Origin of the sequence: Pelovirga terrestris (genome assembly GCF_014773365.1) — a bacterium.
GTDB classification, from domain to species: domain Bacteria; phylum Desulfobacterota; class Desulfuromonadia; order Desulfuromonadales; family Geopsychrobacteraceae; genus Pelovirga; species Pelovirga terrestris.
The window spans coordinates 1-115,343 of sequence record NZ_JACWUN010000009.1; the positions used below are offsets into that span (position 1 = coordinate 1).

The following is a 115,343-nucleotide window of genomic DNA, read 5'->3' on the forward strand; positions in this document are numbered from 1 at the left end:
TTGAAGGTGAAAATTATCAAATAAATTATAAGAAAACTGATATATCAAATTATAAAAATAAACTGAGAACAGATTTTGAAAAAATCGAACATAAAGAAAAAAAGTTAGGTTATACACTTTTAGGTCAACACACTGATTCGATTTCTTTTCTAATTAATAATTTAGATTTAGATAGTATTGGATCAGAAGGACAAAAGAAATCTTTTTTACTTTTTTTCAAATTTGCTCAGATTTTAAATTCAAAAATTAAATCTGACTTTAAACCCGTTTTGTTAATTGATGATCTGAATAGCGAAATAGATAATAAAAGACAAATTATTTTGATTAATAATTTACTTTCTCATTGTGATCAATCGTTTATTACTTCTTTAAAAATTCCTTTTTTTTATAAAGAAAATGACAAAATTTTTTATGTTAATAATGGGAATATTTTTGAAAATAAGGAAAAATTATGACAGAAGAATCAAACTATAGTGGTGATAGTATTCAAGTTCTTGAGGGACTCGAGGCTGTCCGTAAAAGACCTGCAATGTACATTGGTTCAACATCGACACAAGGTTTACATCATCTTGTATATGAAGTTATTGATAATTCTATTGATGAAAGTTTAGCTGGTTACTGTGACGAGATTTTAGTAAATATCCATGAAGATAATTCAATCACAGTTGAGGATAATGGTCGCGGTATACCGGTAGAGATCATCGAAAAATATCAGAAGTCTGCTGCTGAAGTTGTAATGACGATATTACATGCAGGTGGAAAGTTTGATGACAAGGGTGAAGGCGCGTATAAAGTGTCGGGTGGTCTCCATGGTGTCGGGGTATCTGTTGTTAACGCTTTATCAAGTCATCTGGAACTTGAAATAAGACGCGCTGGAAAAATATATCGTCAGCGATACAACAAAGGAGTACCTGAAGCACCATTAGAAGAATATGGTTCGACGATCAAAAGAGGAACAAAAATTACCTTTTGGCCTGATTCTGCCGTTTTTGAAACAGTCAACTTTAATTTTGAAACACTCTCTCAGCGTTTTAGAGAAATGGCTTTTTTAAATGCTGGAGTGCGCATCAAAATTACTGATGAACGTTCTGATAAATTTTACGAATTTATGTATGAGGGTGGTATACGCTCCTTTGTTGAATATTTAAACAGAGCTAAAAGCCCACTTCATCCTGCTCCTATCTATTTTCATGGAAAAAAAGAGAACGCTGAAATTGAAATAGCTATCCAGTACAACGATGGCTTTGATGAAAAAGTATTTTCTTTTGCAAATAATATCAATACCCACGAGGGAGGAACACATTTAAGCGGTTTCAAGGCGGCATTGACCCGTACCATGAATACCTATGCCACCGCAAATAACCTGTTGAAAAATGTCAAAATTGCCATTTCCGGAGATGATTTGAGAGAAGGTATAGCTGCTGTTATCTCTATTAAAATTCCGGATCCTCAATTTGAGGGACAAACCAAAACAAAACTCGGAAACTCTGAGATAAAAGGTCATGTTGAAGCCTTGATGAACGATCAGCTTGCAATGTTCCTCGAAGAAAATCCGCAAGTTGCTAAAAAAATACTGGAAAAAGGAATAGAAGCGGCGCGAGCACGGGAAGCAGCCCGTAAAGCGCGTGACTTGACCCGTAGAAAAGGGGCCTTGGAAGGACTTTCTTTACCTGGAAAACTCGCGGACTGCCAGGAAAAGGATCCGGCATTGTGTGAAATTTATCTGGTAGAGGGTGATTCTGCGGGTGGCAGTGCTAAGCAGGGGCGAGACCGGCGTTATCAGGCAATATTACCGCTTAAAGGAAAAATATTAAATGTAGAAAAAGCGCGCTTTGATAAACTCCTGACCTCCAACGAAATAAAAACCCTTATTACCGCCATGGGTGCAGGTATCGGCAAGGATGATTTCAATATTGCTAAACTCCGCTATCACCGGATCATCATTATGACTGACGCTGATGTCGATGGCTCGCATATTCGGACCTTGTTGTTAACCTTCTTTTTCAGACAGATGCCTGAAATTATCGAACGAGGACATCTATATATCGCGCAACCACCGCTGTATAAAGTAAAGCGTGGTAAAAAAGAATTATATCTAAAAGATGATGATACTCTTCTTGATTATCTGCTGGATACCGGGACAGAGGGTGTTGCCCTGGAGATGGATAATGGCCGGAAGATTGTTCGTGGTAAGCAGATAATCCCCATGTTGCGCTATATCATCGATTATAATATGCATTTTGATAAAATTGTTAACCGGGGTATTCCAGCGCAGATTCTCAGTATTTTTTTACGCGGAAAAATCCGCAACGGCTTTGCCGATCAACCCACTCTTGAACCCCTGGTGGAACAATTACGACAGATTGAGCCGATGGCCCGTTTCGATTTAATGGACGATCCTGACCGCATTATCGTGCGACTGGGTAATTTACATGCACGGATAGATCGACAAACCGTTGAGATACTTTCAACCCATGAATATAAACTACTGACCCAGGCGTATCGCCAGGTAGAAGATATCTGTGCAGACCACCCCGTGGTCATATCTGTTGAAGGAAAGCAGGAACAGGAGGTCAATAATCGTCAGGATCTTCTTGATGCTATTCTTAGCAGGGCTAAAAAGGGACAGTATATTCAGCGCTACAAAGGTCTTGGTGAAATGAATCCGGATCAGTTGTGGGAAACCACCATGAATGCTGAAAAAAGGATTTTACTGCAGGTGGCCATTGAGGATGCGGTCAGAGCCGATGAAATATTTACCGTACTGATGGGTGACCAGGTCGAGCCACGGCGGGAATTTATCGAAATGAATGCTCTTAACGTCGTTAATCTCGATGTTTAATAACTGATAAAAAAAACTTCTGCAGGAAGTTTGGAGGAATAGATGATTTCGGAACAGAATAAAATATCGGTAAATATCGTCGACGAGATGCGTAAATCCTACATGGATTACGCTATGAGCGTCATTGTCGGCCGGGCCCTGCCGGATGTTCGTGATGGGCTTAAGCCGGTTCATCGCCGCATTCTTTTTGCTATGCACGATCTTGGCAATGAACATAACAAACCTTACAAAAAATCAGCAAGGGTCGTTGGTGATGTCATCGGTAAATATCACCCCCATGGTGACAGCGCGGTCTACGACTCGATTGTCAGGATGGCTCAGCATTTTTCCATGCGTCACCCGCTGGTAGATGGTCAGGGAAACTTCGGTTCGGTTGATGGGGATTCTCCGGCGGCCATGCGTTATACCGAAATTCGTATGGATAAAATGGCCCAGGAACTGCTGGCCGATATCGACAAAGAGACCGTTGATTTTGGTCCTAATTATGACGAATCCCTGGTGGAACCTCTGGTGTTACCCTGTAAATTTCCCAATTTGCTGGTCAACGGATCAGAGGGGATAGCGGTGGGAATGGCAACCAAGATCCCACCGCACAATCTCGGTGAGGTGATCGACGGCCTGATTGCGATCATTGATGATCCGCGTTTAGGCGTAGAAGAGTTGATGGATACCATTCATGGTCCGGATTTTCCCACGGCTGGATTTATTAATGGCAAAGAGGGCATCCGCGAGGCGTACAAGACTGGTCGCGGCATTGTTCAAATGCGCTCACGGGCCATGGTAGAAGTTGATCGACGCAGTGGGCGCGAAGCCATTGTGGTGACGGAAATTCCCTACCAGGTCAATAAGGCGCGGCTGATAGAAAAAATCGCAGAGTTGGTGAAAAACAAGAAAATTGAGGGCATCTCTGATCTGCGGGATGAGTCCGACCGGGATGGCATGCGGATTGTCATCGAGTTGAAAAAAGACATGGTTGCCGGGGTTGTGCTCAACCAGTTGTATAAGATGACGGCGATGCAGTCTTCTTTTGGCATCATTATGCTGGCGATCGTAAAAGGGCAACCCAAAATTTTGACGTTACGCGAAGTTCTCGATAATTTTATCGATCATCGCCGTGAAATTGTTACCCGACGCTGTATTTTTGAGCTGAAAAAAGCGGAGGCCCGTGCGCATATTTTGCAGGGGTTGAAAATCGCCCTTGATCATCTTGATGAAGTGATTAATCTCATCAAAACCAGTGCCAACTCGCCGGAAGCCAAAGCCCGCTTAATGGAGCGTTTCGCTTTTACTGATATCCAGGCCCAAGCGATTCTGGATATGCGCCTGCATCGCTTAACCGGCCTCGAAAGGGAAAAGATTCTTGAAGAACTGGCACAGGTTCTGGCACAGATTGAGCGGCTTAAAGAGATCCTCGCCAGTGAGGTTGAAATTCTTGCCATTATCAAGCAGGAATTGATTGACGTTAAAGAAAAGTTTGCCAACCCCAGACGCACCGAAATCATTGATCGTACCGCTGACCTGACCTTGGAGGATATGATTGTTGAAGAGGATATGGTGGTAACCGTGACCCACAGTGGTTATATCAAGCGCAATGCGGTTTCTCTCTATCGGGCGCAACGACGCGGCGGCAAGGGTCGCAGTGGCATGCGCACCAAGGATGAAGATTTTGTTGAAAATCTTTTTATTGCCTCAACCCATTCCTACATCCTGATCTTTACCAATCTGGGTAAACTGTACTGGCTGAAGGTGCATGAAGTGCCACAGGGGGGGATGGCTTCGCGTGGTAAAGCGATTGTCAATCTGCTCGATCTAGCGCCGGATGAAAAGGTGACAACGATTCTGCCGGTGAAAAAGTTTGAGGAAGGGCGCTACATCGTTACGGCCACTGCCCGCGGTATCATCAAGAAAACCGATCTGATGGCTTATTCAAACCCTCGCAGTGGCGGTATTATCGCCCTGACGATTGACGAGGGGGATAGCCTGATTGAAGCACGTCTGACTGACGGCAACCGTGACCTTCTGCTGGCCAGCAGTAACGGCAAGTCGATTCGCTTTCCGGAAACCAATATCCGCTCCATGGGACGGACAGCACGCGGGGTGCGCGGAATTACCCTTGATCCCGATGATGAAGTTGTCGGTCTGCAATCGGTAACTGACAGCACCGCCATGGCGCTGGTAACAATAACTGAGCATGGCTATGGCAAGCGTACCGATATCGCCGAATATCGCGTCCAGAGTCGTGGTGGCAAAGGGATTATTACCATCAAAACCAGTCAGCGCAATGGCCGGGTTGTAGCCATCAGGATGGTCGACGAAGATTCCGATCTGATGTTCATTACCAACCGTGGCAAAATGTTGCGGACCAAGGTGCGTAATATCCGCGCCATAGGACGCAACACCCAAGGGGTACGGATGATGGTTCTTGAAGCGGATGAATTCATCGTTTCTGTAGCCATGCTGGCGGAAAAGGATTCAGTTGATGAGTCTGGAGAGATTGAAGAAACAATTGAAGCAGGACTTGAAACAGAACCAGAAGCCCCAGCAGGCGACGAAGAACAGGAGTAGCCTGCTAAAATATGGAATCGTCATTCTGGTTTTGCTAGCGATGGTAGTTTTTGGTTACCCCAAGTGGCAAGAATACCGCTCTGCTGAGCCACAACGTTTTTTAACCCAGGCGATAAAGCTGGAGAGTCTGGGGCGTACCTCCGAAGCCCTGGACAGCTATCAACAGATTATTGCTCGTTTTCCCAAAGAACTTGCAGCTTCTGAGGCTCTTTATCGGGTGGCGCGACTTTGGCACTTTGATCTGCAGGATCCACAGCAGGCGCTGCTTACATACCTCCAGTTGGAGCGTGATTATCCGGACAACAATTACATTCAGCAGGTAGGTGAAGCTGCCGCGCGGATTGTAAAAATTGATCTGGGTGATGATATCCAGGCCATTGGCTATTACCAGCGCCTGCTTGACAGTGATCAGGGTCAATCCGATCAATATCTGTATGAGATTGCTGACAGCTACTTTCGTCTGCAAAACTATCCCCAGTCCCGGATTGAGTTGGAGAACCTGTTGTCAGCTTATCCGGATAGCCCCTTGATCCCTGAGGTTCTGCATCGCAAAGCCACAATTCTGATACTTGAAAACCGCACTGAAGAAGCGAATCAGGATTGGCAGCAGCTGGTTGATGATTATCCAGATAGCAGATATGCTGCTCGGGCTCGCTTTAATATGGCTGTCCTGCTGGAAGAGAGGGGTGAGTTGGAGTTGGCTCTGGAAATATACCGCAACCTGGAGGATTATCCACAGCCACTGCTGCTGGAACAGAAAATCAATCATTTAACCAGGCGCATCCACAACAGAAACGAGGGGTTGGAATGAATACCAGAATAGCGGTCGTTGGTGCAGGTAGCTGGGGAACAACACTTGCCAATCTGCTGGCACAAAAGGATCTGGCTGTTACCCTGTGGTGTTTTGAAAAAGACCTGGCACAGCGGATGCGCACAAGCAGGATTAATGATCTTTACCTTCCGGGTATTCCCCTTGCAACAAACCTGCAGATAACAGATGACCTTGTGGCTGCGGTGGCGGATGCTGCTTTTGTCGTCTACGTAACGCCTTCACAGGTGACCCGCCAGGTGCTACGCCAGTCGCTGCCGGCTCTGCTGTCAGATGCGGTTATTGTTTCCGCTTCGAAGGGTATAGAGAATGACAGTTTGCAGTTGCTCTCCCAGGTATTTGACAATGAGCTTCCCCCAGGATTGAAGCGTCGGGTGGTTTTTCTTTCCGGGCCGTCCTTTGCTCGTGAAGTCAGTCAGCACATGCCGACCGCGGTGGTTGCCGCCGGTTACGAACCTGCAATGGCTGAGGCGGTGCAATTGCTCTTCAGTACGCCGGTTTTTCGGGTCTATACCCACGATGATATTGTCGGGGTTGAGCTGGGAGGTGCGATGAAAAACGTCATTGCTCTGGCGGCCGGGGTCGCCGACGGTTTGGGCTTTGGCTATAATACGCGCGCCGCGCTGATTACTCGTGGCCTGGCAGAGATGACACGGATGGGGGTCAAGCTTGGCGCGGATCGGGAAACCTTTGCCGGTCTGGCCGGTATGGGGGATCTGGTTCTGACCTGTACCGGCGATTTATCGCGCAATCGCAGCGTTGGTATGGAACTCGGCAAGGGGCGTCCCCTCGAGGAAATCCTGGCAGGCATGAACATGGTCGCAGAGGGGGTTAAAACCACCCTGTCGGCCTACCAGTTGGCACAAAAACTGGGAGTGGATGTTCCTATCATCGAACAAACCTATCATATTCTGTATCAGAACAAGGATCCGCGTCAGGCGGTAACCGATCTGATGATGCGCGATCTTAAAGCGGAAAAATTATAAGCTTATCCGCGACCGACACAAAAAGGAGTAACGATGAGGATTCTGATAATTTTACTGTTGCTGATCTGGTGGGGGACGGGAACCCTGATAGCCGCTACCCTGGTGGAGATGAAAACCAGTCATGGAACGATTCAGGTTGAACTTTACCCGGAAAAAGCCCCTGTAACAGTAGAAAACTTTCTTGCTTACGTTGATCGGGGATTTTACGATGGAACAATTTTTCACCGCATTATCAGCGGTTTTATGATTCAGGGTGGTGGCTTTGACAAAAATGATCGCAGAAAAGAAACTGCTGCTCCGATTGTTAACGAAGCTGATAATGGTCTGAAAAACCACACCGGCAGTCTGGCGATGGCCCGCACCAACCAGGTCAATAGTGCCACCAGCCAGTTTTTTATCAATCTGACCGATAACGATTTTCTTAACCATCGCGGAAGATCTCCCAATGCTTTTGGCTACGCGGTTTTTGGCCAGGTCATAGGTGGGATGGAGGTGGTAGAAACAATTGCCAGACAAAGGACATACAAGCGTAACAACCTCTTCCAGGATTATCCTGAACAGCAGATAGTTATTGAAAGTATTCGCAGAATTGATACATTGTAGCATCGTCGGCTATTTTTTTTAGACCTCGTCCGGCCGATATCGGTGACCCAGAGAAAGGTGGATAAATGGCACGATTCCGGGTCATGAGCTACGATCTGAACCATCAACGCAGTCGGTCGGGCGAATTGTGTGCGCAACTCTGTGGCCAGATGATACGGCAGCAGGGAGTTGACCTGGTACTGCTGCAACGGGTGGGATCGCCACAGGGTGAAACGTCCCTGCAGCGCCTGGCTGAGCGGGTTGGGTTAGCGGCTTATGGATCCGATAGTGAAGGCAGTTGCGCTTATTTATCACGTTATCCCCTGCACAATCTGCAAACCACACCTCTAGGCCATGACGACGTTTGTGTCCGGGCCGACTTTGATACCGCCTCTGAGCGCGTCCATCTGCTTAATCTGACCCTGAACTGGCACCCTAGCAAGCGTCTCAAGCAGGTGGCGAGGCTGCTTGGTGAAGAGCTGCTGGGCGGCCGCAGTTTCCCTTGTGCAACAATTATTGGTGGCGATTTCGGTCTTCCCCTGTGGGGTTGTGGACAAGTCGCATTTAATCCACAGATTGTGCGGGCAAAGCACCCATTGTGGCGCGCAAATTATCCGGCAAAGTTCCCCCTCTGGGGGCGGGAACGCATCTATTTTCAAGGCCCCGTCACTGCCATAAGCGGCAGGATTATTACCAGCAAAGAGGCAAAAAGCACGTTAATTCAGCTGCCTCTGGTTGTTGATGTGGAAACCTGTGATACCCGCAAAGCCCTGCGCATCACAGAACAGGTCCGCCTCAACGCGAAACACCCCAAGCCTGTCTGTGGATAAGTTGATGAAATGTGGACAAGTTGTTTTAGGTGAAAAAGACAGGGTATGAAGAACCGCGAAAAGGCCTTGAGACTGCTTAAATCCCTTGAGTTGATTTACCCTGATGCCCATTGCGCATTGAACTATCGTTCAGCCTGGGAGCTTCTGGTTGCTACCATACTCTCGGCCCAGTGTACCGATGTGCGGGTCAATCAGGTGACGGTTGAGCTATTCAGGGCGTATCCTGATCCTGATCGTTTGGCGGTAGCATCACAAGAACATGTTGAAGCGCTGATTCGTTCTACCGGTTTTTTTCGAAACAAGGCCAAAAACCTGATCAGCTGTGCATCCCAGGTGCTTACGAGGCATCGGGGGGAGGTACCGCAGACCCTGGAAGAGTTGGTAGCTCTGGACGGGGTTGGGCGTAAAACTGCCAATGTTGTTCTGGGTAATGCTTTTAACGTACCGGGCATGGTGGTCGATACCCACGTTAAGCGCCTGGCGCGCCGTTTTGGCTGGACCCGTTCGGATCATCCCGATCAGATCGAAAAGGATCTGTGCCGTCTGTTGCCGCCTGCTGAATGGACTCAGTGCGCTCATACCTTGATCTGGCATGGACGTGCCTGTTGCAAGGCTCCTGTTCCTTACTGCAGTCGCTGCGCAATTGTTGCCCTCTGCCCGCGTAAAGGGGTAGCGCGATCGCATTGAGCAATGGCTAAGCATGCTAAAGAAAAGCCCCGCAATGATTTGCGGGGCTTTCCGGTCTACCCTCAGAGGCGTTCATAACTACACAGTGATAGCTGTAGAAAACAGTTAAAAACTTAGATTTTTACGACGTTTGCTGATTGTGGGCCTTTTTCTCCCTGGATGACGTCAAAGCTGACACGATCTCCCTCAGCCAGGGACTTGAAACCCTCCGACTGGATAGCAGAAAAATGGACGAAGACATCAGGACCGTTGTCCTGCTCGATAAATCCAAAACCTTTAGAATCGTTGAACCATTTTACAGTACCTTCTGCCATGCTTTTACTCCTTATACATTTTGTCGAGGGTAACCGATTACTACAAATTGCTTCTAGCACAAGAAACGGTGAAAAACAACGTTATTTTACATCGAAAGCGGGGTTGACTGTCAATTTTTCTCGTTTTTACTGCTTAATGATGGTTATTCCAGGAAAATATAAATGGTTTGAGATAAATGTTATGGGGCGGAGTTGGCAAATTAACCAAACAGAGGGTAGACTGAAATAATCATCAACATAACACCACAAGGAGGTCGCCGATGCTCGGCAATTCATTTGCAAGTGAAAAAAAACTGACGGTCAATGGTGTCGACTATCGCTATCATAGTCTGAAAGCTGCATCAGGTTCGGGACTAGGTGATCTTGATCGGCTCCCTTTCACGATCAAGATCCTGCTTGAAAACCTGCTGCGTAAAGAAGATGGTCAACTGGTTAAAGGTAGCGATATCGAAGCTGTTGCTAAATGGGGTACGAGCACGGCACCGGCCGGCGAAATTGCCTTCAGCCCGGCGCGGGTGCTGATGCAGGACTTTACCGGTGTGCCGGCCATTGTCGATCTGGCGGCGATGCGCGATGCCGTGGCGAAGCTTGGCGGGAATCCGGCAGCAATCAATCCCCAGATTCCCGTCGATCTGGTCATTGATCACTCGGTCATGGTTGATCATTTCGGCAGTTCCGATGCCTACAAGGCTAATGTCGATCGTGAAATGGAGCGCAATTTTGAGCGTTATGCGTTTTTGCGCTGGGGGCAGAAGGCATTCAACAATTTCCGCGTGGTACCACCAGGTACCGGGATCTGTCATCAGGTCAATCTCGAGTATCTGGCCCAGGGCGTGTGGAGCGAACAAACAGACAGCGAGACCTGGGTTTATCCCGACACCCTGGTAGGTACCGACAGCCATACCACCATGATCAATGGTCTCGGCGTGCTGGGTTGGGGGGTCGGCGGCATTGAAGCCGAAGCGGCGATGCTGGGCCAACCCATCTCCATGCTGATCCCCGAGGTGGTGGGTTTTCGTCTGACCGGCAGTTTGCCCGAGGGGGTTACCGCCACCGATCTGGTCCTGACCGTGACCCAGATGCTGCGCCAGCACGGGGTGGTAGGCAAGTTTGTCGAATTCTTTGGCGCCGGTCTGGCGCAACTGCCTTTGGCGGATCGCGCCACCATCGCTAATATGGCGCCGGAATATGGAGCAACCTGCGGATTCTTCCCCATTGACGAGATAACCCTCAATTACCTGGCGTTGACCGGACGCAGTGTGCAGACCATCGATTTGGTCGAGGCTTACTGCAAGGAGCAGGGTCTATGGCGTAGCGATGATCAGGTGGAACCGGTTTATAGTGCTGTGCTCGAGCTTGATTTAGGCACGGTCAGACCCAGCCTGGCCGGTCCTAAACGTCCCCAGGATCGGGTTTTGCTTAATCAGATGCGGACGGCAACCGAGGCAGTGTTGCCGGAGAACAACCGCGACCAGGCCGTTCCCATTCCTGACAGCAAGGAACAACTGCACCACGGTGACGTGGTGATAGCGGCGATTACCTCCTGTACCAACACCTCCAATCCGGCAGTGATGATGGCCGCCGGTCTGGTGGCTAAAAAGGCCGTTGAAAAGGGACTGAACACCAGGTCCTGGGTTAAAACTTCCCTGGCACCCGGCTCCAAGGTGGTTACCAGTTACCTGGCCAAAGCCGGCCTGCAGGACTATCTCGATCAGCTTGGGTTTAACGTGGTCGGTTATGGCTGTACCACCTGTATCGGTAATTCCGGACCCTTAAGTGGGCCGATCGCTGAAGCCATCGATGCCGGTGATTTGACCGTCTGTTCGGTGTTGTCCGGCAACCGTAACTTTGAAGGGCGCATCCACGCCCAGACCAAAGCGAACTGGCTGGCATCACCACCTTTGGTGGTGGCTTTTGCCCTGGCCGGAACAACCCGCATTGACCTGGCGACCGAGCCGATCGGTAGCGATTCCGCGGGGCAACCGGTCTATCTCAAAGATATCTGGCCGAGTAACGCCGAGGTTGCCGAGATGGTGGCCCTGGTCAATGCGCAGATGTTCCTTAAGGAGTATGCCGCGGTTTTTGATGGCGATGAAAGCTGGCAGAACCTGCCGGTACCCGAAGGTTTGACCTATGCCTGGGATAAGGAATCAACCTATATCCGGCGCCCGATCTTTTTTGATTCCCTGGCAGTTGCACCTGGCTATCCGGGGATTAAAGACGCCAGACTGCTGGCTTTGCTCGGCGATACCATCACCACTGATCATATTTCCCCGGCTGGAGCGATCAAGGCGAGTAGTCCGGCAGGCAGCTATCTGCGTGAGCACGGGGTAGAAGAAAAGGATTTCAATTCCTACGGATCGCGCCGCGGCAATCCCGAACTGATGGTTCGAGGTACCTTTGCCAATATCCGCCTGCGCAACCGCATGATTCCGGGTAGTGAGGGGGGCGTTACCAGACACTACCCTTCCGGTGATGATCTGAGTATTTATGATGCATCGCAACGCTATATCGGTGACTCGGTCCCGCTGATCGTGGTGGCAGGCAAGGAGTACGGCACCGGCTCCAGTCGTGACTGGGCTGCTAAAGGGACTTTGATGCTTGGCATCAAAGCGATATTAACCCAAAGCTACGAGCGTATTCATCGTTCCAACCTGGTTGGTATGGGAGTATTACCGCTTCAGTTCACCGGTAAAGACAGTGCTGAACGTTTGGGGTTGGACGGTAGTGAAACCTTCAATCTGCCTGCCGGTCCAGTCCTGCAGGCAAAGCAGAAATTGCCGCTTGAGATTGTCCGTGCCAACGGCCAGCGCCAGACTATCGAGGTGCTATGCCGGATCGACACCGATCAGGAGGTGGCTTTCTTTCAGAGTGGCGGTATTCTCAACCATGTGCTGTTGGAACTGATGAAAAAGTAGCGACTTTCCAGGGCAGATCGATCATCACAGCGCCGGTGGAGAAAGCCAGTTCTCCGGCGCTTTTTGCCGGCCAGGGATTCAATCGATCTCGATATCGCTGATAATGATGTGCGCGCCGTCAACCTGCCAACGAATATTATAGCGGTCGAGATGACAACCGTAAGAGCGCTGGTCGTCCCTTTGATGATGGTATGCCGGACGCGGATCTAGGGACAGTGTGTCACGGATCAGGGCTTCCAGTTCCGGCGTCTGCTCTGAAAAATCGCACAGTTTGCCTCGGGCCGTAGCGCTGAAGATAACCTCCAGGCAGGGTTGCGGTTCGCTGTCGGCAAAGCCACCCTGCGCAGTCGCAATGCTGTCGGCGTAAGGGATATAGGGCTTGATATCAATGATCGGCGTTCCATCGATCAGGTCTGCTCCCTCGATCTCCAGGGTTAAGGTAGCCGCCTTGTTGTCTATGTTCAATAATCTGACGGCTGACAGGCCAATGGGGTTGGGGCGAAACGGCGAACGCGAGGCAAAGACCCCGACCCGGCGGTTACCGCCGAGCCGCGGTGGCCGCACCGTCGGGCTCCACCCCTGATCAAGATGCTGGTGAAAGATAAACAGTAGCCAGATGTGGCTGAAGCCTTCTAGTCCACGAACCGATTCGCTCGAGCTGAACCCGGGTAAAAATTCAACCCGGGCCCTTACCGACGGCGTCAGACCGGACTGGCGCGGGGTAGCGAACTTTTCCTTGAACGGTGAATGAATGACAGCAATCGGACTCAGAGATACATTTTCCATTATACAACTTTCGCTGGTTGCACTGAGGAAAGCGGATCTTTCCTGCTGCTGAGCCAGACCCCGAAAAAGACCAGGATACAGGCAAATAGTTGTGACAGGTTCAGCTTGTCCCCCAGAATGATCATCCCCATGATCACGGCGAATACCGGAATCAGATTGACGTAGGCAGCGGCACGATTAGCCGGTATTTTGCTGACGCCGAAATTATAACAACCATAGGCCAGGCAGCTGATGGCAACCCCCAGATAGATGACGGCCAGAGCCGGGACCGTTACCCAGTCGGTTGGCAGCCCCGCCCCCGGCAAGAGCAAAAAGGGAAAGAAAAACAGACTGCCGATAAACGCCTGAAAAGCCGTTAGGAACAAAGGCGGGTAGTGACTGCTTAAGTGTTTGACCGCAATGGTATAACCGGCAGCGCACACCATCGCCAGAAATTCCAGAAAATTACCCAGCAGGGGGTTAGGGGCATTGTCGCTGCTGTCCCCGGCCAGGCTCAGCCAGAGAACACCGCTGATCGCGATCCCGAAGCCGATCAGGGTCTGGCGGCGGATCCGTTCTTTGAGCAGACCCCAGGCCAGAACAGCCACCAGCAGCGGCAGAATAGCCGAAATCATGCCAGCCTGGGAAGCACTGGTCAATTCAAGGGCTCTGGCCTCGAACAGAAAATACAGACAGGGTTCACAGAAAGCCATCAACAGCAGGTACTTGATATCCTTGCGGCGAAAATTCAGGCGGCTGAAGGCCGGGATAAAGATGACAAAACAGAAGGTTGCAATCAGCATGCGCCCGAAAACCACCTGCATCGGGTGGTATCCCACGAGGGCCAGCTTCATCGCTACAAATGAGCTGGCCCAGAGGATCATCGCCAGCAGCAGGCAGATTTGTGGTAACCAAGGATTGAGCTTGCTCACATAAGGCTCCCTAAAAAGATCCTGACGAAGATAATACCCGACGAAAAATCTTGCCAGAGAAAATTGCGAGAGGTGATCTATGAAATTCTTTTTACCAACAATTTTGCTGCTCAGCCTTTATCTGATCATAACGGGGACCACTCAAGCCCAGGTAGAGCAGGTGCCGTTATTCTTCGGCGATCTGGATTCGGGGATAAACAGTGACTGGCGTGAACAATCTTTTCGGGCAACGGATCCCACCCAGTATCGGTTAGCCGAAGAAGACGGCGCAGTGGTGCTCCGGGCTGACAGTCGCAAACAGGCGTCAGGGTTAATCTACGAAATCGAGGTTGATCTGGAGACTTATCCGATTCTGATATGGCGCTGGAAGATAGAAAGTGTTCTTCCTGCCGGTAACGCCCTGACCAAAGAAGGAGATGACTATCCCGCCCGCGTCTATGTGGTGTTTCCCCACTGGTTCAAGCCCAGAACCAAAAGTATCAACTACATCTGGGCCAACCGCTTGGCGCAAGGGGAGGTCGTTCCCAACCCCTTTTTCGGTAATGCCCGTATGCTGGCGGTGCAAAGCGGTAATGAGCAGGCCGGCACCTGGATCCGCGAATGCCGTAATGTGTATCAGGATTACCGCACGATTTTTGGAGAGTCTCCACCGCAAGCTGGAGCCATTGCCCTGATGACCGATACCGATAATACCGGCGGGCAGGCGCGCGCCTGGTACGCCGATATCCGTCTGGTGGCGGCAGACAAGGATGCTGACCCCTCCCTTTACTGCCCCTGAACAGGCCTGCTGTCCACCCCGACCCTGCGCAAGGATAGTGCTGCATAGTTACGCCAAAAGCAGACTTGACACCCTATTTGCTATTCACCGCAGTTGACGTCAAAAACACTCCCACAGAATACGGCACCTATTGTCAGGGCAACCTTCTTGAAAAGGAAAGAGTGCTCTTAACAAATTAAATTGCCTAACCATGCAGGGTGAGCTTGGGGATCAAGTTCCAGAGAATCGGGTAGTCCACGGCAAGAACGATTGCGATCCCGATAGCGATTTCGATTTGGATAACCGTCCGTAGGGGCCTAGAAACCTATTATTTTATTGAATGTGCTGGGGCGGGCGAGACAAGCCGATTCAATTGAGCTACACGACTTTTATCCGCTCTGTGCCGTAGTCGACAATCTGGCCAGGGCGGATTTTACCGCGCTTACGCAGCTCGACCTGGCCATCAACCTTCGCTTCCCCTGAGGCGATTGCCAGTTTGGCACTACCACCACTGGAACAGCTTCCCGTCAGTTTGAGCAGGTCACAGAGTGCGACATAGGGGCGTCCATCAAGCTCAAAGGTGTCCATTTATTAGCCTTTTTTCCGTGCCACCCAGACCGCATGGCGATAGCCACCCTTACCGGGACGCTCGACGCGCACCGAAAAACCGGCCGCTGCCAGACGATGCTCGAAGGCGGTATCAGGATTTTCTCCCCAGACGGCCAGGATTCCCCCCGATGTCATGGCGTTGCGGGTTCGGCCGATGGCGTCGCTGCCGTAGAGGGGATCGTTGCGCGGGTCAGTGCGGGGGTGGGGACCACGATAAAGATCGAGGATAACCGCGTCAAAAGTGGTCGCCGGAGACCGGCGAATCAGCTCGGCAACATCGGTAATCACCACTTCAACCCGCGGGTCGGCGGTCGCGGCAGCGGTTAATTCAGCCAGCGGGCCGAGACACCAAGTGTGAACGATGGGGTTCAGCTCCGCGACAATCACCTGTGCCGTAGCGGGAAGCTGATCGAGCACGGCGCGTAGGGTGATGGCCATCCCCAGCCCGCCGACCAGCACTTTCGGAGCGGGGTGCTGCTGCAGGCCCTGACAGCCGAGCGTGCCCAGGGCGATTTCCGAGCGTTGGGCTTTGCTGTTCATCAGGATCTGGTTACCGATGGTGATGAGAAAGTCTCCGGTGCCGCGTTGCCGCAGTTCGAGGGTTTCACCGCTCTCGGTCAAAACATGATCAAGGGTTTTCCAGGGCAAGGCCACGCGGGTTTCCTTTTATTAGTTGTATCAGTTCAGCATGGTATCGGTGGAAAAACCCAAATAAATCGTTCAGGCCACCAAGGCGCCAAGATCTCCAAGAAAAACAATGTATGGTCCCTTGCTAATCAAAGCCCTGTTTTTGACTCTCTTGGTGGTCCTGGAGGCTTGGTGGCAGATTGATGGTTCCTTGACAAAGCTTGGCCCGCAGGGCGGTGATGTCGGGATTGTCAAGATATTCGTCAAAGCTCATGACCCGGTCGATGACGCCGTTGGGGGTCAGTTCGACAATACGGTTGGCGGTTGTCGCGACCAGTTTGTGGTCATGGGAGGTCAGCAGAATCACCTCGGGGAAACTGACCAGGCTGTTGTTCAGGGCAGTGATCGATTCCAGATCCAGGTGGTTGGTCGGCTCATCGAAGATCAGGGCGTTGGCGTTGGTCAGCATCATCCGGGCGAGCATACAGCGGACTTTTTCGCCCCCGCTTAACACCGTCGTTGCCTTGGTCGCTTCATCGCCGGAAAAGAGCATGCGGCCCAGATAACCCCGGGCAAAGCTCTCCCCTTCAGTTGGGGCGAACTGTCCCAACCAGTCAATCAAGCTCCTCTGTGGAGCAAAATAACTGCTGTTTTCCTTCGGGAAATAGGCATGAGTGATGGTGACGCCCCAGCGGTAGCTGCCGCTGTCCGGCTCCAGCTCGCCGGCCAGAATCTGGAACAGGGTAGTCTTGGCCAGACTGTTGCCACCGACAAACGCAATCTTGTCCCCCTTGTTGACGATCAGATTCAAGCGATCAAGCACCTTGACCCCATCGATGGTTTTACTCAGGTCGGTGACTTCGAGAATGATATTGCCGCAGGGACGCTCCGGCCTGAAAAGGATGAAGGGGTATTTACGCGATGATGTCGGCAAATCATCAATCTCCAGTTTGTCGAGGAGTTTTTTGCGGGAGGTTGCCTGTTTGGCCTTGGAGGCGTTGGAGCTGAAGCGGGCGATAAATTCCTTGAGTTCGTTGGCCTTGTCACTGGCCTTTTTGTTGGCATCCTGTTTCTGTTTCAACACCATCTGACTGGCTTCATACCAGAAATCGTAATTGCCGACATAGGTGCGGATGGTGCCGAAATCGATATCAGCGATATGGGTGCAGGCCTGGTTGAGAAAGTGGCGATCGTGGGAAACAACAATCACCGTATTCTGGAAACGGCCGAGAAACTCCTCCAGCCACTGAATTGATTTCAGGTCCAGATGGTTGGTCGGCTCATCGAGCAGCAGGATATCGGGGTTGCCGAACAGGGCCTGGGCCAGCAGGACCCGCACCTTGTCGCCGCCTTCCAATTCTTTCATCTTCTTCTGGCGCAGGGCTTCAGGGATACCGAGACCGTTGAGCAATACCGCGGCTTCCGATTCCGCATCGTAACCGTTTAATTCGGCGAATTCCGCCTCCAGTTCGCCGGAACGGACGCCGTCAGCATCGCTGAACTCCCCCTTGCTGTAGATCGCCTCGCGTTCGACCATCACCTCATAGAGCTTTTTATGCCCCATGATGACTGTGTTGAAGACGGTTTCTTCGTCAAAAGCAAACTGGTCCTGGCGTAATACCGCTAGGCGCAACCCTTTGTTGATGGTGACTTCGCCCTTGTCGGGCTCGGCATCGCCGGCAAGAATTTTGAGAAAGGTGGATTTGCCGGCGCCATTGGCCCCGATCAGTCCATAACAGTTACCGGGGGTGAACTTGATGTTGACGTTGTTGAAAATAACCCGCTTGCCATAAGCCAGGCAGATGTTTGTCGCAGTAATCATTGTTGCTTCTTTCCTTTAACGGTTCCAATAGAAAAAGACCACCGAGTCGAACCCTGTGGCCTTCGTGCTGCCAAGCTATATCATTTCTTGCGAGCATGAACAAGGTTCAAGTGCAATGGGCTATTTTTAGTTCTGATTTTTAACCGCCTTTTCTGGCAATAAAAACCTGGAAGTACTCTTTTAATATGATTATTTTGTTTTCCATAAGCATTGGCTTGTGATAGTGTTGCCTAGCTTTATTCACCTCTAAATGAAAATACCGCACACCTTTCAGCTCCAACGCCGTCAAACGCAAATATTTTCAAACTAGGCTGATGAGGTTTTTCTACTCTCAGTTTTGCTGACTGAAATTGCTTATATGAACTGAATAACTTAGGGAAGCGCGGTGCTTCCCGTTTCACGTTTCACCTTACACAGGGAGGATTTAAGATGGTTCTCTTTCAGATCGTGTGGGTAACAGCAGTTCATTGTCGTTCTTCAAGTACCTTCTTCAACCACAACATCTTGTGATGAAGGGTGGTGCCGGGAGATGGACAAGTTTGCCGGCGACCAAGTAGGCCATGGTGATCAAATGACGGACCGTTCCATAACCCCTGGCTCTGGCTTTAGCTGCCTGAATGAGGCCGTTGACTCCTTCAACACCGCCGTTGTTCAGGTGCCCGTCAAACCAGGACAGGATGCCGTTCCAGTGGCGCCGAATGGTTTTGGCAGCGTCTTTCATCGGCTCCAGTCGACAGCGGATCGCCCAATTGTACCAACGGCTCAAGGCCGTCTCGGCATCGGTAAGCGTTTGACACTGTTGGTAGATCTCCTGCAATGAGGTCTTGATCTGCCAGGCTCTGGCCGTTTTCAGGCGACTTTTTGGCAAACTGTCAAAGTGCTCCTGCTGCCGTTGCGTGCGGTTCGCTTCATTGCGCAACCACAGGTAACGGGTCTTTTTCAGCAGGGGTTCGGTCTTCGCCTCCTGCCGTCGTACCAGATCCACGGCCTTGTTAACGATGGCCATGACATGAAACGGGTCGAAGGTGATGTCGGCATTGGGTAACCACTCACCAACGCCAGCAATATAGCTTTTCGACATATCAATACAGACAGAATCAACGTTTTCGGTTTGACCGCCATGAGCTTCAAGATCTTTGACAAATGCTGCAACCACAGCTTTATCACGACCTTCACAGGCAAACAGCAGGCGCTTCTGATCCAGGTCATGAAAGAGACTGATATAGTTGTGGCCACGTCGTGAAGCGGTTTCATCCAGGCCGACACTTTGGACGCTGGAGAAATCTTCCCGTTGCCGGGCGGCCTCGACATAATGATCGAAAAGCGATGGGGTCAAGTCTGCCGTTGGCTTTTATTTCAATATCTGATATCAATCATCCATTATGAGCAGACCACTTCGCATTGAATTTTCGGGGGCGTGGTACCACGCCATGAATCGGGGCCGCAGAAGAGAAAACATTTTTCTTCAGTCGGATGATTTTGAAGCGTTTCTGAACATCGTGCGTGAATCGGCAGATCGGTGGAATGTGCACGTGGCGGCTTACTGTTTGCTGTCCAATCACTATCACCTGCTGCTACAGACTCCGGAAGGCAATCTGGCGCGTTGCATGCGCCACATCAATGGTGTTTATACCCAGCGATTCAATCGTATCCACGGGCAAGACGGGCAACTGTTTCGGGGACGCTACAAAGCCGTTCTGGTCGAGGATGACAGCCATCTACTCGAAGTCATGCGCTATATCCATCGCAATCCGCTTAACGCCGGCCTGGTCCGGCATCTCGATGAATATCCCTGGAGCAGCCACACGGGGTACCTGTCCTGCGCAAAACAATGGAACTGGTTGGAGCGCGAGACGCTGCTGACCATGCTAACAACGAAGAAGTCGCAGCGCAAACAGGCCTATCTCGATTTTGTCTCCCAAAACGAACCGCAGCAAATCTCTTCTTTCTATGCGATGAAGAAGCTTGCCTCACTGCTGGGAGGCGAAGCGTTCAGGGATTGGGTCAGTCATCGTTTCGTCGATCTTGAATTGCAGCGGGAAATTCCGGAAGCAAAAAAATTGGCGAATACTCCGCAAGGAATCATCGTTCAGGTCTGTGCCTATTTCGACCAGGATGAAGCGCGTTTGCGACACTCACGGCGTGGAATAGAAAACCTGCCGCGAGATATCGCCATCTATCTGGCGCGCAGCACCAGCCGGATGACGCTTGGCGAGATTGGTGCAGTGTTCGGCGTGGCCAACTACAGCACCGTCAGCAGCGCGGCCGAGCGAATCAAGATCCGCATGGCCAAGGATGCCCGCCTGCGGCAGGATGTTGAAAGCCTCAAACAACTACTCGCTAAAAGCCAAAGGTAGACTTGACCCTTTCATTGACCCCTTCATACGAGATGATGTATCCAGAATTCTTTCTATATCAGGCTTGTTTTTTACCATACTTTTGGTATTCTAAATACTAACTACCAAAAAGGAGGAAGGCATGCTCGCCGAGAAAGTCTCCATCTCTCTACCTACGCCATTACTTGAATTTGTCGAGCACTATAAAGAGAGCCACGCGCTCAAAAGCCGTTCCAAGGTGATTGAGATGGCGCTGGAACGTTTGCAGCAGGAAAGCCTGGAGGCCGCCTATCGCCAGGCCGCAGCAGACGTGGATCCCGCCTTTGATGCTACCAATGCAGACGGATTGCGCAATGAAACGTGGTGAGATTTACTACGCCGATCTCAGCCCCACTCTGGGCGCTGAGATCAACAAAAAAAGGCCCGTGCTTATTGTCAGTTGCGACGCGAACAACCGTGCCGCCGAAACGGTTACCATTCTGCCGATTACTTCGAACACGACCAGGATTTATCCCTTTGAGGTGTTTCTCAAACCGCAGGAATCAGGCCTGCCGAAACCATCCAAGGCCCAAGCCCAGCAAATTCGCACTATTTCAAAGGAACGTATTTCCGGCAAGGCTCAAGGCTGCCTTGACCGGGCACGGTTGACGGCAATTGACGCGGCGTTACGAATCCATCTGTCCTTATGAATTCAAGCTGCGGTGTACTACTATTGGCGTGCAAACGAAAACCTGTCTGCACACACTAAGAAAGCAATGAAAAGAGCGGGACTTGTCTTTGTCTGTGTCCCCCTGTTGATGCTATAGTGCGCCGCAGATTGGCAGCTGTACCTATTTTTATAACCCAGCTTGAGGGATAACACGGATGGACATTTTACAGGTCTATATGTACGGCATGCTGGCGGCAGCAGTTCTGGCCCTGGCCTGGTCATTTCTGCTGGACAAGTTCGACAACAACATGCCGCCCACCACCCGGGAGCTGATCCTTAAACTCCTGGCACGTTTTGCCTTTCTGGCCTTCATGTTTGCCGTTATTCTGGGCTTTTTGTACCTGGCCATCGGGCTGTTCCGCACCGCGTAGATCAACGCCTGCGCTGTGCCCCGGTGCAAGGATAGAGCTGAACAGTTACATGTTTCTTTTGGTTGCAGCGCCGCCACCATCAGGGCTAAAATCGCCTTTTTCATGCAGGGTTGTTTTTTCATCTGAACCAACGGGCAAGACTATGTATACCGAAAAAGTCATGGAGCATTTCAACAATCCGCGCAACGTCGGCATCATTGCCGACCCAACGGTACTGGTCCAGGTCGGTGAACCGTCCTGCGGTGACGCCCTCTTATTGTCGCTGAAAATCGACAATGATCGGATTGTCGACGTCAAATACAAGATCTATGGCTGCGGGGCGGCCATTGCTACGGCTTCGGTCGCCAGTGAAATGGTGATGGGATTAGCCCTTGACGACGTCCTTAATAACATCACCGACCAGACGATTGCCGATGCCCTTGACGGGTTACCACCGGAAAAAATGCACTGCTCTAATATGGCGGCCGGTGCCCTGCATGGCGCGATCTGTGAATATCGCAAAACCATCGCCGCCAAACATCCTGTTCCCGCAAACTGAAGCAGTCGTCCCTCTCATGGAGAAAGAATATATGCTGGTTGTTCTGGCCATCTGTGCCTATCTGTTTGGTGCCATCCCGACCGGGCTGCTTTTAACCCGTTTTTTCGGTAAAGAAGACATCCGCAAAGTCGGCAGCGGCAACATCGGTGCGACCAATGTCTACCGTGTCGCCGGACGCAAACTGGGTCTGATTACGCTCGTTGGCGATTGTCTTAAAGGGGTCCTTCCGGTGATCCTTGCCCTGCAGGTCTTTGAACTGACGGACACGCCTCTGGCGCTGGTCGCCCTGGCTGCCTTTGTCGGCCATTGTTTTCCGGTCTATCTGGGCTTCAAAGGAGGAAAAGGCGTTGCCACCGCCCTGGGGATTTTTCTGGTACTCTCGCCGCTGGCGGTGCTGACGGCAATGGTGGTGTTTGTGTTGTTTTTGTGGCGCTGGCGCTATATTTCCCTGGCATCCATTGCTGCTGCAATCACCATCGCGCCGGCAGTCTATCTGACCACCGCCTCTCTGCCGATTTTTACTGTTACCCTGGTCGTCGCGACAATTGTCATCTGGCGCCACAAGGGCAATATCGAGCGCCTGCGTAACGGCACTGAAAATCGCTTCAGCTTTTAGTCATCAATCTATGCGGCGTTTTTTTCTTATCATTTTTCTTGTATCTGCCTTCGTTGTCGGTGGACTGATTGTGAGCAGTTGGCGGCTACTGATCACCCCGGTTACACCACCTGGGGCGGTATCCCTTGATGTCACCCCGGGCAGCAGCCTGCAGCGGGTGGCACGTAATCTTGAGGAGCAAGGGGTCATCAGTCATGCCCTGTTGCTACGATTGCTGGCCAAATGGCATGAGCAGGAACAGCAGATTCACGCAGGACGTTACACCTTTGTTGCACCGGCAACAGCAGAAGAGGTGCTACAGCGGCTGGTACGTGGCGATGTCGACCGGGTCAGCTTGACCATTCCAGAAGGCTATACCCTACAACAGATTATTGAACGGATTGGTGAAGAGGGGTACGGTGAGGTTGACACGTTATGGCAGCTGGCGCGCGATCCGCAGTTTATCGCCAGCCTCGGAGTTGAAGCCGACAGTCTGGAAGGCTATCTGTTTCCGGAAACCTACCGGTTTGTTCCAGGCACCAGCGAGGCGAACCTGCTGCGCATGATGGTTGAAGAATTTCAGCGCGCATTAAGCCCGGAAAATCATGAAGCAGCACGCCGCCTGGGATTATCCCTGCATGAACATGTCACCCTGGCCTCCCTGATCGAAAAAGAAACCGGCGTGGTGGCAGAGATGCCGCTAATCTCTTCGGTGTTTCATAACCGCCTGGCCATCAATATGCGGCTACAGACCGACCCGACAGTCGTCTATGGCGTTGAGGATTATTCCGGCACCATTACGCGTCGCCACTTGAACACCCCTACCCCCTACAACACCTACATCATCTATGGTTTACCGCCGGGCCCGATTGCCAGCCCAGGCCGGGCCGCACTCCATGCTGCCGTATTCCCTGGGGAGTCAGACTACTATTATTTTGTTTCGCGCGGTGACGGCAGCCACCACTTTTCCCGCACCCTGCGCGAACATAACAACGCCGTTCAGAAATACCTGCGCAACCGCCGCTGAAATGATTATTTCCTGCACAAAAAAACCCGGCAGAACCGGGCTTTTTTGTGCAGAATGTGGTGAATGCCGATCAGGCTCGTTCTACCTGAACCGTCGTGCGGTTATCGCCATCGGCCAGCAGGCCAGCGATACCGGTACTGCTGAAGTTGGTACTGGCATAAATCAACCCTTTGGGAACATTCGGCGAAATGCGTACCCGGGCTACGGCCGAGGCACCGGTAGCACCCGTCACCTTGAGCTTTTCACCGTCACGCACGGCGACCTCCCCGGCATCTTCCGCGCTGATATTCAGCAGGCCTTCCGGTTCCACGTCACAGATCGCCGGAGCGAAGGCCGAGGTGGTACCAAAATGAGCCATGGACGAGCCGACCAGTAACTGCAACCCCGTGGCCTCATCCCTGGAGCTAATCGGCTGATAAACCAGACTCTTGTCAGATACTTGCCAGGCTTGCTTCAGACTTGAGTGCCAGTCTTTGCTGGTAAAGGAAATATCCTGATAGAGGTCGGTTAACGATTGAATCTCCTGAATCACCGCATGCTGGCTATAGAGGGTGCTGGATTGCGTCAAGCGACCCATCAGCTCAGCAAAGATCACGGCATCGCCACGACTCTCCCCCACTGGATGCACAGCCTGGCGCGCAGGACGAACCGATTGATCGAGAGAGGTGAAGCTACCCTCTTTTTCTGCAAAGGTAGCTCCCGGAAGCACGACCTTGGCCAGTCCGCTGGTCACTGAGGGGAAAATATCCTGAACAACAAGGACCTCCACCTGCTGCAGTGCTTTCAACCAGCGCACGCTATTGGGGAAAGACAGAGGATTGACCGCCGCCAGATAAAGCAGACGGATATTTCCCTCTTCGATTTCTTTAAGGATACCGTCGGCATCGAGCCCACCTTCGGGCAACGTGCACCCCCAGGCCTTCTCAAAGGCTTCTTTCTTTTTTCCATAGGGCTGATAGCCGGGCAGTGATTCGGGATAAATCCCCATATCCAACAGGCCTTGAGTGTTGCCTTTTTCGTCAAGGGGAAAGAGTCCACCTTCATGACGCAGAGCACCACAAATAATCGCCAGGTTGCAGATCGCTGCTGCCTTGGCGACCCCGTTGATGGACCGGTGGATATCGCCACCGAACACCACCGCTACATTGGTAGCATTACCGATCATCCTGGCGGCTTCCTGCAATTGTTGCAGACTGATGCCCGTGGCACTGACAACCTGATCCAGATCAATCCCGGCCAGATCGCTTTTAAGTTCATCGAGATTTTCCACCGTAAGATTGAGATAGTCTTGATCGACCAGGTCGCTTTCCAACAGTAACTTGGCCAGACCTTGGGCCAGTTCGATATCACTACCAGGCTGATAGGTCAGTTGGCTGTTGGCAAACCGGGTCAGATGGATCCTGCGCATATTGGCAATAATCAGCTTGCCATCACCGCGGCGCACCGCATTCTGAATCTGCCAGTCAACAGCCGGGGCTTCAGCACTGGGATCAGCGCCGAAGACCAGCACCGCATCAGCGCGCCCAATCGTCTCCAGGCGATTACTGGCACCACGCAGACCGATTCCCTTGTTGAGGGCACGCAATGACCGTAAAGCGCCAAAGCGGGCTTCAGAATCAATATTGTTGCTACCGATAGCAGCACGAAACAGTTTCTGAAACAGATAGTTTTCTTCATTACTCAGGCGCGGCGAAGATAATCCGGCTATGGCGGCGGGACCATGGTCTTGTTTGATGCGCACAATCTCTTTGGTCAGATAGCCCAGTGCCTCATCCCAGGAGACCGTTTTGTCGCTGATCTGCGGGGCGGTTAAACGCTTGGTATTGTTGACATAGCCATAGCCGAAAAAGCCACCAATGCACAGGGTTCCCTGATTACTGGTGGTGTCATCATCTGAGGTAATCCGGTAAATTTCATTATTTTTAACATGGACATCGATCTGGCACTGGCTTGGGCACAACGTGCAGATCGATCTGGTTTTGCACAGTTCCCATGGCCGGGCCTTAAACTTGAACGGTTTGGAGATCATCGTCCCGGTCGGGCAAACCGCAACGCAGTTGCCGCAGTAAATACAATGGTCAACGCGCTTGTCGATGTAGGCGCGGTCCCCTTTGTCATTAACAAAAAGGGCATCTGCTCCCACCAATTCATGACAGACCTTGACACATTTCTCACACATGACACAACGTGAGGGTACCTGCTGAATCAGCGGCCAATGGTCGATGGTTGGTGGGTTGACATCCTCTGACTTGAAATGTTGGCGATTGACCCCCAGTTCAAAACAGGTGTCCTGTAGATCACACTCACCGCCGGCATCACAGACCGGACAATCGAGGGGATGGTTGAGCAGAATCAACTCCATGATCTGCTTACGTGCCTTCGTCAGGGCCTCTGACTGGGTCGTGACGACAATCCCTTCCTTGACCGGGGTGTTACAGGCGGTCATGGGGCGATCGACGCCGGCAATTTCTACCGCACAGATACGACAAGCACCCGTGGTCGAAATTTTTTTCAACCAGCACAGGGTAGGGATATGAATATTCAGTTGGCGGGCAGCATCAAGAATCGTTGCGCCGTTGGGGACGCTTACCGACTTGCCGTCTATCGTCAGGTTAACCATAGTGTGTTCACCTCAAATACTGGCGGACGTCATTTACGGGGCGTCATTACAGACACCGCCACACCCAGCCATTGTGTTTTTTATTGAATGGCAATCATCGAGACCCGGTAGCAGCGCAGGCAGCGCTCAGCTTCCTGTACCGCCACAGTGTCTGTGTAGCCGAGTTCAACCTCGTTGTAGTTTCCTTTCGCCGCCCGCTCGCGGCCATGAACTTCGGCCTGATGAAAACGATCGACAGCATCGAGCCAGGGAACCTCTTCGTTTTTATCGTAAACGCCCAGATTTGACAGGATATCCTCGTGGAAATCCTCATCGGTCAGATAGGCCTCCCCTTCTTCGAGCCAGCGTTGAATCACCCTGGCAACGCGGTGGGCATTGCCGACACAGGCGACAACGGTCAAAGGACCGATCTCTGCATCACCAGAGGCAAAGACGCCGGCCATATCGGTGACCAGAATCCGTGACAGGGGATTGCCCATGGCATCGTTCAAATCGCGACCTTCAGCATTTTTAAGGGGCACATACTTGGTCACCACGGTGTTCCACTTGGTGATGGCAATGCCGGTGTCCTCGGTGATAAAGGAGAGCTCGGGATCCTGACCGATGGCCGGGATCAGGGTGTCGCACTCAACAACAAACTCACTGCCTTCAACCGGTTGCGGCCGGCGGCGACCGGAGTCGTCCGGTTCTCCGAGTTCCATGCGCACACATTCAACCCCGATGACCTTGCGCTGATCGTTAACAATAATCTTTTTCGGCAGGATCAGAAACTCAAACTGCACCCCTTCCTCTTCGGCACCGTCGATTTCCCAGGAATCAGCAGGCATCTCCTTGCGCGTCCGGCGATAAAGCAGAATGGCATCTTCGGCACCCTCGCGCAGAGCAACCCGTACGCAATCAATGGCGGTATTACCACCACCGACGACACAGACCTTCTTCCCCATACCGGTCGGTCGGCCCATGTAGGCGTCACGCAGAAATTCGATACCGCCGGCCAGAAAACCCTGATAGCCGTCTTTTTCCCCTTCAACACCCATCGGTTTTGATTTATGCGCACCGGGGGCGAGCAATACGGCGTCGAATTTTTCCTTGAGTTGCGTCAAACTGATATCGCGGCCGACATGGGTATCGTAGATAATTTCTACCCCCAGGGAGCAGATAATATCGATATCGCGCTGGAGGACATGGCGCGGCATGCGGTACGCCGGTATGCCGACGGCGATCATGCCACCGCCGAACCCTTCGGGCAGGGATTCATAGATGGTGCAGGGATAGCCTTCCATTACCAGATAATAGGCAGCAGCAAGACCGGCCGGACCGGCACCGACAATGGCAACTTTTTTACTTTTACGCGGCTTGGGCTGCATCGGTGGTTGGTGATGATGCTTCCATTCATAATCAGAAGCCGTGCGCTTGAGCACCATGATACTGATCGGATTATCCACATTGGCACGGCGGCAGGCCGTTTCGCAGGGGTGGGGACAGACCCTCCCACAAACTGCCGGCAGGGGCATGCTTTCACGAATCACCTCAAGGGCTTCGCCAAACTGGCGATTCTTGATGGCTTCAATGTAGGCAGGGATGTCGATGTGAGCCGGACATTTGTCCTGGCAGGGAGCCGTCAGTTTGACCTTGTAATCAACCGCCGCTGCTTTGGGCGGCGTACCTTTGATGTAGGCGAGGTACTCATCGCGGAAGTGCTTGACCGTATCTACGATGGGAACGGCTGAACTCGGGCACAGGGTACATTTGCAGTTTTGCAAGATTTCAGCAATCTGCTCGATGGTGTCCAGATCGCTCTGGTGCCCTTTACCGGAGACGATCCGCGCCATGGTGTCCTGCATCACGCGGGTGCCTTTTTTACCGGGTGAGCACTTGGCACAACAGAAATCTTCCTGAACCCGGCGGGCGTATTCTGCCGCCATGGCAACCACATCGACATTAGGGTTATTGAGAATCAGGCCATCCCAGCCCATAAAGGCAGCAATTTCTTTCTGGCCATCAAAGGTTACCGGAAGTTTTTTTTGGGCGACCGGCACTTCGGCATCACCGCCCTGGCGATTATCAACAACCTGTCTCCCCCAGCTGGAAAATGCAACTTTCGACAAACCGGCCTCCTTTGACCTGCTTCGACCTCCCACAAAAAAGGAAGGCCGAGAATCCCGTAAATAGGGAGAAAAGCCAGATTTTCTGGCAATTTTTAACGCTCTGGATCGTATACAGTATGCAGGTAGATAACACAAACCGGGGTTTTAAATCAAGCCAATTTTCCCGGAAAAAGAGCGGGAAACCAGCACAAAGACAAACGAAAACAGATTGTTGGGATTAGCACTGACGGCCTACCGGTTCCATGGCAAAAGCGGTGGCGGGTTGCTGATTAGCCACACCGCTTCAGTAGCAAAACGACCCGGCTGTTTCTGCCACTGCTGTACCCAGGTCCAACGCTCAATCCGGCTGGAGGGAAGACGATAATAGTCAAGCAGATAAACAACCTCGGCCGCACCATCACGTGCGCCCGGTTGGATATTCTGGATCTGACTGTCCACCACGAACAGGTCGGGATCTTCCCTGAATTGCTCCAGGAACGCTGAACGCTGCTCGGTCTCAACAAATTTGGCGGCCCCGTACCAGTCCTTCCAGCGCATGGATTCAGTGAAACGCTCAGCGATCTGTGGCAGGTTGGCCGTCTCGCCGCCCGTCAGTGCCGCGCAACCGGACAACAACAAACAAACGCTAGCGAATAACAACAGAGAAAAACGGCGCATGAGGCTCTCCCTTTATTTTTGAGCAAATTGAATCAACCCTCAGTCGCCCGTGCGTTAGCGCGCAATTGATGAATGGTTGCGGCGTAATCGTCGGCCCCAAAAACCGCGCTGCCGGCCACGAAGACATCAGCACCGGCGGCAGCGATGCGCTGAATATTGTCGATCTTGACCCCGCCATCAACCTCCAGCTCAATCGCTTTGCCCAGCTGATCGATGCGCTGGCGCAGTTGCGCAATCTTCGGCAGACAGCTTTCGATAAACGACTGGCCACCAAAACCGGGATTGACCGTCATTAGCAGCACCAGGTCAAGGTCCGGCAGAATCATATCGAGGGTCGTCAGGGACGTCGCCGGATTGAGGGAGACGCCCGCTTTTTTGCCAAGCGAACGAATCAGCTCGATGGTACGATGCAGGTGGGTCGTTGCTTCGACGTGCACGACAATCAGGTCCGCACCGGCACTGGCAAAGTCACCGACAAAGCGATCCGGATGTTCGATCATCAGATGGACATCGAGGGGCAAATCGGTGACGCGGCGCACGGCATCGACCACCAACGGGCCGATGGTGATGTTGGGGACAAAGTGACCGTCCATAACATCGATGTGAACGTAATCGGCTCCTGCCTCTTCAATGGCGCGGATTTCGTCACCAAGGCGGGAAAAGTCGGCGGACAGGATCGAGGGGGCAATTTTCATCATGCTGATATCCTTACTATTTTATGCTCTGCGCCGTAGGCGTGCGGCGAAAAAAGCGTCCATTCCTTCGTGACAGTGTGGATAAGTACGCAGGGTTCCAGCTGGGGCAAACACAGACGCCCAATGCGCCGGCAACTGTGCGGGCAACGGATCCAGGGTAAAGTTTGGGTGTTCAGCGATAAAACTATCGATCACATCATTCGACTCGATGTGACTGAAACTGCAGACCGAATAGAGCAACAGACCACCAGGTCGCACCAGTGTCGCCGTTTGTGCAAGCAGGCGCTGCTGTAACGCGGCCAGTTGGCGCAGATCGGCAGCCGTCTTGTTCCAACGCCCTTCCGGGTTACGTCGCAGCACGCCAATACCACTGCAGGGGGCATCAAGCAGCACCCGATCAAAGCTTTCAGGGATGAGAAAATCGGCCGCTAACGTCATGTCCCAGACGTGGGCGCTGATACGGTTGCAGCCTAAGCGGCGCGCTCCCTGCTCAATCAGCTCGACCCGTTGTGGTGACTTATCGACAGCGACGATCTCGGCCTGATTCGCCGTCAGTGCTGCCAGATGGGTGGTTTTGCCACCGGGCGCAGCACAGGCGTCGAGAATACGCTGGCCGGGCTGGGCATCAAGCAGATGCGCTATCAGCATACTGGCTTCATCCTGAACCTGGTAGAGACCTTCTTCGTCCCCCTGCAAGCGCTGTTCGCCCCGCCGCTCCAACACAACCCCTTCCGGGGCAAAGGTGCACCGACGCGCCTCGTGACCGGCGGCGCAAAGGAGATCGAGAAAACTGTCACGGTCGGTTTTAAGGGTGTTGACGCGGACGCTCTGGCGCGCCGGCTGGGCCAGCGCCTCGCCGAGGGCTCGCGCCTGCTGGTTAGGGAGCAGACGCATCACTTCTTTCGCCAGCCAGGTCGGCAGGCTGCAGACCCGCTCCAGATAGGGGCGTATCTGCTGCGGCTGCGGCCAGGGAATCTCGTCGCGCCCGCGGTCAAGGGCGCGCAGCACGCCATTGAGGATGCCGGTGAGACTGGCCAGTCCAAGCTTGCGCGCCAGCTCGACGGTGGCATCGACTGCCGCGTGGGCCGGCACCCGGTCCATCTCCAACAATTGATAAGCGCCGAGGCGCAGCAACCACTGGACCTCGCTCTGCAAACGCGGCAAGGGTTGATTACAAAAACATCCGAGGGCAAAGTCGATGCGCCCGCGCAAGCGCAATACGCCATACACCAGTTCGGTGACAAAGCGGCGATCGCGTTGGTCAAGGGCAGAGCGCTTCAATTCACTGTCGAGGGCCAGGTCGGAGTAAGCACCATCGGCCACGCGCAGCAGCACAATGTAAGCGACATAACGGGCATCCTGTTGGGAAGGGCGTATCAAGGGAATGGTTATCCTTCGGGGTTAATCGGGGTGGCAGGGGTGGACTTCAGTCGCGTGCCGACCGGCAACGGATAGCCGCTGAGGAACTCACGCGCGGTCAGACGTTTTTTGCCCGGCAACTGTAGTTCACCGATGATCAGTGTGCCCTGTCCACAGGCAACACGGATTCCTGTAGCATCGGCACGCAACACCTCCCCCGGTGCGCCCGAGCCCTCTTCATTTGTACCGGTGCGGGCGATTTTGAGCGCCTGACCGTTCAGATAGCTATAGGCACCAGGCCAGGGGTCAAGGCCGCGCACCTGATTGTGAATCTGCTGGGCGCTGCGACTCCAGTCAATCAGGCCATCCTCCTTGCTCATCATTGGCGCATAGCTACTTAAGGCCGCATCCTGCTCTTGCGGGGTCAGTTGACCTGCGCAAATCAGTTGCAGGGTTGCTGTCATCGCCTCCCGTCCGAGCAGGGCGAGGCGGTCATGGATCTCCCCGGCAGTTTCATCAGGGCCAATGGGCGTACTGCGCTTGACCAGCATGGCACCGGTATCGAGCCCCACATCCATCAGCATGGTGGTCACCCCGGTCTCACTTTCACCGTCAACAATCGCCTTGTTGATCGGCGCTGCACCACGGTACTTAGGCAGCAGCGAGGCGTGAACATTGATGCACTGAAAGCGCGGAATCTCCAGTACCGATTTGGGCAGGATCTGACCATAAGCCACCACCACGATCAGGTCGGGGGCCAGCCGGCGCAATTGCTCCACCGCTTCAGGCTTGCGCAGACGCTCCGGCTGAAATACCGGCAACTGGTGGGCAAGGGCAAGTTCCTTGACCGGTGACGCCGCCAGTTTCTTGCCACGCCCTTTTGGGCGATCAGGTTGGGTATAAACCCCGACCAGGTTGACGCCGGCATCGATCAGTCCCTGCAACGTCGGCAGGGCAAACTCCGGGGTTCCCATAAAAACGGTACGAATCTGCTCAGGCTTCATGTTCTGCTTCCCGCTCCTGGAGCATCTTCAGATATTTTTTCTTGAAGATCGAGCGCTTCAGTGGTGACAGGCGATCGACAAAAAGGATACCGTCCAAATGATCAATTTCGTGTTGAATCCCAACCGCCAGCAGTCCATCAGCATGACGCTCATGAACCTGTCCGGTCGGGTCCTGGTAACGCAGGGTCACCTCCTGATGACGCTTGACCGCTGTACAGAAACCGGGTATCGACAGACACCCCTCTTCTTCGTAAGACTCTCCCTGGGCGGCAATAATTTCCGGATTGGCGGCAACAACCAGATCGGCCGGTTGGTCGGAGCCTGAGCAGTCCAGCACAATCAGGCGCAGCAGTTCACCAACCTGGGGCGCCGCCAGCCCGACACCGGGCGCGTCGTACATGGTCTCGACCATGTCCTGCGCCAACTGTTGCAGCTGCTGATCAAAAACCGTTACCGGCGCTGATTTTTTCTTCAGCAGGGGTTCGGGATAATGGAGTATCTCGCGAATTGCCATTCTCTTTATGCCTCCATCCGGCATCAATGCCGGAAGTTGTAAATTTATCTGCCGCGCATTGCAACTAGCCATTGTTCTTGCATAACTTCTAATTCTAGAGACATGTGCCGGCGGGGTCAACAGTAATGGTAGCGGGACCTAAGGGAGAGCGATTGAGGCATTAAATAAGGCCCCGGGCGACAGAAGCATTCTCTGTCGCCCGGGCGATGAAACTGTTTTGCTGCTCAAAACCTCAGCCGCTGGCTGCATAGTAATCCATCGCCGCCTTGACCCCTGCTCCCTGGTTAATTTCAGCCCCCATATAACCGAGAACCGCATCCATTGCTCCCAGACAGTAGAGAACATTTTTCTGATTGCAGCCATGCCCCATCAACCCGATCCGCCAGACCTTGCCGGCCAGGACGCCCAAGCCGGCGCCGATTTCAAGTTGATACTCTTGCAACAACCGGGACCGGACTGCCGCATCATCTGCGCCGGCAGGAATGACTACCGCGTTCAATTGTGGCAGTTGTTCATTTTCCGAAACCAGAAAATCCAGCCCCATGGCCGCAAAGCCGACACGTAACGCCTGATGGTGGTACTGGTGCCGCTGCCAGGCGTTTTCAATCCCCTCTTCGCGCAGAATCAGTAAGGCTTCGTGCAGACTGTAAAGGGCGTTGACCGGCGCCGTGTGATGATAGGCACGTTTTACTCCTTGTCCCCAGTAACCCATCACCAGGTTGAGATCGAGAAACCAGCTCTGTACCGGCTGCTTGCGGCTGGTGATTTTTTCCTGCGCGGCGGCACTGAAACTGACCGGCGAAAGACCGGGAACGCAGGAAAGACACTTTTGCGACCCGGAGTAAACCGCATCAATGCCCCACTCATCAACCCGTACCGGAACCCCACCCAGGGCCGTTACTGTATCAACGATGGTCAAACAGCCGAATTGACGGGCCAGGGCAGTCAGGGCCCGCGCATCGGAAAGCACCCCGGTAGAGGTTTCAGCCTGGACGAAGGCAACAATTCCGGCATCAGGATTGGCTTTGAGGGCGGCCTCAAGCTTGTTGGCATCAACCGCTGTTCCCCATTCATCATCTACCGCGATAACCGTCCCGCCGGCGCGCACGACGTTCTCTTTCATCCTGCCGCCAAACACCCCGTTCTGACAGACGATCACCTTGTCCCCCGGCTCAACCAGATTGACGAAACAGCACTCCATCCCTGCTGAACCCGGAGCAGAAACCGGCATGGTCAAGGCATTCCCGGTTTTAAAAGCATATTGGATCAGGTGCTTAAGTTCATCCATCAAATCGATGAAACGCGGGTCAAGATGACCAATAGTCGGTCGCGCCAGCGCTTCAAGGACACGCGGGCTGACATCGGATGGGCCGGGACCCATAAGGGTTCGCGAAGGGGGATGGAAGGTCGTGATACTCATATGTTCTCCTCTTTGAAAAAAAACGTATCTGTTCAGCACCGGGCCTTTGGATCCGGTGGCAAGGTTTTTGGCGCCATGGACGGCGTCAAAAAGCGGTCAGGGATGACGAAAAGCGTCCCTTGCCATAGGATTCAAAGGCTCGGTGCAAGGATAGAGCTGAATAGTTACAAAAAAACAATCAATGCATTGCTCATGATGACAGACCCGGTCTGGTGTCATAAGAACGGATGACAGCAGATGACAATCTTCCGGAATCTCGAAGCGGGCACAATTATCCATATTGCTGGAAAAAAGTAAAATCCTGTTACCAATCTAACGCTGCGGAAGATTTCGTCAGACTAAAAACCAAACAAACGACGAAAAACATCACAAAACCCATCATTATGCAAAAGATTACTACTTTCGTGGGCTTTAGCCTGAAACGGCAATTTCACTTTTATTAAAAATTGATAAAAAATAATTTAAAAAAGCGTTCTTTTTTTATCTCAGCACTTGACCTGAAAACACTACATGGTCTTTGTTACCACATAGTTTATCTGTTAGCTACAAATCAAGTCGACTTTTTCTTCGTTTCCCTGGCCTGCAGAAGGAGGAAATTCATGAGTGGAAGCACCCCCGGAACCTTGCAATTACAGATCCGTGATCATCTTGAACAGGACTATGCTGACATCTATACGCCGGAAGCACTGGCGGCCCTGGCCTTCATGGCCCAATTTGATGCCGAACAGAAACGTCTGATGGATGAGCGCACCCGACGCCGCTTGATGCGCATGAAGCAAGGATGGAAAATCGACTTTCTGGATCCACAGTCTGAAATTAAAGGCACTGGCATCCGCGTTCAGGATGCCCGCGATGGTAACTTCGTCGGCGCAGTGATCCCACACGATCTTCAGCGTCAGTGGCTGCAGGGAACCGGGCCGGCGGCCAAACCCGGAGCTCCGGTCAAATCAAGTCTGCGTAATGTCGCCTACGCCCTGCTGTCTGGGGCTGACGGCTGGATGTTTGACGGTGAGGATGCCCTGGGGCAAACGCGCACCCTGTCCCTCGATAACCAGCGCAGTCTCAAACTGGCCATCGCCCGAGACCCGCAATTCCTCGAAGTTGCCGAGTCCGTTGCCCAGGAAATGAACAGCTGGGCCCAGGGGTTTTTTGGCCGCGATATCATCACCGACTGGCGCAAGCAGCTGAATTTTACCACCAAAATATTCAGAGCGCGCGGTCTGCACCTGGATGATCGTCACGTTCGATTGAATGGACAATCCTTCTCCGCTTCCATCGTCGACATGACTCTCTATGTCGTCAATAACCACAAGACGTTGCATGCGGCAGGGTCCTCCATTGTCTTGTACCTACCCAAGATCCAGACGGCCGAAGAAGCCGGATTCTGGAACCGGCTCCTCACCGCCCTTGAAGCCCATCTTGGTCTTGCCGCGGGTACCATCAAAACCTATGTACTGGTAGAACAGCTAGAGGCAACCTTCCAGCTGATGGAAATCCGCGCGGCATTGGGGCGGCATTTTGTCGGCTTCAACACCGGTCGCTGGGACTACATCAACAGTGTCTCCGATGTCAATTGCTGGGATTCTGACTTTATTAACCCGAATATCGAATCCATCGTCATGACTTACGGGTATATGCGCAACTACGAAGACCGGGTGCGCCGTGCCGTCAATACGCCGGACAAAAACGGTAACTATGCCCTCTGGCAGGGGGGGATGGAACCCAACATTCCAGTGGGATCGGAAGCTGGAGTAACCGGCAGCATGACCAAGGCCCGTGCCGGAGCCGTGCGTGAACAGCAGGAAGGGGCCAGCGGCAAGTGGATTGCCCACTGGAAAATGGCCCATATCATCCGACCGGTGTGGGAACAGGTGGGCGAAGCCAACCAGATGGGGCGACCCTTCCCGCGGCTTACCTACACCGCAGAAGATGCCGCCGGACTGACATTGCTGGAGCCGGCACCACGTACCATTCGCGGGGCACGCAACCTGCTGAGCGTCGCCCTGCAATATGGTAACGCCTTCGGTCAGGGACTGCAGGCGGCGGCGCTGAAGCCTGCCGACTTCTTTGGCAACGATGACATTCTCTACCTGATGGAAGATATGGCGACCGGAGAGATTCGTCTGAGCATCCTCTGGGAGTGGATTCACAAGGGCGCAGCACTGACCGAGGATGATGCCGAAACCGGACTGCGGGCCGGTGATGTATTCACCATGGAAATCTTTGAACGCCTCCTGGAAGAAGAGTATGCCAAGCTGCTTGCGGCCGATAATCGTGATGTTTACGACCACTCAAAAACCACCACCCTGCCGATTGCCCGGGCCATTGTCGCAGCCTACGTGCAGGACCCGATCAAGGTTCCCTGGTTTATCGACCTGCTGAATATCAATCTGAACAACATGAATATCGACACCGCCAAAGAGCGGATCGCCCTTTATTTCACTACCTTTAAAGAAGAAGGCAGACGCATCACGGAAAACCTGGATACGTTGCCGACCAATTAATGGAAACTAGCAGAGGAGACCAACATGAGCACATTCAACGATGAAGTAGTCGCAACCAAAGCCTGGTTTGCTTCACCCCGATTCACCGGCATCACCCGACTGTATACCGCTGAACAAATCGTGGAACAGCGCGGGACCATTGCCGTTGAATACACGATTGCCCGCGACGCAGCGGAGGCGTTTTATCCGCGCTTGCGCCAAATGTTCGAAGCCGGCCAATCAATTACAACCTTCGGCCCTTACTCGCCGGGGCAGGCAGTGACCATCAAGCGCATGGGGATTGAGGGTATTTATCTGGGGGGCTGGGCAACCTCCGCCAAAGGCTCCAAGCAGGAAGATCCCGGCCCGGACCTTGCCAGTTATCCCTTAAGTCAGGTTCCCGATGAAGCCGCGCCCCTGGTACGAGCACTGCTGGCAGCAGATCGCAATCAGTATTTTCAACGACTGCGCATGAGCGAAGAAGAGAAAAAACAGATCCCCGAGATCGACTATCGCCCCTTCATCATTGCCGACGCCGACACCGGCCATGGTGGTGATGCCCATGTGCGTAATCTGATCCGCCGCTTTGTTGAAGCTGGCGTTCCCGGCTATCACATTGAAGATCAGAAACCGGGCGTTAAAAAATGTGGCCACCAGGCCGGCAAGGTTCTGGTCCCCGTCGATGAACAGATCAAACGCCTGAATGCCGCCCGCTTCCAGCTGGACCTGATGAAAGTCAGCGGGATTATCGTTGCCCGAACCGATGCGGAAGCCGCGACCTTCCTCGACGGCCGCGGCGATGAACGCGATCACCGCTTCATCCTTGGCGCAACCCAGGTCAATGTCCCCAGCTATAAGGTGGCCTTTCTGGCGGTGATGCGGCAGTTCTTCAACAAAGGCATTCCCGAAATTAACGGCCATCTGATGTACCGGATTTCGGATGCTGCTTATGCCGCAGCGGATGAATGGCTCGACAAGTCTGGTCTATCGAAAGAAATCGACCGACTGATCAATGCCCTGTCATCACGCTCTACCCTGGATATCAATAACACCCTCGACAATGCGGCCAACCGCCTGCTCGATATGTGGCAGATGGACGCCAACATGAAAACCTATGGTGACGCTGTTGCCGATGTCATGGCCTTTCACCTTGATGAGGGAGCCGAACTGCCCATGAGCATCGATGAGTGGCACGCCTTTGTCGAAACCGCTTCGGTTGAGGAGTGTCGTGAAAAGGCCCGGAGCATGGGTTTCAATATCGTCTGGAACTGCGATATCGCCCGCACCCCTGAAGGCTATTATCAGGTCCAGGGGGGTATTCCTTACGCTATCGCCAAGTCCCTGGCGGTTGCCCCCTTCGCCGATATTATCTGGATGGAGACCAAAACCGCCGATTTGCACGATGCGAAAATCTTCGCCGATGCCATCCATGCCGTATATCCTGACAAGATGCTGGCCTATAACCTGTCGCCATCGTTTAACTGGGACAGTACCGGCATGAGTGAAGATGACATGCGCCAATTCCCGGTTGAACTGGGAAAGATGGGCTTTGTCTTCAACTTTATCACCTATGGCGGCCATCAGGTCGACGGCATGGCGGGTGAAGAGTTCGCCCAGGCCCTCAAAGAAGATGGCATGCTGGCTCTGGCCCGTCTGCAGCGCAAGTTACGCCTGGTCAATTCGCCATACAAGACACCGCAAACCTACGTCGGTGGCCCCCGCTCCGACGCGGCCCTGATGGCGGTTACCGGTGGCACCGCCACCACCAAGGCAATGGGTAAAGGATCAACGCAATTCCAACATCTGATCGAAATCGAAGTGCCGACCCGACGTCTCGAAGAATGGCTGAAGGTGTGGACCGACCATTATGGTCTCGCCGTTAATTTGCGCATTGCTTTACGCCCCCATACCGCTGGATCCGAGTTATTGGAACTGAAAGTGATCTCAAAAGAGGAGATCGCAGCAAATATTGTCTTTGCTGTTCTTCAGGATCGTCGTGGACGCAACATGTTGTCTATCCGTGACCAGAACACCTTCCGCTCTGATTTTCGCAAAAAGCGCCTGATGTCCCTGGTCACCCTGTTTCTGATTCATCGCTATAAGGCGGTGTCGGTTCATTACGTCACCCCGACTGAGGACAATCATCGTCTGGCCGAGGGGATGCAGGCCCTTGGACTGTTCAGCGATATCCGTACCGAGGTCGGTGAAATCATCGTCGCCCTGGTCAACGGTGAGCGCATCAAGCAACTGCTTCAGGATCAGACGGAACTGAACAAACTGATTATTAAAGGCTAAAATCAGCACAGTGAGCTTCATTAGACAGAACAATGACAGACATCGGTTCTCCCGAACGTTACAGGGTTGCCGGTGTCTGTCTTTTTTTCTGCACACCTGAGACTGCTGCGCAGCAGGAACACCCATCCTTTTTAATCATCAGCAAAGAAAAGATATACAGATGTTCCGGAGATTTGCTAAAAAGGATGTAACTGTTGAGCATGAGATCGGTGATCCTGCCCCCAGAACTACAGCTGAATAGTTACCATGAGGAATCTGTGGTCGACATCAGGAGGATATGAATGAAAAAAACTCCCTTGAATGCTGTACACCGGCAACTTAAAGCACGGATGGTTGATTTTGGTGGCTGGGACATGCCGGTGCAGTACAGCGGTGTGATCGCCGAACACCAGGCGGTCAGAACCGCAGCAGGGCTATTTGACGTGTCGCACATGGGGGAGATCGAAGTCAGCGGCCGTAGCGCCCAGGAATTTCTTCAGTATGTCACCACCAATGACCTGACCAAACTCACCGACGGACAGGTTCAGTACAGCGCCCTGTGCTATGAGCATGGTGGCGTGGTCGATGATCTGACCCTCTATCGCTTCACTGGCGAACGCTTCATGCTCTGCGTCAACGCCGCCAACATCAGTAACGATCTGGCCTGGCTGCTGTCCCTGACCTCCTCGTACAACGACACTGATCTGATGATAACCGACAGCAGCGACACCTATGGCCTGCTCGCCCTGCAGGGGCCGCAGGCCCAGCCCATTCTGGCACCACTGACCTCCGTCAATCTCGATGAATTGAGCTATTATCATTTCACTGCGGCCACGGTGGCCGGCATCGACCTGCTGATTTCCCGCACCGGCTATACCGGGGAAGACGGCTTTGAGTTGTACTGCCCGGCAGATTCTACCGTCATGCTGTGGCAGGCGCTGATGCAGGCCGGATCTCCCCTGGGTCTGATGCCCTGTGGCCTTGGTGCACGCGACACCTTGCGGCTGGAAAAAGGCTACGCGTTGTACGGTCATGAAATTTCAGCAGAGATATTGCCCCTCGAAGCGCGTCTCGGGTGGATCACCAAGCTTGACAAGGGGGAGTTTGTCGGCCGCGCGGCACTGCACAAAGCCCGTGAACTGGGGATCCCACGTCAACTGATCGGCCTTAAACTGACGGTGCCCGGCGTTCCGCGTCAGGGGTATCCGGTGTTGTGTGACGGCCGCGAGGTTGGATTTGTCACCAGCGGTACCAGTTCGCCGACCTTAAAACAGGGAATCGCACTTGCTCTGGTTGACAGCCAATCAGCAGCCACCGGAAAGTCATGGCAGATTGAAATTCGCCGGAGCGCCAAGGATGCCGAAACGGTTTCACTGCCTTTTGTGTAAAGAGGACAATTATTAAATCACGCTCCCTGGGGGAGCTATCTTAACCAAGGAGGAGATAATGGACTTTCCCGAGGAATTGAAATATACCGAAGAGCATGAATGGATCGCCATTGAAGCGGACATCGCCACTATCGGCATCAGTGATTTTGCCCAGAACCAGTTGGGAGATGTGGTCTTCGTCGAACTACCGGAGGTTGGTGACGAACTTGAGGTCGGCAAACCCTTTGGGGTGGTCGAATCGGTCAAGGCCGTCTCTGATGTCTATTCCCCATTAAGTGGTGAGGTCGTCGAAATCAATGAGGAATTGCCCGATGCTCCGGAAACCCTCAACACCTCGCCCTATGAGGATGGCTGGATGATCAAAATCCGCCTGAGCGATCCGCAAGAGATTGATGATCTGCTGGATGCTTCCGCTTATCAGGAGTTGGTTGCCGACGAATAATATCGCGCATCCTGTCAACCACCACGCAATTCCCGCAGCACTGGCCAAAAGGAGTGTTATGCGCTATTTGCCCCATACCGACGCTGATATCAAGCAGATGCTTGCCACCATTGGTGTCGCCGCTACGGAGGCCCTTTTTTCCGGCATCCCGGCTGACTCTCGCCTGACCCACCCCATGGAGCTGCCGCCGGGACTGGCGGAAAGCGATATCCTCAGGGAATTACGCCGTCTGGCAGCGAAAAACGCCCAGATCGCCGACTGGAGCTCCTTTTTGGGTGGCGGTGCTTACAATCATTTCATTCCGGCAGTGGTCGACCATCTGGTCAGTCGCAGCGAGTTTTACACGGCCTACACCCCGTACCAGCCGGAGATCAGCCAGGGAACCCTGCAGGGGATCTTTGAATTCCAGACCATGATCTGCCAGCTGACCGGCATGGATATGGCCAACGCCTCCATGTATGACGGTGCTTCGGCCTGTGCTGAAGCGGTGCTGCTGGCGGTGCGGGCGGCAAAAAAGCGCAGCCGCGTGCTGCTATCCGCCGCTCTCCACCCCCATTACCGCCAGACCATCGCCACCTACTGCCGCTATCTCGACATTGAGCTGATCACCATCGACACCAGCAACGGCGTGACTGCGCTCGAACAGGTCGAACCACTGCTCGATGAACGGGTCGCCGCTCTGGTGGTCGGTTACCCCAACTATTTCGGCTGTATTGAAGATCTTTCGGCCCTTGCCGCCGCCGCCCACAGCGCCGATGCCCGGCTGATTACCGCTGTTGCCGAACCGTTGGCCCTGGCCCTCTACAAATCTCCCGGTGAACTGGGTGCCGACATTGTGGTCGGTGAGGGGCAGAGCTTTGGACTCCCCTTGTCCTACGGCGGCCCGGGAATCGGATTTTTTGCCGTACGCAACAAGGACATGCGCCTACTCCCCGGACGTCTGGTAGGGGAGACCGTTGATCTCGACGGCAAGCGCAGCTTTGTTTTGACCCTGGCTACCCGCGAGCAACATATCCGCCGTGAAAAGGCGACCTCCAATATCTGCTCCAATCAGGGGATGTGCGCCCTGATGGTCTCTATCTATCTGGCGCTGCACGGCAAGCAGGGGTTGCGCCAGCTGGCTGAAATCAATTATGCCCGCAGCCATTGGCTGCGTGAACAGATCGCGAACCTTGATGGTTTTGCCCTGCCCTTTGACGCGCCGGTGTTCAACGAGTTTGTCGTCTCCTGCCCGGAACCGGTTGCCGCTCTAAAAAAACGCCTGGAACAACAGAAGATCCTTGCCGGCGTGGCCATCGGCCGCGATTATCCCGGCCTGGAGTCCGGCCTGCTGATCTGTACAACGGAACAGAACAGCAGACAACAGATGGAGCAACTGGTAGCAGCCCTGGCCGGAGGTACCCAATGATATCAACCGATTCCCGTGGTCTGATGCTTGACGAGCCCCTGTTGTTCGAGCAGTCCCAGCCGGGACGCATTGGCTACAGTCTGCCTGATGCTGATGTGCCGCCGGCCTTGCCCGACATCGAACTGCTGCGCGATGAGATCACTGACTTTCCCGAACTGTCGGAAGTTGATGTCATCCGCCATTACACGCGTCTTTCAACCTGGAACTACGGCGTCGACAGCGGCTTCTATCCATTAGGCAGCTGCACCATGAAGTACAACCCCAAGGTTAACGAGGTGGCGGCGCGCCTGCCCGGCTTCGCCGAGATTCACCCGCAGACGCCGGAGGCTCTCAATCAAGGGGCGTTGGAGCTGATGTATCGGCTGGAACGAGCGTTGGCAGAAGTTTCCGGCTTTCCCGCCATCTGCCTGCAGCCTGCGGCTGGAGCGCAGGGAGAACTGGCCGGCATGCTGATGATCCGCGCCTGGCATGAGGCGCGCGGCAACCAGCGCACCAAGGTCATTATTCCCGATACTGCCCACGGCACCAACCCGGCCACCTCGGCCCTTTGTGGCTACGAAGTGGTGCCGGTAACTTCCACCGGCATCCTTAGCCTCGACGCTGTCGCCGCCGTCATGTCCGACGAGGTTGCCGCCCTGATGATCACCAACCCCAATACCCTGGGGCTGTTTGAAGCTAACATCCGGGCCATTTGTGAGCTGGTTCATGAACAGGGGGGGTTGGTCTATTGTGACGGGGCCAACCTCAACGCCCTGATGGGAATCAGCCGCCCCGGTGATCTGGGGATCGATGTCATGCACTTCAACCTGCACAAAACCTTCTCCACCCCCCATGGTGGCGGTGGACCCGGCGCCGGCCCGGTTGGTATTGCCGAGAAACTGATCCCGTTTTTGCCGCTACCGGTGATTACGAAGGAAGGGGACAGCTACCATTTTGACTATCAACGCCCGCAGTCGATTGGGCGGGTCAAGTCATTCTACGGTCATTTCGGGATTCTGGTGCGCGCCTACAGCTATATTCTGGCCATGGGTGGTGAGGGATTGAAAAAGGCCACGGAGTTGGCGGTACTGAACGCCAACTATATCCGCGCTCGACTCGAAGGGGCGTACGCCCTGCCCTATAAAGAGCGCTCACTGCATGAGGTGGTATTTTCCGAAGAGAAGTTGGGGGGTGGCTGCCATACCCTCGACGTCGCCAAGCGCCTGATCGACTACGGCTTTCATCCGCCGACCATTTATTTCCCTCTGGTGGTCGCCGGGGCGTTGATGATCGAACCGACGGAAACCGAAAGCAAGCAGATGATTGATGATTTCTGTGACGCGATGCTCGCCATTGCCGCCGAAGCCAGGCAGGATCCGGACACACTCAAACAGGCGCCGACCCGCGCCCGCCGGCGACGCCTCGACGAAGCCACCGCTGCCCGCAAACCAAAACTACGCTGGCGATCCGAGTAAAAACGATGCGGGCAGGAAGCGGCGACGGATGTGCTCTTCCTGCCCGTCACTGTCACCACATCAGTTGTGTTTTGACGCGCCCTCAACAACCATCTCCGCCTGCTTGGCCTTGATCTGCTCTTCGAGTTGCTGCAGGGCGTTGGCCAGGCCGTTGACAAAACTCGGCGCCGTCGCCACCGGAACGATCAAGGTTGCCACCTCGACCGGCTCATTGTCGGGCCCATTCTGCGCCAGTTTGACCCGCAGGTTGCCGTTGGACAGGGATACGCTGGTAAAGCCGTCGGTAAAAATATGCATGGAAAGTCTCCTGGGTAATCGTCATTATAATGGTGGTAAATAATCAGCACCTGAAAATTGACAGTCATGCCGACCTCTGTCAACTGAAACCTACAATCTGGACGAATCAGAGCGACGACAGTTCTTCCACCACCAGCGGCAAGATCCCCTCCACCATCACCTGCACTCCTGCTACATTGGGATGAATTCCGTCAGCGAGATTAAGTTCGGGCTTGCCGGCCACCCCTTCCAGAAAAAAAGGGTAGAGGGGCACGTCGAATTCCTGCGCCAATTCCGGATAGATTTTATCAAAACTGTTATAATAATTTTCGCCCATGTTGCGCGGGGCGAGCATCCCGGCCAATAACACCCTGATCTGTCGCTCTTGCAGGCGGGTGATGATAGCGGCGAGGTTGGTTCGGGTTTGATCGGGACTCAAGCCGCGCAAGGCGTCGTTGGCTCCCAGGGCGAGGATGACCAGATCGGGATTATCGGCCAGACTCCATTCGAGACGGGCAGCGCCACCGGCACTGGTGTCGCCGGAGATACCGGCATTGATAACGCGCACCTGATGACCTTGTGAGCCCAGTGCCGTTTCCAGTTGCGCCGGGAAGGCTTCGCTTTCGGCCAGGCCATAACCGGCGGTAAGGCTGTCACCCAGCACCAGGATTGTCATGGGCGCAGCAGCCGCCAGGGTAAAGGGTACGGATAACGATAACAGCAATAACCAGCTAACAGGAGTTTTCATGCCTGATCCTATCATTGAAATAAACGATCTTCATTTAAGTCTAGTTGGTGGTGCCGGGCCGGTCAAGATCCTGCGTGGTATCGACCTGCGCGTGGCGAGCGGAGAAACCGTCAGTGTTGTTGGCCCGTCCGGGGCCGGAAAAACCACGTTGCTGATGGCCCTGGCCGGGCTGGAACCAGCCACCAGCGGCACCATCAGGGTCGCCGGCACGACCCTCAATGGCCTTGACGAAGATGCCCTGGCGCGCTTTCGCCGTGCTCATGTTGGCATTGTTTTTCAATCCTTTCATCTGATCCCGACCATGACGGCGCTGGAGAACGTCGCATTGCCACTGGAATTTTCCGGTGACGATACGGCGCTGGAGCGTGCAGCGGCAGCATTGACAGCCACCGGACTGGCCCAGCGCAGCGGCCATTTTCCCGGGGAACTGTCGGGCGGTGAGCAACAGCGTGTCGCTCTGGCGCGCGCCTTTGTTACCGAACCGGCGCTGATTCTTGCTGATGAGCCGACCGGCAACCTCGACCAGGATACGGGTCTGATGGTGATGGACCTGCTCTTTTCTTTGCAGCAGGAAAAAGGGACATCCCTGCTACTGATCACCCATGATACGACCCTGGCTCAACGCTGCCAACGCACCATTCGCATTGCCGACGGTCGGCTTGTCCCAGATGGAGTCAACCCCTCATGATGGATTTGCTGACGCAATCACTACGGCTGATGCGGCGGGAACTGCGTCACGGCTTGCGTGGCTTCGGGGTCTTTGCCACCTGCCTGTTCCTCGGGGTGTTTGCTGTCGCCGCCATCGGCAATTTCAGTGCCGCCGCTCGATCGGGCCTGCTCGATGATGCCGGTGCCCTGTTAGGCGGAGACCTCGAGCTGCGCCTCGCTCATCGCCCGGCCGATCATGAACAACTTGAATTTTTGCAACAGAACGCAGTTGTTTCCAGCACCCTGCAACTGCGCACCATGGCTCTGGCAGTTGGGTCAGAACAGCGACGGCTGGTTGAACTCAAGGCTGTCGATGATCTCTATCCCCTCTATGGCCGGCTCCTTATCGATCCCCAGCAACCCCTTGATCAGGCCCTTGCCGAACGCAATGACCTGCCCGGTGCCCTGGTTGAATCGTCTTTCCTTGATCGCCTTAACCTGGCTGTCGGCGACCTCATTCAGCTCGGTTCAACCCAATTTCAGATCCGCGGCCGGCTGATCAACGAACCAGATCGCAGCTTTGGTGCCTTTACCCTCGGTCCGAGAGTCATGATTGACCAGGCCCGACTCATGTCAACCGGGTTGGTGCAACCGGGCAGCCTGGTTGATTATAACTATCGTTTAAAACTTGCCGACCGGGAACTGGTAGACGACTTCCGCCGTGAACTGGAGGCCCGCTTTCCCGACGCCGGCTGGCGCATCCGTACCTGGCGCCAGGCGACCCCACGCATCAGTGATTTTCTCGATCGCATGGAAACCAACCTGACGCTGCTGGGGCTCTGTGCCCTGTTGCTCGGCGGGCTCGGGGTGACCGGCGCGGTGCGCGGCTACCTTGGCGGCAAGATCAGCCACATTGCCACGATGAAGTCCCTGGGGGCTTCACGGAAGCTGATTTTTACCACCTATCTGCTTCAGATTCTCTTTCTCGGCGCTATCGCCACCCTTGCCGGGCTGATCTGCGGCGCTGCTATTCCCTGGCTGCTCAGCAGTCTATTGGGCAGTAACCTGCCTTTCCCCCTGACGGTGGCGATTTTCCCCAGGGTGTGGGTCATTGTTGCCATTTTTGGCCTGCTGACGGCACTGCTGTTTTCCCTTAAGGAGCTGGGGACGGCCTGTCGCATCCCACCGGCCCTGTTGTTTCGCGGCTACGTTGAAACGCGTAAAAAAACCAGCGGCACCGGGGTGCGGGTTGCCATGACCATCACCGCTGCCCTGCTCATCGCCGTTGCCCTGTTCAGTAGCGCCGATCAGCGCCTGGCCTGGTGGTTTATCAGCGGTGCTGCCGGGTGTTTTGTGTTGTTTCATCTGCTCGCTGCACTGGTCATCAAACTGATGCGAATGGTTCCCCGACCGTCTCAGCCGCTGCTGCGACTGGCCCTGACCAGTCTGAAAAGTCCCGGTTCACCGGCGAGCAATATCATTTTTTCTCTGGGGATTGGCCTGACCGTACTGGTGTTGATTGTCCAGATTCAGGGAAACCTCAACAGTCTGGTGACCACCACCTTGCCGGAAAAGGCTCCGACCTTCTTCTTTTTTGACCTGCAACCACAACAGATTGAGTCGTTCAACGCAATGCTCTTTGAGCAATCGCAGGATATCACCTTTGAAGCGTCGCCGACCCTGCGTGGCCGCATAACCGCCATTGCCGGGGTCCCGATAACAGAACGAACCATTGATCCGTCAGTGCGCTGGGCGATTCGTGGTGACCGCTTCTTCAGCTATGCTGCCGCCATGCCCGCCGGTACCCGGATCACCGCCGGCGACTGGTGGCCGGACGATTATCAGGGACCACCGCTGCTCTCCATCACCAGCGATCTCGCCGCAGGGTTCGGCGTCGGCATTGGCGACACTATCAGCGTCAGCATTCTCGGACGCACCATCACGGCGGAAATTGCCAATCTGCGCAGCGTTGACTGGTCAACATTGGAACTCAATTTCGCCCTGATCTTCGCGCCAGGCACCCTCGAACAGGCACCCCACAGCTTTCTCGCGGCGGCCCATCTGCCGGAAGAACTGGAAGAACAGCTGTATCGCCAGATTACCAGCGCCTTCCCCAACGTATCAGCGGTTTCGGTACGCGAAATCCTCGCCAATGTCGCGCGTAACCTTGAGCATATTGGCTGGGCTTTCAAAGGGATGGCGGCAATTACCCTGCTGACCGGTTTTCTGGTGCTGATTGGTGCCATCTCTGCCGATCAGCACCGCCGCATCCGTGATGCTGTCATTTACAAGGTCTGCGGATCAACCCGCCTGGATATTCTGCGCGTCTTTGCCACCGAATTTCTAATCCTCGGCCTGATCACCGGTGGCGTCAGCCTGTTCATCGGCACCCTGGCGGCTTTTGCCGTGCTGGAGGGACCCCTGAACAGCGATTTTCAGTTACAGGGAATGGCGGTTCTGTTAACCCTGTTGACGGGAATTGCCCTGACCATGATCCTGGGGTTGCTCGGCACCTGGAAGGCTCTGGGGCAAAAAGCCTCCAGCTATCTACACCGCTGATTCAACAATGGATTCTGCGCCCGTCTCGGTGTCATCCTGCGTGAAGTCGCAGGCTCCAGATTATCGGCTGGTCGTGACGGTCTCGATCTTTTTCTGAACCTTAAGGATTCACTCATGTGGAAAAAACTGCTGACCCCGACCCTGGTCATCACCCTTGTTACCCTCTTCTCCCTGACCTGGTATGGCAGCATCAAGGCGGAAGAATATTTTGCCCTGTGGGTGGAGCGGTCCAACCACTATGCTCCGCTTAACACCACCAACGAACTGGTCAGCTATGAGCGGCGATTTTTTACCGCTGAAGCAATTACCACAGTTAATATCAGCGATCTGGGTCGTTACGATCTTCACCATCTGATCCGCCACTATGCCTGGGGCGTCACCATGATCACCACGCCGCTGGCAGACTCCGCTACCTCCTCATTGCTTGAGGGACTACGGATTGTCACCGATGTCGGTCCCACCGGGTCAGCACGCAGCAGGTTGTCGCTGCCCCGACTGGCAGTTGAAACTGCTGACGGCACGACGATCACTATCGACCGTATTGGCGGTGAGGGGCACGTCAACGCCGCCGCCACGCAAGGATCCTGGGATGTCAGCCTGGAGCAGATCCAGATCGTTTTGGATAGGGATAATCAGCTTGTCGTTGCCGGCATCAACAATGCCGGCGAGATGGACAATCTCGACCAATTCCCCCTTGGCCAAAGTCGTACCCGCATCAACAGTCTGGCACTACAAAGCGTTGATGGGCCCCCTTTCATTATCAATGGACTGCATATTGATTGGGCCAATCACATAGGGCCGGAGCCGTTCTACCTAGCCCTTTCTGACATCTCATTTGCCGGTCTGCAGACGGGGGGGAGCGCGTTTACGGATGGTCGTCTGGTGTTTAAATTACTGGACCTCGATACCCGGGTGATTGAGGCTTTAATGACAGCAAGAAACAGTTTCCGCCAGCATATCCGTTCCGCCAATGATAGTAATGACTCTTTTATCGATGATGCTATCCTGCCGGTTTACCACGCCTTGTTACAATCAGGGGCAACCCTGGAGCTGGAGAACCTTTCCCTGGCGACTACCGGTGGACAGCTTTCAGGTGTGGGGCGCGCCACCTTGAAGCCGGGAACAACACAGACCGCTCCCGGCGCTTTGCTTGAGCAGATCGATTCGGAGCTGCAACTCGACTTCGACGTGGTCATCCTTGCCCGCCTGGGTCAGCTGGCCGAGCAGATCCAGGGTAAAACGACGAATATCAGCGTTAAAGAGGAAGAACTGCGGATGATCTTCGGTGGGTTGGCGCAACTCGGTTTTTTAAGTCGGCTGGAAGGGGAACGTTTTCGTTTGCGGGTTGCGTATGATCAAGGCGAGATTAAACTCAACGATCAACCGTTCCGGTTATTTTAAGAAAGACGCTCAGATCGACAGGCTGATCTGCTTGTCGGTGTAGAGGGCGAATACTCCGGGAGTACGTTCAAAAAGGATGGCGCGGCGATTTTCCTCATCCATTTCACCGACGGCGACCATCATGCGCAGATCAACGATGAGGGAAGAATCGTACTGGGCTTTGACCTGCGGATGAAACTCCACCTGTAGATGTCTGGTGGCACAACGAAAGGATCCATCACGGGCAATGGCATCGACCAGATGCGGACCTTCCTGTCCCGCCAACAACTCAAGATGAAGATAGCGGAGCTGCACCACCGCCAAATCCCTGCTGAAATAGGGAAGAACATTGTGTTCGGCCTCGAGAGGTGGGCCAAATCCAACATCGGGAGTGGCCATCAAGGCGCGAATTTGGGCAGCCAGGTGATTAAGCCCCTCAATCGTCACCTGATGGGTCTGCAGCAGGTCAAACAGCTCTCTGTCGGCATGGGCAATGCCGACATTACCCAGCTCCTTCAGTAGCTCCGGATAGGCAATCCGCTCAAGTTGACCTGTTTCTTTCAGGCGATCAATCAACTGACGCATGGCGACAAAGCGCCGACGCGGTTGTCCATCTTTTTTCTCCCGCGCCTGGTCCTGACCCCGCGACTTCTCATCGTGGGGTTGCTGCGCATCGATACGCGGGTAGGGCTGTACCGGTTCCACTTCACGGTAGAGCATATACCCTTTAGTGTCGGTAACACGTAGGTCGGCCATCGCTTTCCATCTTGCGCGGGTTACATCGTTGCGACTTCCTGCTGAACAATCGAAAAAAACACCGTTCCATTTACCTGTCGACAGCGTCCGACCAGACCTTTAGCACTTTTTTTCTTGGCGATGTACCGCCAGGGCATTCCAGCTCTGCTGCACCGGCATCAGTTCGATCGCATTAATGTTGACATGTGCTGGTCGGTTCACCACCCAGTACACTGTTTCAGCGATATCTTCGGGGCGCAATGGTGTCATGCCACGATACACCTGGGCAGCCTTGTCGGCATCCCCCTTGAAGCGTACTTGAGAGAACTCGCTTTCAGCCATCCCGGGGGCAATATAGGTAACCCGTACCGCAGTACCATGCAGATCAGCGCGCAGATTACGGCTGAACTGTTCGACAAAGGCCTTGGTACCGCCGTAAACATTGCCGCCGGGGTAGGGCCAACTGCCGGCGGTAGAGCCGATATTGACAACATGCCCGCTGTTGCGCTTGACCATATTCGGCAATAATACTCTGGTGCAGTAGGTCAGTCCCTTGATGTTGGTATCAATCATCGTGTCCCAGTCGTTGATATCCACCTCCCAGGCCGGTTCCAGACCCAGAGCCAGCCCGGCATTATTGAGCAACACATCGACCGCCGGCAAATCGGCGAGCTGGCGAAAGACGGCCTCACGGTCACGCACATCGAGGGTCACAGTAGCGCTGACTGCGGCGCCGAGTTCCTGCTGTAACACCTGCAAGCGCTCGGAACGACGACCGGTAAGAATCAGTTGCCAGCCGTGACGAGCAAAAAGACGGGCGCAAGCGCTACCGAACCCTGCTGTCGCTCCAGTTATCAGTATTGTTTGACTCATGATCTTCTCCTGCGGTAAGGGGTGTTTCCTGCTGCTGTGGTTTGATCTGTGAATCCTGGTCGTTATCACCGGCAGCGTCAGTTTTAGCAGCTGCCTGCTGGTGCTGCGCTGCTTCTTTAGCGGCCTTTTTCTTTTTATTGTAAGACTGACGCCGTAATACCAGCAACATTCCCAATAACACGCCGACACCAAGAACCGCCATCAGCAGCAAGGAAAAAGACAACCCATATTCCCAATTAAAAAAACGCACCGTAACCGGAACACTGTTCTGATAAACAAACGCCATCATCACAGCCAGTAAAACGGCAAATACAAATAATTTGAATTTCATTAATTGGCTCCTGTCATCTGCGAACCGTGTGCCGGGGATCGGTGGATAAACTCGTCAGCTGCTAGATGGTTACGACGAGCAACAGTCTAACGGTTTTGTAACTATTCTGTTCTATCCTTGCCCCGGGTCTTTGAATCCTGTGGCAAGGGTTTTTGTCGCCATGGACGGCGATAAAAAGCGGTCATGGATGACGAAAAGCGTCCCTTGACATAGGATTCAAAGGCCCGGGGCTGAACAGATACACTGGTTTTAACCCAGATTTTGGATAAAAAAAAGGGGAACCCTGCTGATTCCCCGAAATGAACGTAGGAGGTAACGTTCAATAAAAGTATGTGATGGCCTTCCGGCGCTGAGCAGAGCGCCGAAAAACCTGCGTTCCTATCTGTATCTCAATGCAATATACCGACTGCCACTACCTTGGCGGACCAACAGCAGAACCGTATCCCTTTTACTCTTTTCAACCAGCGAAACCACGTCCTGGGGATCATTAACATCGACCCGATTGACCTCTTCAATCAAGGCCCCCGCCTGAATGCCGGCGCGAGCCGCAATCGATCCGGGTTCAACTGCGGCAACCAATACCCCGCGGTTTTCCTGGTAACCAAACTGCTCAGCCAATTCCTTGGTCAACTTCTGTAGCCGCAGACCAATCTGAGGAAGAACATCGGTACCGGCTTCAGCGGCCGGGGCATCAGCGCTTGCGGCGGTTTCAACCTCAAGGGCATCGACGACGATCTTGTGCTTACGTACTTTACCTTTGCGCAAAACTTCCAGTTCAATGGTGGTGCCGGGTCGAGTCAGGGCCACCTGATTGCGGAACGCAGCGACATTTTCCACTGCGGTGCCATTGAGTTTGAGGATGACATCCCCCTGCTCAAGGCCCCCTTTTTCCGCTGCCGAACCTTTCATTACCTGGGATACCAGAATTCCCTGACGCTGATCGATATCAAAAGACTCCGCCAGTTCTCTGGTCAAATCCTGAATGTAAACGCCGATCCTGCCACGGGTGACCTTGCCGTGTTCCGCCAGCTGAAGATAAATATTTGTGGCCATATTGATGGGAATAGCAAAGCCGATCCCCATATAACCGCCACTGCGACTGAAAATCGCCGTGTTCATTCCGACCGCCTCACCATCCAGGTTCACCAGCGGGCCGCCCGAGTTGCCCGGATTGATAGCCGCGTCGGTCTGGATAAAGTTTTCGTAATCGGTCAGGCCGATACCACTACGTCCCTTGGCGCTGACAATCCCGGCCGTCATGGTATGGGAAAGGCCGAAGGGGTTGCCAAAAGCCAGAACCCAGTCACCGACTTCAAGCTGATCCGAATTTCCCAGTTTAATGTAGGGAAGCTCTTCATTGGCTTCGATGCGGATCAGCGCCACGTCGGTGGGAGGATCGGCACCGACCAGTTCGGCATCGAATTCACGTCCGTCCTGAAACTGGACCGTAATCTTATCGGCATCACCGACCACGTGGTTGTTGGTCATGATATAACCATCAGCAGAGATCAGAAAGCCTGAGCCCTGGCCAGTGGTTCGGCGCGGAGGCCGATCCGGAGCTTCGCCTCGTGGCGGCTCACCAAAAAAGCGGCGAAAAAATTCTTCACCAAAGGGGCTGCCTTCAAAGGGGTTTGACCATGGGTCACGACTGCGCACCTGCACTTCCTGCTCGACCTGAATGTAGACAACCGCCGGTGAAATATCGCGGGCCACACTGCGAAAAGCCTTGCCGGTTTCACGCAGGCTTTCCAGCCCACTTTCTTGTGCTGACACGGAAGAACCCAGCAGCACCAGCACCACCAGCATTCCGAACAACTTATTTATTCTCATGATCGACTCCTTTAATGCGTTCGTTGCGGAGACAAACATGCGCGATCAATGTCATCATGTCATCCAGATCAAAGGGTTTATCAATGACTGCTGCGGCACCAAGATGTCGCGCCTTACGATGAGTTTGCTCGTCTCCGAAGGCGGTCATACAGATAAAGGGAATCTGCTGCAGATGCCGGTTGCGGCGAGCCAGGACCTCAAGACCATTTAACCCGGGCATGCGAATATCACTGATCACCAGATCGATGGCTGGCTGTTCTTTAAGCCTGGTCAGCAACTGCTCACCGTTGCTGCACTGACAGACCTGGTAGCCGGCATTTTCCAACACCAGGGCAAGCAGTTCACGCAGCTCCCGGTCATCTTCGGCAACAAGTACGCGCGGTGTCAGGTCAATACAAACAGCTTCCATGATCACTCTACAGTTATCTCCGGTAAGTAGATTCAAGCTATGCTGCCGCCGGCAACAGAATGGCCTCGGCAGGCTCTACCACTTATATTAAGCACAGGGCATGCCAACGACAATGGTCGAATTTTCAGCTGGTTAACAGAAAACAGAGTGGGGCACAATGACTCGCTGGGGCAAATTGCCCCATTCGGCTGAAGAGTCGGGGGAGGAGAATCAGGTCTCTTTGAGTTTGCGATAGAGGGTTTTACGGTCAACCCCAAGCATGCGGGCGGCCAGGGTCCGATTGCCATCGAGCTGTTCCAGCACCTGCTGAATGTAGCGCTGTTCCATCTCCTCCAGCGGGATAATCGTCTGGCCGTCGTGCAGACTCAGGGGTAATGGTGCACTGTCACCCGGGTGCCGGACGCTATCAGGCAGATCATCAACGGTAATGGTATCATGGAGGGTCAGGGCCACTGCGCGCTCAATGGTATTGCGTAGTTCGCGCACATTGCCGGGCCAGGAGTAGGCCAGCAGGCAGGCCGCCGCCGGCTGCGCCAGACCAACCACCGACTTGCCGAACCGCCGACTGAGCTGCTGGATGAACTTCATCGCCAGCAGGAGAATATCGTCGCCACGCCGACGCAAGGGGGGCAGCTCCAGCTGAATCACGTTCAGTCGATAGAACAGATCACTGCGAAACAGCCCAGCGGCTACCGCCTCACCCAGATTACGGTGGCTGGCTGCGATGACCCGGACATCACAGGTAATTTCACTGCTCCCACCCAGGGGCCGCACGCGATGATCTTCGAGCACCCGCAACAGCTTGGGCTGCAGCGATAACGGCAATTCAGCAATTTCGTCAAGCAACAGGGTGCCCCCGGAAGCCTCGACAAACAACCCCTTGCGCGCTTCACGGGCATCGGTAAAGGCTCCCCGGACATGGCCGAAGAGCTCGCTTTCGAGTAGATTCTCCGGCAACGCGGCACAGTTAAGAGCGACGAACGCGCCGCCGCTACGCTGGCTCTGGCGGTGCAACGAACGCGCAACCAGTTCCTTGCCGGTGCCGCTTTCTCCCGCCAGCAGCACCGACGTGTCCAGTCCGGCAATGCGGGAGATCTGTTGTTTCAGCTTAACCATCGGCGGACTTTCACCGAGGAGATCATCGTCAGGTTGCTGACGACGAACCTGATCCTGCAGGCGGCGAACGGTCTCCTGCAGATGCCGATGCTGTAAACCACGATCCAGGGAAATACTCAGCAGATCCAGATCCACCGGTTTGGTAACAAAATCATAGGCCCCCGCCCGCAATGCGGCAATTGCCGTTTCGAGGCTGCCGAAGGCGGTCATGATGATGACCGGCAGATCGGGCCGCCGTTGATGCAGTTCGGCGCAGAAATCGATACCATTCATTTCCGGCATATTCAGATCGGTCAGAACAATATCAATGGAGTGCTGGTCCAACAACTCACGCGCCTGACCTGCTTTCAACGCTGTCCACACCCGATGCCCGCGCTGTTGCAAGTCCTCATGCAGCAGGTCGCACAATGCGCGATCATCATCTATGACCAGAATGCCCCCTGGCAGGCCGGCTTTGCTCATGGCAACTCCCCGCGACAATCCACCGGTAAGTAGACCCGGAACGTGCTGCCTTTGCCGGGAACGCTTTCTACCGCAATCCAGCCACCGTGTTCCTGAACAATGCCGTAGGCAATCGACAGCCCCAACCCGGTCCCTTCACCAACATCCTTGGTGGTAAAGAAAGGATCAAACATGTGCTTTTGAACCTCGAGCTCAATCCCGCTGCCTTGATCACTGACCTGCAGACAGACCCAGGACTGATCAGGATTTTCGAACCCGTCAGGAACGCTGACCGCCGCTGCCGGATAGCTGGACAGGCTGATCTTGCCACCATCGGGCATGGCGTGAATACCATTGAGGATCAGGTTTAGCAGAACCTGTTGCATTTGCGCGGAGTCGGCACACACCAGCAGCTCCGCCGGAGCCTCATCGATACAGAGTTCGACCTGCTGCTTGTTGAGGGTCGGCTCGAGTAGCGGCAGCACCGCACGCATTACCAGGTTAAGATCAACGCGCTGTTTGCGAGCCTCGCCGCGCCGGGCAAAGCTTAACAACTGTCGCATAATACCGGTCATACGCTGCGCCTGTTCGTGAATGATGGTTGCAGAGCGGGTGATATCCTCGAGCGCCATTCCTTCGCGGGTTATCAGTTTGGCCCGCCCGGCAATCACATTGAGGGGCGTCCCCAACTCGTGCGCCATCCCCGCCGACAGCTGTCCGAGGGTTGCCAGCCGCTCGGTATGGCGCAACTTTTCCAGGGCCTCAAATTTCGCCGCGTGAGCTGCCTGTTCGGCATCGCGCGCCTGGGCCAGCTGCCCCCGCATCCGCTCAATGGTGTTAGACAGCTCAGCCAGTTCATCACTGCCGGAAAGATTGACGCTGGTGGAAAAATCACCGGTCCCAATCCGCTCAGCCTGGGCGCGCAACTTGCGCATCGGCCGCCCGACCCAGATGCTGCCCAGCACAGTCATTAATAAGAGCCCCGACACTACCAGGGCGCCGACAACGATGGCGGATCGACGCAAGCTTTCCTGGATGTAGTCGTGCATTTCTGCCATCGATTCGGTTAATTCGATGGCGCCCATCCGCTCACCAGGGAGCAATACCGGCAGATAGGTCAACAAAAAATCGTGCCCTTCATCCGAAGCCGCCATCAGGGTAACGGTTTCCTCAAATCGCAATCGGTCAAGGTGAGCAACCGGCACGCGAGGTTGATAAGACGCAGGTCCATCATTACTGACCCACACCCAGCGCACCAGGGTTTCAGAATAGCCCTGATTGGCGCGCAACAAAAAACCCAGGGCCTCTTCCTCACCATGCTGCTGCCACAGTTCTGTTACCATGACCCGCAGGCTTTCACCGATATGGCGGGCCTCACGACTCAAATTACGTTTGAGCTGCTCTCGTTCGCGCTGGATCGACAGATAACTGTAAACGGAGAAGATCAGCACCACGCCGAGAAGGATCGCCAGGGTGATTTTGATGGTCAGACGCATTGCGGATTATCCACCTGTAACAGATTCATGAACATCGCTACCAGCCTGAGTGTCCTTGGAGAGTTGAAGACGGACTTGAACAAATTATGCGAAAATTGCCACTAAGACACCAAGAGCTCCAAGAGATGCAAATTTGATTTAATGAAACTAAGTCTTTTGCCTTTAACAATTCAAGTTTCAGCTTTTCTTGGTGTACTTGGAGTCTTGGTGGCAAATTGACTTTTGTAATGTCGGAACTAATCAGATTTCGCGGCCGCCGCATCATCAAGCGCATCATCAACCGCTTTTTTCCTGCCGAACAGCCGGGCAACAACAATCCCGACTTCATACAAAACAACAAAGGGAACGGCGATGGAAACCTGGGAAATGAGATCGGGAGGAGTCAGGGTGGCGCCAACAATAAAAGCGGTCAGAAGTGCATATTTACGGTGTTTTGCCAGCCAGATATGGTCAACAACCCCCATCCGGGCGAGAAAGAAAATCACAATGGGTAGTTCAAAAACCAGCCCGAAAGCGATCAGCAACCGCGTCGCCAGGGTCAGATAGGCGCCCATGGAAAGCATCGCCTCAACCCCACTGACAGAGGTGCCATAGTTGACCAGAAAGGAAAAAATTGTCGGAAAAACCAGGGCAAAGCCGAAATAGGTGCCGGTCCCGAAGCATAAAGAACTGATCACCACAAACGGAATGGCAAAGCGCTTTTCATGACCGTAGAGCCCCGGCGCAACAAACATCCAGACCTGCCAGATAATCACCGGGAAGGCAACCACCAAGCCAGCCAGGGCGGACACCTTGAGGATAGTGAAGAAGGGTTCGGTGGCACTGATAAAAACCAACGAGCTGCCTTCCGGCAGGGCAGCGCGCACCGGTTGGGCAATTTCTTCAAAAATTCGCTCACCAAATGCGTAACAGCCCAGAAACGCAACCAGCCAGGAAATAGCTGCGTACATCAAGCGCTTACGTAGCTCAGCCAGATGATCGGTAATTGCCATTCCATCAGACATGGGGCGTGGTCTCCTTATCCTGCTCGGCAACGGTTTCAGCAGAAGCCAGGCCCGCTTGTTCTTTCTCCGTCCCCTCCGATTGCTCCATTTGCGCTTCGGCAGTGACGACCTGAGCCCCCTTCTCTGCCTGCAATCTGGCCGCTTTTTCCATGTATTTTTCTCTTAACTCTGCCTTGTAACGATCTTCTTCTGCTTTGGTTTCGAGATCGATGGCACTCTTGAGTTCGTTGGTTGCACGCTTGAATTCGGCAAAGCCCTTACCCAGGGAACGCGCCAGATCAGGGAGCTTTTTCGGACCCAGGATAACCAGCGCCAGGGCGGCGATCAGAAGCATTTCCGTCATCCCGATTCCGAACATAGTTATTCGACCTTTCGTCGCTGCAGCACCTGACAGGTGACTGTTGAGGCCGTGCAGATTGTTGTTATCAAAGGGAAAAGAGGTCAATGTCAGCCCTTGCATGCGCTGACATTGAGGCGAGAATATCCCCTTGCGCCACACCTGTCAAGCACCGAGCAATGAGGTGAAACATTTGACATATCAGGGGGTTTGATCTATTATGCCGGTCACTTCAAGACTCTTCACCAAAGGTAAAAAGGCAATGAATCAAGATGCTTTGCAGCAACGTATCAGGCAGCTGGCGCGTGAGCGTAATGCCTTGCTGATCGCCCATAATTATCAACGTGATGAAGTTCAGGCAGTTGCTGACATCACCGGTGACTCGCTGGCCCTGTCGCTGGAAGCCGCCAGGACCGACCAGGACGTGATTGTCTTCTGTGGTGTTCATTTCATGGCCGAGAGTGCTGCTATTCTCGCCCCGGAAAAGACCGTGCTGCTGCCACGACCCGACTCGGGTTGTCCAATGGCCGACATGGTAACGGCCGAAGGCTTAAAGGCACTGAAAGAACAGCATCCAGATGCCACCGTCGTCACCTACGTCAACTCCAGCGCGGCAGTAAAGGCCGAAAGCGACATCTGTTGCACCAGCTCCAACGCCATCAGTGTCGCTCGCTCCCTGCCGGCAAAAAAACTGCTGATGGTTCCCGATCGCAACCTGGGGCGCTACATTGCCCGTCAGGTTCCGGAAAAGGACTACATCTTCTGGGAGGGGTATTGCCCAACCCATGATCGTCTTAAAACCGAAGAAATCATCAAAGCCAAGGCTGATCATCCCGATGCTCTGTTTATGGCCCATCCGGAATGTCGTCCGGACATCCTTGACCTGGCTGACCATATCTGTTCAACCAGCGGTATGTACGAATTTGCCCGCAATAATCCGGCAACCACGTTCATTGTCGGTACTGAAGAGGGGATCCTCTGGCGTCTGCGCAAGGAAAACCCGGATAAAACCTTTATCATTCCCAGCCACGGACTGATCTGCCCGAACATGAAACTGACCAGCCTGGAGGATATTCTCAAAAGTCTTCAGACCTTGGAGCCGCGCATCACCGTCCCTGAGCCGATCCGCTTACGGGCATTGACGTCACTGGAGAGAATGCTGGCCGTCCCGCGCGACTAGCACGGATCTATGGGGCTGGAAGGCACAATCCTATCGGGCGCGCCAATTGGTGCGCCCGTTGCTTTTTTTAAGAATGACAGCAGCATATGAGCGAAACTGAACCCTCCCATATCCGCCACGCCACCTTGCGCTCCTGCCTCGACGCCATTACCGAATCGGCACAGACCATCGATATTGTCGGGCTGCGAGACGGTGCCGAAGCCTTGTTCCTGGCACGCCTGCTGAACGAGCAACAGGGACTCACGGTTATCCTCTGTCCTGATCAGGAACAGGCCCGCCAGCTCGCCGGCAATCTGGATCTGTTTCACCCCCACGCTGAACAGATCGGTCTGCTGCCTCACTGGGAGATGAACCCTTACGATCCTCTGACTCCCCATCCGGAACTCGAGGCCACTCGCCTGGCGACCCTGGCGGCCCTGGCCGATCGCCGCCTCAGAGCCCTGGTACTGCCGATCCGCTCACTGGTGCAACGGGTCATCCCCCGCCAGGTTCTTGAACAGGTGACTTTTCCGCTGCTCGCTGACGAAGAGTATCCTCGTCAGCCCCTGCTCGACTCCTTATTGCAGCTCGGCTATCAGCCAGTCTCCCTGGTTGAAGATCGTGGTACCTTCGCGGTGCGCGGTGACCTGATTGATATTTTTCCGGCCGCCGCCGGCACCCCGATACGCATCGATTTTTACGGCGATTATATCGAAAAGATCCGACCCTTCGATCCCGCCACCCAACGTTCGGAAAAATCCAGCCTGGCGGAAGTTATCCTGATCCCGGCCCGGGAAATGATCCTTCACGGTCCATTTCTGGAAACCCTGGCACACAAACTCAAGCAGCGCTGTGACCAGCTCTCTATCCCTCGTGCTGAGCGCGAAGCCATCATGACCGAACTGCGCGAAGGAATTCTCTCCCCCGGGCGTTCTTTTTTGCTGCCCTTAAACTACCCCGAACTGGATCCTCTGACCGCCTACTTTGACCAGCACCGCCTGGTGTTGATCGATCCGCCGGCACTGGAACGGGAAGCAGATCAGTTCGATCAGGATATTCGCCACGGCGTAGAACGCATGATGAGCGAACGGCAACCCCATGCCGATCGCCAGTCCCTCTATCTTGATCCGCTGCAAGTCGGCCGGCTGCTCAATGCGCCGGATCGCATCGAACTGTCCCGACTGCACCTATTGCAACTGGACGATCAGCGCCAACGCTTCTTTTTCAACTGTTTCGGCAATGATAATTTAAGAGCTAAACCCGCCGGCGGACAGGACGGCCTGGAGCCCCTGGTTGAGAGACTGCACCAGGTCCGTCAGGACAACTGGCGCGCTCTACTGGTCTGCCGTCAGCGCAGTCAGGCAGAGCGCCTGCAGGAACTTCTCGACGGCCATCATATCCACCTCGACATTGAAACCGATGAACGCCTTAACGGCCTACGGCCGGGACAAACACGCCTTGCTATCGGTACCATCAGTAGCGGCTTCAGTCTGCCCGATGACAAACTCACCGTCATCAGTGAAGAGGACATCTTTGGCCGGCGCAGCCATCGCCGCCAGAGTAGCACCCGCCGTGCCCGCCAGCTGCTGGGCAGCCTCGCCGAGCTCAAGGAAAATGACTATATTGTCCATACCGACCACGGTGTCGCCCGTTATCGGGGTCTTACTCATCTAAAAACCGGTGACATTGAAGGGGATTTTCTTCACCTCCAGTACGCCGGCAGCGATACCCTCTACCTGCCGATTGAACGCATCGAAAAAATTCAAAAGTATGTCAGCGCCGAGGGACAGAGTCCGAAACTCGACAAGATGGGGGGGCAGGGGTGGGAAAAAGCTAAAATCAGGGCACGTGCCGCCGTCGAAGAGCTGGCCCGCCAGTTGTTGGAAATCTACGCCAGACGTGAACTGCGCGAGGGGTTTGCCTTTTCCCCGCCGGACAACCTCTATCGCGAATTTGAGGCCACCTTCCCCCACGAGGAAACCAGCGACCAGCTCCAGGCGATCAGAGAGACCTTGAAGGATATGCAGTCCGCCAAGCCGATGGATCGGCTGATCTGTGGTGATGTCGGCTACGGCAAAACCGAGGTGGCCATGCGTGCCGCGGTCAAGGCGGTCCTGGATAACAAGCAGGTGGCGGTACTGGTTCCGACCACTGTCCTTGCCCGGCAACACTGGCAGAGCTTCAGTCAGCGGCTGGAGGATTTTCCCATTCGGGTCGAGATGATCTCGCGTTTTCGCAGCGCCGCCGAGAACCGCGCCACCCTGGAAGCAGCGGCAGCCGGCAAGATCGATATCCTGATCGGTACCCATCGCCTGCTCCAACGGGATGTCCGCTTCAACGATCTGGGCCTGCTGATTGTCGACGAAGAGCAGCGCTTTGGCGTGGCCCACAAAGAAAAGCTCAAGCAGTTACGCGCTGAGGTCGATATCCTGACCCTCACTGCCACCCCGATTCCACGCACCCTGCACATGAGCCTGAGCGGCCTGCGTGATCTGTCGGTGATCGAAACCGCGCCGGTCGATCGCCTCGCTATCCGTACCTATGTGACTCGCTTTGATGAAGAATTGATCCGTCAGGCGATCCTGCGCGAATTGCGCCGTGGCGGCCAGGTCTATTTTGTCCACAATCGGGTTCAGACCATTGACGCCATGGCGGAGCAGTTGCGGCAGATTGTGCCCGAAGCGACCATTGCGGTGGGCCACGGCCAGATGGCAGAAAAAGAACTGGAGCAGGTGATGCTCGACTTTGTTGGTGGCAAGACCAATCTGCTGGTCGCCTCCACCATCATCGAAAATGGCCTCGATATTCCCCGCGCCAATACCATGATTATCAATCATGCCGATCATTTCGGTCTTTCCCAGCTTTACCAGCTGCGGGGCCGGGTGGGGCGTAGCGATCGCCGCGCCTACGCCTATCTGCTGATCCCCGGGGAGGCCGCCCTGACCCGGGAGGCGCGCGAACGCTTACGGATTTTGCAGGAACTGACTGAGCTCGGCGCCGGCTTCCGCATTGCCAGCCACGATCTAGAACTGCGTGGCGCCGGGGACCTGCTTGGCGGCAAACAATCGGGACCGATCGCTGCCATCGGTTTTGAAATGTACAGCGAACTGCTTGAAGAGACCATTGACCGCCTGCGTGGCAATGAACGCCAGGAACGTATCGACCCGGAAATTCGTCTCGGACTCTCCGCTTTCCTGCCGGAATCCTATGTGCCCGATCCCAATCAGCGTTTGCAGCTCTATCAGCGCATGGCCGCAGCCGATGACGATGAGCAGCTGTTCGACCTGGTTGACGAACTGCGCGACCGCTTTGGTGAACTCCCGCTTGCTGCCGAAACCCTGATTGGCTCCATGCGCATCCGCGTTTTGCTCAAACGCTTGTGGATTGAGCTGCTGGAATACGATGGTAAGCGCCTGTCGCTGCTATTTCACGCCGCCACTCCGGTTTCCCCCGAGCAGATTCGCCAACTGGTCACCGATCAGACGCAGCGCTATCGTCTGGGAAGCGATTATCGCCTCATCATTGAGATTGGTCGCCACAGTCCGGGGGAACTGCTCATCCACACCCGCAAAGAGCTGCAGCAACTAATCTGATTGCCGTACAGCGTGCAAACAGAAACGGATACAGGTGACAAAACAGCGTATTTTTAAAGGCAATCGTGCTAAATTATGACCCTTTCTTGCCCTAATGGAGGACCATCCTGTCCATCACCGTCCGCTATCTGCTGCTGTTATTTCTCGTCGCCAATGTACTGGCCTGCCAGGAACAACCCACACCGACATCTGCGCAGCAAACGTCACCATCCGCCTTACCCCTGATCACGGTTGGATCGCGCACGGTCACGCTTGAGCAGTTTAACCGTCAAGTACGGATGAACTATCCACATATTGATGATCTTCCGGTGCATGAGAGAATTCACCTGCAGCAACAGATAGTAACCCAGCTCATCGATCGCGAACTGATCCACGCTGAAGCTGCTCGCCTTGATGTCCGCCTGTCCCCTGATGAATTCGATGCCGCCCTGACCGGAATCCGCGGGGTGCACAACCATGAAGAATTTGAACAGAATCTGCGTGACGCCGGCATCATCCCGGAACTGTGGCGCGAATCCTTGCGTTTTCGTCTGCTGATAAGCAAGATAACCCAGACGATCGTCAGCCCGCGTATTGAGATTTCACAAGCTGACATGGAGTCCTATTATCACGACCATCGCGAAGACTATCAACGCCCGGAAGAGGTTCGCGTTCACCAGATGCTGCTGGAGAGCCGTGAAGCCGCCCTGGAAATAAAAAAACACTTGCAGGATGGCGCAGATTTCGCCACCCTTGCCAGGCAGCATTCCTTATCACCTGACAGTGCGGAGGGGGGTCTTTTGGGTTATTTTGCTGCGGGGGCACTGCCACCGGAATTTGATGCGGTAATTTTTTCTCTGCCCCTGCGTCAGGTCAGTGATCCGGTAGCAAGCCCTTACGGCTTTCATCTGTTGATGGTCGACCGCAAACGTAACGCCGGGCAACGCCCTTTTGCTGCAGTTACTGATGAAATCAGGGAGCGGCTTTACCAAGAGCAGGAAGAGGTGTTGCTGCAACAGTGGCTGAAGGAGTTGCGTGAAAATGCCGAGGTTATGATTGACTGGGAGAAGATTCTCCCGCGTTCATCCCGTTAAAGGGATAGTGTTTAAGGACGATAGACGATGAAAAGATTCACTTTTTGGTTCCTGCTCATGTGCCTGTCAGTGCCCATATCTCCGCTGGCGGCACAAACCATCGCCAGTGTCGCTGCTGTGGTTAATAGCGACATCATTACCACTTATCAGCTTGATCGCGCCGTCGAGAGGCTGGTATCAAGCCAGAACCTGTCCCGTTTCCCCAGCGACCAGGAGCGCCAGCAACTGCGGCGGGAGGTTCTTGATCAGTTGATTAATGATCGCCTGCTGCAACAACGGAGCAAGGAGCTCGGCCTGTCGGTCACTACCCAGGAGGTGGATGCGGCGGTTGACGACGTGATGACCAGCAATAATCTGAATCCAGCCACGCTGGAGACGGCTCTGGCAGCCGAAGGGATGTCTCTGGAGTCCTATCGCCGACAGATCCATGACGAAATTCTACGCTATAAGCTGATGTCCCAGGAGGTCAATTACCGCGCCCGCGTTACCAGTGGCGAAGTCCGCCGTTATTTTGAGGAGAATATCGAGCAGTTTGATACTCAGACTCGGCTGTTTGTCAGCCGCATCAGTTTTGCCCTGCCTGCTGACCGCAGCAGTAGCGATGCCGCACGCATCGAGGAACAGGCCAACCAAAGTCGCCAACGGCTGCTTGGCGGCACACCCTTTGATACGGTTCTTGCTGAAGCGGGGCCCCTGGCAGATGGCGGCATTATGGGGGAACTGGTATTGAGTGACCTTGCCGCTCCGCTGCAACAGGCGCTGCAACGTCTGGCCACTGGTGACATCAGTGTTCCGACGGAATTCAACCAGCAGCTCCACCTGTTTATTGTTAATGATCGCCGATCAGGAGAGGAATTAGCCTTCGAGCGAGCCAAAGCCAGTATTGAAGAACGTCTCAGACGCGAGAAAACCGAGGCGCGCTTCATCGAGTGGCAGGAAGAACTGCTCAACAACGCCTATATCGACCGTCGCCTGTAACCGCAACTAACCGGGTCACCCACCATGCCGACATCTGCCATCATTTTTGCCGTGGAAGAAAATCGCCGCCAGCTCCTGGCGCAGCGCATCAATGATCTGCAGCTGTTCGATCAACTCTATTTTTCCGGCACGGCGGAAGAACTGAAGCGGCTGGTCAAAAACACCGCGGCTGATCTGATCTGTTGTGAACTTGACGTGTCAGAAGACACCTTGCCGCCCTGGGCTGATCTGGTCCGTAAAGGCTTCTGCCGGGTTCTGTGCTTTACCGATAAACAATCCCGGATACGCCTGCGGCTACCTACAGGGAGTGGTTATGTCGACAGTCAGATTGACCCTTCGAGCCTGAAAGAGGTCATTCGGTCTCAACTTGATGCCCCTCTGGAGAGCCCTCCACCACCTGCTACCGGCATCAATGAGCAGGTGGCGGCAGAACAGAAGGTTTACAGTCGCTTTTACTTTGACACCTTTTTAGGCAAAGAACTGTCACGCAGCCAGCTGACGGGACGACCGGTCAGCCTGCTGCTGCTTGAACCCCAGCTGACCCAGCGCCACCAGAAGGATCAACAACTGCTGGAGCCATTTCTGGTGCGCGTTACCCTGGCCATCAAGAACCAGATCAGATCATCCGATCTGCTCTGCCGTTACCAGCGACAGCGGCTTGCCATTCTATTGCCGGAAACCCCGAGTGAGCGGGCAGCAGACCTGCTTGAGCGGATTCTCATCGGGCTGCGCAACAGCTTTCCCGAGCAACGCATTCCCTGGACGAGCGTCATCGTCTGCCCCACGCCAACCGATCCGGAGAATCCCTACAGCCTGATGCAGCAGGCGATAACCCAACTTGAACGGTCCCAGCCCAGATTCTGATCCCGACAAAAAAGATCGCTAAGCTTTTCTGCCTTCCGCCTTGTTTCCTCCCTTGTGCTTCCGTTATATTGATCTATTGCGCAAACACCTGAGTCAAGGAATACAAGATGCGACCCCTGTTAATCACCATGGGCGATCCGACCGGAATCGGCCCGGAGTTAATTGTCAAGACCCTGCTTGCCGGTGACCTGGCATCCCTGCCGCTGCCGGTGCGGGTCATCGGTGATATCGCCGCCCTGCAACAGGCCGGGCAGATTTTCGGAATCGTAGCTAAAAAGACAGAAGAAGCAGGTCCAATAGTCTGTCTCGATTTCAACGGTCATCGCCTTGAAGTGGAAGCCTGCTCAAGTCTGTCGGCCGCTAATCTGAACTATGGTCAACCTGATCATGACTGCGGGCGTGCCATGGCAGCTTACATCGAGCAAGCTGCGCGCCAGTGCTTAAACGGCAGTGCCCATGCCATGGTCACTTGTCCGATCAACAAAAAAGCGATTAACGCCGCCGGTTTCAGCTTCCCCGGCCATACGGAATTTCTCGCCGATCGTTGTGGGGTAAAACAGGTAGTGATGATGCTCGCCGGTAGCAGCCTCAAGGTCTGCCTGGTGACCACCCATCTCCCTTTGACCGCGGTGGCACAACAACTTTCGGTGGAGACAATCCTCACCACCCTGCGCATTACCCATCACGCATTACAGCATCAGTTTGCCCTGCCCCGGCCACGTCTTGCGGTTCTTGCCTTGAACCCCCATGCCGGTGAAGAAGGGCTCTTTGGTGATGAGGAACAGCGCCTGATCACGCCGGCGATTAAAGCGGCCCGCGCCGACGGGATTGTCGCCGACGGCCCGCACAGTGCCGATACCCTGTTCCATTTTGCTGTCCATGAAAAAAGCGCCGATGCGGTTATCTGCATGTATCACGACCAGGGACTGATCCCTTTAAAACTGCTGCACTTTGACGATGCGGTTAACGTCACTCTGGGGTTGCCGATCATCCGCACCAGCGTCGATCACGGCACCGCCTACGACCGCGCCGGCAGCGGCAGCGCCAGTACCGCCAGTCTCTGTGCCGCCCTGCGCATGGCGGCAACGATGAGTCCTCAACCCTTTAACGGAACCGACAGCAAACCATGATCGACCATATTCGTATCCGCGGTGCCCGCGAGCACAACCTGAAAAATATCGATATCGACATCCCGCGCGATCAACTGGTGGTGATAACCGGGGTTTCCGGCTCAGGGAAAAGCACCCTGGCCTTTGACACCATCTACGCCGAAGGGCAGCGCCGCTACGTCGAAAGTCTGTCGGCCTATGCCCGTCAGTTCCTTGAGCAGATGGAAAAACCCGATGTCGACCAGATCGACGGTCTCTCCCCGGCTATCTCCATCGAACAGAAGACAACCTCGAAAAACCCCCGCTCCACCGTTGGTACCGTAACTGAAATCTACGATTACCTGCGCCTGCTCTATGCCCGGGTCGGCGACATCCTCTGCCATCGCTGTGGTCATAAAATTGCGGCCCAGACGGTGGAACAGATGGTCGACCAGATCATGCTGCTGCCGGAACAGAGCCGCCTGATGGTCATGGCCCCCATCATCCGTGAGCGCAAAGGGGAATATCGCAAGGAGCTGGCGCAGCTGCAGGCCGCCGGCTATGTGCGTATGCGTATTGACGGAGAGATGCACGATCTGGGCGACCCCATCAGCCTCGACAAGAACAAGAAGCATACCCTGGAGGTTGTTGTTGATCGTCTGGTGATCAAAGCTGACATCACATCCCGCCTGGCCGAATCGATCGAAACGGCATTGCAGCTCGCTGACGGACTGGTCCGGGTGGAGATTCCCGAGGGTGACAGCATGCTTTTTTCAGCGCGCCATGCCTGTATCGAGTGCGGCCTGTCCTACCCGGAAATCACCCCGCGCATGTTTTCCTTCAACAATCCCCACGGCGCCTGTCCTGACTGCAGCGGACTCGGCACGCGAATGCTCTTTGACCGCGAACAGGTGGTTCCCAATCCACAATTGTCCCTGCGGGACGGCGCGGTGGTGCCGTGGGACAGCCGCACCGGCTTCTACTATCAGGCCCTGCTCGAGGCCCTGGCCCTGCATTACCAGTTCGATATGCGCACCCCTTTTGCTCAGCTGACTCAGACCGTGCAGGACGTCATCCTTTACGGTTCGGGCGGCAAGGACATCCGTTTTTTCTATGATCAGGGGGACAAACGCCATTTTTATGAAAAGTCCTTTGAAGGGGTGATCCCCAACCTTGAGCGCCGCTACCATGAAACCGATTCCGACGGCGTGCGCGAAAACCTCGAACGCTTTATGAATGTCATCCCCTGCCAGACCTGCCATGGTGCCCGGCTGCGCCCTGAGGCCCTGCATATTACCGTCGGTGGCAAGAACATCCAGCAGACCACCGCCATGTCCATTGCTGACGCTGAGGCGTTTTTTAAGCAACTCACATTGCCAACCAAAGAGATGGAGATTGCCCGCCGCATCCTCAAGGAGATCCGTGAACGTCTCTCCTTTCTCTCCCATGTCGGTCTTGATTATCTGACCCTTGATCGCAGCGCCGGCACCCTGTCCGGTGGCGAAGGGCAGCGAATCCGCCTGGCGACCCAGATCGGCTCCTCCCTGACCGGGGTCCTGTATATCCTTGATGAACCCTCGATTGGCCTGCATCAGCGTGATAATCAGCGCTTGTTGACGACCCTCAAGCGCCTGCGCGATCTCGGCAACACGGTCCTGGTGGTTGAACACGATGAAGAAACCATCTGTGCCGCCGACCATGTGATCGACATGGGGCCGGCAGCCGGGGTCAACGGTGGCCGCGTGGTGGCCCAGGGAACACCGGCGGAGGTTATCGCCTGTCCCGAATCACTGACCGCAGACTACCTCTCCGGGCGTCGCCAAATCATGATTCCGACCGAGCGGCGCCACAGTGAGCGCTGGCTCGAAATCAAAGGTGCCCGCGCCAACAATCTGCAGGCGGTCGATGTCCGCATCCCCCTGGGGGTATTGACCTGCTTTACCGGGGTCTCCGGTTCGGGTAAATCCTCGCTGGTTATCGAAACCCTTTACAAAGCTCTGGCCCAGCATCTGCATCGGGCGCGGGAAAAATCCGGCCCGGTCCGGGAAATCAATGGGCTGGACCAGCTCGACAAGGTCATCGATATCGACCAGTCCCCTATCGGTCGCACGCCCCGCTCCAATCCTGCTACCTATACCGGAGTCTTTACCGATATCCGCGATCTCTTCGCCCAGCTCCCGGAAGCGAAGATTCGTGGCTACAAACCGGGACGTTTTTCCTTCAACGTTAAGGGCGGGCGCTGTGAAGCCTGCAGCGGTGACGGCATTATCAAGATCGAAATGCATTTTCTCCCCGATGTCTACGTTCAGTGTGACGTCTGTAAGGGCGCGCGCTACAACCGTGAAACCCTCGAAGTTAAATACAAGGGGAAAAGTATCGCCGATGTCCTGGCCATGACCGTCAACCAGGCCAGTCAGTTCCTTGAAAATATTCCCCGGATTCACAACAAGCTACAGACGATCAGGGATGTTGGTCTCGGCTACATCAAGCTCGGTCAGAGTGCCACCACTCTCTCCGGTGGTGAGGCCCAACGGGTCAAACTGGCACGCGAACTGGGTAAGCGGGCGACGGGAAAAACGATCTACATCCTTGATGAACCGACCACCGGATTGCATTTTGCCGACATCCATAAACTCCTTGAGGTCCTGGGCCGCCTGATTGAAACCGGTAACACCGTGGTGGTAATTGAACACAATCTCGATGTCATCAAAACCGCTGATTATATCGTTGATCTCGGTCCTGAAGGGGGGAGCCGTGGTGGTCGAATTATCGTTGCCGGAACGCCGGAAGAGGTTGCCGCCTGTGACGGCTCTTATACCGGGCGTTATCTGCGTGACAGCCTCAAAGTAACCGGCAAAGGACAAAAGTCGTAGCAGTTTCTTTCCCTTGGCATTCCTGCTGATCTCAACTATGATGGTAACTGGATTATTTAACCCTGGGCGGACAATAGCCCCTGTGGAGTGAAGCATGAGCAGTAAGATCGGCAACAAAAAGTGCAGTCAATGTGGTGCCCTGTTAACCGGCGGGTACTGGTGTAAAGAGTGTAAAGCCGTTTTTAAATGCCCAATCCCCGGCTGTGAAGCACCCGTCAAACCGGGGGCGCAGGAGTGCGGACGTTGCGGGCTGTTCTTTGAAGATTATCTGTCCCAACGCAAAATGTACCGGCGTTGCCCCAAGTGCAAGAAAAAACAAGGACTTTCCGAGCATCAATGCCGCTTCTGCCGCCACTGGTTCAATTGTCCCACCTGTGGTGACAAGGTTTCCACCAACACGGTCCTGACGTGTCCACGCTGCGGCACTTCCCTACGTTGATCTGTGGATCCGGTAGCGCCTGCTGCCGGTTTCATTTCAAACAGCGTTCTGGACTTCTTTAGTAATAACTGCTAACGTTCTGTAACCATTACCCTCTTTCCCTGCCGGAGCGTCAATGCTGACCTTGCTGGTGGCTATCCTTTGGGCTCTCTCCGTCATTTCTGCCGGACATGCGCTGCTCACCAAGCGTGACCCGCGCGCCGCTCTTGGCTGGATTGTCACCTGTCTTGCTGTGCCTGGGGTAGGTGCCCTCTGTTACTGGCTCCTCGGCGTCAACCGTATCCGTGCGCGGGCCCGTGAGCTACAGGAACAAGGGGAAGGGATGCACTGGCTCCATGTCAATGTCCCCCCGGCAGACCAGGATGTGGCCTGCTACCCCAAGGACGACACGAGTCGGGCCTTAATCACCCTTTCCGATGCGGTTACCCGTCGACCGCTGGTCAGTGGCAATCAGGTCGACATTCTCCACAACGGCGAACAGACCTACCCGGCGATGCTGGAGGCGATCCGTAATGCTCGAGAATCTATCTATCTTTCCAGCTATATCTTCGTTCCTGACAGCCTGGGGATGCAATTTGTCCGGGAATTGATCACCGCGGCCAACCGCGGTGTCGATGTACGCATTCTCATCGATGCCTTTGGTGAACTCTATTCGCGTGGCAGGGTGCGACGCCATTTGCGCGGCACCAAGGTCAAGGTCATTACGTTTCTGCCGCCGCGTCTGTTGCACAGCTTCTATTTCAATCTGCGCAATCACCGTAAATTACTGGTTATTGACAACTGCCTCGGCTTTACCGGCGGCATCAATATCCGCGAGCGCCATCTGGTCGAAGCGGCGCAGGACTCCATCCGGGTTATCGACATCCATTTCCGTTTGCAGGGACCGGTCTGTGAACAACTGCGCGATGCCTTTATGGAGGACTGGCATTATGCCACCAAGGAAAAACGTACACCGCGCGAGTGGCCCCGGCCTCAAACGGTGGGCAACGCCTGTTGTCGCGGGATCAGCGCCGGACCGAACGAACCCCACGAAAAACTCAACTGGATCATTATCGGTGCCCTGTCCTGCGCCAAATCTCATATCCGTATTATGACTCCCTACTTTATCCCGTCCCGGGCGCAACTGGCCGCTATCAACGTCGCCGCCCTGCGCGGCGTGCGGGTGGAAATCATCCTGCCGGCCCAGAACAACCTCCCCTTTGTCGGCTGGGCCGCCAACGCCTACCTGTTTGAGGTCCTGGAGCATGATGCCCGGGTCTATTTCCATCCTCCCCCCTTCGTCCACAGCAAGCTGTTGCTGATTGATGATAAATATGCCCTGATCGGCTCCGCTAACATCGACCCGCGTAGCCTGCGGCTGAATTTTGAGTTTAATGTTGAAGTGTTTGACCAGCATACGGTCGCCGAACTCTCTGACCACTTCGACCGCTCCCGCGATCGATCCCGCCAGGTGACCCTGCAGGAGGTGGACAGCCGCCCCCTGGTTGCACGTTTGCGTGATTCCTTCTTCAAACTTTTTTCCCCTTATCTATAGGAGCTAACAATGCCGATTATCACCCTTGATGGCCCGCCCTTGAGCCTGGATAAAAAGCGCCTCCTGACCAATGAACTGACCAGCCTGGCGGCCAGGGCGTATGATCTGCCTGAATCAACGATTATCATCATGCTGCGCGAAAACACTCCGGATCAGGTTGCTGTCGGTGGCATCCTGATTGCTGATCGTTGACATCTGGGGGCCCTGATGATTCCTTCTGCCAACAAGCGGCTTACCTTTAGCGCTCTGCTATTATTGCCGGCCATCAGTATGTGTTTGATGTCCTGCGCCGGCAACCAGTCTGGCAACCTTGGGGTTACGGCAGCCACACTGTCCTCCTGCCACGCTTCGCCCAACTGTGTCTGCAGCGATTGTGACTCGACCAAACACCAGATTGACCCTTTTATCCTGGCCGTGCCGGCGCTGCAAGCCTGGCAAGCAGTTCATGAGCAGATAACCGCGCTGTCACGCACCCGGATTATTTCGTTCAGCGACCATTATCTCCATGCCGAATGCCGCAGTGCCGTTTTTGGTTTTGTCGATGATCTGGAATTGCATCTGCGCCCGGAAGAAGGCATCATCGCCGTGCGCTCCGCGGCACGGCTGGGCTACTATGATTTCGGCGTCAATCGCAAACGCATCGAGACCCTGCGATCAGCCTTGCGCCAGGAAGGTGTCGTGCGTTGACCGGTCGTTGACAAGGGGTCACTCGCCCCAATCGACTGCTTTCATCGTTGAAAAAAAAACGAACAGCCCACAGGATATTTATCCCGTGGGCTGTATGGTCAGGTCTTACTGGTATAGAAGATAACTGTCACGATCACCGGTTATTGGCCGTCTGTGGACTTCCCTTCGGCTGAATCGGTCTTTTTGCTTCCGTCACGCGGAAGCTGACAACTGTCAGACATTCAGGTCTGAATTCCCAGATGTGGCAAAATCCAGCGGTTCACAATAAACCAGACGGCAACAATACCGAGAATAAGTGTCCATTCCATCTCTTTACTCCTTTGTTTGCGGTTAGTCTGATTGTAGACGAAACTCCATAAAAAGTCAATTATGCATATATCTATATGTTTTTTGGGACAAGGATTGTCACCAGTAGCCCCCCTTGCGGCTGATTCTCCGCCCGAATACTGCCGCCGTGCAGGGCTATGGCACTTTTAGCAATGGCCAGACCGATACCGGTGCCGCCGCTTTGACGATCACGAGCATCGGCAACCCGGTAAAATGGATCAAAGATCTTTTCCAGCGCGGCCGTGGGGACACCATGTCCCTGATCAGACACCCTGACCTCCCAGAAGCGTCCCTGCGACCCCAGGGAAACCCGAACCTCCCCAGCTTCAGCGGTATATTTCACCGCATTACGGATAACATTCTCCAGTGCCTGCGCCAGCAGGTTTTCCGCCCCCTTTATCACTGCCGATTCTGAAGATTCCAGCACAACCCGGCACTGACGCCCCGCTGCCTCAAAATCAGCGTCCTGCACCAGCTTCTCCAGCAATTCCTGTAAATCGAGGGGGGCAAAACCTTGTTCATTGATCCCGCTGGTCATGCGCGTTAACCCCAGTAGCTGGCCGATCATCTCATTCATCCGCTGTGCTTCAAGACCGATCCGATCCAGGGCCCTTGCTCCGGCATCGCTGCATGATTGCTGACGCGCCAGTTCGAGGGCAACAGTCAGGCGGGCCAGAGGTGAGCGCAACTCATGGGACAGATCACGCAGCAACTGTTGTTGATTGGAGATCAGGATTTGAATTTTGGCCGCCATATCATCGAAATCCCGAGCCAGCCCACCCAGCTCATTTTTTGTTTTGATCTGATCACCAATACGGGTGGCCAGATCACCGGCAGCAAAACGATGGGTGGCGTGGCGCAAACGACTGATCGGTGCTGCCAGGGAGCGTGCCAGAATAAAGCAGACCAGGGCGGTGATCGCAAGCAGCAACAATAGCTGCACGCCGAGAAAGCCGCGGGTCATCAGCTGGAAGAAATCCCGCGGGGCTGGTCGCTCCGGCAAGGTGATAACAACGACATAGTCATTACCGCCGGCCCCCTTAACCGTGGCAGCAATGCCGTTACGGGCGCCCTGCATCGGCAGTACCACCTCACCACTGCGCAGCGCGCGCGATGCCATATGCTGCACCCGACGATGAATTGTGCGCCGGCTTAACAGCTGGACCTGCTGATCGAATAGAATCAGCTCAATCCCTGATTCGCGCAACAAACGCTCGGTATACTGATCCGCGGCCGGAACCCCGGCGGTTTCGTAAGCACGGATCGCTTCGCGCCCATATTCGGTGATCGCGCGCCGGCTGAAACTCTGATGTGCCAACGGCGGGAACTCTTGATCACGAAAATAGGTCAACACCACCACCGATGCGGTAACCAGCACAATAATCAGGAGAAAGTAGAGAAATATCTTTAAAAACAGGCTGCGCATCAGGAGTTATCCTCCGGCAGGGAATAAAGATATCCGATTCCACGCACGGTACAGATCCGTTCGGTCTGCCCGTAACTGTGGCCAAGCTTTTTGCGCAGGGCGCTGACATGGACATCGATACTGCGATCATAGGCCGAAAGTTGCCGGCCCAGAACCTGTTCGACCAGATCTTCACGGCTGATAATCTCGCCCGCATGGGCAAGCAGAGCTTCAAGCAGGCTGAATTCCACCGAGGTCAGTTCTACCCCCTGACCATTCTGTTTGACTGTCCGATTTGTGGCATTGAGCACCAGGTCACCGACCCGGTATTCTGCCTGGGCTTTGGGCTTCACCTTGTGGCTCCCCGGTGAACCTTCAAGGCGGCGCTGGATCGCACGGATCCGCGCCACCAGTTCACGCGGATTGAAGGGTTTCGGGAGATAATCATCGGCTCCCAGCTCCAGCCCGACAATGCGGTCGACATCATCACCACGGGCAGTCAACATGATCACCGGGATACGACTGGTTTCGCGAATCGTACGCAGCACATCGAAACCATTAAGCCCCGGCAACATGACATCCAGCACCACCAGCTCGTAAGGATGGCTCGTTGCCGCCTCGGCTCCCAGATCCCCGCGATGCACCGCATCAATCTGAAAACCTTCACCTCCCAGATAATCCTGCAGCAACTCACATAGTTCCATGTCATCATCAATGACCAGAATCCGTTCCATACTCTCTCCTGTCCACGGTACCTGATAGTACTATTTTCTTATCAGCTAATCATACCTGCCAGCCATGATCAGTGCTGTAAAGAAATGTAAAGCGAAAATAAGGATCAACAGCTTTACCTAACTTTACCTAAACCTCACAGCTCTTAACCCACATTTACTCTTGTTTTGATTATAGTCCAGTCATCGACGCAAAACATTTTCAATCAACCACAGATAACAAGGAGAAAAAACATGAAACGAACAATCTTATTCGGTCTGCTTATTGTTGGTCTGCTGCTGGCCGGAACCCATGTCTTTGGCTGGTCCGGTGGTCCGGGAATGCGCGGTGGCCAGGACTGTAGTCAGCGAGGAGCCCAGCGAATGAGCGACCAAGATTGGCAGCAGCGCCAGCAAGAGCAACAACAACGAATGGCGGTGATTCTCGACTTGAGCGAAGAGCAACAACAACAGCTGCAAACCCTACGGGAAGAGCGCCGGGAAAAGCAGCAGTCCCTGCGCACCGAAATGCAGGCCAGCCGTGAAAAACTGCATGAAGTCGCCCGAGCCAACGACGCAGATGAAGCGAGCATCCGTGCAGCAGTGCAGGAACACGCCGAATTAAAGACCCGGAAGATGGTGGATGGCGCCAATCATCGCCGGCAGATGGCTGCCGTGTTGACTCCGGAGCAACAGCAGAAGTTTGAGCAGATGCGCGAACTCAAGGGGGACAACTCCTGCGGCATGCGTGGGCAGTCCGGAAAGTGCGGCGCCGGTGATTGCACCCCCGGTGAAAAATCAGGACGCCGTGGTGGTCAAGGTCCACGCATTTAGACCATGATCTGCCATTTCAACTGAGAGCATAATGACAGGCGATTTACCATGATGGTGATCGCCTGTTTTTCTTGTCCCTGTGCACCCCGCACGCTATTCAACAGTTGCCAACACCTCGCTGTTTATGCTGTTATCTACCTTGTCTCTAACAAAAAAACCTATCCGTTAGAAAGAGTATCCATGTATCAACAACTGTCTCCCGTTGACATTCGTATCCTCGGTGCTCTGGTCGAAAAAGAACTGGCAACGCCGGAATATTATCCCTTAAGCCTCAACGCCCTGACCAATGCCTGCAATCAGAAATCGAATCGCGATCCGGTCATGGTGCTGACCGAAGAAGAGGTCGTCCAGGGGCTCGATAATCTGCGGCGCCGGCAATTGATTTATCGTTCTGCTGAAGGGGTGCGCACCCAGCGTTACTGTCATCATCTTGAGAAAATGTTGCATCTTGAGCGTAAGGAACTGGCGGTGCTGGCGATCCTGCTGTTGCGCGGACCCCAGACGATTGGTGAAATCCGTACCCGTTGTGAACGGATGGTTGCCTTTGCTGACCTCGCCGCAGTGGAGGCGGTGATGAACACCTTAAGTACCAGCGAGCCCCCCCTGGTCACGCAGCTGGCGCGTCAACCCGGTCGCAAGGAATGCCGTTACATTGACCGGTTGCGCGCAGAGACTTCAGAGGTAGCGTTGGCTGAAGGGACAATGTCGGAACAGCGGGAGGGAAACCTCTCAGGCAGTGAACGTCTCACCGACCTGGAGGAAAAGGTCTCCCTGCTGGAGCAGGAGATTTCCCGTCTGCAGGAGGACATTGTCCGTATTCTCGACCAGTTTGACGAGTTCAAGTCACAGCTTGAATGATCGCAGGATCAGAACAGCAACACCGGACAACGCACATTGTGTAGCACGTAATTGGCAACGGAGCCGAACAGCACATCACGAATCTCGCCACGGCCACTACGGCGCCCCAGCACCAGCAGCTGAAAATCTTCGTTATTAGCGATCTGCGGAATCAGCCGCCGCGGCATCCCGAACTCCATCCGCAATTCCACCTCCAGCCCCGCACCGCGAAGCTTGTCGGCCAGTTTTCCCATCCGCTCGGTGGCCGCCTGCATGGCATTTTCGCGTACCATCTCAATCTGAAAATCGGGGATCATCCGGTAGGCCAGCTGATCGTTAATGACATGCAACAGCACCAGACGGGCGCCAAATCTTTCGCGGTTGCTGAGGATATCATCAATGGTCTTGTGGGTGGTCGCAGAATCGTTGATCGGTATCAGTATCCTGGGATTCATCAGTTTCTCCTCTACCGCTGTTATCATGTTATCTGCTTGTGCTGACATTTTTGATATCAGTCCGAGTCTCGCTTACTCTCATGCTGAAACCTTTCCGGCGGCAGAAACTGCAGCAGCATGCGCGCATCATCGCCGCGCAGTTTTTCCGCCAGACTGAGCAAACCATCTTCCAGATAACGCACATGATATCCTTGTGTGCGCAGATACGCCATAGCGAGGATCGCCCGATCCTTGTGGGGACAGGCGGTGATGATCAACTTGTCCTTAGGCAGTTCATCCAGCCGCAACGGCAGTTCATTTAAAGGGATGTGCAGGGCAAAATTGAAATTCCATACCTGTTGTTCTTCGGCGAAACGGATATCCACCAGTACCACTTCGTCATCCATGAGGTGATCGATCAAAAACAGGCTGTTGGCCTTCATCTCACGCCGCGCATCATCATCATAGCTGAGTAGATATTCCTCAAGACTTTGTGCCGCCGCCGGATGTTCTTTGGCTACGGCAGGCAGACAAATAAACAACACCATGGCGGCAATCAGCATAGTTTTGGTAGCGCTTCTGTTCATCAGGTATACCCCTGTGTTGTTGTCTTAATCAACCGTACACCAGGCGCGGTAAAAACAGCACCAGATCAGGCCAGAAGGTCAGCAGCAGCAAAATCGCCAACTGAATCAGCAAAAAGGGCATGACCGCCTTCGAGACGTAGACCAGGTCGCGGTTGATTGTCGCACCGGAAATATACAGACTGACTCCCAGCGGCGGAGTACAATAGCCGATCCCCAGATTAAGGGTCATCAGCAAACCGAAGTGCATGGTATCAATACCGAACTGACTCAGTAAGGGCAGAAAAATCGGGGTCAAGATCAAGGTGGCGGAAATAATATCCATGAACATGCCAATAACCAGCAGCAGGATATTAACCGCCAGCAGAAACACCCAGGGCGAATCGATGCTGCTGACGACGGCATTGGCAATCTTGTTGGGAATCTGTTCAAAGGTAAGGTATTCGCCAAACACTGAGGCTCCGGCGACGATGATCAGCAGGGTGGCCGAGGTGACCGCCGACGATACCACGATCCGTTTGACGTCACGCAGTTTCAGATCACGATGGATGGCAATTTCGACAAAGAAGGCATAAAAACAAGCCACCACCGCAGCTTCATTGGCAGTAAAAAGACCGGAGTAAATGCCGCCGAAAATCAGCACCGGCAATAACAGTGCCCAGATACTTTCACGGATAACCTTGAGCGCCTCCCTGAACGTCGGACGTTCGAGGGTCGGCAGGCCCTGTTTTTTAGAAACAATATAGGCGTAGACACTCAGGGCCACCATAATCAACAGCCCGGGGATAAAACCGGTCAAAAACAGGGCCTCAAGGGGATCATTACTGACCATAGCGTAGAGGATCATGGCAATAGAGGGGGGGATAATAACGCCAAGTATCGGCGCGGTGGTCATCACCCCGACCGAGAATTTTTCATCATAATTATTCTTGATCAACGCAGGGATCATAAAACCACCAATAGCCACCACCGTCGCGACGGTAGAGCCGGAGATAGCACCGAAAAATCCACAGGCAAGAATTCCTGCCATCGCCAGCCCGCCGGGCAAAAAACCAACCAGCACATTGGCGGTATTGATCAGTTTTTTGACAATGGTTCCGGTCGTCATGATGTTGCCGCAGAGAACAAAAAACAAAACGACCACCAGGGCAAACTTGTCCATGCTGCGATACAACACCTCGATCACAATACGTGGATCGATATCGAGAAGGAATACCAGGCCGAAGGTACCGGTAAAAAACAGTGCCATAAACACCGGCACGGTAGCGGCCAGACAACCGAGCAACAGGGCGAGAATCAACAGATAGCTCATGTCCATGTCATTGTTCCCCGGTCATATCCTGGATGCCGCGCCAGTCTTCAACCATCACGACCAACGTACGGAAAAACATCATCACCCCCATGATCGGCAGCACCGCGTAAAAATACCATTCGGGAATCTGCAGGGTACTGGTCCGGGCAAAAGGGTCATGATACATCATAGCCGTCATGGTCCACCCCAGCTTGACCATCACCCCGGCAAAAAACAGCACCGCAATATGCGAGATCAGGGTCAGGGGACGTTTGAGCACCGGAAAAATCTGCGGCAGTGCATCGATACGAATCAACGAGCGACTGCGGATCGCCGTTACCGCACCGATATAAGTGGAAAAGAAGATGACCTTTCGCACCACTTCATCCGACCAGTAGATATTGATGTCCCCCCCGCTCTTGCGCAGGACAACATTGGCCATGGCCGCCAGCAAGGCGGCACTGACCGCAATAAACAGCGACCATTCTTCGACAAACAGAAATGTTCGATCAATTTTTTTAAAGATTTTTTTCAGCATCGTCCGTGTCCGGCTCCGCTAACTCTTGCCATATCCGTTGGGAAAGGGGGGGTTCGGGGTGGAGATCGTCTCTACGCTTCTTGGTAAGGGCAAACGAAAGACGGGACCAAAGAGGGATCCTCTCCGGCCCCGTCATGGTGTGGGGGATTATACAGAGATTATCTCTAACTGCCAAGCTTTGCCCGTACTAACGCCAGGTACTCAGCTCCGACCCGCTCACTCCAGCGTTGCAGAACCGGTTCAGACATTTTTTTCAACTGGTCCAGATCAGCTTCCGATAATTGATGAATCTGTACTCCCGCGGTCCTGGCGGCAGCAAGTTGCTCTTCGTGCTGACGGCGCGTGGCTTCCCGCGATTTGGCACTTTCTTCCGCCACAACCTCCAGGAAGAGGGTGCGCAACTCCTCCGGTAGGCGATCCAGCCAGCGTTTATTGACCAGATGAACAAACAGCCCTTGAGCGTAGTTCAGCTCGGTGAAATGCTTGGCAACGGTAAACTTTTTCGTGATATTGCAGACAATGGCGGTGTGGTCAAGACCGGTGATGACCCCGGTCTGCAGGGCCTGGGGCACATCGGGCCAGGGCATTACGGTGAACCTCAATCCCCAGGCGCGATAAGCATCGGTATTGACCGGTGCTTCGGCAATGCGGAAATTAACACTTTTGGCCGCCTCAAGGCTGTCTACCGGCACCGTGGTGGCCCAGCCGTAAGGGCCGTAATTGGTAATATCGGCGACATAAATACCCCCGGCCAGAGCGCTGTCAGCAAAGGGCTGCCAGATCTCCGGGTCCGCCCTGAAGGTGTCAAGTTTGTCGAAGGTATCAACAACATAGGGCAGATTGACAACACCCAGGGTGTCAGCCACATTGGCCGCCGCCACCGAGGAGCTCAGCATGCCGTGAACCGCACCGAGGCGCAGCTTGCTGATCACGTCACGCTCTCCCCCCAGTTGTGCCAGAGGGCGGTAGTCGACGTAGATCTGGCCATTGGTGCGCTCCCAGACCGCATCGCGGATGCGGTAGCCGGCTGCAACCCCTTCAATTACCGGATGCGAGATGTTGGATAGAATGTAGGTATACTTTGCTCCACTGGGATCAAACGTGGGTTGCCAGCTTGCCAGAGGATCCTCATTTGCCGCCCCCTGAGTCACCAGCCCAACCAACAAGAGAACAGCCAAAAACATCATCTTTTTCACAGTAAAACCTCCCAAAAGGAAATAAATATGATCAAACAGGGTTTGATCTACACAAACAAAAGTTAAATTCTAGTAAATTCAACGAGTTAGCAGATCAATGTATACCTGCTCCACCATTTTAAGGTCAATAAAAAAAGCCGGGAGGCGGCGCCTCCCGGCTTTTCACTAGGTAAATTATTTCTGCGCTATTAGTTGTTCAGGCGCTGCCGTACCTGTTGCAGAAAATCGGCACCGATACGATCCTCCCACTGTTTGATCACCGGTTCAACCTGACCTTTCATGGCCGCCAGATCCTGCTCCGGCAAGCGGTAGAAAGACACACCGGCAGCCCGGGCCTTGGCTATTTCCCGCTGATCCTGCTCCTGACCGGCGAGCCGGGCCCTGTGACTTTCCTCCGCGATAATACGTAGCAGGGTCTCGCGCAGGTCTTCCGGCAAACGCTGCAGCCAGCGTTCGTTAATCAGGTGGATGTAAAGCCCCTGAGCATAGTCGATCTGGGTGTAGTGTTTGGCGGTATTAAAAAAGTTAGCGGTGCCGGTCACCGTCGGGGTATGGTCAAGGCCGGTAATGACCCCGGTCTGCAGAGCCTGGGGCACATCGGGCCAGGGCATGACGGTGAACTGCAAGCCCCAGGCACGGTACATGTCAATGTTTACCGGCGCCTGGGCAATACGAAAGATCACCCCCTGCGCCTCCTCGAGGCTGGTCACCGGGGTGCGGGTCGCCCAGCCGTAACCACCATAGGCGGTAAAGTCAGCAACGCGGATACCGGAGCGCAGCGCCTCCGCGCCATATTTTTCGAACAGCTCGGCATCGTTACGAAACTGCTGCAGTTGATCAAAGCTGCCAACCAGAAACGGTAAATTCACCAGTCCCAGACGCGGCGACACATTAGGCGCAGCTACCGAAGAACTCATCATGCCATGGATGGCACCCATGCGCAGCTTGCCGATCACATCCATCTCGCCGCCAAGCTGGGACATGGGGCGATAATCAACAAACAAACGACCCTTTGTCTCTTCCCACACCCGGTCCCGAATACGGAAACCAACCCGGACCCCTTCGATCGCAGGATGGCCGACACAGGAGAGCAGATAGGTGTGTTCCGCGCCACGAGGATCAAATTTGGGCTGCCACTCGGCCATGGGATCGTTCCCCAGAATCAGACCGGGCAGCAACAAAAAAGCCACCAACAGAATTGCCGTCAATATTCGTTTCATTGTCTCTCTCCTTGTCAGATATCAGCCCCACATTAATGGGGCAGTAAAACACAATCTCATCTTGGAAACAATCGGTTAGATCGCCCTGCCGGGGCCTTAAGTGTTCTTTTAAAGCGATCAGACCCCTCCATAACGGCAACAGCTGTGAACAACCGGCCAGCTGAAAAACAGCTGCATCCACACCAGTGCCTGTGTTAATGGTAGATTGACTGTTATCAATCGTGGAGACAAACATCTTATGCCGCACGCTGACACACCTGAAAAGCCCGAACTCCTCGCGCCGGCCGGTAGCCTCGAAGCCTTTTTTGCCGCTGTTGATGCCGGCGCCGATGCGGTTTATACCGGACTGAAGGATTTTTCCGCCCGCGCCAAGGCCAAGAATTTCAGTCTTGCCGACATCGAACGCATGGCCGGCTATCTCCATGCCGATGGCAAGCGTCTCTACGTCACCCTCAACACCCTGATCCGCGAAAATGAATTATCCCATCTGATTGACACCCTGTCAGCGCTGGAATCCTTTGCGGTCGATGCAGTCATTATTCAGGACCTCGCCATCTGGAAACTGGCCAGGGAACATTTTCCCGGTCTGGAAGTCCACGCGTCGACGCAGATGACAATCCACAATGTCGCCGGGGTCAAGATGCTTGAGCGCCTCGGCTTCAGCCGCGCGGTGCTGGCGCGGGAGCTGACCCTGGCAGAAATTGCCTATATCCGCAGCCAGACCCGCCTGGAGCTGGAGCATTTTATCCACGGTGCCCTGTGCTTTTCCTTCAGTGGTCAGTGCTACTTCTCATCGTTTCTGGGTGGTAAAAGTGGTAACCGTGGCCGCTGTGCCCAACCCTGTCGGCGGAATTACCGCCATCATCAGCAACAGGGGTTTTTCTTTTCCCCCAACGACCTGTCAGCTATCGACCTGCTGCCGCAGCTCAGCCGTGCCGGAATCTGCAGCTTCAAGATCGAAGGACGGATGAAGAGCGCCGAATATGTTCACAAGGTGGTCGGCGCCTATCGGCGGGTCATGGATGCTGCTGAAACTGAGCGTAAAGAGGTGCTTGCCCAGGCCAAGCAACAACTTAAGGAGAGCTTTGGTCGCCAACCTACCCGCGGCTTTCTCTCCGGCAGTCAACCTGATGATATGGCCATCCCCTCACAAAAAGGTGCGACCGGGCGGTTTATCGGCAAAGTCCGCCAGGTTCAGGGCAATCGCTTGAGTTTTACCTCCTCACTGCCGTTACATTTAGGCGACCGTCTGCGCATTCAACCTGCCAACGACAAAAGTGGCAGTGCTTTTACTCTGCGTCAGCTGTTTAGTGGGAGCCGGCAGGTAAAGAAATCTCCCGACGGCAAACCGGTAACCGTTATCTCCCCCTTTGACCAACGCTTCGCCCCCGGGGACAGCGTCTTTATGGTTGCCAGTGCTGACGCCTTTACCTTGAGTGATAGTGCTGCCCGCCGCAAACTCGAACACCGTCGACCCAAAGGGGAACTGGTTGACCTCGATATCAAGGTCACCCCGACCAGCATTGCCCTGGCTGCCACCATAAACAGCCGGCAGCTCGATTTTACTTATCCTGTCACCAGCTTTACGGCCACCAGTCAACCCCTCGACATAGGGGTCCTTGAACAGGTGTTCGCAGCCGTTGCCGATGAACCTTTTTCCCTGGGGTCATTGACCTGTGGTGAGCTGCCGGCGGTTGTCATCCCCCCTAAACAGCTCAAGCAGATCCGCCGCACTTTTTATCGCGATCTGCGTCTGGCGCGCCAGCACCAGCTGCAGCAGCGCCGCCGCGATCAACGCGAGGCCGCCGTCGCTTCCCTGCTGCCGGCCGGCAGCAATAATTGCCAGGTGTCCGAATTTCGGGCACTGCTTGCCGATACCCGCGAACATCATTTGCTCAATAACGAGCGAATTAATACCCTGCTGCTCCCCATCAACCGTCACAGCCTGCAGCAAGTCGACAAACTACGCCGCCGTGCTGCGAACATCATCTGGGATTTACCCTTTGTTCTGTTTGATCAGGACTGGCAGGAGCATCAAGCAGCTATCCGTACCCTGGTGCAGGCGGGTTTTCACCAGTTTCGTCTGAGCAATCTTGGTCATTTCCCTCTGTTTGACGGGCTCACCGGCCTCAAGCTTTACAGCAGCTATCGTCTGTTTGCCCTCAACAGTCAGGCGGTTGTCGCCTTAAGCAAGCTGAACATCGCCGATGTTGAGCTTTATATTGAGGACGACCGCCACAACCTGGCAGCGATTCTCTCCCGTCAACTGCCGGTGCCTGCCAGCCTGATGGTATACGGACGGGTTCCGCTGCTGACCTCGCGCATCCGCGTGCGCCAGCTGCACAGTGACGGCTCAATTCTGTCAGACCGTGATGATGCCTACCGGGTTCAACAGCGCCAGGGACTGACCTGGCTGTTCAGTGAAACCCCCTTTTCCTTTATCAGTAATATCAGAGAGCTCGAGCAGCTTGGCTGTTCCGGCTTTATTGTCGACCTATCCCACTGTGGCGCCGGCAGTATCAACGGCAAACAGGTGCTGGAAGCCTTGGACCGTGGCAGCGACCCGGCACAGTGCAGCAAATTCAACTTTGAAGCCGGCCTTGAGTGACTACGGCGAGACCTGCGCAACGGACAGAACGCCATTGCCCTGACGGCTGAACCCGATTATAGTACCAGCCGATGAAGTTTCTTGATGGAGGAGATGATGTTGCAGCGTCGTTCGATGATTCACGTTTCCCTGGCCGTAGTTGCCCTGATTATTATTGTTTACCCTTATTTCAGCAATAAGCCGGATCCGGAAAAGGTAGAGCAGGCCTCTGTGGCAGCAGTAGCCTTCCTTGACCTGCTCGATAACGGCAATTTTGAAGAAGCCTGGCGCCAAAGTGCCACCTTCATGCGCGAAAAAATTCCGCTGGAAACCTGGCTGGCACAACTCGATCAGGTTCGTAGCCAGGTTGGTGCCTTGCGCGAACGCACTCAGTCCGATCTTAACTACACCAAAGAACAGATAGAAGGAATTCCTGAAGGGGAATACCTGTCTTTTTTCTACACCAGCCGGTTTGATCATCACGCCACGGCCCGCGAGCGGGTCACCCTCTACCATGAAGCCGCCACATCCTGGCGCGTAGCAGGTTATTTCATTGAGTGATCCCTAAAGATTGCCCATCAATGAAGCGAAGAAAACCATGACCGCTGTTGATCCTTCAGCTACATCACCCGCACAACCATCCAACACAACCTGTCCCGTTGGTGTGCTCTGGTGCCCATTTCCAAAGGCATTGACGGATCTGCAGCAGGAACTTGATCAGCTTATTCAGCAAGTACGTACCGACGCCCTGACCGGGGTCGCCAATTATCGGTCATTTATCGAGACCCTGGAACTGGAAATCGAACGTTCCGGCCGCAACGAACGTCCAACCAGTCTGCTGATGATCGACCTCGATCACTTTAAAAAAGTCAATGATATCCACGGTCATGAAGTCGGCAACCAGGCGCTGGTTCATGTTGCCAAAGTGATCTGCGGACAGATTCGCAAGCTCGACGTCGTCTGTCGTTACGGCGGTGAAGAATTTGCCGTTGTGCTGCCGGAAACCGATCTTCATGCCGCTATTCCCGTGGCCGAGCGCATCCGCCTGGTCCTTGCCGAAACCCCTCTGCAACAAGACGGGTTAAAGCTCGAACTAACCGCCAGCCTCGGACTTGCGACCTACCGGCCTTACTCGTTAAGCTCCGCCGCAGAACTGATCTCTCAGGCAGATCACTACCTCTATCAAGCCAAGCAAGGTGGTAGAAATCAACTCTGCCATACCGACGTGCCCCAACCGGAAAGTATCAGTAATGAAGAGAAGCAAAGCCTTCTGACGCTGTTCGGGCGCGACGCAAACACAAAGGATTGAGTATGAAAATTGTTGTTCTGGATGGCTATACTCTCAATAGTGGCGATCTCGACTGGGCGCCACTTAAAGCCCTGGGAACCTGCATCATTCACCCGCGTACCTCCGCTGATCAGATTACTGAACGGGCACGGGATACCGCTATTATCCTGACCAACAAGGTGCCGATCAATGCCGATACCATAGCCGCCCTCCCCGATTTGCGTTACATCGGGGTTCTGGCCACCGGGGTCAACATCATCGATCTTGATGCGGCGAAAGAGCGGGGAGTTGTGGTCACCAACGCTCCCGGCTACAGTACCGAATCGGTCGCCCAGATGGTCTTTGCGCTACTGCTCGAAATGGTACAACAGGTTGGTCATCATGCCCGCATGGTGACAGAAGGAGCCTGGGTCAACTGCGAAGATTTCAGTTTTCGTACTCATCCGCTATGTGAACTGGCCGGCAAAACCATGGGGGTTGTCGGCTATGGTGAAGTCGGCCGGCGGGTGGCCACTATTGCCCGCGCTTTTGGCATGCAGGTGCTGGTGCAAACCGCTCATCCGGAAAAATATCAAAAAGAGCAAGGGGTCACCTTCGTCGATGTTGACCGCCTTTTTACCGACAGTGATGTCATCAGCCTGAACTGCCCGCTGACCCCGGAAACCGATCAACTGGTCAACACCGCGCATCTGGCCCGGGTCAAACAGGGTGCCCTGCTGATCAACACCGGTCGTGGCCAGCTGGTCAATGAAGCGGCCGTCGCTGAAGCCCTCGAAGACGGCTACCTTGGCGGCTATGCAACGGATGTCCTGTCCAGCGAACCGCCGCGCGCAGACAATCCGCTGCTGAGTGCTCCCCACTGTATTATCACCCCCCACATTGCCTGGGCCACCACCGAAGCGCGCAGTCGCCTGCTGGCAATGGCGGTCGACAATGTCGCCGCCTTTTTGCAGGGGGAACCCCGCAACCGGGTGGCCTGATGGACGAAAGCAGGCTCCCGCCGCAGGTTGTCGCTGCGCGCCAACAGCTGGATGACGCCATTGCCGAACTGTGGCAGTCCTGGCGGGAACAAGAAAGGGATCTCTACTGCCGCGCAGGCTGTGGCAACTGCTGCACCCTGGCGGTTAACTGCAGCTATCCGGAAGCCGTGATGCTGGCAGCCGGTCTGTCCGTCGAACAACGCCAGCAGATCAATGAGCGTTTGCCGGTAGTCGCACAGCTATGTACAACAGCGGCTGATCTCAAAGAATTTCTCCACTCCTACCGTCAGCAGGGGGGCGGTTGCCCCCTGCTCGATCCACAGCAGAACTGTTCCAGCTATCACCAACGCCCCCTGTCGTGCCGGGCCCTGCTATCAACCCGCCCGCCTGCCTGGTGCGGGGTTGACTTCTCGGCCCTCCACCCCCACGAAAAGCAGGCGTTCTTAAGTAGCCTCGATCAAAACCTTGTCGCTTTTCCCAGTCATTATCTGGCGCGCCCGCTGGATCTGGCAGCGGAACTGGAAAAAAACCTGAGGAATGAATTCGCCCACGAGTATGGTGTGAATATCAGTGGGAATCTGATCTGGCTGCTCGGACTGGAGCTCAATTCACAGGTAGGTGAACGATTGGCGAAAAAGGAAGAGGGGCTGGTTGAATGGTTGCTGGAGCAGCAGGAGCGCTATCCGTATCTGTTGCAGGTAACGGCGACACTCTGAGATCTGTGTGACGGGAATTTCATATCGGCGCTTCGCAAACCGCCAAGCACCATACAGAACGAACAATTGTGAGGATCGATGATGGGGAACTGGTACAGTTTATGCCACTTTTTGAATTTCTTGTGATTCGTATTCAGGAAACATAATAATATTGCTCCGGTGATTAAACTGTTTAATCACCGGAGCAATATTTATGGGGTGTTATATCTATCACATAGACTGAAACAACCTCTTTTTCAACTGTATAAATAATACGATATTGAAGATTCAGCCGTGATGATCGTTGTCCTTCACGGTCTCCTTTTAATTTTTCGTCGTGGAAACCGGGAAATTCTACCCGAAAGATGGTCCGGCAGTGTGCTGCTACAGGTTGCGACAAGCCTTTCAACCCTGCGCGACGAATCCTTGTCCAAGGGTGACCGACAACCTGTCAGGTGTCAATACGCACAACAGGCACGCACCGACCGGCGTAACCGGCGCACTGCTGATTCAGGTCCGAACTGTCAGCTTCTTACACAAAAATCACCCCATTCTGGTCGTTTCCTAATAATTCAACGCTAAAAGTTCCAAAAAATCGTAACTATTCAGCTCGATCCTTGCCACAGGATTCTCGATCCGGTGCTGAACAGAGACCAAAAATCTTGTCAGAGAACAGGATATCAGTAAAGGAGAGCCGCTCATGAACGTGAAAGAAATTAAAAAAATGGCAGCACAAAAAGGGGTCCAGCTGGGACGATTGAGAAAAACCGAGCTGATCCGGTCGATCCAGTCGGCGGAAAAGAACCCGGTGTGTTTCATGACTGATCAGGCAGATAGCTGCGGAGAAACCTCCTGCCTGTGGCGCACCGACTGTCGTTAGATAAACCGCCTGTTAACGGGAATAAAAATGAAAACATCGTAAATTCCACTGCCCGGAGCGAACCGATGAGTATGCAACAGAATATCGCACTGCCATTGAGGAACCAGGATCATTATCTGGACGACGATCAGCTCGATTATTTTCTACGCATCTTAACGGAGTGGCGAGAGCGTTTGCAGATTGAATACAGCGAATCTCGCCGGCGCATCCGTCTGCAGGATGAGCGGGTTGGCGACATTGTCGATCAAAGTATCAAGGAAAGCGGAACCGCCATGGAGATGATTAATTATCGTCGTAAACGTTCCCTTCTCGTCCAGGTCGAGGCCGCTTTGCAACGGATCAGTGCCGGTACGTACGGCTATTGCTTGATGACCGAAGAAGAGATCGGAGTTGAACGGCTACGTTCTTATCCCATCGCGACCCTGTCGGTTGAGGCACAGGAACTGGTAGAACGGCGGCGCCATTGGAATCTGTAATGCTGAAAAATACCCACTGTTCATCCTCCGGCTTGCTCATTGATGAACCTGATGAGCAGGAGGTGAGCCCCTCACTGGTGCATCGCCTTGATCGCCGGAGAATTTTTGATCTTCTTGAGTTTGCCGAAAAATGCGGGGTCAAACTGACCTCCAGGACGATACCGCAGCTGTCGTTGGCAACCGTTCTTGACGCCTATGACAACGAGTTTCAGCTGAGCTGGCTGTTATCCGCGCCGGTGAAGGTGATCCACCGCGGTCATCATCGTATCGCCTGTCCGGCCCCTGATGAACCGGAGCGCTCCCTGGCGCTGGTCTGTGCGGAAGCCCTGCTGCATGCCGGCAGCAGTAGAATCCGGGGCAAGGTCAAGGCGTTATTGCAGGCAACGAACATGTTCCATGGTGGAGAATCAGATGATTCAGCCGGTTAATCCCTACCTGCTCCTGACCCCGGGACCCCTCTCGACCACAGCGACGGTCAAAGAGGTGATGCTCCGCGACTGGTGCACCTGGGACCGCGACTATAACAACATTGTTCAGCAGATCCGCGCCGAACTGGTCGCCCTGGCGACACCGGCAACAGGATACACCGCTGTTCTGATGCAAGGCAGCGGAACCTTTTCGGTAGAGGCCACCCTGACCAGTGCGATTCCGGCTACGGGCAAACTGCTGGTGCTGGCCAACGGTGCCTATGGTGATCGCATGGGGGAAATTGCCCGGCGCATCGGGCTGGCCGTACGCATCGAAAGTTTTGGCGAGATAAGCCCTGTCGATCCGGATCGGGTACGCCGGATTCTTACAGAAGATCCGGATATCAGTCATGTTGCCGTTGTCCATTGTGAAACAACCACCGGCATGCTCAACCCTGTAGCCGCCATCGGTGCCGTCGTAAAAGACTTTGATAAAACCTATATTGTCGATGCCATGAGCAGCTTTGGTGGCATAGCGATTGACATCAACGCCCTCAGGGCAGATTTTCTGATCAGCAGTGCCAACAAATGTATCCAGGGAGTACCGGGATTCGGTTTTGTTGTAGCCCGTACGAAAGTTCTCAAAGGTTGTGAAGGCAACGCCCGCTCGTTGAGCCTGGATCTGTACGATCAGTGGCGCACCATGGAAGAAGGTGGCGGCAAGTGGCGTTTCACATCGCCAACCCATGTGGTACGAGCCTTTGCCCAGGCTCTGGAAGAGCTGCAGCAGGAAGGGCTTGATAACCGCTGTAAACGTTATCTTGCTAATCAGCGTTATCTGGTAGAAGGGATGCGCAAGCTCGGTTTTGCTACCCTGCTACCCGATTTATTGCAATCCCCGATTATCACCTCATTTCATAGCCCCGCTGCTGCCGACTACTCATTTAATGCCTTTTATCAAGCCCTTAAGCAGCATGGATTTGTCATTTATCCCGGCAAAGTAACGGTCGCTGATACCTTTCGCATTGGTAATATTGGTGACGTTTATCCCGGTGACATTGATCAGCTCCTTGTTGCTGTAGAAAACAGTTACCCCCTGGCACGCAGGAATAGCGGACATGTTTAATAAAAACGTTGGCCTGGTGGTCTTTGATCTGGCGGGAACAACCGTTGATTATGGCTGTATCGCCCCGGTGGCAGCTTTTGTTGAAGGGTTCCGGATGATGGAAGTTCCCATCACCCTGACCCAGGCCCGAGGACCCATGGGGATGGAGAAACGGGCGCATATTCGGGCGATCGTAGCTCAGCAGGAGGTCACCGTACGCTGGCAGCAGGTCCATGGCCGTGCCGTAACAGAAGATGATATTGATGCCATGTATGAGGCCTTCACCCCGCAGCTGCTTGAGGTTTTGCCGCACCACTGCGAGCTGATTCCCGGCACCCTTGACGCTGTTGCCTGGCTCGATCGGCACGGCATTCCCTTTGCGACCACAACCGGATATTTCAAGGAAGCTGCCGAAATGGTTCTGGACAAAGCGGCAGTAGCCGGCTTTTCTCCTCACGCCTCAATCTATGCTACCGACGTTCCTGCAGGCCGACCTGCCCCCTGGATGATCTATCGTTGTATGGAAACCCTGGATGTCTACCCCCCACAGCGAATAGTTAATATCGGCGACACAGTTGTGGATGTGGTTTCAGCTCGCAATGCCGGAGTCTGGAGTATCGGCGTGGCGGCCAGCGGCAATGAATTGGGGATGAGTCATGATGAAGTACGCCGGCTGGAAGGCCCCCTGCTGTTGCAACGCTTACAGCAGGCGCGTCAGTCACTGCTGTCGGCCGGCGCCCATTATGTGATCGACACAGTAGCCGACCTGCCTGACCTGATCCCAAAAATTGAACAGCGATTAGCCGCCGGTGAACGTCCCTAGTTTTCGTTTGGAAACGGTTCTTTTCCGCTGCGACAGCGTCAATCTGCATGCTTGTTTGTGCGGCGTACATTAGTACGCCTCCGCTCAAGCTCTTGATTTCCTTGCCACAACGAAAAATTCCTCGTTTCCATTCCGAAAACTATTGGGTTCTGCCTGTAAGTTATTTTTGTCGCCATTGTCTGGTCTTGCCGGCAAACAACCAGCACACCCCTTCGGCACCAAGCCGCACCAGAATATTCACCGCGACGATCAGCATACACATGGCTGCCGCCGCTGCCGTATCCCCCGCATCATCCATATTGACTACTGCTACCGAGGCCAGGGGCAGGTGGCTGTTGTAGAGAAAAATCACCGCCGACACCGTTGCCATGGCGCTGACAAAGTAGTAGGCGGCAATCTCAACGATGGCCGGGAAGCAGACTGGTACCGTCACCCTGAAAAAAGTGCGATAAAATGGTACCGCTAGCGATTCCGAAACAATCTCGAACTCCTTGTCCAGTTGACGCAGGGCGGTGGTCGCGGTCAAAAAGCTGACGGTATAAAAGTGGACAATGTTACTTAACACCAGGATTGCCATAGTGCCGTAGATAAAAGTAAAGGGATTAGCGATCTGCAGATCGATAAAAGGCAGGCTGAAGGTCGGCTTGTTGAAGAAAAACACATAGGCGATGCCGATGACCAGACCGGGCAAGGCCAAAGGAACGATCGACAGCAGATAGGCGCTTTGCCTTAACTTCTGGGCATCTCGCGTCTTTTCTATCAGATAAGCGCTGATAAAGGTAATAATCGTGCCGAACAGTGCCGTGTACCCGGCCATGCGTAAACTGGTCAAAAAAGCCTTAAACCCCCCGCCGCCGACGCCCTCAAAACGATAATGACTCAAGGTCCACAACTCGGGGTAGATTTCGGGATGACTGAAACCATAGGGCCAGATTTTAACGAAAGAGCCTATCCCTGCGGTAAACAGGATGGCCAGAATCGCTGCGGCAATCAGTCCGCACAGCACGGTGTAGAGACGATCGCGCCAGGGCAGGGAACCCGGGGTAAGAGGCACACTGCGCGCGGTCAGAGCGGCGTGGGAGCGGCGTTGTACGATCCGGTCAGCAACAAAAGCCAGCAAGGTCGGTGCCAGCAGGATGAGGCTGACGGTTGCGCCGAGGCCGAAATTCTGCTGGCCGACAACCTGTTTGTAAATATCCACGGCGAGAACATTAAAATGGCCGCCGACTATCTTGGGGGCACCGAAATCAGTAAAAGACAGGGTAAAACAGACAAAAATCGCACTGAGCAGGCCGTATTTGACCCCCGGCAGGGTGACCATGAAAAAGGTCCGGATACGCCCGGCACCCAGTGACGATGAGGCTTCGTAGAGGCGGGCGTCGGTATGGGCCAGGGCAACGCTTAAAATCATCATCGCCGGTGGAAAAGTAAAAGCAATTTCTGCCAGAACAATACCGGTAAAGCCATAGAGATTGATATCCCAGGCCAGCCAGGAAACTTTACCAAAAAAACCGGTTGTGACCAGTCCCTGATTACCAAACAGATAGACCAGTGACAGGCCGTATAACATGGTCGGTGCAAACAAGGGGAGCATGGCGATAACCCGGAACAACATTTTTCCCACCATCCTGGTGCGCGTCAGGCCATAGGCGTAAATAAACGCCAGCACAACGGCTACCAGGGTGGTGGTAAAGGCGACCAGCAGACTGTTCCAGGTGGACTGGGCCAGATTGGTCTGGCCGCTATGATGGTAAATCAGCTGTCCGGAAGCTGCAATCTGGGCGGCGAGCAACAGCATGACCGCTGCCGGCAGGTACCAGGTACGCAGTGTCGCAGGCTTTTCCCGCACGAAATCGATCAGCATCCGAACCAGCAGGAAGCCGGCAAGCAGTATGAGAAAAAAGGCTCCAACAAACTGTTTCTGGGTCAGGTCATGGATGCCGAAATAATACATGAAGTTGGCAAGGCCGATGAACCGGGTTACGGTTCGTACCGCGTCCCCTAACGGGAAAGGATGGCTGTCGATCAGCCAGTACCCTCCGCTGTGGCGCTCGATCTTTACCGGCTTGATTGGCATCCGCTCGGTTTGCCCGGGGGGGATGGCACTGGTGATGACAACCTGTTCAAAGCGCGTGTCACTGATGCGCACCTGCAAATGATCATCGCTGACATCAACAGGATCAATGCGGCGGTTATTCAGGTACAGAACCCCCTGCCCCGCTTCTTCCATCAGCAGGATACTGTAACCGGCAACCCTGATTTCGCCCCGAAAAGGATCCAGAGTTTTTTGTTCTTCGGTGGGTTCATCGATAGCCACCTGCACTTCCAGGGTTGTCGCTTTCTCGAACACTTCAGCAAGCGGCAGCAGCACTCCGACAGCCAGCCACAGGCAGGCCAGCAAAATCAGCAAGCGTCTGATCCAGCCCTGCAGACCGGGGCGTTGGCGCGGGGCAGGCTCGACAAACAGGGGCTTCATGGCAAGTCCTGCCAGCTGATCAGGCGGCATGGGACTGACCTGCACCAAGGCTTAAACTGTCGGAAAAGGCGAGCACGTGTTTGGGCGGTAGATAGATGTCCAGATCGTGACGGGCGTCGAGTTGCAGCTGATCGACGGCCTTGGGTTGCAGATCGATTTCGATCTGATGAGCAGAGGGGTGACCGGCCAGATGCAGTACGCGCACCATCACCCGTGAAACGGAACCGCGAAACTCGATCTGCTCAATTCGCGCCCGCAGAATGTTGCTGCTGCGGTCCTGATCATCGGCGATGCGCACATGCTCGGGGCGGATGGCCAGAGTGGTTATCTGCTCGGGGGCAGAAAAGCCCTCCGGCGGACGGGACTCCAGCGAATAATCGAGAAAACGTACCGTGGTTGTGTCCTGGTGGCGGCAATCGGGTAGAAAGTTCATGGTGCCGATAAATCCGGCGACAAAGGTATTGGCGGGCGCCCCGTAAAGCTGCTGAGGATCGGCGAACTGCATCAGCTGCCCCTGATCCATCACCACGATCCGATCCGCCATGGTCAGGGCTTCTTCCTGATCGTGGGTCACCATAATGGTGGTAACCCCGAGCTTTTCCTGGATACTGCGAATTTCTCCGCGCAGCCTGGCCCGCACGCGCGCATCCAACGCCGACAGGGGTTCATCAAGCAGCAGCAGCGATGGGTTGGGCGCCAGCGCCCGGGCCAGGGCGACGCGCTGCTGCTGACCGCCGGAGAGCTGGGCCGGATATTTATCCGCCTGATCGCTCAAGCCGACCAGTTCCAGCATCTCTTGAGCGCGTTCCCGGCGGGCCGGAGCCGTCATCTGCCGTAGTCCGTACTGGACATTATTGATGATGTTGATATTGGGAAACAGGGCGTAGGATTGAAAGACAATCCCCAGCTGGCGGTTGGCAACCGGCTCTCTGGAGACATCGTTGCCCTGAATCCAGACACTGCCGCTGTTCTGCTGTTCAAGCCCGGCAATAACCCTCAAGAGGGTTGTTTTGCCGCACCCGCTCGGACCCAGAATCGAAACAAATTCTCCGGGCTTTACACCGATGTTGACGTTATCAAGAGCGGTAAAGGCTCCAAACTTCTTGGTCAGATGGCGAACTTCAATAAAATAGTCAGTGCTGGTTAGCGATTTCTTCGGTGCTTTTTTATTCATCACTCACACTTTCAATGAAAAAAAAGCGGCGAAAGTCGGAAGGCACAGTTCCGGCTATCGCCGCCCATATCAAGGATAAAATTAGATGCAACGGCTGTTCGGTCAGCTGGGCATCTCCAGCCCGACGTTTAAACCTTAGCCACGTGGCTGGCTTTTACCATCATAGCGGCGGGTCCACTCATTGAGGATCCGCTGACGATTTTTTGCGGCCCACTCAAGATCGTTGTTAATCAGCACCGACATGGGATCCGTCGGCCAGCCCTTGGGGGCCCCAACCCGAATGTCGGTAGCGACAATCGGATAAACCCTGGCGTACATGGCCATGGCCTCGTCACTGATCGCCCAGTCAAGGAAGGTTTTGGCTTCCGGCTTGATCCGTGGCTTGCGGATCAGGGCGTTGGCTTCGACTTCGTAGCCGGATCCTTCAGTCGGAAAGGCCACCGTTACCGGCTCACCGGAGTCCCGCTGCTTGAAACCACGATAGGCAAAGGATAGGCCAATGGGAAATTCCCCCTTACCGGCCATCTTTGCCGGTGCCGAACCGGAATGGGTATACATGGCGATGTTCTGATGAAGTTTGTCCAGGTAGCGCCAGCCTTCCTCTTCACCCATCAGTTGGAGGATGGCCGAAACCGTCAGAAAGCCGGTTCCCGAAGAAGCCGGATTGGGCATCACCAGGGCGCCACGGTATTCCGGTTTGATCAGATCAGCATAGGACTGAGGCATAGTCAGCTTCTTAGCCGGCATCTCGATGGTGTTGCCGACAATACCGGTAACATAGGCCTTAATGCCGACCCAGCGTGCTTCCTGATTGCGGGTGTCTTTCATCCCTTGACGAACCTTTTCGATCCCTTTGGGGCTGTAACCCGCCAGCATGCCCATCTCGTTAGCAACCAGCAGACTGGTAGCTGCGGTGCCCCAGACCACATCAGCCACCGGGTTATCTTTTTCCGCCAGCAGCTTGGCAGTGATAATACCGGTTGAATCGCGGATCAGGTTCAGTTTGATATTCGGATGTTTTTTCTCAAAAGCAGGGATGTACACCGCTAATTCGTCATCTTCGAGGGCGGTATAAACGGTAATTTCAGCAGCTGTAGCGGATAGCGCACCGGTCGCAAGCAACATCATGGTTGCAACCAGCAGGGTCAGGTACTTTCTGATCATGGGGGCTCCTTTTTCATCGGATGGAATGAATTGATGGCAGTTAAAGCATTTAACAGCTGCTATCATCTTTGCCCTGGGTAAGGAGCGGATTACGATGCCGTTAGTTTTTGATAAGGCGTACCGCTCAGATCCGCTCGCGATGCAGATAATAGTCGACATGAGCTCCGGTGACGGTACTGCGACCGGTATAAATAAAGATGATGAACCAGATAATTTGCAAAAAAAGGATCGGCACCGGCTGCCAGAACTGTTGCAGCCCATCCAGCAACAATGGTGTCGTAGAAATTGATAATGAAAAAAGAAAAACACAGCCGACAGCGTAGGGAATCGCCAGCAGCCCCATGATCTGATAGGCCGAAAACCCTTGTTTGCCGCGATAATCGGCCCGCAGGAATTCTGAAAAAACCCTCCAGAGCTGTGTCACCAGCAGAATCAGGATAAAGCTGAAGGCAAACAAACCATTAAGAAACAGCGCTACTCCGATTAATCCGGTGACAACATACAGAACGGCCGTGACCATCTGAATCGGAATCAGGGGTTGCCCCGCCAGGCCATCGGCATAGCAGGCTTTTCTGGTTTCATCCTGAAAAACCAGACTCCAGCGCCCGAACAGACGTTGCATTCGGGGGCCACAGTTCGCAAGCGGCTTACCGTAACAACAGCCGAAACTGATACAGGCAATTCGTCCCAGACCTTCACCCAGAGCATAGGCACAACCAACGGCAGCAAGAAAGGTCAGAACCGGCAACGAAGTGCCGTTGATCCGGGAAACCAGTTCAATAACCCACGGTGCAGCGACAATGCCGACAAATACCGCACCGCCAATCGTAAAGGTGTGTGATTTGCCTTCCACCAGGCGCGCAATCAGGCGCGAAGCGGGAACACAGATCAGCAGCAGCAGTGCGGCAATCACCAGCATCGACGTCAGGGGGATAGCGGCACTACCAAGGAGGACAAACAGTAACGCCAGGGCCGCCGCATAGGCATTGGCGGTCAGTAACCCGTACCAGGTCAGGTTGGTTCCCTCGTTGCTGCAATCTTTTCCTTTACGCACCGGCAGGGTTGCCAGCATCTGCCAGCCGCGACCGGGTAAAACCCGAAAGCCCCAGAAAAGCACCGGCATTGTCACCAGCGCCAGAATCAGAATAAACAGCTCATTTTCCATGGGTTGACTCCGTTTTCAAGAGGGATTTTCGGTGTAGGGGCGGGGTTTCCCCGCCCCTACATTTCAATGTTTAATCGGTTTCGGCGGGAAGAGCGAGCAAGGATCTGACCTGGATATCTGTTTCAACCAGCGGCTTTTTGAAGCCGGAAGTGAAGCGACTGCGAACATCGCTGCGTTGCTGATTACGGATCAGATCATCCGCAAAACGGACCCGGCCCGGTTGAAACAGCAGGATGTCAGTGCTGCTTCCCGGCCGATAGCGGCTTTTGGGAACCCCCTTGCGCAAAAACATCCCGATTTTAATCGGCTGTGGCGCATGATACTGATCTTCGCAGTAAAACTGTTCTATTTCACCGATCATCATCGCCACGACTTCAATCATGGCAACCAGACCGATACCGCTACCGTCCGGCACATCGGTATCAATGATCGTGACGACCCGGCGATTTTTGGAATAAGGGGTCACCTCGGCAACAATGGCTCCGGGATTACAAGAGTGAAAGGTTCCTTCGATCTGGTAGAAATCAACGACCCGTCCGGCGACCGGGGTATGGTTGTAGTGATATTTCTCCGGGGTCAGTCGAAACACGGTAAAATCGGCGAAGGCAAAAGATTCGCGCCATAAAGGACGATTTCCCAGCAGTTCCGGCAGGTCAAAAAAGTGCCCTTTGATTTCCAGGTAAGGATGGTTGGACAAACTTCCTACCAGCGCCTTGGCATCGGCCGGGGACAGAATGGCTTCTTTTTCTTTGGGGAGAGGACGATAGACCCAATAGCGAATCTGCCGTTCAAACACTTTGCGGGCGGTGTTCAGCCGCTCGGGGGGCTCCAGACATTCAATCATCACTCCCCCGGATGCCAGTAACGCCCGGGTTTTCGTCGACAGTCGGCCATTGAGCATCCGGCTGTAATGCCACCAGCTTAACAAGGCTGAGGGGCGGGCGCTGATCAGGAGCTGAAACAGCTGCGGCGCCTTTTCCCTGATCGGATGATAAAGCCACTGAATCAGGGGATCGCCGATCAGCTGTTCATCGCAAATTCGCCCACTGTGACGCTCAATATACTGATGCAGTTGCTGCATATACCTCCTCCGAATCGGTGGCATCCATATTCATGTGACGATCCCGGTCCTCCAGCAGTAACACCAGGGAGATCATTTGCTCTATCGACTGAGGACCGGAACGGCCAGTGATAAGATCGTCAGCTGCCCGCCGGCAGAAATCGTCAGTGACCTGCTGGTTGAGCAGTCGGTTCAGCTGTGGTGTTAATCCTTCAACAGCAGAGGAAATTCCTGCCTGTTTCAGATCAGCCTGAATAAAATCCATGGCCTGGTGAATATGCTCATGCCTGAGGGTGGTTCGACAGTAGCGTTCTGCTTCCCGGTTGAACTCTTCCGCCGTCATCCGCAGGGCATCTTTCTGCTTGCCCCCACAAATACCTCCGATCAGTCGTCCGGCTGCCGAGGCTTTGTCCGGATCACGCAACCGTGTTTCAAGGTCGGTGAGTAAATCGGCAAAACCGAACATCTCGATCAGATCGGCGCCATCTTCCTGAATCAGGCGCAACAGGCCCAGGCAGTATTCGTGATGGTAGATGCGCAAATAGCCGGGATAGCGGCGACTGGTTCGAATCTTCTCCGTCTGTCTGAGAATCTTCAGCAGCAGGCGATTGCGGGTTTTTTTGTGAACAAAAAAGGTCGGAATACCAACAGCCATACCGAAAAAGATCTGTCGACGCTCACTTTCAATGATCGGTGTATCCGGAATATGACGATGGCTGAGCTGATCACGGACCAGATATTTGAAGATAAGGGCTGTCACCAGTATCTGCAGGTTTGTCGCCCCGGCAAGGTCACGATCCAGATCCGGGAACAGGCTGTGGTGCCGCCCCTCAAAACCGCTGAATTTCATGGAAGCGTAATCACGCAGTTTGAAAAACTGGTACAGAGACATCTGCCGGTCAAAGATCCCCATGGAGGAAAGATCGTCGAGCAGTTGTTGCTGGTTGCCGCATACGCCGCTGTAGGCCGGGCTCTGTTCCGTACTTAAAAAACAGATAGGGTAGTCCAGTAAGCGGAAATCGGGGACCAGATCACCCCGTAATGAACACAGTCGGCTTAATCCGCGATCCAGCCAGGTGGGGCCGAAAGGGGTCAGGGCGTGGCCGAAAATGGAGATATCGGCTTTCTTTTTCCAGCGTCGCCAGAGCATGCCCAGGTGGGTGTCATCCAGCTGATGGGGCAGAAATCCCAACACCTGTTCCGGGTGAAAATCACTGAACGCCAGGCGTCGGGGAGCGGCGCTGTAAGTGGTAGCAAACAGGGGCAGAAACATTTCCAGTGATTTGCAGACCAGATCACCAATCCACTTCTCGTGTCCGCCGTTGAAGCCATGGTGTGAATCGCGAAGCGCCCGACTTAAACGGCGGCTGCCGATACTGAGATGAACCCCGTTGTTGGCCAGGCTGATGTTGGACATGTTGGGCAACACCGTCAGATTGTTGAGGATGATTCCAGCCTCACGCAGCTTTGCCACGGCGTTGAGGCGACTGCGGCTCAACACCTGATGGCAGAGTTCCATGTAATGGAATTTCTCTTCTCCCTGATTCCATCCCGACAGGCATGGGCTCATATAGAGATGGCGATAAAAGGTATCGGAAATCAAATCATTGAGATGCTGCTGACGCAATGGTGGATGCGGTGAAAAATACACCATAACCTTCTGACCATCTTCCACCAGCCCGAACTGATGGTTGGCGTAGGCGACCAGTAATTGGGTCAGCAGGTAGCGCTTGGCGGTTTCCCGCGCTACCTGACGCCCCATTCCCCGGGACGGTGAAAGCTGTTCGACATGGAAAGAAAAAGTTTCCGGGGAGGTATTGTCACTTAAGAAATGGTCAAGAATCGACGCTCCGGTTTGCCGGATCCGGTCATGGGTGTGGCCCCGGCGACCGAGAAAATCTGCCAACGCCAGCTTCAGCAGATAACTCACTGGAACCCTGAGACAATCTTCACCCTGTCGGCCGACCAGATGGAAGCGGTGCAGATCAGTGCGTGGTCCGGCGGCGGGGTTGCTCTTGTTGGCCAGAATATCCTGATTCCAGACCTGCAGAGCCTGGTCACACAAGCGCCGCCTGGAAAAACGCACCCAGCTGTTTTCCCAGATCCCCTCACGATTGTTTTCCAGGTACTCCTGCAGAAGGGTGATATTTTTGCGCGGGCTTTCCCCGCTTTGGGTGCGGCGCTGCAGATTGGCGTAAAATCGCGAGGCCGCTATTTCCAGGGGCAAATCGACCCGGTCCCGGTCACCGACCACCACCACCTGCAGCTCGGTTTCAGTACCGGCAGTAATATCCTCGGCTGAGAACGGCAGGTCAGCAATCGGGCTGTTTTGATCAAGCCCCAGCGCACTGCGCCATGACACATCACTCGCACCGGCAAGGGCTATGGAAGAAGTTGTTCGCGACAAGCGGCCTCTCGTCCAGGATGTTATGGTTGAACCGATTGATAGTCGAAGATAGGCAACCAATGTTGGTTCGGTATTATGTTTTGATGAGAATAAGGTAAAAGGTGGTCAATCATTGTCATCACTGCAGGGTTGGCTGCGCCGATTGATAAACAAAGAGTTTCCGGGTGTTTTTTTGGCCTGTTTTTTTGCTTCAGCAGCCTGGCAGGATATCTCGTGGTGGCTGGAAATTGAGCTGGTTCCGGGATAGTGGGTAGCGCCGATGGACAGGCTGATAAAGCTGTAGCGGACCATATTGCCCTGACGATCCAACGCCTCAATCCCGCCCTTCAATCGATGTTCAGCATCGTAAAGATCAAGGATCTCCCCAGCAAACCGCGCCAATATCCGCTCACAGCGATCCTGCCAGTTCTCACTACAGAAGATAATGATGAAATCATCCCCACCGATATGACCGATAAAGTCCTTTTGTGGATGGCAGCCATCCTTGAGGACCGTTGCCGTCAGGCGGATTGCCATGTCGCCACGGCTGTAGCCATAGACATCATTAAAGGGCTTGAAATTATCCAGGTCAAAGTAACACACGGTAAAGGCGCGACTCTCTGCCAGGTAATACTCGAGCTTTTTTTCAATCGGGACGTTCCCCGGCAACATGGTCAACGGGTTGGCGTAGTGTGCATTGCGAATCTGCATCTCGGTGATCTGTTTGAGCAGGTCCACGAGCAGACCGACACCACGATAACGCCCCTTCTCCAGGATGATAAAAATGTTGTCCTGGGTTTCCGTGCCCTCATTGGTAATGGTCTGGCTGAGCTGTTCGACCGGGGTATGAATTTCAGTCCGCAAGATTTTAGTACTAATAATGTCGAGAGATGAGACAGGACTTTTACCAAACAGATCACGACCATAGCGACTGGCCAAAATATCCCAGACCTGACGTCGTTGGAGGATGCCGATTGCAACATCACCATCAACCACCGGCAGGCTCATCGATTCCGGATATTTTTCCATCAGATCTCCAACCTCATTCAGGGATATTCCTGATTGAATGGTCGGAACGATTTTGAGCAAACAGGAAACGGTTACGGTTCCCCATTCATAATTGGTGGACAATTTATTTGGCTGTTGCAGCAAAATCTCCGCCGGCAGACTGAGCACCGGCGATGAGGTTGGACGGCCAAAGTAATAACCCTGTCCATAGGTCACTCCAATCGCCTGGACAGTATAATATTCCTCGATGGTTTCGACCCCTTCAGCAATGGTCTGGCAGCCGACCTGGGCAGCTATATCCTGCAGGCTTTGTATCAGATATTTTTTATGGGGGTCGCGGTTGATAGACTGAATGAAATATTTGTCAAATTTGACATAATCGGGTTTGAGCTCAGACCAGAGACGTAATCCGGCATAGGCCGTCCCCAGATCGTCCAGGGCAACCTGAAAACCGGTATTGCGATAGTACTCAAGGTTCTGCCGAACCACTTCAATATCAAAAATCGGAAAGTCTTCGGTTAATTCAATGACCAGTCGGCTGCTGTCAAGGCCATGTTTATTCAGTGATTGTTTGGTGAATCCCCGGGGGAAGTCCGGCTCCATCAGGGCTTTGGGGCTGATGTTCAGGAACAGTTTGCCGGGAAGTTGCAGTCGCGAAAAAAACTCGATATTGATATCACGACAGAGGATTTCCAGTTCAACCAGACGATTGAGTCTGATAGCAGTCTCAAACAATACGCCGGGAGGATGCAACGGTGAGTCGGACGGGCCCCGTATCAGGGACTCATAACCGATAATTTTTCCGGTCTGTAGATCAACGATGGGCTGAAAATGGGGGGTTAAATGACGATGACAAATAATGTCATCAAACATCTGTTTGAGTTCACTGCCTACCTGCGGGATTGATTGCGCCAGGTGTTGCTCCGCAATCCTGATATTGATCGGTGAAATCATGTCTTCCATCCAATGTCATATGAGCGCCCCCTGGTGTTGTTGATGGGCTGATCGGCATTGGAAGACTCGTCAAAGCTTGTTACGTTGGTATTGTAAGAGAGTTAGTAGTTGATGAGCAAACTTCCCCATACCCCGACCGCCAGCAATAAACTAAGCAAAACAGCCGCCGAGCCAAGATCTTTGGCCCGCCCCGAGAGTTCATGAAGTTCCGGCCCGATCCGGTCAATCGCAGCTTCAATCGCGCTGTTGAGCAACTCCACCACCAGCACCAGGATCAGCACGGCGATAAGCAGCAGACGCTCCATGACGGAAAAGTCGAGCCACAAGGCGATGGGAAGCAACAACAGGGTAAGGATCAGTTCCTGGCGAAAAGCGGCTTCCTGACACCAGGCCGACCGTAACCCTTTGATGGAATATCCTCCAGCCAGCAGCAACCGTCGCAGCCCTTTGTTTTTGTTCATCGTCACCATGGCCTCTATCCATCAGCGGAAAAACAGATCCAGCCCACCGGCCTGACGCTCAGCCAATTCCGGAATGCGTTGATGCTGGAAGCGCCGCAACAAGGGGAAAACCAGTCCCGTCAGGCGGATCAACAGGGCACGATCAATGATCCGATAGTCAGATTCAGATCGCATCAGCAGGGCGAACAGAGCTCCAGCGGTGATCCAACGAATGCGGAAGGGGGAATAATCACTCTCAACAATAAACCCTTGCGGATGTTTATTCCGGTAACGCTCAATCCGGGCGCTGATCTTGATAATCCGTTTTTTGCCGGCGTTGCCCAGATAGAAACGCCGCAGTGAATAGAGCAGGCGCAGGGAGTCCCCCCCCAAGGTCAGATCCGCTTGCTCGACAGATAGCTGCTTGATCAGCAGGCGCAAGCGCCGGATCAGCTCCCGCTCTTCACGATCATCATTGCGAATCTCGGCAGGGGAATCGAGATAGGCGCGAAACATCAGCCGCAGCGGCTGGTTGACCAGGATGGTATCCCAGAAAATCCACAACAGCGGTGGCACCCGCAAACGGCGAAACCAGATCTGGCGGCGGGCAAAGGGGGCAAAGTACCAGAGCCGGTCGACCAAGCGATCGAAGATCTCAACGATCTCGATCATGATTTCCGCATCCTGCTCGCTGAACTGCTCCCGGCAAAATTGCCGCATGATCGATGCCGCGGCCCTGTTGGTGGTGAAGAGTTCGATGGCAGCGATGGTATTGAGTTCATTCCAGGGGGAGGAGTTGTCAAGAAAGGTTAAACGATCAAAATGGGACCAGCCACCGGTCTGACACCAGACCAGAATCCCCCGTAACGTTGGACAGGTGCTGAGTTGCTCCCGGTACTCCTCGTATTGGCGCCCGACATAGGCGGGGAAAACCCCGAACCCTTCGTATTCGCGCCGGGCCTGCAGTTCGATGATCTGGGCGTGCCTGGACTCCGTAATCCGTTCATTCAAGGGGAGATAGCGAAAAAAATCGGCAGCGCCATATTTTCGCGACACGACAAAGGCGTCAGAACGGATGTCGGCAAAGGCTGCTTTTTCGGTGGTTTCGTTCCAGGAGATATCCCCGATTGGAAAGGCCCCCAGACTCCAGGTGCGAAAAATCAACAAGGTGTTGTGGGCTTCACAGACGGGCAGGCTCTCTTGCAACCAGCGGTTACATTGTCGTGCTGAGGTAATCCACAATCGACTTTTGAACGGCGAGTCCACATCATGACCATCGGCCTCGCCGATGCGGGTGACAATTCCGGACACTTCCGCAAAGGTGGTAAACAACTGCTCCAGACAGTGGACGAATATCTGCCGGACCCGACCATCGCGGCCCGACCGGCTACCTGCTGCTGCTTCAATATACTGATTCCAGAACATCAGGTCGGTATTGATAAAGATGCGCAGACCCGCAGCGGCAGCGATGGCAAAGGCACGTTGCATCAGGGAACGCCAGGAATGGACGGTTTCTTTCAGCAGGGCGGAATAGCTGTCGAGGATCACCAGGTGGGCCAGGTCGTCGAAGGTGATGGCAGTAAAACCCAGCGCGCGGGCCTTGTCACAATAGCTGACCAGGGCGGCACAAATCAGGTCACGGTGATGCTGACTGATCTTGCCCTGGTTAATCAGGGCATCCAGGGGCGCCTTCGACCAGTTTTTGCGCTGGCCGTCGACAAAGGGGACAAAAAAAGGGGCACTGCCGTCGATCAACAGCAAGTCTCTTGATGCGGATGGATTATTCGATTTGGGAGTTTCGGCTGTGATCATCAATCACGTCGCTTTTGCGTCTGTTGACAGGGCACGGATCGCTTGCTCGTGAGTTGTGATGGTACCGGCAACAATCCCCCGGTTAGCGGCACGCTCAACGCCACCAGCAAAATCAAGAGGTTGACCATCAAAATCCGTGACGCGACCGCCAGCCTCCTCGACGATCAAAACGCCGGCATTCTTTGGTGTATATGAGATTCCTGTTTTTTCGAGTTGTTCAGCAATTGATCATTGTCGAAGATCGAAGGCGCAGACTGATAATCGGCCAGCCGTGTTGTGTTGCAATGCTCCTTAACCTCACGTCAGGGTCCACTGCAACCGGATGTGCAACCCGCTTCAGCAGGGGGAGATCATTACTGGAATCACTATAAAATGACGCCCTGTTGAGAAGTGCAGCCGATAATCCTGACTGCTTCAGCCATTGTTCGACTGCCGTAATTTTGCCTGCGCCAAAGCAGAGGGTCTTTCCCGGATATCCGCTAAAGGAGCCGTCTGTTTGCTGTGCTTCGGTAGCAATCAAATGCTTGATATTGACTAGCTTTGCCGCCGGTTCAGCCAAAAAATGGTGGGTCGCCGTCACGATGGCACAGATATGTCCCTGATGATGATGCGCCCTGACCAGATCAGTGGCACCGGAAGCAATATGCGGCGCCAGTTTGTTTTCACTGAACAGCTCCCGCAACGTCAACAGTGTCCTTTGCGGAATCCCACATAATGGCTGCAGCTGAAACCTCATGTAGGCTGAAAAATCAAGGCAACCATTGACATAATCTTGATACCAGCGTTGCTGCTCACGATTGATCCGCTCTTTATCAAGATATCCCTGCTCAGCGAGAAAACCAAGCCACAGGCTGTTGGTATCAGCCGCCAGCAGGGTGTGGTCAAGATCAAAAAGAACCAGTCGCGGTTCTCCATTTACCACGCTAGATAATGGCATGCCGTACCCGTGCCGATATCCACTCGCTGACCACCACCGTGCCCAGGATAACGATAAAAATCAAGCTGACCTGCGGCCAGGCCAGGGTATTGAGGGAATGGGACAGTTCCAGGCCGATGCCACCGGCACCGACCAGGCCGAGAACCGTGGATTCACGGATATTGATGTCCCAGCGGAAGACTGATATCCCGGCGAAAGCCGGCATAATCTGCGGGACGATGGCATAGTCGAGCACCTGTGACCCGGAGGCACCGGTGGCCAGGACCGCTTCAACCTGGGAGTGATCGATCTCCTCGATAGCCTCATACAAAAGTTTACCGATAAAACCGATAGAGCGCAGAGCAATGGCAATGATTCCAGCCAGCAGTCCGGGGCCAAGAATAGACACCAGCAGCAGCGCCCAGATCAGTGAATTGATGGAGCGTGACGAGACGATAACCAATATCGCCACAGGTCGTACATAGCGATCGCTCGGAGTGGTGTTGCGGGCCGCCAGAAAGGCAACCGGAACGGCCATGGTAATGCCCAGCAGGGTTCCCAGGGTGGCGATATTGAGGGTATCCCACAAGGGTTTCCACAGCCGTTCCATATACGACCAGCGTGGCGGGGTCATCCGATCGGTAATATCAATCACCTGGCGCGGGGCATCCTGGACAAACATCCACAGGGTGTTTTCATTCATCAAACGCCAGCAGAATATGAACAGGGACACCAGCAGCAGCCAGCCGAACCATGACAGCCATTGTTGGCGACTGGTGCGACGCTGCCAGATGTTGCTTCCATCCCTGTCACGTATCGGCATCACTGCACCTTTTTGCGGATAAATCCGGAAAGATATTCCGCCAGCAGAACAAAGCCGATGATAATAATCAGTATCGCTGCCGCGGATGAATATTCGTAACGATCAATGGCCGTATTCAGGGTTGCGCCAATGCCGCCGGCGCCGACAATGCCGATCACCGCTGATTCACGAAAGTTGATGTCGAGCCGGTAGAGGGACAGTCCGATCAAGCGCGGCATCACCTGGGGCTGAATGCCGTAATTGATCAGTTGCAGCCAACCGGCACCGGTTGCCCGAATCGCTTCGGCCTGTGATTCGTCGATATCTTCTATATCCTCGGCCAGCAGTTTTGCTAAAAAGCCGATGGTGGCAAAGGCCAGGGTCAGAAATCCGGCCAACGGACCAAAGCCAACCATCGCGACAAACAGGATGGCGATAATCACCTCCTGAAAACTGCGGGACAGAGCGATGACAGAACGACACACCAGATAAACCGGTGTCGGGGCAAGATTGCGGGCGGCACCGACTCCGATAGGTACTGAAATCAGCACACCGATGACGGTCGACGTCAGGGTCATGGTCAGGCTTTCGACGATACCCTCCCAAATATCGCCCCCACGGGACAGAAAATCGGGCGTTAAAAACCCGGAAACAAAAGCCCAGCCGCGCGGCAGACCGTCCCAAAGCCGGATCCAGTTGACTTCGATGGAATTCAAGCCAAGAACAAGATAACCTACAACGCCCACCAGCAATCCGTAACGTAACCACTGATTGGCGATAAAGGGCGGCTTCTTCCATTGCATTGGGTACCTAATGGCAACGGCCGCTGAAGATGAAATATTCATCGGGCAACCGCCAGTTTTTTCTCGGGCAGGGGTTCTTCTTCCTCAGCTACGGGTGGTTCTTCGACCGGTTCTTTACGGATGGTGGCACTCCAGTCTTCGGCACCGTAAATATCCGTCAGCACCTCGGCAGTCAGACCGTCCGGTGCCCCGTCGTAAACCACCTGGCCCTGTCGTAACCCGATGATGCGCTGAACAAACAATTGCGCCAGGGCAACATCGTGGATGTTGATAATCGCCGCTAATTGACGTTCCGCGCAGATCTCGGTGATCAGGCGCATAATCTGGCGCGAGGTTTTTGGATCGAGGCTCGCGGTCGGTTCATCAACCAATAATAAGTCCGGATTCTGCAACAAGGCGCGGGCGATACCGACGCGCTGACGTTGACCACCGGACAGAGCATCGGCGCGCTTATCAACATGATCCAACAAGCCAACCCGGTCCAGCACGGCAAAGGCCTGTTGCACCGCCGGAGTCGGAAAACGCCGCAACAGGCTGCGCCAGAAGCTCACGTAGCCTAATTGCCCGGAGAGCACATTCTCCATCACCGTCAGGCGCTCGACCAAGGCATATTCCTGAAAAATCATTCCCATGTGCCGTCGCGCTCGCCGTAACGCCGTCTGGCTCAGCGAGGTCAGGTTGAGCTCTTTGAGTTGCACGGTTCCTGCCGTTGGTTCAACCAGACGGTTGATGCAGCGGATCAGGGTCGACTTGCCCGCCCCCGAAGGACCAATCAGGCCAACAACCTGACCCTGAGGGATGTCAAGAGTGACTTCCTGCAGAGCCAGATCTCCGGTTTTATAGCGTTTTGTCAGGCGCTTAAGGGTCAGCATCGATTAACGGCAATCATAGGTAACGCCCATGGCCTTATCGATGGTACGTACCACGGCCCAGTGCTCTTTGTAGCTGATAGGAATAAATTTGGCTTCACCTGAATTCTTGAATTCTTCTTTTAAGACGGATCCCTCCCAGGGGAAGCTGAAGAAGGCTTCCTGAATCTTTTTTTGCAGCTCCGGATGGAGATTGTACACCACCCCGTAGCCGGTAGTCGGGAAGGTCTGCGACTTGTAGATGGTCACGATCTGCTCAGGATTTACCACGTCCCGCGAAAACATACGATTCAGCACCGAGTTGGCAATGGCTGCCGCTGGATAGTCCTTATTGGCAACCCCGAGAATCGAATTGTCATGCTTGCCGGAAAACACCGGCTCATAATCCTGTTCAGCGATCAGACCATATTCCGCTGCGAGTAATGCCGAAGGGGCCTTGAACCCGGAATTGGAGGTCTGGGAAGTAAAGGCCATTTTGCCGCCCCTGATATCCTCGATTTTACTGATGCCGGAACCGGGATAAGTAATGATCTCCATCTCATAACCGAAACTATTGTCAGCCCGCGCCATCATAGTAAAGGGGCGAAAGCCGGCACAGTTGACCGCCAGGGGATTGGAGCCGGTGTTGAAGCCCGCGACATGAAGTCGGCCGGCACGCATAGCCTCAAGTTGGGCAGCGTTGGATTGAACCGGAAAGAATTGCACTTTTTTGCCGGTAACCTTTTCCATATGTTTGATGAAGCCATCCCATACTTTGGCATAAACAGCCGGATCTTCAACCGGCGTGTAAGCGAATACCAGCGTTGCCGGATCGACCCACTGCTTTGGATCCGTGGGAATATCTGCTACCAGGTCGCCATCTCTATCGCTAAAGCGTGGATCCATTGCTGAAGCAGCACCGGCATTGAGGACTAATAACAGGAATAGGGCAAAGAGCAGCAGGGTTAAGTTTGTAGCGTGTTTTCGCAGGTGTCTGGTCATGGGGTGGTTGTCTCCTTTAAGAAGTCAGATTGGCTGTGAATGACTACGGCCCTTACGCATTCACCAAACGTGAAAGGCTTTGATCATGGATTTGTAGAGGTGGCGGATTAAGACAAAGCAAGATCCCGGTTAGAAATTGATGAGTGATGCACTTTGCCGCGCTTTGGTTTGGTCTGCCTTAAATTGAATACAATTCTTATGGTTTTCTTATCTAAAGCTAACGCTAAGGCAGATAATCGGGGAAAACCAAAAGGAGAGTAATCAGTATGGCACTAGCCGATTTACACGTTCATTCGAAATATTCCAATCACCCGTCCGAGTGGTTTCTGCAGCGCCTTGGCGCTTCTGAATCCTATACCGAACCGGAAACAATCTACGCCCTTGCCCGCCAGCGCGGCATGGACTTTGTCACCATCACCGATCACAATCGGATCAAGGGCTCTCTTGAGCTGGTGGAGAAATATCCGGATCGCTGCTTTACCGGGGTGGAATCAACCGCCTACTTTCCCGAAGACGGCTGCAAGGTTCATATCCTGATCTATGGTCTTGATCGCGAACAATTTGCCCGCATCCAGAATCTGCGAAAAAATCTCTATGAATTGCGTGATTATCTCAAAGCAGAAGATCTGGCCTGTGTCGTCGCTCACGCCACCTACGCGGTCAATGATCGCTTGAGCCTGGAACATCTGGAAAAACTGTTGCTGTTGTTCAATCATTTTGAGGGACGTAATGGCAGTCGCAGTCCATTGCACAATGATTCGTTATCCATGGTTCTGTCGCAACTGACCGCTGATGATATCGAGCGTCTGGAACAAAAACACGGCATCGCTCCCTGGGGAGAAATGCCGTGGAAAAAGGGTCTGACCGGCGGTTCCGACGATCACGCCGGTTTTTTTATCGGCAAAACCAGCACCAGGGTGGTAGCGAAAACTCCGGCAGAATTTATTGACCAGATCAAGCAGGGTCGCTTGCTGCCGCAAGGACGGCAAAACAACTTTCAGGGACTGACCTTCGCTATATACAAGATCGCTTTCGATTTTTCTCAGCACAAAAGTACCGCCTTTGCCCACTCGACCTTGAGCGATCTGACCCGCTACCTGTTCTCTGAGGAAAAGCTCAGCTTCAAGGATCGTCTGCGCTTAAACCGTATGCGGTCACAGAAGAATAATCATATCTACCAAAGCATTGTCCGGTTGATTGAAACCAGCCGTAACCTCGATCAGGACGACATCGATACCCGCCTGGAGCTGCTCTACGACTGCCTCAGCGATATTTCTGATCAGTATTTCCGCTCCCTGCTGGAATCCCTCACCACCAACCTGGAAGAGATGGATCTGATCCGCATCATCGCTGGTCTCTCCTCCAGTATTCCGGGGATTTTTCTCTCCGTCCCCTTTTTCTCGGCTTTCAAGCATATGTTCGGTGACCGCCGGCTGATCAACAGCCTGGTCACCAGCCTTGGCCATGTCAGCGAACCCAAGGCTAAAAAGATTCTGTGGATGACCGACACCTATACCGACCTCAACGGGGTCTCCATGACCCTGCAGACCATCGGCCGCCTGGCGGATGAAACCGGGTACGGCATTCGAATCCTCTCGAGCCTGACCGCAGCGCAGCAGGAACAGAACCTGCCTGCAGCGAGCCTCGTGATTCCGCCGCTGCATTCTTTCAAGCTGCCTCATTACGAGGAGTTGACCATTAGTGTTCCGTCGGTGTTGCGTATGCTCAAGGCGATCTACGAGGAAGACCCTGACGAAATCTATGTTTCGACACCGGGGCCGGTCGGTCTGCTTGGGGTGCTCATCGGTCGCATGCTGGGAACCCCGGTGAAAGGGATCTACCATACCGACTTCACCATGGAGGCCGAGGCGATCATCGACCAGCCGGAGGTTGCGGCCCTGATTGAGAAGTACAGCCAGTGGTTCTTCAATCAGTTCGACACCCTGCTGGTACCGACGACGGAGTATATGGAGCTGCTGAAAAAGCGCGGCTATCGTCATCGCCACATGGAACTGTTCCGGCGTGGGTTGCGGACTGAGCATTTCAAGCCCCAGCCGGTCACGATCGGCAAATCCTGTAACCATTCCCGGTTGCTCTATGTCGGGCGTATTTCCAAAGACAAAAATCTTGATTTTTTGATCGATGTCTATCGCCGTATTCGCCAACAGCATGCCGGCATTTCCCTGACCATTGTCGGTATTGGCCCTTACCTGGAAACCCTGCGGACTCATTGTTCCGATCTGCCCGACGTTACCTTTACCGGCAAGGTTCCTTACCCTGACCTGCCGGAGCTCTACAATCGTCACGATCTGTTCCTGTTCCCCAGCACCACCGACACCTTCGGCATGGTGGTCCTCGAAGCCCAGGCCTGCGGTCTGCCGGCACTGGTCTCCAACATCGGCGGACCACGCGAGATCGTCCGCGACGGACAAACCGGTTATGTTCTCGATGTGTCATCAACCCAGGGCTGGGTAACGCGCCTGGAGGAGCTGCTGGCTGATCTGGCACATGGCGGTAACCTGTGTCGATTGTTGGGAAGAAACGCGCGGGAACGGGTCGAGTCGACCTATAGCTGGAATACCATCCTGGAGGATATGGTGCGCCCGGAGATTGAGTCTGTTCGCCCGTTGCGCCACCGCCAGCCCTCACCGATTAAGAGGATGCTGAAGTTCGCGTCGAATATGATGGTGCACTGACTTTGTTGAACTACATGCTTGCCAGTAGGTTGTAAACCCTTGCGCTCTCTTATCTTCTTGTCGCTGTTCTTCGACCTTTCAGGTTTGTATTCGCCCTTGCTCCTTGTGCGGTAGGAGCATATTTCTCTGCGAGGTGCCATTTTATTCTGCCACATCGTCACTTTTTGTCACTGCTCGCAGGAGGATCTTAACTCCGCGGCGGGTAGAAACAAGATAGCCAACCAACTAGATAAAACCCGATTATAAACTAAAATAAGTGATCTAATTCAGTTAGTTGGAGGTATTGTTAGGTTGATTGAAAACCATAAATAGTAAAAAATAAACTATCGATTTGGTCAGCAGAATAAAAAGATGCGTAACATGCTGTTTTAAAAGGTGAAAATGAAAATTTCTGCTTGACAGGTGGCGGGTGAAGGTCCACAATTTAACCATAAAACCTTTTATGGTAAAAAATCATCTATATAACGAAAGAGAGGCTGACAATGCGTTGTCCAGTGTGTGGAAGTTACGATCAGAGTGTTTTATCAATGAAATCCAAGCAATTTGCCGAGGGGTTGGTGGAATGTTCGGGTTGCGGCAGCTCCTGGGCGATCAATCATGGTCATGCTGAAATGGTTGTTGATGCCCATCCCCAGAGTTTCCTGACGGGGCAGACTGAATGTGTCGAAGCTGACGATTATGTATGGGCCGCCTGAGGTCTTAGTCTGCTAAAAATTTCGTGTCAGTTCAGCACCGGATCGGGAGTCCTATGTCAAGGGACGCTTTTCGTCATCCATGACCGCTTTTTGTCGCCGTCCATGGCGACAAAAACCCTTGCCACAGGACCCCCGACCCTGCGCAAGGATAGAGCTGAATAATTACAAACTTTAAGGAGAGATATTATGGAAGCACATAATTTAAGTGTAGCGGGACCCTGTCGTTGTGGTGGTCAGGTCAAAATTTTCGGGCCCAGCGATTTTGCTCCACACAGCCATTGGGGACTTTACTGCTCGCATGATAACTGTGAGCATATGGTGAACGGCGAAACCCTGGAGGCCGCTATTCTCGAGTGGAACCACAGCCTGGAACCGGCCCACAGTTGAGCTGAAAAGAGAGTTAGCTGATCCGACCTGGGGGCGACTGCCCTCGCAGTGCGCCCGCGGGCGGCTCGGTTAGTTCTTTTTTGAAGTCTTTTTCTTTGACCCGGACGATTTCTTTTTGTCCTTGCTCTTTTTGGCTTGAGTGGAATTCTTTTTATCTTCTTTCGCAGATTTTTTCTTCAGATCCTTGTTCTTCTCCTTGCTCTTCTTTTTCTTCTTCTCGACTTTTTTGTCCTTGTCTTTTTTGCTGGAGTTACCAGGTGGCACAGGAGTGTCTGCTACCGCAGCTCCGATCAATAGCCGGGCGGCCTCGATCACCTGCCCGGCACGGATGGTATTGAATCCTTTGATGGCAGCCAGGTCGCCAATTCGTTTAGCGGCGAGATCTTCAGCGCTGTGGATACCATGATCAGCCAGCAAAACAGCAGTGGTCGGACCGATTCCAGGGACTTTTTCGATGGATGTTGGCATGTGAATTCTCCTTGATGGTGGGTCAGCTCTGTTGGTGCTCCACAACAAACCTGCGGATAAAACGCCTGATTTCACGGGCTGCGCTGGTGTCCAGTTCCTCACATAAGGCAACAAACTGGTCCCGTTCGGTAGCGTTGATACGGATCAGCAGTTGACTGTCTTTTTTGCCGCCCTTTTTCTGTTTGTTGCTCATTTTTCCTCGTCGGTCTGTTGGCCGGTACCTTGACCAATATCCGCCGGTAAACCGGCGGTCGCCAACATGGCATTGCTAAAGGCACGATCCCGGGTGACCTCACGGCCGACAAAGTCCGGCGGAACAAATTCGCGACTGTCGGCAACCGTCGCAAATTCAACTTCAAGCAGTATCAGCGGTTCCAGCGCACCGCGAAACAGATCCATTTCCAGACAATAGCCTGACTGATCCAAGATATAGCGGGTTTTTTCAACCCGTTTTCCTGCGGTCAGGGGCCAGAGCATGGCGAACAAATCGCTGTTGATTTCTTTTTCCTGTTCCTGCCGATCCAGACCACTGCCCCGCTTCAAGGTCATGGTGCAGCACCCGGCGCGGTTGCGGATGCGCAGTTCCTGTTGTGTTTCAAGAAGCAGATAACCCTGATCGATGTTTTCACCCTGGTGGTCATCCAGAAGATCCGCCGGCAGGGAAGCAACCAGAAACTTGCGTTCAATCTCCCTGTTCGTCATCTATCCAATACCTTCTAGCTGGAGTTCGACCTCTTCCCATAACGCCAGATAAGCCCTGTTCGCCTGGCGCCCGCGGGCAAAGAGGTCGAGGGGTGCGCGATGGACCCCCATTCTTTCAACATCGGTTGAATAGGGGATGGCATGGCGCAGAATACGCTTGTACCGCTGGCGCATGCCCAGGGCCGTATCACGATGCAGCTGCTTGCGCGCATCGACCATGGAGAAAAACGGCAGAAGCTTTTTGCGGTCATAGTCCTTGTCTTTAAAAAATCGCACCAGCTGATCATAAGTGCGTTCCGATAAGGGGGTAGGAATCACCGGCACCAGAATCAGATCGGCGGCGACAAAGATATTCTCGGCCAGGCGACTGACGGATGGTGGACAGTCGAGCAGGATCAGATCGTAATCCTGACTGATTTTTTTCAGCAGGCGCCGCAACACCGTTTCTCTGGAATCCGTCTGTTTTAACAGAATATCGAGATTGCGCAGGGATCGTTGGGCCGGAATAAGATCCAGGTTGGAATAGTCACTTTCCCTGATCTGCCCCATAAGGGCATCCGTTTGTTCTAATGTCTGTTTTTTCCACTTGCTGCCCGCTTCCGGGCGCACCCGGAAATAAAAGGAAGAGGCCCCCTGGGGATCAAGGTCGATCAACAGGGTTCGCTGCCCTGATTGTGCTGCTCGGTAGGCCAGATTGACAGCGGCGGCGGTTTTTCCGACCCCGCCCTTGAAGCTGTAACAGGCAACTATTTTCATGATCCACCATCCTGTGCCGCTGCATCTGTAAATAGTTCTTGAAACTGTTCGGCGATCTCGGTGCCGGAAAAAGCCGCTATCATGTCAACCACCTGCCCCCGCTCATGTTGTCGTTTGCTGTAAAGTACGGCGATCAGTCCGTTGATAGCATCCCGCTCGGCGGTCTTTATTCCAGCACCGCTCAGCAAAGACTCAAGGAATAAGCATTGAGAGGAATAATCATTAAAACGTCCGAGATTGTCCTGTAACTTTTTCAGCGCCTTGATCAATCGTCGCAGCTGATCGTAAGAAAAGAGTTCAGCAAACAGTTCAAGCAGATATCTCAACTTTTTGGCTTCGATGCGTACTTCATGAACCTGCTCGTCGGGGGTTTCAGCGTCAATGCGGGCACCATATCGTTGTATCTTCTGATATTGTGACAAAATCTTGCGGCTGACCTGTTTCTTTATCGCCATACCTGAATGCCGGGCAGAGAGATCCGGTGGTTCTTTTAGCTGCAGCTTAAGTAGCTGAGCATGTTCAAGGTAATCTTCCTTTTTGAGGGTTACCGTGACCTTGCGCCAGACCTGTTGGCGACGGCGCTTCAACCGTTTAAACAGGTCATCAAGCCCAGGTTGGAAATGGGTCGGCAGCATCGCCCGGTAGTTATCCTGATCAAGCAGAAAAACATCGAGGTCACGCAGTCGGTTGGTGGCTTGAGCGATCTTTTTCAACTCGCTACGCAGCGTCTGGTAACGTTTTGGCGGAAGTGCTTTTTTAAACAGGCTGAGCAATGAGCGCGCCTTGCGTAAATTGACCCGATACTGATGGGTAAATTCGGTATCGATGTCGGCGATCAGCCCTTCTTCCTGTTGCCGTGCCAGGCGTAGCAGTTCAGCGACCATTCCCATAACCGCTTCTGTTGTTGGTTGATCCGGATTAAGATGAAACGCCGGTTTCGTTGCAGGAGGGTCCGGGTTCAGGCCGCAGCGTTTAAGTAGAAATTTGAGGGTTATTGCTGACTGGCAGGCTGTGGCTACTGAATTGAGGTCATTTACAATAGCTTGCGCCTCCTGATCATAGCCACGCAATGAC

The 115,343-nt window shown here is 54.0% G+C and carries 106 protein-coding genes (1 of these 106 running past the window's edge); 52 read left to right on the top strand and 54 right to left on the bottom strand.

The features are described 5' to 3' along the window. The 8 genes from ICT70_RS08745 to nth form a co-directional block, all read left to right on the top strand. Nucleotides 1-455, top strand: a 455-nt coding sequence (locus ICT70_RS08745; protein WP_475597952.1) for a DNA replication/repair protein RecF, incomplete at its 5' end; no start/stop codon positions are given. After that, on the top strand, nucleotides 452-2,842 hold the full coding sequence (gene gyrB, locus ICT70_RS08750; protein ID WP_191155644.1) for a DNA topoisomerase (ATP-hydrolyzing) subunit B: 2,391 nt from the start codon (nucleotides 452-454) through the stop codon (nucleotides 2,840-2,842). The genes ICT70_RS08745 and gyrB, both read left to right, overlap by 4 nt. A gap of 42 nt (nucleotides 2,843-2,884) precedes the next feature. Beyond that, nucleotides 2,885-5,407, top strand: coding sequence for a DNA gyrase subunit A (gene gyrA, locus ICT70_RS08755; protein WP_191155646.1), 2,523 nt, complete (start codon nucleotides 2,885-2,887; stop codon nucleotides 5,405-5,407). 40 nt (nucleotides 5,408-5,447) lie between these two features. Beyond that, nucleotides 5,448-6,218 carry a tetratricopeptide repeat protein gene (locus ICT70_RS08760; protein ID WP_191155648.1) on the top strand — a complete coding sequence of 257 codons (771 nt, stop codon included), beginning with the start codon at nucleotides 5,448-5,450 and terminating at the stop codon, nucleotides 6,216-6,218. Beyond that, the gene (locus ICT70_RS08765) at nucleotides 6,215-7,222 is read left to right on the top strand and encodes an NAD(P)H-dependent glycerol-3-phosphate dehydrogenase (protein ID WP_191155650.1); all 1,008 of its coding nucleotides are present in this window, start codon (nucleotides 6,215-6,217) and stop codon (nucleotides 7,220-7,222) included. Before ICT70_RS08760 ends, ICT70_RS08765 begins: the two co-directional genes overlap by 4 nt. A gap of 33 nt (nucleotides 7,223-7,255) precedes the next feature. Next, nucleotides 7,256-7,825 carry a peptidylprolyl isomerase gene (locus tag ICT70_RS08770; RefSeq protein ID WP_191155652.1) on the top strand — a complete coding sequence of 190 codons (570 nt, stop codon included), beginning with the start codon at nucleotides 7,256-7,258 and terminating at the stop codon, nucleotides 7,823-7,825. Between the two features lie 65 nt (nucleotides 7,826-7,890). Next, on the top strand, nucleotides 7,891-8,634 hold the full coding sequence (locus tag ICT70_RS08775; RefSeq protein ID WP_191155654.1) for an endonuclease/exonuclease/phosphatase family protein: 744 nt from the start codon (nucleotides 7,891-7,893) through the stop codon (nucleotides 8,632-8,634). Nucleotides 8,635-8,679: 45 nt separating this feature from the next. Continuing rightward, a complete protein-coding gene (gene nth / locus ICT70_RS08780; RefSeq protein ID WP_191155656.1) occupies nucleotides 8,680-9,321 on the top strand; it encodes an endonuclease III in 642 nt (213 codons plus the stop codon). 113 nt (nucleotides 9,322-9,434) lie between these two features. On the opposite strand, the gene ICT70_RS08785 is transcribed toward nth, so the two are convergent. After that, nucleotides 9,435-9,635 carry a cold-shock protein gene (locus tag ICT70_RS08785; protein ID WP_191155658.1) on the bottom strand — a complete coding sequence of 67 codons (201 nt, stop codon included), beginning with the start codon at nucleotides 9,633-9,635 and terminating at the stop codon, nucleotides 9,435-9,437. Between the two features lie 260 nt (nucleotides 9,636-9,895). Between ICT70_RS08785 and acnA the strand changes: the two genes are divergently transcribed. After that, on the top strand, nucleotides 9,896-12,553 hold the full coding sequence (acnA, locus tag ICT70_RS08790) for an aconitate hydratase AcnA (protein ID WP_191155660.1): 2,658 nt from the start codon (nucleotides 9,896-9,898) through the stop codon (nucleotides 12,551-12,553). Nucleotides 12,554-12,631: 78 nt separating this feature from the next. Here acnA and tsaA read toward each other — a convergent pair whose 3' ends face one another. Together tsaA and ICT70_RS08800 are read right to left on the bottom strand one after the other, a co-directional pair. Then, on the bottom strand, nucleotides 12,632-13,339 hold the full coding sequence (gene tsaA / locus ICT70_RS08795) for a tRNA (N6-threonylcarbamoyladenosine(37)-N6)-methyltransferase TrmO (protein ID WP_191155662.1): 708 nt from the start codon (nucleotides 13,337-13,339) through the stop codon (nucleotides 12,632-12,634). Beyond that, the gene (locus ICT70_RS08800; protein WP_191155664.1) at nucleotides 13,339-14,250 is read right to left on the bottom strand and encodes an EamA family transporter; all 912 of its coding nucleotides are present in this window, start codon (nucleotides 14,248-14,250) and stop codon (nucleotides 13,339-13,341) included. The genes tsaA and ICT70_RS08800 overlap by 1 nt, the downstream gene beginning before the upstream one ends. 79 nt (nucleotides 14,251-14,329) lie before the next feature. On the opposite strand from ICT70_RS08800, the gene ICT70_RS08805 reads away from it, so the two are divergent. After that, complete coding sequence (locus tag ICT70_RS08805; RefSeq protein ID WP_191155666.1) at nucleotides 14,330-15,028, top strand: DUF3047 domain-containing protein; 699 nt, start codon at nucleotides 14,330-14,332, stop codon at nucleotides 15,026-15,028. Nucleotides 15,029-15,385: 357 nt separating this feature from the next. On the opposite strand, the gene ICT70_RS08810 is transcribed toward ICT70_RS08805, so the two are convergent. The 4 genes from ICT70_RS08810 to ICT70_RS08825 all read right to left on the bottom strand — a co-directional run bounded on the left by ICT70_RS08810 (nucleotide 15,386) and on the right by ICT70_RS08825 (nucleotide 19,401). Beyond that, the gene (locus ICT70_RS08810; protein WP_191155668.1) at nucleotides 15,386-15,595 is read right to left on the bottom strand and encodes an RNA-binding S4 domain-containing protein; all 210 of its coding nucleotides are present in this window, start codon (nucleotides 15,593-15,595) and stop codon (nucleotides 15,386-15,388) included. 3 nt (nucleotides 15,596-15,598) lie between these two features. Next, on the bottom strand, nucleotides 15,599-16,270 hold the full coding sequence (locus ICT70_RS08815; RefSeq protein WP_191155670.1) for a polyamine aminopropyltransferase: 672 nt from the start codon (nucleotides 16,268-16,270) through the stop codon (nucleotides 15,599-15,601). Between the two features lie 118 nt (nucleotides 16,271-16,388). Continuing rightward, the gene (locus ICT70_RS08820) at nucleotides 16,389-18,065 is read right to left on the bottom strand and encodes an ABC-F family ATP-binding cassette domain-containing protein (protein WP_191155672.1); all 1,677 of its coding nucleotides are present in this window, start codon (nucleotides 18,063-18,065) and stop codon (nucleotides 16,389-16,391) included. 490 nt (nucleotides 18,066-18,555) lie between these two features. Beyond that, complete coding sequence (locus ICT70_RS08825) at nucleotides 18,556-19,401, bottom strand: ISL3 family transposase (protein WP_191155674.1); 846 nt, start codon at nucleotides 19,399-19,401, stop codon at nucleotides 18,556-18,558. Between the two features lie 46 nt (nucleotides 19,402-19,447). Between ICT70_RS08825 and ICT70_RS08830 the strand changes: the two genes are divergently transcribed. The 7 genes from ICT70_RS08830 to mltG all read left to right on the top strand — a co-directional run bounded on the left by ICT70_RS08830 (nucleotide 19,448) and on the right by mltG (nucleotide 23,641). Next, a complete protein-coding gene (locus ICT70_RS08830; RefSeq protein ID WP_191155677.1) occupies nucleotides 19,448-20,422 on the top strand; it encodes an REP-associated tyrosine transposase in 975 nt (324 codons plus the stop codon). Between the two features lie 121 nt (nucleotides 20,423-20,543). Further along, the gene (locus ICT70_RS08835; protein ID WP_191155679.1) at nucleotides 20,544-20,768 is read left to right on the top strand and encodes a ribbon-helix-helix domain-containing protein; all 225 of its coding nucleotides are present in this window, start codon (nucleotides 20,544-20,546) and stop codon (nucleotides 20,766-20,768) included. Beyond that, nucleotides 20,755-21,090: a type II toxin-antitoxin system PemK/MazF family toxin gene (locus ICT70_RS08840; RefSeq protein ID WP_191155681.1), complete on the top strand. Its 336-nt coding sequence runs from the start codon at nucleotides 20,755-20,757 to the stop codon at nucleotides 21,088-21,090. Before ICT70_RS08835 ends, ICT70_RS08840 begins: the two co-directional genes overlap by 14 nt. Before the next feature lie 175 nt (nucleotides 21,091-21,265). After that, a complete protein-coding gene (locus ICT70_RS08845) occupies nucleotides 21,266-21,481 on the top strand; it encodes a hypothetical protein (RefSeq protein ID WP_191155683.1) in 216 nt (71 codons plus the stop codon). A gap of 142 nt (nucleotides 21,482-21,623) precedes the next feature. Beyond that, nucleotides 21,624-22,019 carry an iron-sulfur cluster assembly scaffold protein gene (locus ICT70_RS08850; protein WP_191155686.1) on the top strand — a complete coding sequence of 132 codons (396 nt, stop codon included), beginning with the start codon at nucleotides 21,624-21,626 and terminating at the stop codon, nucleotides 22,017-22,019. Nucleotides 22,020-22,035: 16 nt separating this feature from the next. Next, a complete protein-coding gene (gene plsY / locus ICT70_RS08855; RefSeq protein WP_420488578.1) occupies nucleotides 22,036-22,635 on the top strand; it encodes a glycerol-3-phosphate 1-O-acyltransferase PlsY in 600 nt (199 codons plus the stop codon). 10 nt (nucleotides 22,636-22,645) lie between these two features. Beyond that, a complete protein-coding gene (mltG, locus tag ICT70_RS08860) occupies nucleotides 22,646-23,641 on the top strand; it encodes an endolytic transglycosylase MltG (RefSeq protein ID WP_191155688.1) in 996 nt (331 codons plus the stop codon). 70 nt (nucleotides 23,642-23,711) lie between these two features. Here the strand turns inward: mltG and ICT70_RS08865 are convergent, their stop codons facing one another. The 8 genes from ICT70_RS08865 to ICT70_RS08900 all read right to left on the bottom strand — a co-directional run bounded on the left by ICT70_RS08865 (nucleotide 23,712) and on the right by ICT70_RS08900 (nucleotide 34,018). Further along, nucleotides 23,712-26,261 carry a molybdopterin-dependent oxidoreductase gene (locus ICT70_RS08865; RefSeq protein WP_191155690.1) on the bottom strand — a complete coding sequence of 850 codons (2,550 nt, stop codon included), beginning with the start codon at nucleotides 26,259-26,261 and terminating at the stop codon, nucleotides 23,712-23,714. An 80-nt stretch (nucleotides 26,262-26,341) separates the two neighbouring features. Then, nucleotides 26,342-28,369, bottom strand: a complete 2,028-nt coding sequence (locus tag ICT70_RS08870) for an FAD-dependent oxidoreductase (RefSeq protein WP_191155692.1) — start codon at nucleotides 28,367-28,369, stop codon at nucleotides 26,342-26,344. Nucleotides 28,370-28,600: 231 nt separating this feature from the next. Next, nucleotides 28,601-29,026, bottom strand: a complete 426-nt coding sequence (locus ICT70_RS08875) for a hypothetical protein (RefSeq protein WP_191155694.1) — start codon at nucleotides 29,024-29,026, stop codon at nucleotides 28,601-28,603. A gap of 32 nt (nucleotides 29,027-29,058) precedes the next feature. After that, entirely contained in the window at nucleotides 29,059-29,724 is a 666-nt protein-coding gene (gene rpe, locus ICT70_RS08880) for a ribulose-phosphate 3-epimerase (RefSeq protein ID WP_191155696.1), read from the bottom strand. 18 nt (nucleotides 29,725-29,742) lie between these two features. Next, entirely contained in the window at nucleotides 29,743-31,101 is a 1,359-nt protein-coding gene (gene rsmB / locus ICT70_RS08885) for a 16S rRNA (cytosine(967)-C(5))-methyltransferase RsmB (protein ID WP_191155698.1), read from the bottom strand. An 8-nt stretch (nucleotides 31,102-31,109) separates the two neighbouring features. Beyond that, entirely contained in the window at nucleotides 31,110-32,084 is a 975-nt protein-coding gene (gene fmt / locus ICT70_RS08890; RefSeq protein WP_191155700.1) for a methionyl-tRNA formyltransferase, read from the bottom strand. Next, nucleotides 32,074-32,598 carry a peptide deformylase gene (gene def / locus ICT70_RS08895; protein WP_191155702.1) on the bottom strand — a complete coding sequence of 175 codons (525 nt, stop codon included), beginning with the start codon at nucleotides 32,596-32,598 and terminating at the stop codon, nucleotides 32,074-32,076. Before def ends, fmt begins: the two co-directional genes overlap by 11 nt. 232 nt (nucleotides 32,599-32,830) lie before the next feature. Next, complete coding sequence (locus tag ICT70_RS08900) at nucleotides 32,831-34,018, bottom strand: pyridoxal-phosphate-dependent aminotransferase family protein (protein WP_191155704.1); 1,188 nt, start codon at nucleotides 34,016-34,018, stop codon at nucleotides 32,831-32,833. A 599-nt stretch (nucleotides 34,019-34,617) separates the two neighbouring features. On the opposite strand from ICT70_RS08900, the gene ICT70_RS08905 reads away from it, so the two are divergent. The 6 genes from ICT70_RS08905 to gcvPB all read left to right on the top strand — a co-directional run bounded on the left by ICT70_RS08905 (nucleotide 34,618) and on the right by gcvPB (nucleotide 43,467). Beyond that, entirely contained in the window at nucleotides 34,618-36,522 is a 1,905-nt protein-coding gene (locus ICT70_RS08905; protein ID WP_191155706.1) for an aldolase/citrate lyase/malate synthase family protein, read from the top strand. 24 nt (nucleotides 36,523-36,546) lie between these two features. Further along, nucleotides 36,547-38,796, top strand: a complete 2,250-nt coding sequence (gene aceA, locus ICT70_RS08910) for an isocitrate lyase ICL2 (RefSeq protein ID WP_191155709.1) — start codon at nucleotides 36,547-36,549, stop codon at nucleotides 38,794-38,796. A gap of 281 nt (nucleotides 38,797-39,077) precedes the next feature. After that, nucleotides 39,078-40,163 carry a glycine cleavage system aminomethyltransferase GcvT gene (gene gcvT, locus ICT70_RS08915; protein WP_191155711.1) on the top strand — a complete coding sequence of 362 codons (1,086 nt, stop codon included), beginning with the start codon at nucleotides 39,078-39,080 and terminating at the stop codon, nucleotides 40,161-40,163. A gap of 58 nt (nucleotides 40,164-40,221) precedes the next feature. Then, the gene (gene gcvH, locus ICT70_RS08920; protein ID WP_191155713.1) at nucleotides 40,222-40,605 is read left to right on the top strand and encodes a glycine cleavage system protein GcvH; all 384 of its coding nucleotides are present in this window, start codon (nucleotides 40,222-40,224) and stop codon (nucleotides 40,603-40,605) included. 58 nt (nucleotides 40,606-40,663) lie between these two features. After that, on the top strand, nucleotides 40,664-42,013 hold the full coding sequence (gene gcvPA, locus ICT70_RS08925; RefSeq protein ID WP_191155715.1) for an aminomethyl-transferring glycine dehydrogenase subunit GcvPA: 1,350 nt from the start codon (nucleotides 40,664-40,666) through the stop codon (nucleotides 42,011-42,013). Further along, a complete protein-coding gene (gene gcvPB, locus ICT70_RS08930) occupies nucleotides 42,010-43,467 on the top strand; it encodes an aminomethyl-transferring glycine dehydrogenase subunit GcvPB (protein ID WP_191155717.1) in 1,458 nt (485 codons plus the stop codon). Before gcvPA ends, gcvPB begins: the two co-directional genes overlap by 4 nt. A 60-nt stretch (nucleotides 43,468-43,527) precedes the next feature. Here gcvPB and ICT70_RS08935 read toward each other — a convergent pair whose 3' ends face one another. Both ICT70_RS08935 and ICT70_RS08940 read right to left on the bottom strand, forming a co-directional pair. Then, on the bottom strand, nucleotides 43,528-43,764 hold the full coding sequence (locus ICT70_RS08935; RefSeq protein WP_191155719.1) for a hypothetical protein: 237 nt from the start codon (nucleotides 43,762-43,764) through the stop codon (nucleotides 43,528-43,530). Nucleotides 43,765-43,870: 106 nt separating this feature from the next. Beyond that, nucleotides 43,871-44,491 (bottom strand): arylesterase, encoded by a 621-nt coding sequence (locus ICT70_RS08940; RefSeq protein WP_191155721.1) that lies wholly within the window; start codon nucleotides 44,489-44,491, stop codon nucleotides 43,871-43,873. Between ICT70_RS08940 and ICT70_RS08945 the strand changes: the two genes are divergently transcribed. From ICT70_RS08945 to ICT70_RS08955, 3 genes are all read left to right on the top strand, one after another. Further along, the gene (locus tag ICT70_RS08945) at nucleotides 44,490-45,179 is read left to right on the top strand and encodes an ABC transporter ATP-binding protein (protein ID WP_191155723.1); all 690 of its coding nucleotides are present in this window, start codon (nucleotides 44,490-44,492) and stop codon (nucleotides 45,177-45,179) included. The genes ICT70_RS08940 and ICT70_RS08945 overlap by 2 nt on opposite strands. Continuing rightward, the gene (locus ICT70_RS08950) at nucleotides 45,176-47,698 is read left to right on the top strand and encodes an ABC transporter permease (RefSeq protein ID WP_191155725.1); all 2,523 of its coding nucleotides are present in this window, start codon (nucleotides 45,176-45,178) and stop codon (nucleotides 47,696-47,698) included. The genes ICT70_RS08945 and ICT70_RS08950 overlap by 4 nt, the downstream gene beginning before the upstream one ends. 114 nt (nucleotides 47,699-47,812) lie before the next feature. Next, entirely contained in the window at nucleotides 47,813-49,099 is a 1,287-nt protein-coding gene (locus tag ICT70_RS08955) for a DUF945 family protein (protein WP_191155727.1), read from the top strand. A 9-nt stretch (nucleotides 49,100-49,108) separates the two neighbouring features. Here ICT70_RS08955 and ICT70_RS08960 read toward each other — a convergent pair whose 3' ends face one another. The 9 genes from ICT70_RS08960 to ICT70_RS09000 form a co-directional block, all read right to left on the bottom strand. Then, nucleotides 49,109-49,834 carry a hypothetical protein gene (locus tag ICT70_RS08960; protein WP_191155729.1) on the bottom strand — a complete coding sequence of 242 codons (726 nt, stop codon included), beginning with the start codon at nucleotides 49,832-49,834 and terminating at the stop codon, nucleotides 49,109-49,111. 99 nt (nucleotides 49,835-49,933) lie between these two features. Beyond that, on the bottom strand, nucleotides 49,934-50,686 hold the full coding sequence (locus ICT70_RS08965; RefSeq protein WP_191155731.1) for an SDR family oxidoreductase: 753 nt from the start codon (nucleotides 50,684-50,686) through the stop codon (nucleotides 49,934-49,936). After that, nucleotides 50,640-51,017, bottom strand: a complete 378-nt coding sequence (locus ICT70_RS08970) for a lipopolysaccharide assembly protein LapA domain-containing protein (protein WP_191155733.1) — start codon at nucleotides 51,015-51,017, stop codon at nucleotides 50,640-50,642. Before ICT70_RS08970 ends, ICT70_RS08965 begins: the two co-directional genes overlap by 47 nt. Before the next feature lie 378 nt (nucleotides 51,018-51,395). Then, entirely contained in the window at nucleotides 51,396-52,847 is a 1,452-nt protein-coding gene (locus ICT70_RS08975) for a DegQ family serine endoprotease (protein WP_191155735.1), read from the bottom strand. Beyond that, a complete protein-coding gene (locus ICT70_RS08980) occupies nucleotides 52,834-53,256 on the bottom strand; it encodes a response regulator (protein WP_191155737.1) in 423 nt (140 codons plus the stop codon). The genes ICT70_RS08975 and ICT70_RS08980 overlap by 14 nt, the downstream gene beginning before the upstream one ends. Before the next feature lie 210 nt (nucleotides 53,257-53,466). Then, nucleotides 53,467-54,834 carry a sigma-54-dependent transcriptional regulator gene (locus ICT70_RS08985; protein ID WP_224746933.1) on the bottom strand — a complete coding sequence of 456 codons (1,368 nt, stop codon included), beginning with the start codon at nucleotides 54,832-54,834 and terminating at the stop codon, nucleotides 53,467-53,469. Next, nucleotides 54,831-56,309, bottom strand: coding sequence for a sensor histidine kinase (locus ICT70_RS08990; protein WP_191155739.1), 1,479 nt, complete (start codon nucleotides 56,307-56,309; stop codon nucleotides 54,831-54,833). Before ICT70_RS08990 ends, ICT70_RS08985 begins: the two co-directional genes overlap by 4 nt. A gap of 236 nt (nucleotides 56,310-56,545) precedes the next feature. Next, nucleotides 56,546-57,313 (bottom strand): twin-arginine translocase subunit TatC, encoded by a 768-nt coding sequence (gene tatC, locus ICT70_RS08995; RefSeq protein WP_191155741.1) that lies wholly within the window; start codon nucleotides 57,311-57,313, stop codon nucleotides 56,546-56,548. Continuing rightward, the gene (locus ICT70_RS09000) at nucleotides 57,306-57,656 is read right to left on the bottom strand and encodes a twin-arginine translocase TatA/TatE family subunit (RefSeq protein WP_237684519.1); all 351 of its coding nucleotides are present in this window, start codon (nucleotides 57,654-57,656) and stop codon (nucleotides 57,306-57,308) included. The genes tatC and ICT70_RS09000 overlap by 8 nt, the downstream gene beginning before the upstream one ends. Nucleotides 57,657-57,912: 256 nt before the next feature. Here ICT70_RS09000 and nadA point away from each other — a divergent pair, with 256 nt between their 5' ends. The 11 genes from nadA (at nucleotide 57,913) to ICT70_RS09055 (ending at nucleotide 71,938) form a co-directional block, all read left to right on the top strand. Beyond that, nucleotides 57,913-58,830, top strand: a complete 918-nt coding sequence (nadA, locus tag ICT70_RS09005) for a quinolinate synthase NadA (RefSeq protein ID WP_191155743.1) — start codon at nucleotides 57,913-57,915, stop codon at nucleotides 58,828-58,830. 86 nt (nucleotides 58,831-58,916) lie between these two features. Continuing rightward, entirely contained in the window at nucleotides 58,917-62,402 is a 3,486-nt protein-coding gene (gene mfd / locus ICT70_RS09010; RefSeq protein ID WP_191155744.1) for a transcription-repair coupling factor, read from the top strand. Between the two features lie 158 nt (nucleotides 62,403-62,560). Next, nucleotides 62,561-63,475, top strand: coding sequence for a peptidylprolyl isomerase (locus ICT70_RS09015; RefSeq protein WP_224746946.1), 915 nt, complete (start codon nucleotides 62,561-62,563; stop codon nucleotides 63,473-63,475). 27 nt (nucleotides 63,476-63,502) lie between these two features. After that, nucleotides 63,503-64,453, top strand: a complete 951-nt coding sequence (locus ICT70_RS09020) for a SurA N-terminal domain-containing protein (protein WP_191155746.1) — start codon at nucleotides 63,503-63,505, stop codon at nucleotides 64,451-64,453. A gap of 24 nt (nucleotides 64,454-64,477) precedes the next feature. Then, nucleotides 64,478-65,317, top strand: coding sequence for a diguanylate cyclase domain-containing protein (locus ICT70_RS09025; protein ID WP_191155751.1), 840 nt, complete (start codon nucleotides 64,478-64,480; stop codon nucleotides 65,315-65,317). Nucleotides 65,318-65,424: 107 nt separating this feature from the next. Beyond that, nucleotides 65,425-66,447 carry a 4-hydroxythreonine-4-phosphate dehydrogenase PdxA gene (gene pdxA, locus ICT70_RS09030; RefSeq protein WP_191155753.1) on the top strand — a complete coding sequence of 341 codons (1,023 nt, stop codon included), beginning with the start codon at nucleotides 65,425-65,427 and terminating at the stop codon, nucleotides 66,445-66,447. Further along, entirely contained in the window at nucleotides 66,444-69,278 is a 2,835-nt protein-coding gene (gene uvrA / locus ICT70_RS09035) for an excinuclease ABC subunit UvrA (RefSeq protein ID WP_191155755.1), read from the top strand. Before pdxA ends, uvrA begins: the two co-directional genes overlap by 4 nt. Nucleotides 69,279-69,372: 94 nt before the next feature. Then, a complete protein-coding gene (locus ICT70_RS09040; protein ID WP_191155757.1) occupies nucleotides 69,373-69,717 on the top strand; it encodes a hypothetical protein in 345 nt (114 codons plus the stop codon). A 115-nt stretch (nucleotides 69,718-69,832) separates the two neighbouring features. After that, a complete protein-coding gene (cls, locus tag ICT70_RS09045) occupies nucleotides 69,833-71,251 on the top strand; it encodes a cardiolipin synthase (RefSeq protein ID WP_191155759.1) in 1,419 nt (472 codons plus the stop codon). Between the two features lie 9 nt (nucleotides 71,252-71,260). Next, complete coding sequence (gene dmpI / locus ICT70_RS09050) at nucleotides 71,261-71,443, top strand: 4-oxalocrotonate tautomerase DmpI (RefSeq protein WP_191155761.1); 183 nt, start codon at nucleotides 71,261-71,263, stop codon at nucleotides 71,441-71,443. 15 nt (nucleotides 71,444-71,458) lie between these two features. Next, complete coding sequence (locus ICT70_RS09055; RefSeq protein ID WP_224746934.1) at nucleotides 71,459-71,938, top strand: DUF1499 domain-containing protein; 480 nt, start codon at nucleotides 71,459-71,461, stop codon at nucleotides 71,936-71,938. 379 nt (nucleotides 71,939-72,317) lie between these two features. Here the strand turns inward: ICT70_RS09055 and ICT70_RS09060 are convergent, their stop codons facing one another. Continuing rightward, on the bottom strand, nucleotides 72,318-73,691 hold the full coding sequence (locus ICT70_RS09060; protein WP_191155763.1) for an ATP-binding protein: 1,374 nt from the start codon (nucleotides 73,689-73,691) through the stop codon (nucleotides 72,318-72,320). Continuing rightward, complete coding sequence (locus tag ICT70_RS09065; protein WP_191155765.1) at nucleotides 73,691-74,404, bottom strand: response regulator transcription factor; 714 nt, start codon at nucleotides 74,402-74,404, stop codon at nucleotides 73,691-73,693. The genes ICT70_RS09060 and ICT70_RS09065 overlap by 1 nt, the downstream gene beginning before the upstream one ends. Nucleotides 74,405-74,635: 231 nt before the next feature. Between ICT70_RS09065 and ICT70_RS09070 the strand changes: the two genes are divergently transcribed. Together ICT70_RS09070 and ICT70_RS09075 are read left to right on the top strand one after the other, a co-directional pair. Next, entirely contained in the window at nucleotides 74,636-75,214 is a 579-nt protein-coding gene (locus tag ICT70_RS09070) for a Spy/CpxP family protein refolding chaperone (RefSeq protein ID WP_191155767.1), read from the top strand. Nucleotides 75,215-75,394: 180 nt separating this feature from the next. After that, nucleotides 75,395-76,072: a YceH family protein gene (locus tag ICT70_RS09075; RefSeq protein WP_191155769.1), complete on the top strand. Its 678-nt coding sequence runs from the start codon at nucleotides 75,395-75,397 to the stop codon at nucleotides 76,070-76,072. An 8-nt stretch (nucleotides 76,073-76,080) separates the two neighbouring features. Here ICT70_RS09075 and ICT70_RS09080 read toward each other — a convergent pair whose 3' ends face one another. The 6 genes from ICT70_RS09080 to ICT70_RS09105 form a co-directional block, all read right to left on the bottom strand. After that, nucleotides 76,081-76,506 (bottom strand): universal stress protein, encoded by a 426-nt coding sequence (locus ICT70_RS09080; protein WP_191155771.1) that lies wholly within the window; start codon nucleotides 76,504-76,506, stop codon nucleotides 76,081-76,083. A 56-nt stretch (nucleotides 76,507-76,562) separates the two neighbouring features. Further along, entirely contained in the window at nucleotides 76,563-77,072 is a 510-nt protein-coding gene (locus ICT70_RS09085) for a rhodanese-like domain-containing protein (protein ID WP_224746935.1), read from the bottom strand. A gap of 28 nt (nucleotides 77,073-77,100) precedes the next feature. Next, complete coding sequence (locus ICT70_RS09090; protein WP_224746936.1) at nucleotides 77,101-78,381, bottom strand: TRAP transporter large permease; 1,281 nt, start codon at nucleotides 78,379-78,381, stop codon at nucleotides 77,101-77,103. A 7-nt stretch (nucleotides 78,382-78,388) separates the two neighbouring features. Beyond that, nucleotides 78,389-78,898, bottom strand: coding sequence for a TRAP transporter small permease (locus ICT70_RS09095; RefSeq protein WP_191155775.1), 510 nt, complete (start codon nucleotides 78,896-78,898; stop codon nucleotides 78,389-78,391). Between the two features lie 164 nt (nucleotides 78,899-79,062). After that, nucleotides 79,063-80,085, bottom strand: coding sequence for a TRAP transporter substrate-binding protein (locus ICT70_RS09100; protein WP_191155902.1), 1,023 nt, complete (start codon nucleotides 80,083-80,085; stop codon nucleotides 79,063-79,065). Between the two features lie 197 nt (nucleotides 80,086-80,282). After that, entirely contained in the window at nucleotides 80,283-81,314 is a 1,032-nt protein-coding gene (locus ICT70_RS09105; RefSeq protein WP_191155777.1) for a TRAP transporter substrate-binding protein, read from the bottom strand. Between the two features lie 238 nt (nucleotides 81,315-81,552). On the opposite strand from ICT70_RS09105, the gene ICT70_RS09110 reads away from it, so the two are divergent. The 10 genes from ICT70_RS09110 (at nucleotide 81,553) to phnX (ending at nucleotide 90,555) form a co-directional block, all read left to right on the top strand. Next, the gene (locus ICT70_RS09110; RefSeq protein WP_191155779.1) at nucleotides 81,553-83,922 is read left to right on the top strand and encodes a U32 family peptidase; all 2,370 of its coding nucleotides are present in this window, start codon (nucleotides 81,553-81,555) and stop codon (nucleotides 83,920-83,922) included. A gap of 93 nt (nucleotides 83,923-84,015) precedes the next feature. After that, the gene (locus tag ICT70_RS09115; RefSeq protein ID WP_191155781.1) at nucleotides 84,016-84,462 is read left to right on the top strand and encodes a DUF4019 domain-containing protein; all 447 of its coding nucleotides are present in this window, start codon (nucleotides 84,016-84,018) and stop codon (nucleotides 84,460-84,462) included. 37 nt (nucleotides 84,463-84,499) lie between these two features. After that, on the top strand, nucleotides 84,500-85,210 hold the full coding sequence (locus ICT70_RS09120; RefSeq protein ID WP_191155783.1) for a GGDEF domain-containing protein: 711 nt from the start codon (nucleotides 84,500-84,502) through the stop codon (nucleotides 85,208-85,210). Between the two features lie 2 nt (nucleotides 85,211-85,212). Next, nucleotides 85,213-86,169: a D-2-hydroxyacid dehydrogenase gene (locus ICT70_RS09125; protein ID WP_191155785.1), complete on the top strand. Its 957-nt coding sequence runs from the start codon at nucleotides 85,213-85,215 to the stop codon at nucleotides 86,167-86,169. Beyond that, complete coding sequence (locus ICT70_RS09130; RefSeq protein WP_191155787.1) at nucleotides 86,169-86,885, top strand: YkgJ family cysteine cluster protein; 717 nt, start codon at nucleotides 86,169-86,171, stop codon at nucleotides 86,883-86,885. Before ICT70_RS09125 ends, ICT70_RS09130 begins: the two co-directional genes overlap by 1 nt. A gap of 679 nt (nucleotides 86,886-87,564) precedes the next feature. After that, a complete protein-coding gene (locus ICT70_RS09135) occupies nucleotides 87,565-87,744 on the top strand; it encodes an SAP domain-containing protein (protein WP_191155789.1) in 180 nt (59 codons plus the stop codon). A gap of 65 nt (nucleotides 87,745-87,809) precedes the next feature. Further along, complete coding sequence (locus ICT70_RS09140) at nucleotides 87,810-88,220, top strand: TraR/DksA family transcriptional regulator (RefSeq protein WP_191155791.1); 411 nt, start codon at nucleotides 87,810-87,812, stop codon at nucleotides 88,218-88,220. Then, complete coding sequence (locus ICT70_RS09145; RefSeq protein ID WP_191155793.1) at nucleotides 88,220-88,648, top strand: hypothetical protein; 429 nt, start codon at nucleotides 88,220-88,222, stop codon at nucleotides 88,646-88,648. The genes ICT70_RS09140 and ICT70_RS09145 overlap by 1 nt, the downstream gene beginning before the upstream one ends. Beyond that, nucleotides 88,632-89,753: a 2-aminoethylphosphonate--pyruvate transaminase gene (gene phnW / locus ICT70_RS09150; protein ID WP_224746937.1), complete on the top strand. Its 1,122-nt coding sequence runs from the start codon at nucleotides 88,632-88,634 to the stop codon at nucleotides 89,751-89,753. Before ICT70_RS09145 ends, phnW begins: the two co-directional genes overlap by 17 nt. Continuing rightward, nucleotides 89,746-90,555 carry a phosphonoacetaldehyde hydrolase gene (phnX, locus tag ICT70_RS09155; protein WP_191155797.1) on the top strand — a complete coding sequence of 270 codons (810 nt, stop codon included), beginning with the start codon at nucleotides 89,746-89,748 and terminating at the stop codon, nucleotides 90,553-90,555. Before phnW ends, phnX begins: the two co-directional genes overlap by 8 nt. Before the next feature lie 160 nt (nucleotides 90,556-90,715). On the opposite strand, the gene ICT70_RS09160 is transcribed toward phnX, so the two are convergent. The 15 genes from ICT70_RS09160 to phnD all read right to left on the bottom strand — a co-directional run bounded on the left by ICT70_RS09160 (nucleotide 90,716) and on the right by phnD (nucleotide 108,565). Beyond that, nucleotides 90,716-93,061 (bottom strand): putative 2-aminoethylphosphonate ABC transporter permease subunit, encoded by a 2,346-nt coding sequence (locus ICT70_RS09160; protein ID WP_224746938.1) that lies wholly within the window; start codon nucleotides 93,059-93,061, stop codon nucleotides 90,716-90,718. Beyond that, nucleotides 93,051-94,205: an ABC transporter ATP-binding protein gene (locus ICT70_RS09165; protein WP_191155799.1), complete on the bottom strand. Its 1,155-nt coding sequence runs from the start codon at nucleotides 94,203-94,205 to the stop codon at nucleotides 93,051-93,053. Before ICT70_RS09165 ends, ICT70_RS09160 begins: the two co-directional genes overlap by 11 nt. Before the next feature lie 135 nt (nucleotides 94,206-94,340). Then, nucleotides 94,341-95,369, bottom strand: coding sequence for a putative 2-aminoethylphosphonate ABC transporter substrate-binding protein (locus tag ICT70_RS09170; protein ID WP_191155801.1), 1,029 nt, complete (start codon nucleotides 95,367-95,369; stop codon nucleotides 94,341-94,343). 124 nt (nucleotides 95,370-95,493) lie between these two features. Beyond that, complete coding sequence (locus ICT70_RS09175; protein ID WP_191155803.1) at nucleotides 95,494-96,534, bottom strand: prolipoprotein diacylglyceryl transferase family protein; 1,041 nt, start codon at nucleotides 96,532-96,534, stop codon at nucleotides 95,494-95,496. A 70-nt stretch (nucleotides 96,535-96,604) separates the two neighbouring features. Further along, a complete protein-coding gene (locus tag ICT70_RS09180; RefSeq protein ID WP_191155805.1) occupies nucleotides 96,605-97,615 on the bottom strand; it encodes a phosphatidylserine decarboxylase in 1,011 nt (336 codons plus the stop codon). After that, complete coding sequence (locus tag ICT70_RS09185; RefSeq protein ID WP_191155807.1) at nucleotides 97,590-100,001, bottom strand: hypothetical protein; 2,412 nt, start codon at nucleotides 99,999-100,001, stop codon at nucleotides 97,590-97,592. Before ICT70_RS09185 ends, ICT70_RS09180 begins: the two co-directional genes overlap by 26 nt. Nucleotides 100,002-100,106: 105 nt before the next feature. Continuing rightward, nucleotides 100,107-101,942: a bifunctional diguanylate cyclase/phosphodiesterase gene (locus tag ICT70_RS09190; RefSeq protein ID WP_191155809.1), complete on the bottom strand. Its 1,836-nt coding sequence runs from the start codon at nucleotides 101,940-101,942 to the stop codon at nucleotides 100,107-100,109. Between the two features lie 101 nt (nucleotides 101,943-102,043). Beyond that, nucleotides 102,044-102,412, bottom strand: coding sequence for a diacylglycerol kinase (locus ICT70_RS09195; protein WP_272977236.1), 369 nt, complete (start codon nucleotides 102,410-102,412; stop codon nucleotides 102,044-102,046). A 12-nt stretch (nucleotides 102,413-102,424) separates the two neighbouring features. Next, entirely contained in the window at nucleotides 102,425-104,194 is a 1,770-nt protein-coding gene (locus ICT70_RS09200; RefSeq protein WP_191155811.1) for a hypothetical protein, read from the bottom strand. A 3-nt stretch (nucleotides 104,195-104,197) separates the two neighbouring features. Continuing rightward, complete coding sequence (locus ICT70_RS09205; RefSeq protein WP_224746939.1) at nucleotides 104,198-104,362, bottom strand: inositol monophosphatase family protein; 165 nt, start codon at nucleotides 104,360-104,362, stop codon at nucleotides 104,198-104,200. A gap of 49 nt (nucleotides 104,363-104,411) precedes the next feature. Next, a complete protein-coding gene (locus ICT70_RS09210; RefSeq protein ID WP_191155813.1) occupies nucleotides 104,412-105,131 on the bottom strand; it encodes an HAD family hydrolase in 720 nt (239 codons plus the stop codon). Further along, nucleotides 105,118-105,933 (bottom strand): phosphonate ABC transporter, permease protein PhnE, encoded by an 816-nt coding sequence (gene phnE / locus ICT70_RS09215; protein WP_191155815.1) that lies wholly within the window; start codon nucleotides 105,931-105,933, stop codon nucleotides 105,118-105,120. Before phnE (ICT70_RS09215) ends, ICT70_RS09210 begins: the two co-directional genes overlap by 14 nt. After that, nucleotides 105,933-106,757 carry a phosphonate ABC transporter, permease protein PhnE gene (phnE, locus tag ICT70_RS09220; protein ID WP_191155817.1) on the bottom strand — a complete coding sequence of 275 codons (825 nt, stop codon included), beginning with the start codon at nucleotides 106,755-106,757 and terminating at the stop codon, nucleotides 105,933-105,935. Before phnE (ICT70_RS09220) ends, phnE (ICT70_RS09215) begins: the two co-directional genes overlap by 1 nt. Then, complete coding sequence (gene phnC, locus ICT70_RS09225; protein WP_191155819.1) at nucleotides 106,754-107,587, bottom strand: phosphonate ABC transporter ATP-binding protein; 834 nt, start codon at nucleotides 107,585-107,587, stop codon at nucleotides 106,754-106,756. The genes phnE (ICT70_RS09220) and phnC overlap by 4 nt, the downstream gene beginning before the upstream one ends. A gap of 3 nt (nucleotides 107,588-107,590) precedes the next feature. Next, on the bottom strand, nucleotides 107,591-108,565 hold the full coding sequence (gene phnD, locus ICT70_RS09230) for a phosphate/phosphite/phosphonate ABC transporter substrate-binding protein (RefSeq protein ID WP_191155821.1): 975 nt from the start codon (nucleotides 108,563-108,565) through the stop codon (nucleotides 107,591-107,593). A 266-nt stretch (nucleotides 108,566-108,831) separates the two neighbouring features. Between phnD and ICT70_RS09235 the strand changes: the two genes are divergently transcribed. The 3 genes from ICT70_RS09235 (at nucleotide 108,832) to ICT70_RS09245 (ending at nucleotide 112,343) form a co-directional block, all read left to right on the top strand. Continuing rightward, nucleotides 108,832-111,261: a glycosyltransferase gene (locus ICT70_RS09235; protein ID WP_191155823.1), complete on the top strand. Its 2,430-nt coding sequence runs from the start codon at nucleotides 108,832-108,834 to the stop codon at nucleotides 111,259-111,261. Between the two features lie 527 nt (nucleotides 111,262-111,788). Then, complete coding sequence (locus tag ICT70_RS09240; RefSeq protein WP_224746940.1) at nucleotides 111,789-111,956, top strand: hypothetical protein; 168 nt, start codon at nucleotides 111,789-111,791, stop codon at nucleotides 111,954-111,956. 186 nt (nucleotides 111,957-112,142) lie between these two features. Next, on the top strand, nucleotides 112,143-112,343 hold the full coding sequence (locus tag ICT70_RS09245; protein WP_191155827.1) for a hypothetical protein: 201 nt from the start codon (nucleotides 112,143-112,145) through the stop codon (nucleotides 112,341-112,343). Between the two features lie 69 nt (nucleotides 112,344-112,412). On the opposite strand, the gene ICT70_RS09250 is transcribed toward ICT70_RS09245, so the two are convergent. The 5 genes in view from ICT70_RS09250 to ICT70_RS15175 are tightly spaced (at most 22 nt apart) and all read right to left on the bottom strand, a layout consistent with a single transcriptional unit that may run on beyond the window. Continuing rightward, nucleotides 112,413-112,811 carry a helix-hairpin-helix domain-containing protein gene (locus tag ICT70_RS09250; RefSeq protein ID WP_191155829.1) on the bottom strand — a complete coding sequence of 133 codons (399 nt, stop codon included), beginning with the start codon at nucleotides 112,809-112,811 and terminating at the stop codon, nucleotides 112,413-112,415. Nucleotides 112,812-112,833: 22 nt separating this feature from the next. Then, nucleotides 112,834-113,004 (bottom strand): hypothetical protein, encoded by a 171-nt coding sequence (locus ICT70_RS09255; protein ID WP_191155831.1) that lies wholly within the window; start codon nucleotides 113,002-113,004, stop codon nucleotides 112,834-112,836. After that, nucleotides 113,001-113,513 carry a CYTH domain-containing protein gene (locus tag ICT70_RS09260; RefSeq protein WP_191155833.1) on the bottom strand — a complete coding sequence of 171 codons (513 nt, stop codon included), beginning with the start codon at nucleotides 113,511-113,513 and terminating at the stop codon, nucleotides 113,001-113,003. The genes ICT70_RS09255 and ICT70_RS09260 overlap by 4 nt, the downstream gene beginning before the upstream one ends. Next, nucleotides 113,514-114,269, bottom strand: coding sequence for a ParA family protein (locus ICT70_RS09265; RefSeq protein WP_191155835.1), 756 nt, complete (start codon nucleotides 114,267-114,269; stop codon nucleotides 113,514-113,516). Next, on the bottom strand, nucleotides 114,266-115,343 hold the 3' portion of the coding sequence (locus ICT70_RS15175) for a CHAD domain-containing protein (protein ID WP_191155837.1). The gene runs 437 nt beyond the window's last position; only the last 1,078 of its 1,515 coding nucleotides appear in the window; its start codon lies beyond the right edge, outside the window; its stop codon occupies nucleotides 114,266-114,268. Before ICT70_RS15175 ends, ICT70_RS09265 begins: the two co-directional genes overlap by 4 nt.

Bases quoted from the DNA above. Each gene is read 5' to 3' on its own strand.
- ICT70_RS08955 (WP_191155727.1), top strand. From the start codon at position 47,813: ATGTGGAAAAAACTGCTGACCCCGACCCTGGTCATCACCCTTGTTACC.
- nadA (WP_191155743.1), top strand. From the start codon at position 57,913: ATGAATCAAGATGCTTTGCAGCAACGTATCAGGCAGCTGGCGCGTGAG.
- ICT70_RS09260 (WP_191155833.1), bottom strand. From the start codon at position 113,513: ATGACGAACAGGGAGATTGAACGCAAGTTTCTGGTTGCTTCCCTGCCG.
- acnA (WP_191155660.1), top strand. From the start codon at position 9,896: ATGCTCGGCAATTCATTTGCAAGTGAAAAAAAACTGACGGTCAATGGT.
- ICT70_RS08970 (WP_191155733.1), bottom strand. From the start codon at position 51,017: ATGAAATTCAAATTATTTGTATTTGCCGTTTTACTGGCTGTGATGATG.
- ICT70_RS09135 (WP_191155789.1), top strand. From the start codon at position 87,565: ATGAACGTGAAAGAAATTAAAAAAATGGCAGCACAAAAAGGGGTCCAG.
- ICT70_RS09110 (WP_191155779.1), top strand. From the start codon at position 81,553: ATGCCGCACGCTGACACACCTGAAAAGCCCGAACTCCTCGCGCCGGCC.
- ICT70_RS09190 (WP_191155809.1), bottom strand. From the start codon at position 101,942: ATGATTTCACCGATCAATATCAGGATTGCGGAGCAACACCTGGCGCAA.
- ICT70_RS09095 (WP_191155775.1), bottom strand. From the start codon at position 78,898: ATGCTGAAAAAAATCTTTAAAAAAATTGATCGAACATTTCTGTTTGTC.
- phnD (WP_191155821.1), bottom strand. From the start codon at position 108,565: ATGACCAGACACCTGCGAAAACACGCTACAAACTTAACCCTGCTGCTC.
- ICT70_RS08810 (WP_191155668.1), bottom strand. From the start codon at position 15,595: ATGGACACCTTTGAGCTTGATGGACGCCCCTATGTCGCACTCTGTGAC.
- phnW (WP_224746937.1), top strand. From the start codon at position 88,632: ATGATTCAGCCGGTTAATCCCTACCTGCTCCTGACCCCGGGACCCCTC.
- gyrA (WP_191155646.1), top strand. From the start codon at position 2,885: ATGATTTCGGAACAGAATAAAATATCGGTAAATATCGTCGACGAGATG.
- ICT70_RS08805 (WP_191155666.1), top strand. From the start codon at position 14,330: ATGAAATTCTTTTTACCAACAATTTTGCTGCTCAGCCTTTATCTGATC.
- def (WP_191155702.1), bottom strand. From the start codon at position 32,598: ATGGCAATTCGCGAGATACTCCATTATCCCGAACCCCTGCTGAAGAAA.
- ICT70_RS08865 (WP_191155690.1), bottom strand. From the start codon at position 26,261: ATGGTTAACCTGACGATAGACGGCAAGTCGGTAAGCGTCCCCAACGGC.
- phnE (WP_191155817.1), bottom strand. From the start codon at position 106,757: ATGAATATTTCATCTTCAGCGGCCGTTGCCATTAGGTACCCAATGCAA.
- ICT70_RS08770 (WP_191155652.1), top strand. From the start codon at position 7,256: ATGAGGATTCTGATAATTTTACTGTTGCTGATCTGGTGGGGGACGGGA.
- ICT70_RS09090 (WP_224746936.1), bottom strand. From the start codon at position 78,381: ATGAGCTATCTGTTGATTCTCGCCCTGTTGCTCGGTTGTCTGGCCGCT.
- ICT70_RS08990 (WP_191155739.1), bottom strand. From the start codon at position 56,309: ATGCGTCTGACCATCAAAATCACCCTGGCGATCCTTCTCGGCGTGGTG.
- ICT70_RS08975 (WP_191155735.1), bottom strand. From the start codon at position 52,847: ATGAGAATAAATAAGTTGTTCGGAATGCTGGTGGTGCTGGTGCTGCTG.
- ICT70_RS08845 (WP_191155683.1), top strand. From the start codon at position 21,266: ATGGACATTTTACAGGTCTATATGTACGGCATGCTGGCGGCAGCAGTT.
- mfd (WP_191155744.1), top strand. From the start codon at position 58,917: ATGAGCGAAACTGAACCCTCCCATATCCGCCACGCCACCTTGCGCTCC.
- ICT70_RS08765 (WP_191155650.1), top strand. From the start codon at position 6,215: ATGAATACCAGAATAGCGGTCGTTGGTGCAGGTAGCTGGGGAACAACA.
- ICT70_RS08840 (WP_191155681.1), top strand. From the start codon at position 20,755: ATGAAACGTGGTGAGATTTACTACGCCGATCTCAGCCCCACTCTGGGC.
- ICT70_RS08875 (WP_191155694.1), bottom strand. From the start codon at position 29,026: ATGCGCCGTTTTTCTCTGTTGTTATTCGCTAGCGTTTGTTTGTTGTTG.
- ICT70_RS09065 (WP_191155765.1), bottom strand. From the start codon at position 74,404: ATGGAACGGATTCTGGTCATTGATGATGACATGGAACTATGTGAGTTG.
- plsY (WP_420488578.1), top strand. From the start codon at position 22,036: ATGGAGAAAGAATATATGCTGGTTGTTCTGGCCATCTGTGCCTATCTG.
- ICT70_RS09195 (WP_272977236.1), bottom strand. From the start codon at position 102,412: ATGGTGACGATGAACAAAAACAAAGGGCTGCGACGGTTGCTGCTGGCT.
- ICT70_RS08950 (WP_191155725.1), top strand. From the start codon at position 45,176: ATGATGGATTTGCTGACGCAATCACTACGGCTGATGCGGCGGGAACTG.
- ICT70_RS08785 (WP_191155658.1), bottom strand. From the start codon at position 9,635: ATGGCAGAAGGTACTGTAAAATGGTTCAACGATTCTAAAGGTTTTGGA.
- ICT70_RS09265 (WP_191155835.1), bottom strand. From the start codon at position 114,269: ATGAAAATAGTTGCCTGTTACAGCTTCAAGGGCGGGGTCGGAAAAACC.
- ICT70_RS09125 (WP_191155785.1), top strand. From the start codon at position 85,213: ATGAAAATTGTTGTTCTGGATGGCTATACTCTCAATAGTGGCGATCTC.
- ICT70_RS08850 (WP_191155686.1), top strand. From the start codon at position 21,624: ATGTATACCGAAAAAGTCATGGAGCATTTCAACAATCCGCGCAACGTC.
- dmpI (WP_191155761.1), top strand. From the start codon at position 71,261: ATGCCGATTATCACCCTTGATGGCCCGCCCTTGAGCCTGGATAAAAAG.
- ICT70_RS09175 (WP_191155803.1), bottom strand. From the start codon at position 96,534: ATGGAAAATGAGCTGTTTATTCTGATTCTGGCGCTGGTGACAATGCCG.
- uvrA (WP_191155755.1), top strand. From the start codon at position 66,444: ATGATCGACCATATTCGTATCCGCGGTGCCCGCGAGCACAACCTGAAA.
- phnE (WP_191155815.1), bottom strand. From the start codon at position 105,933: ATGCCGATACGTGACAGGGATGGAAGCAACATCTGGCAGCGTCGCACC.
- gyrB (WP_191155644.1), top strand. From the start codon at position 452: ATGACAGAAGAATCAAACTATAGTGGTGATAGTATTCAAGTTCTTGAG.
- ICT70_RS09105 (WP_191155777.1), bottom strand. From the start codon at position 81,314: ATGAAACGAATATTGACGGCAATTCTGTTGGTGGCTTTTTTGTTGCTG.
- ICT70_RS08960 (WP_191155729.1), bottom strand. From the start codon at position 49,834: ATGGCCGACCTACGTGTTACCGACACTAAAGGGTATATGCTCTACCGT.
- rpe (WP_191155696.1), bottom strand. From the start codon at position 29,724: ATGATGAAAATTGCCCCCTCGATCCTGTCCGCCGACTTTTCCCGCCTT.
- ICT70_RS09255 (WP_191155831.1), bottom strand. From the start codon at position 113,004: ATGAGCAACAAACAGAAAAAGGGCGGCAAAAAAGACAGTCAACTGCTG.
- mltG (WP_191155688.1), top strand. From the start codon at position 22,646: ATGCGGCGTTTTTTTCTTATCATTTTTCTTGTATCTGCCTTCGTTGTC.
- ICT70_RS08945 (WP_191155723.1), top strand. From the start codon at position 44,490: ATGCCTGATCCTATCATTGAAATAAACGATCTTCATTTAAGTCTAGTT.
- ICT70_RS09250 (WP_191155829.1), bottom strand. From the start codon at position 112,811: ATGCCAACATCCATCGAAAAAGTCCCTGGAATCGGTCCGACCACTGCT.
- gcvPB (WP_191155717.1), top strand. From the start codon at position 42,010: ATGATATCAACCGATTCCCGTGGTCTGATGCTTGACGAGCCCCTGTTG.
- tatC (WP_191155741.1), bottom strand. From the start codon at position 57,313: ATGTCTGATGGAATGGCAATTACCGATCATCTGGCTGAGCTACGTAAG.
- gcvH (WP_191155713.1), top strand. From the start codon at position 40,222: ATGGACTTTCCCGAGGAATTGAAATATACCGAAGAGCATGAATGGATC.
- ICT70_RS09085 (WP_224746935.1), bottom strand. From the start codon at position 77,072: ATGAACAGAAGCGCTACCAAAACTATGCTGATTGCCGCCATGGTGTTG.
- ICT70_RS09115 (WP_191155781.1), top strand. From the start codon at position 84,016: ATGATGTTGCAGCGTCGTTCGATGATTCACGTTTCCCTGGCCGTAGTT.
- ICT70_RS08760 (WP_191155648.1), top strand. From the start codon at position 5,448: ATGGTAGTTTTTGGTTACCCCAAGTGGCAAGAATACCGCTCTGCTGAG.
- ICT70_RS08830 (WP_191155677.1), top strand. From the start codon at position 19,448: ATGAGCAGACCACTTCGCATTGAATTTTCGGGGGCGTGGTACCACGCC.
- ICT70_RS09000 (WP_237684519.1), bottom strand. From the start codon at position 57,656: ATGACGGAAATGCTTCTGATCGCCGCCCTGGCGCTGGTTATCCTGGGT.
- ICT70_RS08820 (WP_191155672.1), bottom strand. From the start codon at position 18,065: ATGATTACTGCGACAAACATCTGCCTGGCTTATGGCAAGCGGGTTATT.
- ICT70_RS09240 (WP_224746940.1), top strand. From the start codon at position 111,789: ATGAAATCCAAGCAATTTGCCGAGGGGTTGGTGGAATGTTCGGGTTGC.
- gcvPA (WP_191155715.1), top strand. From the start codon at position 40,664: ATGCGCTATTTGCCCCATACCGACGCTGATATCAAGCAGATGCTTGCC.
- ICT70_RS09020 (WP_191155746.1), top strand. From the start codon at position 63,503: ATGAAAAGATTCACTTTTTGGTTCCTGCTCATGTGCCTGTCAGTGCCC.
- ICT70_RS08900 (WP_191155704.1), bottom strand. From the start codon at position 34,018: ATGAGTATCACGACCTTCCATCCCCCTTCGCGAACCCTTATGGGTCCC.
- ICT70_RS09080 (WP_191155771.1), bottom strand. From the start codon at position 76,506: ATGAATCCCAGGATACTGATACCGATCAACGATTCTGCGACCACCCAC.
- ICT70_RS08965 (WP_191155731.1), bottom strand. From the start codon at position 50,686: ATGAGTCAAACAATACTGATAACTGGAGCGACAGCAGGGTTCGGTAGC.
- nth (WP_191155656.1), top strand. From the start codon at position 8,680: ATGAAGAACCGCGAAAAGGCCTTGAGACTGCTTAAATCCCTTGAGTTG.
- ICT70_RS09075 (WP_191155769.1), top strand. From the start codon at position 75,395: ATGTATCAACAACTGTCTCCCGTTGACATTCGTATCCTCGGTGCTCTG.
- ICT70_RS09165 (WP_191155799.1), bottom strand. From the start codon at position 94,205: ATGAATAAAAAAGCACCGAAGAAATCGCTAACCAGCACTGACTATTTT.
- ICT70_RS09170 (WP_191155801.1), bottom strand. From the start codon at position 95,369: ATGATCAGAAAGTACCTGACCCTGCTGGTTGCAACCATGATGTTGCTT.
- gcvT (WP_191155711.1), top strand. From the start codon at position 39,078: ATGAAAAAAACTCCCTTGAATGCTGTACACCGGCAACTTAAAGCACGG.
- ICT70_RS09070 (WP_191155767.1), top strand. From the start codon at position 74,636: ATGAAACGAACAATCTTATTCGGTCTGCTTATTGTTGGTCTGCTGCTG.
- phnC (WP_191155819.1), bottom strand. From the start codon at position 107,587: ATGCTGACCCTTAAGCGCCTGACAAAACGCTATAAAACCGGAGATCTG.
- ICT70_RS09100 (WP_191155902.1), bottom strand. From the start codon at position 80,085: ATGATGTTTTTGGCTGTTCTCTTGTTGGTTGGGCTGGTGACTCAGGGG.
- ICT70_RS08905 (WP_191155706.1), top strand. From the start codon at position 34,618: ATGAGTGGAAGCACCCCCGGAACCTTGCAATTACAGATCCGTGATCAT.
- ICT70_RS09245 (WP_191155827.1), top strand. From the start codon at position 112,143: ATGGAAGCACATAATTTAAGTGTAGCGGGACCCTGTCGTTGTGGTGGT.
- ICT70_RS09160 (WP_224746938.1), bottom strand. From the start codon at position 93,061: ATGCCGCCTGATCAGCTGGCAGGACTTGCCATGAAGCCCCTGTTTGTC.
- ICT70_RS08775 (WP_191155654.1), top strand. From the start codon at position 7,891: ATGGCACGATTCCGGGTCATGAGCTACGATCTGAACCATCAACGCAGT.
- ICT70_RS09060 (WP_191155763.1), bottom strand. From the start codon at position 73,691: ATGCGCAGCCTGTTTTTAAAGATATTTCTCTACTTTCTCCTGATTATT.
- ICT70_RS08935 (WP_191155719.1), bottom strand. From the start codon at position 43,764: ATGCATATTTTTACCGACGGCTTTACCAGCGTATCCCTGTCCAACGGC.
- ICT70_RS09210 (WP_191155813.1), bottom strand. From the start codon at position 105,131: ATGCCATTATCTAGCGTGGTAAATGGAGAACCGCGACTGGTTCTTTTT.
- ICT70_RS09120 (WP_191155783.1), top strand. From the start codon at position 84,500: ATGACCGCTGTTGATCCTTCAGCTACATCACCCGCACAACCATCCAAC.
- cls (WP_191155759.1), top strand. From the start codon at position 69,833: ATGCTGACCTTGCTGGTGGCTATCCTTTGGGCTCTCTCCGTCATTTCT.
- ICT70_RS08940 (WP_191155721.1), bottom strand. From the start codon at position 44,491: ATGAAAACTCCTGTTAGCTGGTTATTGCTGTTATCGTTATCCGTACCC.
- ICT70_RS08835 (WP_191155679.1), top strand. From the start codon at position 20,544: ATGCTCGCCGAGAAAGTCTCCATCTCTCTACCTACGCCATTACTTGAA.
- ICT70_RS09040 (WP_191155757.1), top strand. From the start codon at position 69,373: ATGAGCAGTAAGATCGGCAACAAAAAGTGCAGTCAATGTGGTGCCCTG.
- ICT70_RS09200 (WP_191155811.1), bottom strand. From the start codon at position 104,194: ATGATCACAGCCGAAACTCCCAAATCGAATAATCCATCCGCATCAAGA.
- ICT70_RS09130 (WP_191155787.1), top strand. From the start codon at position 86,169: ATGGACGAAAGCAGGCTCCCGCCGCAGGTTGTCGCTGCGCGCCAACAG.
- ICT70_RS08985 (WP_224746933.1), bottom strand. From the start codon at position 54,834: ATGAGCAAAGCCGGCCTGCCAGGGGGCATTCTGGTCATAGATGATGAT.
- pdxA (WP_191155753.1), top strand. From the start codon at position 65,425: ATGCGACCCCTGTTAATCACCATGGGCGATCCGACCGGAATCGGCCCG.
- aceA (WP_191155709.1), top strand. From the start codon at position 36,547: ATGAGCACATTCAACGATGAAGTAGTCGCAACCAAAGCCTGGTTTGCT.
- ICT70_RS09235 (WP_191155823.1), top strand. From the start codon at position 108,832: ATGGCACTAGCCGATTTACACGTTCATTCGAAATATTCCAATCACCCG.
- fmt (WP_191155700.1), bottom strand. From the start codon at position 32,084: ATGAAGCCTGAGCAGATTCGTACCGTTTTTATGGGAACCCCGGAGTTT.
- ICT70_RS08980 (WP_191155737.1), bottom strand. From the start codon at position 53,256: ATGGAAGCTGTTTGTATTGACCTGACACCGCGCGTACTTGTTGCCGAA.
- ICT70_RS09025 (WP_191155751.1), top strand. From the start codon at position 64,478: ATGCCGACATCTGCCATCATTTTTGCCGTGGAAGAAAATCGCCGCCAG.
- ICT70_RS09145 (WP_191155793.1), top strand. From the start codon at position 88,220: ATGCTGAAAAATACCCACTGTTCATCCTCCGGCTTGCTCATTGATGAA.
- ICT70_RS09140 (WP_191155791.1), top strand. From the start codon at position 87,810: ATGAGTATGCAACAGAATATCGCACTGCCATTGAGGAACCAGGATCAT.
- tsaA (WP_191155662.1), bottom strand. From the start codon at position 13,339: ATGGAAAATGTATCTCTGAGTCCGATTGCTGTCATTCATTCACCGTTC.
- ICT70_RS09055 (WP_224746934.1), top strand. From the start codon at position 71,459: ATGATTCCTTCTGCCAACAAGCGGCTTACCTTTAGCGCTCTGCTATTA.
- ICT70_RS09180 (WP_191155805.1), bottom strand. From the start codon at position 97,615: ATGCAGCAACTGCATCAGTATATTGAGCGTCACAGTGGGCGAATTTGC.
- phnX (WP_191155797.1), top strand. From the start codon at position 89,746: ATGTTTAATAAAAACGTTGGCCTGGTGGTCTTTGATCTGGCGGGAACA.